This is a genomic window from Sphingobacterium detergens (assembly GCF_003610355.1).
Classification (GTDB): domain Bacteria; phylum Bacteroidota; class Bacteroidia; order Sphingobacteriales; family Sphingobacteriaceae; genus Sphingobacterium; species Sphingobacterium detergens.
Map to the genome: position 1 here is coordinate 1 of NZ_RAPY01000009.1, position 115,343 is coordinate 115,343.

A 115,343-nucleotide genomic window follows, 5' to 3' on the forward strand; every position below is an offset into this window, starting at 1 on the left:
AACAGGTGGGAGAGTAGGTCGGTGCCTTTTTTTACACGGAAGCCCTTGCTGGAAACAGTCAAGGGCTTCTTTCGTTTACATACTTCCCAAAAGGTATCCATTTGGATACTTTCCAAAGGACAACTGCTCTGGCCCAAAAGCCACACAAAGGATCCACTCTCAAAAGTCTACAGGGATCCAGCTACGCAACCGTACTATCCGTACAGATCTGTATGGTATTGCTTTAAGGTATTACGCTACTACCTTGTAATATATTTCCCAGCGATTACTGGCCCCGCCAAGACGAAAATGACAGAAGAATGGACGATGTTATAACGCTTTGTTCCTGAGTAGTAATCTATTTATGGTTTTTATTGAGTAACTTTGCGGCGCAATGGGTACATTATTGGATAACGGAATTAAGCCGTATAATCATTACGGCGCTTATTTAAAGCAAAAATATAACGGACAGAAAGTATTTAAAGTGATTGTCGATGGCAATTTCACTTGTCCCAATAGAGATGGCAGCAAGGGCTATGGTGGGTGTACTTACTGTAATGTGGATTCTTTTACACCCGATACTGCGCGAAAAATTCCTTCTATACGTGAACAGGTGGAGTCGGGAATTGAACGCGCACGTAACAGCTATGGTGCAGAAAAATTTATTATTTATTTCCAACCCAATACCAATACGTATGCGCCAACACATTTGCTGAAAATGATGTACGACGAAGCGTTAAGCATAGATCCCGAAAATACACTAGGTCTTTCTGTGGGTACACGTCCAGATTGTTTGGACTTTGAAAAAATTGCATTGTTGGAATCTTATACTGATCGTTATGATGTAGATTTGGAAATGGGAATGGAATCGATTTATAATGACACCTTGGAAAGGATCAATAGAGGTTGCTCGCACGATGAATTCATTACAGCTATGGATATGTTAAAGGATACACCTTTAGAGCTTTGTGTGCATACTATTTTCGGATTTCCATGGGAGACTGAAGAGATGATGTTAAAATACGCTGATGAGATTAATCGGTTTCCACAGATTAAGTTCGTTAAATTGCACCATTTACATATTGTGGAAGGTTCAATTATGGGCGTAAAATATAAGCGTGAACCTTTTGAATTGTTCTCTATGGAAGGTTATACGGACTTCCTTTCAAAATTTATTCCACGTTTGCGCTCTGATTTGATTATTCAACGTATTTTTGGTATCGCAGACAAAGAGCTATTGATAGCGCCAAATTGGGGATTGCCCAAGTCAGGGATTCAAACTTATATTGACAAAGGTTTGGAAGCTCGGAAAGTCCTTCAGGGTAGTCTCTGTTAACTTTATGAATAGACCTTCAGATTGAAAAAGATAGTTCATTTCTACGATTCTATAAGACTACTGGAATTGATATAGTATAAATAAATACGGCTTCCCTAAGGAAGCCGTATTTATTTTATGTTGTACTGTAAGTCAAATTATCCTTCGACAATGGATTTCAGATCTGCTGGAGAATAATTAATAGACTTTAGTGTTTTATTGTCAGCCGTTCTAAAAACCAGAAATTTTCCATCAACTTCTTTATAGTAAGATTCTACTCCTTTAAGTTTGTAATGCTCTTGAGTGGCGATTGCCTCTGCTTCGTCATTGCAAGCCTTACTCATATTAGAACGTTGCACTTCATCAAAAAGTGCTGAAAATTTATCTTTTAAACCAAATTCAAGAACTGCTCCAGCGAGGACGTATTGAATGTCACATAAGGCATCTGCAATTTCCACAAGATCTTTATCTTGGATAGCTTCTTCTAATTCTTTTAATTCCTCAGCTATCAACGAAACCCGTAATGCACATCTTTGCTCAGAAGGAATTGTGGGTGTATCTAGGATCGGATGCTGGAATGTTTTATGGAATTCCGCTACGGACGAAAGTGTTTTTGGATCAGTCATATTCTTTTATTTTTTATACTCTTCTTATCTCAGGTGCAAATATAAAAAATAAAGGACGGTTAACTGAATGACCGTCCTTTATTTTATTTATCAAATGAGATTTGATTAGATCAGATGTTTCAATTGAACAATTTCTCTTTCTTCTAAATATCTCCAACGTCCGCGTGGTAAATCCTTTTTCGTCAAGTTAGCATATACGACACGATCTAACTTCACAACTTCATAACCAAGAGATTCGAAAATACGACGTACGATACGATTTTTGCCAGAGTGGATCTGGATCCCTATCTCTCTTTTAGAACCGCCTTGTACATAGCTTAAATCATCCGGTTTGATTACGCCGTCTTCTAATTCAATACCAAAATTAATCTTGTTGAAATCTCCTTGCGTAAGACTTTTGTTAAGCTCTATATTGTATATTTTGCTGATGCTATTACGGGGGTGAGAAAGTTTTTCCGCAAGGTTGCCATCGTTTGTCATCAAAAGTAATCCGGTCGTGTTTCTGTCAAGACGTCCTACTGGATAGATGCGTTCTTTGGTTGCTTTGGATACAAGTTCCATTACAGTATGACGTTCCTGAGGATCATCTGTCGTTGTAATGTAGTCTTTTGGTTTATTAAGTAAAACATAAACCATCTTCTCACGCTTTAAACGCTCGTTGTTGTAACGGATTTCGTCTGTAGCTGGATCAACTTTGGTACCTAATTCAGTAACAGCCTCACCATTTACCCATATTACACCTGCAGCAATTAATTCGTCTGCTTTACGTCTTGAGCAAATACCTGCATTGGCAATATAACGGTTTAAACGTATTAAGCCGTCATCTTCTGCTGACGTTTCGGCTTTCTTCTTAGGACGTTTGGTGTATTGCTTATCGTCAAAACTCTTGTTTTCATCAAAGTTTCTGCTTCTATCTCCATCGAATTTTCTATTAGATGGTTTATCAAAGCTTCTGCTGCGATTGTTTGAGGAACGGTCATCCTTATCGAAACGCTTGAAGGAATCTCTTTTATCAAAAGAGCCTTCTTTTCTGTCAAAAGATCTTGATGAATCATTTCTGTCAGAGCGTTTGAAACTATCTCTTTTATCAAAAGAGCCTTCTTTTCTGTCAAAAGATCTTGATGAATCATTTCTGTCAGAGCGTTTGAAACTATCTCTTTTATCAAATGAACCTTCTTTTCTGTCGAACGATCTTGATGAATCATTTCTGTCAGAGCGTTTGAAGCTATCTCTTTTATCAAAAGAACCTTCTTTTCTGTCGAACGATCTTGATGAATCATTTCTATCGGAACGCTTGAAGCTATCTCTTTTATCGAATGAACGAGAAGAGTCGTTTCTGTCAGAACGTTTGAAATTATCTTTTTTATCAAAAGAACGCTCAGATTTATCAAATTTGTTGAATGAATCTCTTTTGTCAAAAGATCTAGAAGAATCATTTTTATCAAATGAACGGCCACCTCTGTTGAAAGGCTTGTCTGAATTATCTTTTGAACGGAAGGAGTTGCTTTCTCCTCTAAAGGATGGTTTGTCTGCGTATTTATTAGATCCAAATGATCTATTCTCGCGGTTGTCATCTTTTCTGAAAGAACCTCTTTCAGATTGGTCCTTTGAACCAAATGACGATTTTTTACCGAAACTATTATTCTTGTCGCCTCTAGATTTGAAGCTATCTGAGTTGCCCCGTGACTTTCTGGAGTTGTCATCACGACTGTTCCTTTTATTGCTGAATGGCATTGTGTTTTGCTAAAATGTGAACTGCAAAGTTAGGCATAATTTTGGGTTTTGCGAAAAAATCCTTATCTTTTTGTCTTTTCTTGCATTTGCACAATGTGAACGTGAAAAAATGCCCTTTAAAACAGCTGTAACGTAACTATTTGTTTTTTAAATAAATACTGTTTATCTTTGTCCCCTCGAATTTGAACCAAGCTATTTTTTGATCGATTTGACTCGTGGATAGGATAGCATTAAGGGAGTGAATGATAAGAAAGAAAGTATTATGTAGTAGTTTGATTTTGTTTGCTTTATTGCTGTCAAAATTATACTCAACCCCACACAACAACACTTCTGGCAGCGATAAGATCGTAGCAGCGAAGTTAGTCGAAATTCCAACTCATCATGGAGGCGACGAAGAGAAAAAAGAAAAAAGCAATTCTTTTGAATCTTACCTGAGTTCATTGACATTTGCTGAAGATTCATTGCCGATGGATCGTCCATTAGTGGAAAGCAAATTGCGCAAGTTCTTCAGTAGATTTTCATTTAAAAAAACAGGATCGTATGATATGCATAAAAAGGCAGAGACCTATTTGCCTATGATCGCCAAGATCCTGAAATCACATGGTATTCCCGAAGATTTTAAGTACATCCCACTGGTTGAAAGTGGCCTAAGCAAGGCTGTTGTTTCATCAAAAGGGGCGGGAGGTTATTGGCAATTTATGCCAGCAACAGCTCGTTTGTATGGCTTAAGAGTCAATGGCACTGTAGATGATCGAAAAGATCTAGTGAAATCCACTCATGCAGCAGCACGCTATTTAAAATATCTTTACGCTCAATTTGGTAATTGGACTTTAGTGGCGGCGGCATACAATGTCGGCGATGGTAGTTTAAAAGGTTCAATGAGAAGGCAGAAGAAGGATGATTATTTTGCTTTGAAGCTGAACAATGAGACTGGATCTTACGTGTATAAATTAGTTTCGATGAAGGAGATTATCGAACATCCACAGAAGCACGGTTATTCACGATATGCGGACAAAGACACTGAGGCGCTGGACAGAGAGCCGAATATGCTCTAGATAGAAAGCAATCATGAACAAAAAAAGGATTTCCCATTGAGAAATCCTTTTTTTGTTAGTCTTATTTAGCCGGGGAGTTGATCCATCAAAAAGGCAGACCTTATCTTAGGTCGACAATATCAAATCCGCTGTAGTTACTTTTATTAAAAGTAAAAAAGTTGGACGCAATGGCCTTGTTTCCTTCCTGTGCATTCAAGGTGTAGGTATAACGATTACCGCTCTTATCAAAGATAGTCGTGTCGTAGATCAAATTATTCACTTTATTGATCCGCAACTTAATTTTGGAATAATTCTTTTTGCTATCAACTGGTGTTAACTCCACAACACTCAAACTCATTCCTTTTACTTTTTCTGTACCTGCTAGCGCATATTTAAAGCCCGAGGTATAGAATGAAAAAATATTTGTCGGGTTGATCTCATTCGTTGAGTTACTCGCCTCGGATATCTCGACTTCTTTTTCTGCTTTCATAATATTCCATTGTGTTTTGGAATCTGAAATTAGAATTTGATTTTTGGTATTGACATGGTATTTATTATTTGCCTTGTCAAGATACAAGGTTCCCGCATCTGAATGCGAACTTCCATTTGCTTGTTTTATGTCCAAGGTAAAACCAGCTTGTATTGTCTTATATCCGTTATATTTTTGACTTACTTTATTGAGTAATGCTTTTGCAGCATCATTTTGTGCATAGCTATATTGACTCATTGTGAGAAGCAACAAGCTTAGCACTAACCATAGTTGTTTTTTCATGTTAATTGTTTCTTAATGTCTCCAAATACTGTTCTAATGAATATTCATCTGGATAAAGAACTTCACGTGCTTTACTTCCTTCAAATGGGCCGACAATTCCTGCGGCTTCCAATTGATCGATGATTCGTCCAGCTCTATTATAACCCAGTTTCAATTTACGTTGGATTAAAGATGTAGAACCTTGTTGATGCATGACAATCAAACGAGCAGCGTCTTCAAACAATTGGTCGCGATCTTTTGGATCAAAATCTACGCTACCTGAACCCTCTCCGTTTTCATCTACGTATTCTGGGAGCATAAATGCCGATGGATAACCACGTTGTGCTCCGATATAATCGGAGATCTGTTCAACTTCTGGTGTATCGACAAATGCACACTGAATACGTATCAAATCACTTCCGGTTGCCAGCAGCATATCCCCACGACCAATTAACTGATCTGCTCCGCCGGTATCTAAGATAGTTCGCGAGTCTACTTTTGATAACACACGGAAAGCAAGACGTGCTGGGAAGTTGGCTTTGATTGTACCTGTAATGATATTGACTGAAGGACGTTGGGTCGCAATGACCAAGTGAATTCCTACAGCACGGGCCAACTGGGCCAGTCGCGCAATAGGGGTTTCTACTTCTTTTCCGGCAGTCATCATCAAATCGGCAAACTCATCAACAATAAGAACGATATATGGTAAGAATCGATGACCCTCCTCAGGGTTTAATCTGCGATTGATAAATTTTGCATTATATTCCTTTAAATTACGAACCTGTGCATTTTTTAACAGGTCATAACGCTGATCCATCTCGATACAAAGTGAATTTAAGGTATTGATAACCTTTTTTGTATCGGTAATGATCGCTTCTTCCTCATCAGGTAGTTTGGCCAAGAAATGACGTTCAACTTTTTTGAATAGGGAAAGTTCAACTTTTTTAGGATCGACAAGCACGAATTTGAGCTCAGCAGGATGCTTTTTATACAATAATGACGTTAAAATCGCATTGATACCAACGGATTTACCCTGACCTGTGGCACCTGCAACCAGAAGATGGGGCATCTTTGCTAAATCGGCAATATAGACCTCATTAGAAATCGTTTTTCCCAATGCAATTGGTAGATCCATATCTGTTTTTTGGAACTTTTCAGTAGCCAAAACAGATCGCATGGATACCATTTCTGGACTCGAATTTGGAACTTCAATACCGATTGTTCCTTTACCCGGCATTGGTGCAATAATCCGAATTCCAAGTGCCGCAAGGCTTAAGGCAATGTCATCTTCCAGATTTTTGATTTTTGAAATCCGTACACCTGGCTTCGGTATAATCTCATATAAGGTAACTGTAGGGCCGATTGTTGCTTTTATGCTTTCAATCTCAATGCTATAGTTTCTAAGTGTATCAACAATTTTGTTTTTGTTTGCTTCAAGTTCATGCTGATTGATGGTAATTTTACCACTTCCATAATCTCGTAATAGGTCGAGCGTGGGGTGTTGATAGCCCGATAAGTCCAATTTGGGGTCATATTGACCAAATTGAGCAACGAGGTCGCTCGCTGTAATTTCTTTTTCTTCTTTGATGTCTTCGACAACCAAACCAGGTACTATGGTAACGTCAACAGGGAGCTCTGGCTCGGGTTGAGGGGTAATGGTTATAGCTGGACTGTAGTTTTCCTGAATACTTGGGCTATTTAGTTCTTCCGCATCTTCTTCCTCTGGCTGATCAATGGTAAAACTAATGGAAGGCGTACTCTCTGTACGTTCCAAAGGACTGTCATCAAAGGTAAGTACAACCTTGTCCTTTGGATCTATTTGTACTTCTGGTATTGGATGATGTGTAAATGCAGGGCGCTCAAGCTCTTCTTTTAGATCTTTCTCCCGATTGGATTGAAATCTTTCATTTATTGAAGTTGGTCGTTGGAAAGATTCTCTGACGGATTGTATAGAATCATCCTCTACATGGACTTTGGTTCTTAGGTTATTAGCAGTATAGGAATCTTCGTCATCTTCATCCTCTAGATCTTCAGATAAAGATTTAGATTTTCGATTGCTGAATAATACAAATTTAAAATCCAAGTTGTACAATAGTATCAATGTAGTTAGGTAAGCAAATGCTAAAATACAACCCACACCGACAATCCCAACTTGTGCTTCCAATAGCTTATTGGTCCAAAAACCAAATTTGCCTTCCAACATGTGGGGCGTATCTGCCATAAATCCATGTAAAAATCCCAATGTTACAGAAATAAAGACAATCGCTACAAATGAATAAACTACCGTACGGTATAATGGAAGCAGGGATTTTTTGAATAATAGACGATAGCCTAAAATGAATAATACCGGAATAAAAAGGAAAGCGGCAACACCAAACCATTCATACATAAATTGGTTGGCCAGTAATGCACCGAATTTCCCTAATTTATTATCAACGACCGGTAATTCGACAGCCTCATCATGAATTTCTTCGGAAGAACTAAAAAGGGTTCCCCAACCGCCATTTGTTTTGGCGATATAACTTTGGTCATCTTCCCATGTAAAAAGATAAGAGACAAAAGCAGTGGCAAAAGCCAACGAGAGTACAATCAACAAAATTCCTAGAATTTTGACAGTCTTCTGTTGTGCATCTGAATAATCCCTAGGGACACTGGTTGTTTGACTTTTTTCTTTTTTAAATGTTGCCGATTCTTTTGACGGGGCACGCTTGCCAGAAACTGAATTTCCTGCCTGCCTAAATGTATTTCCTTTATTTGACATTGAAAAGCTCACAATTATACTGCTTACAAACTTAGTTATTTTGATAGTATTTTGAAGATCATGAACACTATTATTTTAAGTTTGTAATTTTTTCATAAACGAATAATTTCAGATAGGCTATTAAATAAATAATAGCAATTGTAACTAGCAAATACTATGCCCTGAGAAGACATTTTTGGAAAGATTGAGCTAAGTGGATCAGAATACTGTGGTTTTCTCTGTCTTTTACAGTTAAAGTAAATTATGTAGTTTTACTGATCAAATTAAGGCATTATGAATAAGTTTCAGATACGAAAAGCGGAACAGACAGATAAAGGACGGATTTGGGAAATTATACAACAGGCAATCGCACTACGAAAAGAACAAGGCAGTCGGCAGTGGCAAGATGGTTATCCAAATGAAGATGTGGTACAATCGGATATAGACAAAGGCTATGGGCATGTCGTTAAGGTTGATGATAAAACCATCGGCTATGTTGCTATTATTTTCGATATTGAACCTGCTTATAATAATATTGATGGCAAATGGCTTAGTGATGGGGAATATGTGGGCATTCATCGTTTGGCCTCAGCTCAAGATCCACATGTAAAAGGCGTTGGCACAGCCATCATGCAAGGAGTGGAGGAAATAGCAGTAAATCATGGAATATATAGTATCAAAGTGGATACGAATTTTGATAATGGTGGGATGTTACATGTATTTGATAAGCTAGGGTATCAATATTGTGGGGAAGTACATTTTCGAGGCGCTGCCCGTCGCGCTTTTGAAAAACTATTAAAATAAGTGACTATAGCACTAGGATCGAGCGAACATGAGTTAAAATGAGATTGACTTTAATGACTATCAATAAAAAATCCCTTTTTACACCGTAAAAAGGGATTTTTTATTGCCTAAAATGACGTTTATGCAATAATCAAATAGTAGTTTTTCTTACCTCTTTGTGCAATAATATATTTATTGTTTACCAAATTATTTTCGGTGATCACTTGTTCAATATCTGTCGCTTTTTCACGGTTGATAGAAACACCACCACCTTGGAGCATTTTACGTGCTTCGCCTTTTGAAGGGAAAACTTGTGTGTTGACAGCCAACAGATCGAGGATATTGATTCCTGCTTTTAAATCTTCTCTTGTTACCTGAAATTGTGGAATACCTTCAAATACTTCAAGTACAGCTTCGTGATCTAAATCGTTTAGAAATTCCAATGAGCCGTTGCCAAAAAGAAACTCAGAGGTTTTAATAGCAGTCTCATAAGCTTCTTCAGAATGCGTGCGAATAGTGATGTCTTTTGCTAATGCTTTTTGGACAATGCGCAAATGTGGTGCAGCATCGTGCTCCGCAATGATCGTCTCTATTTCTGCCTGTGGTTTAAGTGTAAAGATCTTAATCCAGCTTTTGGCATCGTCATCTGACGTGTTTAACCAAAATTGATAATATTTATAGGGCGAAGTTTTCTTTGGATCTAACCAGACCGCTCCAGATTCTGTTTTTCCGAATTTTTGGCCGTCTGCTTTTTTAATCAATTGTGTCGTAATGGCATAAGCTGTTCCCTGATCTTGACGACGGATCATTTCACTTCCTGTGACAATATTACCCCATTGATCAGATCCGCCCATTTGTATTTTACAATTGTGGTGTTTCCACAGGTAGTAGAAGTCGTAACCCTGAATCAATTGATAGGTGAATTCTGTAAATGACAGACCATTGTCTCCTTCTAAACGTTTTTTTACAGAATCCTTTGCCATCATATAGTTAACGGTAATCATTTTACCGATATCACGGATAAAGTCCAAAAAACTGAAATCTTTGAACCAATCGTAATTATTAACCATCTGGGCATCATTTTCGCCTTCTCCAAATTCAAGAAATTTGCCTAACTGTTTTTTCAGACATGCAACATTATGTTGTAAGGTTGCTTCGTCAAGTAAGTTACGCTCTGCAGATTTGAAAGAAGGGTCTCCAATCATTCCTGTTGCACCACCTACCAATGCGACTGGTTTATGCCCAGCATTTTGGAAATGGATTAAGGTCATGATTTGAGTTAAGTGTCCTACGTGTAGAGAGTCTCCTGTGGGATCAAAGCCGATATAGCCAGCGACTTTTTCTTTATTCAGTAAGTCTTCAGTTCCAGGCATAATATCTTGCAGCATGCCTCTCCAACGTAATTCTTCTACAAAGCTCATTGTTAAATGGATTTAATTTTTTAATTTACAAGATGCAAAGATAGGAGATTAAGCGTATATTGAGCGAATAATTCCAGATAAAAGCACACGCTAATAAGCTAATATGAATTTTTTATCACATTTTTATTTTGAGCGGTTTGCGACCAATCCCGAGCGAATTGTCGGTGGCTTGTTACCCGATCTGTTAAAGAATGCCGATAAAACTTTTGTGCTCAAACCCAGGCAATATGAAGATGAATTGCTGGATAACCCATTGTTGGAACAACTTTATATCGGTTGGAACCGTCATATAGAGGTTGATCGTCTCTTTCATAATTCAACTTATTTTTTTCATCACACACATCAATTAAAGTTACAGATACAGTCAAGTCTACAGGGACTGCCCATTCGACCTTCCTTTATGGCACATATTGCTTTAGAACTGCTGCTAGATCATATACTGACACAGCAAAAAGCGGTATCTATCGATAAGTTCTATTCGGCAATGTCCCAGGTGAACGAAGATGCTGTGCGAAAATTTCTGAAAATAAACCAATTAAACGATATTCCAAAATTTGAGAAATTTTACCATCAATTTATTGAATGGAAATATATCTATGATTATGCACATATTGAAAAAATTGCAGGTGCGCTTTTTAATATCTGTAAGCGCTTATGGCAATTTGACGTTCAGGAGCATCAGCGTGAATTATTGACGGAACAATTGAATGCTTATTTACAGCATCATATGGCGGATTATCAAGAGATTTATCAGTATATTCATTATGAGTTGGTCGACTTTAAATAGTCCATCCAAAAAATACCAATAGTATAAGACCTTGAAAATATTTATTTTCGCATAATTTTACGTATAAAACTAATATTACATGTCACATAGACTTTTTCGGAAGAAAAGTGTTGATCAGATCCTACTGGATACCCAAAAGGAGGGTGGAACTGGCCTCGCGAAGGTTTTGGGGGTAACCGATCTGGTTTCATTAGGTATAGCCGCTATTGTGGGCGCTGGAATCTTTAGCACCATCGGATTAGCGAGTTATGAAGGTGGGCCTGCTGTTTCTCTTCTATTTATTTTTACTGCTTTTGCCTGCGTGTTTACAGCACTGGCATATGCACAGTTTGCCAGTACCGTACCTGTCTCGGGATCAGCTTATACGTATGCCTATGTGGCTTTTGGTGAGCTGTTTGCCTGGATTATCGGCTGGGCGTTGGTATTAGAATATGCGGTTTCAAATACGGTAATAGCTATTTCCTGGTCGCAATATTTTGTTTCTATGCTGGAGGGGTTTGGACTACACATGCCTGCTTGGCTTTCGATGGCGCCAGGGTATGCTTATGACGCTGTGGATAAAATGAATCAACATGGGATGTCAAGTCTTACGGCTATTGATCAGCATGGGCTTGCTGCATTTAACAGTGCGCCACGTATCGGAGGAATGCCTATTATATTTGATTTACCAGCAGGGGTAATTACCTTTTTGGTCACTTGGCTCGTTTATATAGGTATTAAGGAATCCCAAAAAGCAAGTATGATCATGGTTATGATCAAGGTCGGGATAATCCTGGCGGTAATTTTTGGAGGAATCTTTTACGTGAAGCCCGAAAATTGGACTCCTTTTGCACCAAATGGCCTACAGGGGGTACTTGGAAGTGTGGCGGCCGTATTCTTTGCTTTTATCGGATTTGATTCGATCTCAACAACTGCCGAGGAATGTAAAAACCCACAACGCGACCTACCTAAAGCAATGATTTATTGTTTATTGATTTGCACAGTACTGTATGTGGCTATTACATTGGTATTGACAGGGATGGTAAATTATACTGAACTTAATGTAAAAGATCCTTTGGCTTTTGTGTTTAAGTATGTTGGATTTGACCATATGGCTGGGGTTATATCAGTAACATCTGTTATCGCCATTACCAGTGCTCTTCTCGTTTATCAATTGGCTCAACCAAGGATTTGGATGACAATGAGCAGGGACGGATTATTATGGAAGAAATTTGCGACAATTCACCCGAAATATAAAACACCCTCTTTTGCGACAATTGTAACAGGTCTCGTTGTAGCAATTCCTTCTTTATTTTTCAAGATGGACTTCTTTGTTGATTTGACGAGTGTTGGTACGTTCTTCGCTTTTATTTTAGTCTGCGCGGGTGTACTGTATATGGATTATTCGGGATTATCGGCCAAATCCAAATTTAAGGTTCCCTACATCAATGGTAAATACGTGGTTGGAGCAGGGCTCATCATCGCGATTGTCTTGATAGGAATCTATGGAAAAGATACATTGAATGAATGGAAGAAGCTTTCCATTTTGGAAATAGTAGAACATAAAATGTTAGTGATCATTTTTTGGCTAACATGGTTGGGTTTGAGTATTTATAGCTTTAAAATGAATTTCTCGCTTTTACCTGTTATCGGGATATTGATTAATCTTTATCTGATGACCGAGCTTGGTGCAAGTAACTGGATTATTTTCGTGATTTGGTTGGTTCTTGGTTTAGGAGTGTATTTTATGTACGGTTATAAACATTCTAAACTAAATAAATCAGCAGCTATTTAGAGATCTGGTATCTATGATATTTAAATAGAAAAGGAGCTATTTTTTTTCATAGCTCCTTTTCTATTTAAAATCTCCACAAAAGGATTCGGCTTACTTTGTTACCTTGTTCCATGCGGATAACTTCGGACTCTTTTACATTAATTTTCTTTAACTTATGCTGTAGAAAACGAACGTCTTCACGATGAGCAACCAATGAGGAGAACCATTTAACCTGATCTTTGTAGAATTGGCTCTCAAATATCATGCGTGTCAAGAAGGCTTTCTCGCCGCCATCACACCAAAGTTCACTTCCTTGTCCTGAGAACGTCTGGACGACGGTATTCTCATCTAATTTCGCATTTTTTATACCTGTAGCTTTACGTACGGATTGTTGTAATGCTTCAGTCTGCGAACTAAAGAAAGGTGGATTGCAGATGATCATGTCAAATTTTTCATCTGGGAGGATGATATCTTTGAAAATCGCTTTTGGATTGTTCTGTAATCGTATTTGGATGTTCTTTTTTAAGCTTACATTGGTACGCGTAATTTCAATTGCGTTTTTATACGCTTTTTTTATGATTTCTGAACCAACAAAACTCCATCCATATTCTTGGTGACCAATAATGGGATAGATACAACTGGCTCCCACACCAATATCTAGCAGCCGTACCTTTCCTCCTTTTGGAATTTCACCGTTATTATCTCTGGCAAGAACATCCGCAACATAATGAATATAATCTGCTCTACCTGGAATAGGAGGGCATAGATTTTCCTTTGGGATATCCCAATGTTGGATGTGGTAGTATTTTTTAAGAAGTGCTTGATTTAAAACCTTAACAGCATCGGGGTTGTTAAAATCAATTGTTTTGAGCTTATAAGCATTTACTGTAACAAAATCTTTTAAGGAAGGTTCGATTTTGCTAAGTTCGTCAAAATTGTAATTATCGAGATGTCTATTTCGAGGGTGTAATTTCTTTGTTGGATTAGCGTCTGCCATGATATAATATTTGCACAAAAGTAATGCAATTCTATTGAATAAAAAAGGTGATGCTTTTGCACCACCTTTTAAGACTTAATCTTTTCGTATGAGATGAACCTCTGATGTCTGCGGGAAATTCAGTGGAACCCGCTCAATCGTGACGAAACTGGAATCTAAACCAAATCCCTTTTCTTCGGATAAACTCATTTTTTTCAAGTACCCATAGATATCCATAATCACTTTTTCGATCCATGACATCTGGTTGGTTTTCGATAATACCTTTTCCAGTACCACAAATTTGAAATCTCCTGGAATATTATGTTTACGCAGTGTGTCGTATTGACTTGTGATGTCAATTTCACCTTTTTTCACCATTTCTTCAACAACTTTTCTGAAGAGTAGACTAATACGCTGTTCTTCTCTAAAACCCAATTTGAAGTCAATTCGTATAAGTTTTCCAGGGATCAGTTGATCAATGGAGTATTCCCTCGTGTGGGGATGATCCATAACATCTACGTGTACCAACCAGTAAACGTCAGCGCGTTTAGGTTTTTTATTAATGATGGAGTAAATAATTTTGGCTTCAATTTCGGATTTGAAATTTGCACTGGTCAAGTATACCAAATGTGACGCAAAGGGCGGAACGGACTTGTCTTCGCTCAATTCCGATATAATCGGATAATATTTATTGATATTGATAAAGTTGACAAAACGATTTTTAATCTTACGTGCAGTATACCAGCAGTACATTGTACCAAACAAGGCAATCGCTAATAAAAGTGTCAACCAACCGCCATGGGCAATTTTTACACCATTACCGATCAGGAATGTCAATTCTATCACAAAATACGCGACTAGGAAAATCCCAATGAGTACACGGTTGACTTTTTTCATGGCTAGGAAATAACCCATTAAAACGGTTGTCATCAGTACCGTTAGGTTGATGGCAAGACCGTAGGCCGCATCCATTTTGCTTGATTCTTCGAAAACCCAGATAACGATCATACAACCGATCCAAAGAATAAGGTTGATTGAAGGAACATATAATTGACCTTTATGCTCACTAGGATAGCGGATCGCAACTTTAGGCCAGATGTTTAAACGTACAGCTTCCGAAATTAAGGTATATGAACCAGAGATCATAGCCTGGCTGGCAATTACGGCAGCAATAGTTGCGATAGCAATACCATAACCGATAAACCAATCTGGCATGATGGAGTAAAATGGATTTGCTCCGCCTAATACGCGACCTTCCTGTGTTAATAACCAAGCTCCTTGACCAAAATAGTTTAATATCAGTGTGATCTTAACATAAATCCAGCTAATGCGAATATTTGCCTTGCCACAGTGTCCCATATCTGAATATAGGGCTTCTGCACCTGTTGTACAAAGAAATACAGCACCGATCAAGAGGAGAGAGTGTGGGTAGGTTATTAAGATATGAAAGGCATAATATGGATTAATTGCTTTCATTACTTCTGGAGCCAAATGGATATGGGATAGACCAAGAACTCCAATAATGGTAAACCATATTGTCATTAATGGGCCGAATACTTTTCCGACAACAGAAGTGCCAAATCGTTGAATAATAAAAAGTAAAGAAATAATCGTTACCACAATCGGTACTGTTGGAAGACCTGGAAATTTGATGTCCAAACCTTCTATCGCAGAGGATATTGTGATAGCGGGTGTAATCATCCCATCAGCTAGCAATGTGGCTGCACCTATCATTGCTGGAAAAATCAACCATGGTGCCCGTTTGCGAACTAAAGAGTAAAGTGAAAGAATTCCACCTTCGCCTTTATTGTCAGCACGTAAAGTGATCCAGACATATTTGATGGTTGTTTGTAGGGTAAGTGTCCAAAAGACGCAGGAGAGACCTCCCAAAACAAGATCTTTTTGAATGGCACCTTGACCCATGATTGCTTTGAAGACATATAGCGGCGAGGTACCGATATCTCCAAACACGATTCCTAAACTGATCAATAACCCGGCGACACTCACCTTATTGATACTGTTGTGATGACTGTTATCTGTCATTTAATTATTATTTTATTTCAAAATATAATGCAAAAATAGACTTTTTGTCTGTACTTTAAGCAGGTACATTTGCTGCGCCAAATTTTAGCATTTCATTTGACATGCGCAATAGCTGTTAAAATTTGTTAAAAGAATCTATCGATCCCTACTTTACCTCAAAAAATTTTAAACAAAATACTAACTTTGTTGTTGATAATTCAAATAGTTAGCGTTATATTTGATTAAACCGTAACCAATATTTGAAGTCTAATTTAACACTATGGGGAGAAATCTACTTAAAGCAGCTTATTTAACACTTATTACCACACTGACCTTGTGCAGCGCGGTAGGTCAAGTGTATGCGAAGTCTCCTGATGACCATACTTTTTTGCAAGCTACTTGGAACGGTAATGAGGGATTTGGAGATAACAATATTAAGGATACTGAGAAACTGATCAATAACGTTAAAGTATTTTATAATCCAATTGCCGAACAAGTCAATCTTTCCTTTAAATTGGCAAAGTCATCTAGTGTGTCTATTAAAGTCATGGATGCTTTAGGTAATGAAATTCTACAACTGATGAATGGAAATCTTGACACTGGTGTTCAGAATCTTTCTTTTGAACATGGTGGTAAATTGACAACTGGATTTTATTTTGTGCGCGTTGTTGCTGGATCTGAGACTGTGGTAAAAAGATTTTCTGTTCGCTAAGTAAGACGAGAAGACTCAATTGATAAAAAAAATGAATTTACAATATAATAAGTAAGGGGATCATTTGATCCCCTTACTTATTATATTATCGCTTATTCTTGTACTTCATCAATCCATAGCCCATCATCTTGAATGATCTTGATCAATTCGTCCAATGCCTGTGCTGAACTGACATTCTTTTTGACGACTTCTTGGCCTCTATATAAGGTTACCTTATCAGGACCAGCTCCTACATATCCATAATCTGCATCTGCCATCTCACCGGGGCCATTCACGATACAACCCATAATGCCAATTTTCAAGCCTTTGAGGTGATTGGTGCGACTCCGAATCATTTGAGTGGTTTCCTGAAGATCAAACAATGTTCTTCCACAGCTTGGACAGGAGATATATTCTGTTTTTGATATTCTTGAGCGGGTTGCTTGCAGTATTCCGAAGGAAAGAGATGCAATGTTCTCTAACGGGGTCGCCGGAGAACCAATCCATATGCCCGAGCCTAAACCATCAATTAACAATGCACCCATATCTGTGGAGGCATATAACTGTATTTTCGAGATAGGCTCCTCGGGGTTCATAAAATCGCCCATAGGACCTGAAAAATCCTCTTTACGATAGGATCTTTTGATAATGACAGGATTATCAATGCCGATTTCTTGCAGATTTCGGAAAAATTGCCGTTGATCGGCCATTCCATGCGTATGATGGGTTTCTAATATAAATACAACAGTCTTGTCTAACGGCAATGACTCAAATAGCGGACTTGTTAAATCCGTATTACGAATTTTTACCATATTCAACACACTATCCTTATTGTCTGCATGTACAAACTCTTCCAGCGTATAGAGTGGATGGATATTTGTTTTGTCTTTAAGATTGGACCATGTCCCAAAATTATATACCTGTTTTAAATTTGCGGGCATATTAAATGAAGGCAAATGATCCCCTAGATAAACAAAATCTACGGATTGCTCACCCATATGATATTTATCCAAAAGGATATCATAACGGTAACCAACTTTTGTAAGAATTTGGGCGTCTTTCAGATTCTCATTCGAGATATCTGTCACAATTCTGGGAACCAGCGAACCACCGATGAAGGTATTGACCTCCTGACTCTGATAGGGAACAACTGGACTATCTGAGGCGAGCTGTATGATTTCTTCGTTTGATTGATTGGCCAGACTGGTTTTCCGCTGATTATACCTATTGACCAGCGCTATTGCTACTGGAGCTTCGCGTTCAGGCTCTTCGGTCAGGGAAACCCGTACAGTATCGCCAAGTCCGTCTTCTAAAAGTGTACCTATCCCTACAGCAGACTTCACACGACCATCCTCTCCATCACCGGCCTCCGTCACGCCAAGATGTAGCGGATAATTCATATTTTCAGAAACCATCTTTTCAACCAGCAAGCGGTAGGCCTTGACCATTACTTGCGGATTGGAGGATTTCATTGAAATACATAGATTATAGAAATTGAGATCTTCACACATCCGGATAAACTCCATGGCGGATTCTACCATTCCTTCAGGGGTGTCCCCATAATGACTCATGATCCGATCTGAAAGGGAACCATGGTTTGTACCAATCCGCATGGCAGTGCCATATTCTTTACAAATGTTTACCAGCGGAGTAAACTTGGTGTAGATACGCTCTAGTTCTAATTTATATTCCGCTTCAGTATATGATAACAGGTCAAATTTCTTTTTATCGGCATAGTTACCGGGGTTTACTCGAACTTTCTCGACAATCCGGGCCGCAACTTCAGCAGCATTTGGTGTAAAGTGTATATCTGCTACTAAGGGTACGTTATAACCTCTTTTTCGAAGCTCACTTTTTATATTTGCTAGATTCTGTGCTTCTTTTATACTTGGTGCAGTGATACGAACATATTCACAACCCGCTTCTACCATTCGAATAGTCTGTTCTACAGAGCCCAGTGTATCCATCGTATCCACAGTAGTCATACTTTGAATGCGGATCGGGTTGTCTCCACCCATAGGGATATCACCAATCTGAATTTCCCTTGTTTTCCATCTCGAATATTCTACCTTGGAATTGCAATAGATCCCTGGTAAAGTCAACATATTACTTGTGTTCATATATAACACAAAGTTAGCTTTTCTTGACTAAAAAATCGCTGTCAATTAATATCTTCTAATTTTTATTGAAGCAATTCCGCCATTGATGTCAAAATCAAATTTTTCAGTCGCTGCATCATAATTTGTTGATTTTACCATACCATCCATTTTTAGGAAATCGCCTTCATAAGAAGTTGATGACAGGGCATTATCGCTGGTGATACGACATGCTGCATTTTTAGGGATTGCAATTTCGATCGAAGATGCACCGGCGTCCATGGATATTTTTGTTGTTGCTAAAGGTTGTCCAAGTTTTAATTTTAGACTTGTCGCTCCGGCATCAATATCCAATACCTCAATTTTATATGGTGAAAGATCCAATTTGGCATCAATTGCACCAATATCAAAGTTCAGCTTCCATACGATATTTGGATTGAGTGCAATGTAGGTATTGTTATTTTTGCTATTAAAATCTTTGTCTTTGAATTTACCTTTTAAGTTAATATCAATTTTATCTGAAGATTCCCCATGTGTAGTCATACCCAAAAGATATTCACTAGAGGTATTGTATGCGGTGAAAATTGAGGATGTAGTTGTACTATCGTTTTTTAAGGATGTAGCGCCTAAATCGATGTTTAAATTTGCGCTTTTGATTTTATCGTCTAGAGGGACTTGTAGTTTTTGTGCTGTATAGTTGGTCTTATCATTTGGATCGTCCATATCGATCTGTACACCCTTGTTTTTTAGTAATTGGGTCAAAAGAGGTTCTTTTGGAGTAGATAATCCGATATATGTAAGAAAACCCAGGATAACTACAGTAGCACCGATAGCAATAAACTGTCCGATTTGTTGATCCTTAGGGACCAGCATACGGATTCCTGCGAGGACAATAAATAATGGCCAATATCTGAAAATTCCTACCCAATTAAAGGAAATACTGTTAAGTTGGGATAATAATAAGACAATCCCTATAAAAAGAATTGTAATTCCAGTTGTTATACGTTGTGTGTTCATGACTAATTCCGTTTGTTATATATCCCAAAAGTAAATCGCTTTGTTAGACACTGTACGAAAGATTAGGCTATTATACATAAAAATTCGGTAAATGTGACTAATTGATCGGTAAGTAATTTTGTTTTTCTCCTACTTTTTAGGTTTTCGCTTGTTTATATATTTGTTGGAATTAAGTACCTTTAATGGATACATGGACCAAACATCATGCTTGGTGTGTATAATACATAGAATTTAAATTGATAATATGATTTTTCATCACATTGGTGCGTATCTAATATTACTGAAGTCAGTCTTTAAGAGGCCGGAGAAGGGGCGTATCTATTGGAAAGAGACCATGCTGACAATGACTGATATCGGTATAGGGTCTTTAGGACTTATTGTGATCATTTCCACGTTTATTGGTGCAGTAATGACCATGCAGATCGCTTTTCAGATGGTTTCCGATCTAATTCCCAATTCGATTATTGGTTCCATCAATAGGGATTCAAATATTTTGGAGTTAGGACCTACGATTTCGGGATTGGTACTGATGGGGAAAATTGGCTCATCGATTTCTTCCCAGATTGGGTCAATGCGCGTGACCGAGCAGATTGATGCTTTGGAGATTATGGGGATAAATGCTCCGGGTTATCTCATATTGCCGAAAATATTGGCAGGGGTGACTATGATTCCGATGCTGGTTATTATCGCTATAGTCTGTGCATTAGTAGGTGGTCTATTGGGGGGCTCTCTTTCTGGAGCTGTGACTCCAGCGGATTATATTTTGGGTATTCAAGATAATTTTAATGGATTTACAGTGACCGTAGCACTTGTAAAGGCTGTTGTATTTGGCTTTATTATTACTTCTGTATCTGCATATAAAGGGTATAAAGTGAAGGGAGGGGCCTTAGAAGTAGGACAAGCGAGCACTGAAGCTGTTGTCGTTGGATGTATTACCATTCTGGCAGCAGACTATGTGATTACAGCATTAATGCTTTAAAAAGATCATATGATTCAAATTGAAAATATTAATAAGTCTTTCGGTGATAACCATGTGTTAAAAGGGATCAGTGCAAATTTTGAACCTGGAAAAGTGAGTTTAATTATTGGTGGATCTGGTTCAGGAAAAAGTACCTTACTAAAATGTATCGTCGGATTACATCATCCGGAAAAAGGAAAAGTGTTGTTTGACCAAACGGATTTCACGCGGATGAATTTTGAGGAACGCGTTCCCATCCGGAAAGAAATAGGTATGCTGTTCCAAAATTCGGCCTTATTCGATTCAATGACAGTCGAGCAGAATATTATGTTCTCGCTGGATATGTTCACAGATATGTCTAAATCTGAGAAATTGGATCGTGCGAACCATTGTTTGGAACAGGTTAATTTGGAGGGACGCAACAAGTTGTTCCCCGCAGAGTTGTCCGGAGGGATGAAAAAACGGGTAGGCATTGCACGTGCAATCAGTATGAATCCCAAATATCTTTTTTGTGATGAACCCAACTCAGGTTTGGATCCTGAAACCTCTATTGTAATCGACGAGCTAGTTCTTAAAATTACACAAGAATTAAAGTGTACAACGGTCGTTGTGACCCATGATATGAATTCGGTTATGGGAATTGGTGAATATATTCTGTTTTTATATAAAGGGCAGAAATTCTGGGAGGGGTCCAATAAGGATATGATGCGGTCAGATGTCGAAGAATTAAATAATTTCGTGTTTGCTAGCCCATTGATGAAAAGTGCTAAGGCCTCGATGGGATAATAAATACAACAAAGGAAGCCTATGATTGAAATCTGTAATCAATAGCTGTTTTTTTGTGCAGATTGTGTCTTTATTGATTTACATGGAATTTTTATATGTTTTAATCTTACGAATGTTATTTTTAACAGGGATAGGGAGAAGCTAAATTTCAATATGAAAGAAATTTAGCTTAGTTTTGTCGGAAAATTTTGATTTTGGCAACAACGAATATACAACTATTGACCCCACAACACTGGAAGGACTATGAGCTCATTGACTGTGGTGATTTTGAAAAATTAGAACGTTTTGGCGATCTGATATTAATCAGACCCGAACCACAAGCTGTATGGCCTAAGGCTTTGAGCGATGCGGAATGGAACAAACGTTATCATATCAAGTTCAAAGGGCGTTCAGCTACTTCTGGAGAATGGTTGAAAAAAAATCCGAAGATCCAAGATCGTTGGCATATCCAATATAAAAACGATGATGTAGCGATCAAGTTTAGATTGGGCCTTACCTCTTTTAAGCATGTGGGAATATTTCCTGAACAGGCTGTCAATTGGGACTATATTTCGGAATCTGTTCGTTCTTTCAAGACTGAAAAACCTAAAGTTTTAAATCTTTTTGCTTATACGGGAGGTGCTTCATTAGTAGCTAAAGCTGCAGGAGCAGATACAACACACGTTGATTCCATTAAGCAGGTTGTTACATGGGCCAATGAAAATATGGAGATTTCCAATCTTGACAATATTCGTTGGATGGTTGAGGACGCATTGAAATTTGTCAAGCGTGAGCTAAAACGGGGAAATACTTACAATGGTATTATATTGGATCCACCGGCATATGGACATGGACCAAAAGGAGAGAAATGGAAGCTTGAAGACCATATCATGGAGATGATGACTGAGGTTGTTCAATTACTGGATCCTAAGGAGCATTTCTTGATCTTAAATACTTATTCATTAGGTTTCTCTTCAGTCATTGTTGAGAATCTAATTAAAACTGCATTTCCGAAAGTGGAAAATTTAGAAATTGGCGAACTTTTTCTACAGGCTACAGCAGGACCAAAATTGCCGTTGGGTGTTTTTGGGAAATTTCGTAAAATTGCAAAGTAGATCTTGCTGTTGAATAAACGTAAGTACTTAATAATATAAAACGCGGCAGGTCCACAAGACCTGCCGCGTTTATTTTTGGCATGAAATAGATATCGTACCTAAATATGAACATTACTTAAACGGATCATAGCAAGTTCCAATTGTAATGGTATGGCTTCCAGGGTACTTTTAGGGATATGAAAGAGTTTATTTTGTAGCTTATGATAGTAATCTATCCCTAGCTGTAATTGCGCCTTGAACTTCGTGATATATTTTATTTTTTTGTCATTGAGGATTTCTTTATTGTCCTCGACGTACTTTTGGATATGATCGATGTAAAGGTCTAATTCATTGATTAGCACAAATGGTCTATCTGAATGCATTAGGATAGAGCCGCGGCCATAAATATGATCAACCATCTGTTTTAAAGAATATTGCCTTTTGAACCAGATCAGATTAGGTCCAGGGCAAATAGAAACAGCAGTCTGTTCTTTATTTCGTTGGATGCCGTATTTGAGGTAGGCAGGAGCTGCGAGACCTTCACAGAGACAGGTTTTTTCAGTGATGGTGTCAAATGACTTGCTATATTCTTCAGCGGTAAGTGCTTGTCCCTGTAGTTCCTGGATCTTTTGATGCTGATAAGCGCGAGAAGCGGTGCAAAGCGGTTTTTCTCCGAACTCACGGTTGGCGACAAGATATTCCTTTTTACAGGGACTACCCGGTCTTCCTTTTTTGATGCGTTCCAATCGTAATTTTTCGGCACTACTTGGTCTAAAATTATTAAAAGGTACTCCTAAAGGTGATGCTCCACTGCAATAGAAATCTGTTTTCTCCGCTTCCTCCAGTGCTTTCAATGTTTCATTGTCTACAGTTGTTGCCTCTGGGACCATTAGAAAAGGGGAACCCCAGCCTACGGCATCAAATTCATAATAATCCAATAGAAACTGATGCTCCATGGCTGTCCCTACTCCGCCTTGTACAGTGTACTTAATTGGAGGCAAATCCGTTAATCGTACACCTTGAGATGCCCAATAATCCTGATAAATTGTAAAGAGTTCAATTTTTAAATTTTCTTTTTTTTCTTTGAACTCCTCAAGGATGGGGCCCAATAAAAAACCATCTGTAGCGAAAGCATGCCCACCACAATTCAACCCAGATTCTACCCTGAATTCAGATACCCAAACACCTCTTTTTGCAAGATATTTTGCCTGGATGAGTGATGATCTAAAGTCGCTGACTTTCAAAACAACCTTTTTGTCAAACGTACCGTCAGTTTTTGGAAAGAATGCTGGTAATTCGGCCAGATAGGCGTATAAATGAGGATTCATTCCTGCTGATAGGATAACAGCGGAATGTAAAGTGGAATTGACGAATCCGCGTAGCGCAGCTGAAGCGTCTGAATACTTTTGATCCAAGGCAACATCATTTTTGAAATTCAGTTTATCCACTTTGGACATAATATTGACATCGATTTCGCCGGGTTTTACATAGCCGACCAATAATTCCTGTAACTGCCGCTTGATACTGGTATTGGTCTCAATCTCCATGGCATGATAGATTGGTCTAGCAGGATGAGATTCCGGCAATAACTGAAAATATTTTGTTAGATCCGAATCTGCTGTAAAAGGTTGCTGCTTTAGCGTTTCCATTTGCTGTTCTACTAAAGTCTTGACCAAGTCAAGATAAGCGGTGATTCGACTGGCCCTATAATCTTCTTCTTGCTTATGAATGGGGTGAAAGGCCAGCTTGTTAAGTTTGCAGTAATATGCCCGGATACGCTCTATGAGCTCATCGTCTACAATAGACATGACCGTTGAGATGCCATAGCGGGCAACTTTGATTGCTGAGTCTATCGAAAAAGCAAGTCCTAATACAGGGATATGGAAAGTGTGCGTCATTCTTAAATAGTTCTTTTACGAAATAATCAAGAATAACGCGATAAAAAAATAATGGCTATACGTTTAAAGTGGTGATTGTGATCACTATTCAAATACAATTGTTTTGTAATCGTTGAGCATTACACGGTCTTCACTCAATAAGCGGATTGCTCTACTTAAAACGGCTTTTTCAATCTCCTTCCCGGCAGTAACCATATCTTTGACTGTGTAGGTATGATTGACATGACGAATATCCTGAACTATGATAGGGCCTTCATCAAGCTGGTCAGTGACAAAGTGTGCTGTCGCACCAATAATTTTTACACCTCGGGAATGTGCCTGCTTGTAAGGATTTGCCCCGATAAATGCAGGCAGAAATGAATGATGAATATTGACCAACCTATTTTCGAATGTTGCAACAAATAAAGGGGAGAGGATCCGCATAAATTTTGCTAGAATAATATAATCAAAATCGTATTGTTTGATTTGGGCAATTAATTGTGTCTCAAAATCTTCTTTCGATATACCTTCATGCGAAATATAATGGAATGGGATCTCAAATTTATCCGTAAACGAACGTAAAGTATCATAATTACCAATGACAGCCTGTACTTCCGCTCCCCAGGTTTCAAAATGTTGCCGGACAAGAATATCGGCTAAACAATGGTGCTCTTTAGTTACGAGAACAACAATTTTCTTTCGATTACTGGGGTTGACCTGAATCTGAGCGGAGGGAGGTAGCACGCTGGCCAGGGAATTGGCGAGCTGTGTCTGATCAGGAAAGAGACCATTGCAGACAACACGGACAAAAAACTTGTTCGCCTCCTCATCAACATATTCCCGCATGGTAATGATGTTAAGCTGATATTGGGCCAGTGTGTTGGAAATATTGGCTACTAATCCAACAGCATCTTGACATTGGATCAGAATTAAGGTTTGGTTGTACATGAAATATTGGTCGTAGGTCGCAAAAAAGCGGGTTAATTTAACCCGCTTTTTTTGTTAGTTCTTCTTCAAGGTCCACTTCTACACGTAGATTTTCGACAATATGTTTTTGTCGATCTGGTGTATTTTTGCCCATGTAGTATTCTAATAATTGTTGAATTTTATTGTCTTTTGATAAAATAACAGGATCCAGACGGATATCTTTTCCGATAAAGAGACCAAATTCAGAGGGTGATATTTCACCTAAACCTTTAAATCGTGTGATCTCAGGTTTGGCTCCAAGTTTCGCAATTGCTTTTTGTCTTTCTTCATCCGAATAACAATAGATCGTCTCCTTTTTATTCCTTACCCTGAATAAGGGTGTTTGGAGGATAGATACATGTCCCGCTTTGACCAAATCAGGGAAAAACTGTAGGAAAAAGGTCAATAAGAGCAGACGGATGTGCATTCCATCAACATCGGCATCGGTAGCGATAACGATATTATTATAACGTAGTCCATCTAACCCATCTTCAATATTGAGGGCGTGCTGCAAGAGGTTGAACTCTTCGTTTTCATACACGATCTTTTTGGACATGCCATAAGAGTTCAACGGTTTTCCTTTTAAGCTGAAAACCGCTTGAGTCTGTACATCACGTGATTTGGTGATCGAACCTGATGCGGAGTCACCCTCTGTTATGAAAAGTGTCGTTTCTTGGTTGCGCTCGTTTTTATCGCTGAAATGGACTTTACAGTCACGCAATTTGCGGTTGTGTAAAGAGGCTTTTTTAGCTCTTTCATTCGCTAGTTTTTTGATCCCTGCGATATCCTTTCGTTCTCTTTCAGATTGGAGAATACGTTTTTGAAGCGCATCCGCTGTACTTGGATTTTTATGCAGGTAATCATCCAATGCTTTCTTGAGAAAGTCATTAATGAACCCTCTTACAGTAGGGCCTTCTGGGCCTACACTCTGAGAGCCTAATTTTGTTTTTGTCTGGGATTCGAAAACCGGTTCCTGTACTTTTATGGCGATGGCACCAATAATCGAGGATCGAATATCTGATGCGTCAAATTCTTTTTTGTAGAACTCGCGAATGGTTTTTACAAGTGCTTCGCGGAATGCTGCTTGATGTGTTCCCCCTTGTGTTGTATGCTGACCATTAACAAAGGAATAATATTCTTCTCCATACTGTTGACCATGGGTCATTGCAATCTCGATATCCTCCCCCCGTAGGTGAATGATTGGATAGCGCATGGATTCGGCGTCAATATTCCTTTCTAATAGATCTTTTAATCCATTCTCAGAAATAAATCGCTGTCCATTGAAGTTGATCGTAAGACCTGAGTTTAGAAAAACATAATTCCAGATCATATTCTCTACAAATTCTGAACGGTATTTGTAGTTTCTGAAAATAGAATCGTCTGGATAGAATGTTACCGATGTACCATTACGTTGGGTAGTGTCTTTCTGCTCGTCATTTACCAATTCCCCTTTGGAAAACTGCGCGATACGCGTTATATTTTGGCGGTAGGATTGCACCGTAAACTGGCTTGATAATGCATTGACGGCTTTTGTACCCACACCATTTAATCCAACGGATTTTTGGAAGGCCTTGCTGTCATATTTACCACCCGTATTGATTTTGGAAACTACATCTACGACAGAGCCAATTGGAATTCCACGGCCATAATCGCGTACTGAAACTTTGTTTTCGTTTACAGTGATATCAATGGTTTTACCGGCACCCATCACAAATTCGTCAATCGAGTTGTCGACGACTTCCTTCAATAAGACATAGATGCCATCATCGTAGGCCGAACCGTCCCCCAATTTTCCTATGTACATTCCCGGACGAAGGCGGATATGCTCTTTCCAATCCAGGGACCTAATACTGTCTTCGTTATATGTACTCATAAATTTATGTAGAACTTAGCTAACAAAAGTATAAAAAATAAAAACGATATATGGTATTGAAGACTAAATTTTTTAGATATCTATGGTTTCTGATATGATTGGTAAAATTGGCGATTTCCCAAGAAATGTTTACATTTAGTGTAAGTAATTATAAAGAGAAAAATTTATGGGGTTATTTGATAAAATCAGGAATGAATTTATTGATATTATCGAGTGGGTCGATAATAGTACTGATACGATCGTATGGAAATTTCCTAGGTATCAGAATGAAATAAAAATGGGTGCGCAACTTACTGTACGTGAGGGGCAAGCAGCGGTGTTTTTAAATGAGGGTGTGGTCGCTGATGTATTCCAACCCGGAAGATATGAATTGACGACACAAAACATGCCGATTATGACAACCATCAGAGGTTGGAAGTACGGTTTTAATAGTCCATTTAAGGCTGATGTCTATTTTATTAACTTGCGTCAGTTTGTCAATCAACGTTGGGGGACAAAAAATCCGATTATGTTGCGTGACCCTGAATTTGGGCCAATACGTCTTCGTGCCTTTGGAAATTTTTCCTTTCAAGTGAAAGATGTTCCTGTTTTTATGAAACAGTTAGTTGCGACGACTCCGGTATTTACTGTCGATGATATTACCGAGCAATTGCGAAATATTGCTGTGTCAAGAGGTATGGATGCGATTGCGGAATCAAAAATTCCAGCGTTGGATTTAGCTTCTAACTACGATGAAGTTTCCGCATTGATTCAACAAAAAATTACGGGAGATTTTGAGGAGATCGGATTGAGCTTGACCAAATTTTTGATTGAGAATATCTCATTTCCAGAGGAAGTGGAAAAAGCACTGGATAAAAGAAGTAGTATGGGCGTTGTTGGAAACCTTGGTGCTTATGCGCAATTTCAAGCAGCCAATTCGATGGAGAAAGCAGCGGAAAATCCAAGCAGTGGTGGTATTGTTGGTGCAGGCTTTGGTGCAGGTTTGGGTGCTGGGATGGTTGGACAAATGGGCAATGTATTCCAACAGAATAATTTTGACGGAAATAACCCTACTGGTGCTGCCGGAGCGGGAGCTGTTGCAGCGGGATCAGATGGGCCACCACCATTACCCAAGAGCATTGCTTATTACCTGGCTATAAAAGGAAAACAGGAGGGACCTTTCGATCAGGAACAATTGCGTGGATTACTGAGTGAAGGTACGCTTACCACGTCAACATTAGTATGGAAGGAAGGACTCGATAACTGGACTGAGGCCGATAAAGTTGTAGAATTGAAGGATTTGTTTTCACAGACCCCGCCACCAATTCCTGGAGTTTAGAGATATAAGTGCTATCACGAGTATGAGTTTTGAAGAGAAAACCTCCGAAATAGATCGGAGGTTAAAATGCCAAGGTTGTGGTGCCGTTTTGACTTATCAGCCCGGAACTTCCTATCTGGAATGTTCTTACTGTGGGACTAAAAATGAAATTGTGGATGAAATGCCCGTAAGCGGTGAGATTGAAGCAACGGATTATAAGGTTTTTGGTAAAGCGATGGAGGGTGTAGCAGATGAACGTTATAGTTATCTAGCTGAGGTTGTTCATTGCAGCAACTGTGGTGCTAATTCAAGGTTGAATCCGCATGTTACCGCAGATGTCTGTGCTTTCTGTGCATCGCCATTGGTTATTGATCATCAGCAAAGACGTATTGTCAGACCACACGGGCTTGTACCTTTCACAGTGGACTACAAACAGGCGTTTGGGTTATTGACCCAATGGGCAGGGAAGGTCTGGTTTGCACCCAATGATTTCAAAAAAATCTTTAATACGCGAAATGATCGTTTGAAGGGTGTATATATCCCATTTTGGTCATACGATTCGGATGTACATTCTTCTTATGAAGGATCCCGTGGGGAATATTATTATGTAACACGGACACGACGTAATTCAGACGGTGAAACGGAAGAATATGAAGAGCGCCGCACGAACTGGTATCCTGCCTCGGGAACAATTTATAGCCAATTTAGAGATATTGTTATTTCCGGATCGACCTCACTGCCCGAAAAGTTTTCGGACAAAATTGGTCCCTGGAACCTAGATTACCTGAAACCGTTTAATGAACAGTATTTAAGTGGTTTTATCGCGGAGACTTTCAGTATTGATCATGTGGTGGCTGCCGGAACTGCCCGCGCTATTATGGATCGTGAAATTGTGCGGCAGGTAGAAGATGATATTGGTGGGGATACACAGGACATTGATTCCATCGATAGCGATTTTAAGTCGATCAGATTGAAATATATTTTGTTGCCGGTCTGGCTCTCAGCTTACCAGTATAAAGGTAAGAGTTATCAAATTATGGTGAATGCTTTCAATGGCAAGGTTTATGGGCAAAGACCATACAGTGTCTGGAAAATAGTATCCCTGATCCTTTTGATTCTTTTAATATTATATCTTTTGAGCTTTATGGGTTAAGGTTTGTAATAGTGATACAAAAAGAGCTGTACTTTGAAAAAGTACAGCCCTTTTTGTTGCTGTAAAATGTAATTATTTATTCAATGAAAGCAAGAAGCCGATCGTGAAGTTTGCGTCCCAGTCAAATACAAAGGTATCGCAATTGGTCGCATCTTTAAGTGCTTTATAGATGTTTACACCGCTTTTGGTTTTTATTTTTTCTGCTTTATAAGAGGAGGGGTCATTCAATACAGTAAATCGTTCTTCTCCTTGACGTGTTTGAGATGCTAGTTCAAAGGGAACACCACCAATGATAAAACATACTTCTCTTTTTGCAGCAGGTATTTTCTCACCTAATTTTTTCACTTCCGCATAAACGGCATCGTCTTTTAGATCTTTTTCATAATATTTTGCGCCAGGTGCTTCCTCAGATTTGGTATTACCATCAATCCAGGAGATTTTGGTGTTGCCCGAACCGATATCCACAACAAAAGAGTTTTCTTCATAAGCTTTAGGAAGAACAGATTTAAGCGCTAGCTTTCCTTCTTGTTCGGCAGTCACTAAATTAACAACAAAACCCATTTTTCTGAGTTCGGAACTAATCACAGTCGTCTTAGGTTCTTTCTGTGCGCCAGAGCTGATAACAAAGTGGATGTTTTTAGATTTCACACCTTTATCGAGCATCATACCGATATAGTCTTTTAATCCTTTACGGATGTCTTCGGTATTGGCTAAGCCTTCATAAGCAAAGGATTTACCAAAATCTTTGGAGATAATTTCCCAACGATTTTCTTTATCCATATTGACGACAAAGGAATTAAATCCCGAGGCACCCACTTCTACAACACCCTTATACTCTCCATCAACTGGTTTCTCAGGTTGATAATTGAACGAACGTGTGCTGCCAGAGGTTGGGGTAGCCGCCCCCGGTGCATTGAAACTGGTTGTATCTGCTTTATTAACAGCTGGGGTCGTATCAAATTTGCCTGATTGCATCGCCCAATAGCCAATAGCTAGAATAGGTACTGCGATAATAATTGCTTTGATAGGCCATCTTAATCTAGCCCATGTCGATTTCTCTTCCATAATTTTGAATAATATGATATTGTTTTATTAATTAATCTAGTAATGTAAATCCTTTGTCGATTTTCTCCTCTGGCTTGAGTTCGTAGCTCGCATCGGACATCTGAGTAACATTGAGTACTTTCAAATTACGTTCGTCGACCTTACGGATAAATTCTTCCAGTTCTCCTTGTGAAGGGGCGCCTCCGACCGTGATGTTGTTGTTTTGATCCAAGAAATCCAAGTTGGATCTAATCGAAGCAATGTTTTGACTGATAGCACCTGTAGCTGCATTCATTGCTTCCTGAAAAGCCCATCCATCTTTGATATTAAATACATCGGCAAGCCCATCCGTTGCATTTTTCATTTTTTGCGTTGCTTCTAACTTCTTGGAAATAATTGAAATACTGCTATCCAATGTACTTACATAGATACGTGCTGCGCTTTCGTTGTCTTTGAGGACCTCCAGTACTTTCGCAAACTGATTGGCGTATTGCACATAGCTACGGGCATTTTGTTCTTCTGATTCTCCTTCTTTACCTAGCAAAAAAGCTTTGGTACGTGTTTCCTTGGCATCTCTTGTATAGGCATTGGCTTTCTCAGCATTATTTTTGCTGGCTTCTTCCTTTGATTTTTCATCAAGATTAGCAGCTTCAGCTGTAAACCTTTTCGCATAAGTATACTTTTCTTCCGCAGTTTTTTGCGCTGTTTCACCGCTTTGAATCATATCAATGCGAACCCCGTCCACATTACTGATCTTTTCCTTTACACGTTTTAACGTGTCTTTGGCATCACGGGACAGCAATTGTAAAGTCTCGATGGGATTGTTTCTAATAATAGATTTCTCTCCTTTGAACAACAGTACAGTTCCCAAGCGATGCAGTAGGGCGATGATCTTTGGAGCTAAAAGCAATAAGGTGATCAGGATAATACTGAAAATAACAAATAAAATGCTCTTTCCTGCGTATTCAAGCATAATGGGAAGGAATTTGAAAAAAGCAAATGCGCCGCCCAAAAGCAATGCCCAAAAGAAAACAGTAGAAGCAGTTTTTTTTGCTTCCGGAGATTTTAATTGTGCAGGTAAATGATCTCCCAAAACTTGAAATATGGGGAGTTGTGTCTTTATTTCAGCAGGAATATTGATGTATTGATCTTTTTTTTCCATTGATTTATAGTTATGTAATTGATTGATTAATCATATGCAATGCGTTGTTTATTTCGGTAATAACCTCACCAACAGCAGCGTTGCCTATTGCTATTTTTTGTTCGATTTCTTTGATCTTTGGTTCGTACTTTTCATTAATCTGTCCCAGGGCGACCTGTTTTTTCTGTAGGTCATCTTGCAATTTGGTTATATTTTCCGTTAATGCTTTGATTTCACTGTTCAAATTCGCAATTTCCATTGTTCGGTCCTGTTCGGTCCTTTTCTTTTCCTCTTGTTTCTGGTTCGACTCTTTGGCTATGGTTTCTTTAAGCTTATTAGCATAATTTGTGCCAGTTGCCACAAGTTTTTCCTTCGATAGTGAACTATCTACAAACTTAAGTGAGGTATAGGCTGCTTTTAAGGTGTTTTCTTCTACTTTTCCCATTGCAGCAGCGGCATTCCAGACTTCAAAAAAATCGACACCCTGTTCATTGAGTTTTTCGAGGATGGCATAAACCTTTAGTTTCATTTCTTTGAGATCCGTAGATCCATCGTTGGCTGTAATGGGAATAGGCGGCGGAGTCTTGCCAGTTGCTACAGGCTGTGTTACCGACGTATATGCTGGTGTGGGAGTATTTAATTTTTCTTGTGTCGGAGCAGCAGGTGCTGGAGCCGGAGATTGAGGGGCAGAGCTTGTCTGATCATCTTCGAAAATTAATTTTTTAAGACTGTTTAATATCCCAGAACTTCTTTGGTTTTCGTTGTTGCTCATCATGTGACATTTTATTATACGTATACTAAAATAATAAAAATTAGGATTGTGACAGCTAATTTATTGGAATGAAATCATCATGAGGTTAATTAATGGTCAGAATGAGGCGAATAGACCTAGCTGATCATTTTCATACTGATAAAATATGGCTGCAATAGATGTGACTTCAGTATCTGAAAAAATGACGAATCTAGGGGGATAGCTATGAAAATGAAAAAGGGCTGTCATTTGTGGACAGCCCTTTTATGAAGAATAGATAGAAAGTACTTCTATCTTCCAAAGTCGTCTTGAACACGAATAATGTCGTCTTCATCTGAAGGGTTGTTCGCATCGGTATGTTGCCAAATTTCTGCCAAAATACCAAAGCCATCCAAGCCAATTAGACGGTGACGTTGTCCCTGACGTAATCTGATTGTTTCGCCTTCTTTCAAAGTAGATACCACTGACTCCTCATCGGTATCAGAAACCATCACGCCTACGTTGCCTTGAATAACACGCCAGATTTCAGCGCGACGGTGGTGGTATTGCCAAGAAAGTCTCTTGTCTGGAGCAACGATCAGAATTTTTGGGCTTAATTTTCCTGAAATTCTTAACTCCTGAACATCCAATCCACCAAAATACTCATTTGCGAACTCTTGTGCCTGGGATTCGTCGATGACAAAAAAGCCACCCCAAGGGCGTGCTGCATCCGACTTCTCAATGTTGAATCCTTTGGATGTCAACATCTCTTGCACTTTTTCAAATAATGCGGTTTTATCTATAGCCATCTTATAAAATTTCTAAAAATTTATTGATCATTAATTCAGCAGCTAAATATAGAAAAAAATCATTAATATTTTTAGTTAACCGTTTTAGCTTTGCTAAAATCATTAATAAAATATGGTTTTTTATCAAATATACAATCTATCGATAGGATATGTTTTCAAAATGAAATACTTAGTTTTGTGGTCAATCTAATTTCAGGATATGTCAAATTTTCAAGTCGATCGAGAAAACACAGCATTTATGCAGGCTGTTGCATTTGTTAACCAAACCAATCAGAATGTATTTATTACAGGAAAAGCAGGTACGGGAAAGACGACTTTCTTGAAGTATATTCGTGAGCATAGCTATAAGAAAATGGCGATTACTGCGCCAACAGGAGTAGCTGCTATGAATGCGGGTGGGACAACCTTACACTCGCTGTTTTGGCTTCCTTTCGGAACATTTGTTGAAGATTATGAGTTGCGCTGGGATGAGCAGGATAGTCATATTTATAATAAATCCCGTTTGTTCAGTACGATAAAGCTAACGAAACAACGTCGAGCGATTCTACAGGAACTGGAATTATTGATTATCGATGAGGTTTCGATGGTACGGGCAGATACCTTGGATGCGATCAATGTGATATTACAATCTGTCCGTCGCGATATGCGTCCTTTCGGAGGATTACAGGTCTTGTTTATAGGGGATTTATATCAATTGCCTCCCGTGGTGAAAGATGCGGAATGGAATATTCTCCGTGATCATTATTCGTCTGTATTTTTCTTCAATGCAAAGATTCTAAGGGACAGCCCTTTGGTCATGCTGGAGCTTAATAAGATTTATCGTCAGCAGGATGAAGGGTTTATTTCGATCTTGAATGCAATACGGAATAATCAATGTACTAGTGAAATGCTAACTACTCTAAATGGTTATTACCAACAGGATTTTGTGCCAAAAGAGGAGGAGCAATATATTACATTGACATCCCATAATCGAAATGCCGATGAGATCAACAGCGCAAAACTGGCTTCGTTGTCTGGAAAGATGCTCAACTTAAAAGCTGTTGTGAAGGATGACTTTGCACAAGGGTCTTATCCTGCCGAGGAAACGCTGTCCTTAAAAATTGGGGCGCAGGTGATGTTCATCCGGAATGATTCCGGTGATGAGCGGAAGTATTACAATGGTAAGATCGGTACTGTAAAACATATTGATACAATACAAGGTACTGTTTCAGTCACTTTTCCTGACGGATCTGAAGAGGTTACAGTCAAAAGAGAGACTTGGGAAAATATCCGTTACAATTATGATAAGGGGCAGGATCAAATCAAAGAGGAGATCCTGGGTACATTTTCTCAATTTCCTTTGCGACTAGCCTGGGCTATTACAATCCATAAGAGTCAGGGTTTGACTTTTCAGAAAGCAATTATTGATGCGGGTACCTCATTTGCGGCTGGACAGGTTTATGTTGCGTTAAGCCGTTTGACGAGTTTGGACGGACTTGTACTTAAATCCATTATTCCATCTTATGCCATCCGTACGGATTATCAGGTGGTCGAGTTCGCACAACGTGCACATTCCCAATCCAGTATTAACGAAATATTGGAACAGTGCCAACGAAATTATCTGGGGCAGATTTTGATGAATGGTTTTCGATGGGATGGCCTCTTGGTGGAAACTTCGGAGCTGCTGAAATCAATGGATGAACGTAATATCGATGGGAAAGAACAGGCTGTTCAATTTTTCCAGGAGATCGTTAAACAGCTTCAGACACAGGAGAAAGTGGCCCACAAATTTATTGTTGTCCTTTATGATCTCCTTAGGGATAAGGATGCGATTGATTATGACCTGATTTGCGAGCGTTCGACTGCCGCTGTAAATTGGTTTTTGCCACGGATGGATAAGGATCTTATAGCGGCTCTGACAAAGCATATTGAGGAATATCAGATCCGCAAGCGAACAAAGAAATATGTTGATGAATTGAAAGCAATATTGTTGGATTATAAGAGAAAACGGGAGCAGTTGCAGCATTGTCTAATTATTGCCGAAACGCTATCCAAAAGAGAAGATTTTCAAACAGCCATGCTAGATGTAGCGGCACAGGTTAAGACAAAAGAAAAAGATGAATTGGCGGCACAAAGCGCTGACGAAGAAGGGGCTAAAAAACTGGATACTAAGGATATTTCGTTAGAAATGTTTAAAGAGGGGATGACTATCGCTGATATTGCGGGCAAGCGAGGGATGGTTGCTGGTACAATCTATGGGCATCTGATTAATTTTGTGGGTACAGAGGTAGAGGCAACAGAATTAATTGAGCAAGAAAAGCTTGATCGTATCCTTGATGTTATTCGTGCAAATCCAGACAAATCTTCTTCCGAACTGAAGATGCTTTTGGGGGCGGATATCGATTATCCAGATATTAAAATTGGACAAAAAGTTTTAGGATTGTAGTGGGTAAGGATTTATGATGTATATTTGTCAACCTTTTATTATAAGCTAATTGAAAGAGGAGAAAACCAATAAGAAAATTAACAAGTGGATTGTATTTACTTCCATGCCGATTCAGATGGGTGTGACAATATATTTGTTTTATTGGGTCGGGAGTTGGTTAGATAATAAATATGCCATTGCGGGTGATTGGGGAATGAAAGGATTGACGTTGTTGGGTGTGGTTGTATCCTTGTATCAGTTCATTAGGCAGGCAAATCAAATTAATAAGAATGAATAGTTATTTGAAAAGCATACTTATACTGCTGATCGTCTTTGTGGCAAGTTTTGCTGCGCATTATTTAGTGATATCCGGAATGAACGTGGAACAATACTGGAGCAAAACCTCCTACAGTCTGGTGGGAATGTATACTTTTGGATTCTGTTCTTCGTTGCTGGTTGCGGTTTTGATATTTTTTGCAAATTGGTCTATGCCGGAGAAACTGGGGGTTATATTTCTGGGCCTAGTGCTCTTGAAAGGTGTTGCAGGATATATTTATATTAAAGACGGGTTAAAGACCTTTGAAAATAACTTTATCGAATATAACTTTTTGGTTGTATTTTTTATCTCTCTGTTTGTTGATGTTTACGTCGCTTTTAGCGCTTTAAATCAAGCAGATAAAAAGGTTTAAACTATTTTTGGAAAAAGTTTAAACAAATGGTGATTTATGCCAAATAAAATTGTATTTTTGCGCAAAATTTTTTATTATTCAATAGTAATCTGAAATGGTGAATCTTAAGAGAGCACTTTTATTATTTGCAGTAATTTTTCTTGCTGTCAATCCTTTTACCTTAAAAGCAGCTGAAGAAGCGCATGGGGATGCGCCTAAAACCCAAGCTGAGGAAATCAAAGAGTATAGTCAACATCACTTACAAGATGATCATTATTTTTCTTTGTTCTCCGATCAAAAAGCAGGAAAACATTATGGTTTTCCATTGCCAGTAATTCTTATTGATAATGGATTGGTTGTTTTTTCTTCTGGCGAGTTTCATCATGGCGAATCCGTTGTAGAGAAAAATGGTCAATACTATACACTTTACCATGGCAAGATCTATAAAACAGATGCTGCAGGTACCTTAAACTTTGATGAAGCACATCACCCTACGAATGCAAAACCTTTAGATTTCTCGATTACAAAGAACGTGGTGGGCCTATTATTGGCAGCATTCTTATTGTTCTGGGGTTTCATATGTCTGGCTAAAACATATAAGAAAGGTGTTAATAACCTTCCTAAAGGTGTTGGTCGCGTTTTAGAACCATTGGTTTTATATGTACGTGATGAGATGGCTGTTCCAAATATTGGTCATCGTTATAAAGAATTTATGCCTTACCTATTATCTGTGTTTTTCTTGATCTTTGTTTTAAACTTGTTGGGTATGACTCCACTAGGTTTTAACGTAACAGGAAATATTACAGTTACTTTATGTTTGGCTTTATTCACTTTCTTTATTACCAACTTTAAGGCTAATAAAGATTATTGGAAACACATTTTTTGGATGCCAGGTGTTCCAGTTCCTTTCAAATTTATTTTGGCGCCAATTGAGGTGTTGGGTATGTTTACTAAGCCTTTCTCCTTGATGTTGCGTTTGTTTGCGAATATTACTGCTGGTCACTCCGTTGTAATGGGGTTGATCGCAATCGTATATTTATTTCAACAACAATTAACTGTCGGTGGTAGTATCGGGGTGTCCATGTTGTTAACATTAGTGTTGTTTTTCTTGGAGTTACTGGTTGCGTTTTTGCAGGCCTTTATCTTTACAATGTTGTCATCCTTGTTTATCGGAATGGCTGTTGAAGAACACGCACATCATTAATCGAATTTTTTTGTTAAATTTTATAAAATAATTATTATGTACAACTTAATTGGAGCAGGTTTAATCGTAATCGGTGCAGGTTTAGGTTTAGGTAAAATCGGTGGTTCAGCTATGGAAGCTATCGCTCGTCAACCAGAAGCAGCATCTAAAATTCAAACTGCGATGATCATCATTGGTGCCTTAGTTGAAGGTTTAGCATTCGGTGCTTTAATCTTAGGTAAATAATCCAAGCTGATTAAAAGTTTACTAAATACAGTTTGCAACGGTTGGTTGCAGACTGTATTTAAACAAAAAAATACAAACAAAAGAAAATTATAATTTACAATTGTATATAAATGGAAGCATTAATTAATCAGTTCTCGTACGGTTTGTTCTTTTGGCAACTAATCATCTTATTGGTTGTGATCTTTTTATTGGGCAAGTTTGCTTGGAAACCTATCGTCAACGCTTTGGATGAACGTGAGCAAGGAATTGCGAATGCATTGGAAGCTGCTGAGAAAGCTAAATTAGAAATGGCTCGTTTGACAAATGAGAACGAACAATTGCTTAAAGAGGCTCGTGCGGAACGTGATGTTATCCTTAAAGAAGCAAAAGAGCTAAAAGAGAAAATCGTTACTGAGGCAAAAACACAGGCACAAACTGAAGGTGCTAAAATGATTGCTCAAGCGAAAGAAGAGATCGAAGAACAAAAGAATAAAGCTTTGGCTGAGGTAAAATCACAAGTTTCTTCTTTGTCTTTGGATATCGCTCGTAAAGTGTTAACAAAAGAATTTGAGGACCAAGGTAAGCAAGAAGCTTTAGTAGCAGATTTGCTGAATGATGTTAAATTGAACTAATCCGGTCACTCAAATTACGAAATAGAATTATGTCAGTATTTAAAGTAGCATCGAGATATGCAAAGTCATTAATTGACTTGGCTAGCGAGCAAGGCTCACTGGAGACCATCAAGACAGATATGGATTCGTTCATTGCTGTTTTAAAATCCAGTTCAGAATTGCAGGCTGTTTTGGCCAATCCTATTGTTCCTTTGGACAAGAAGAAAAACATATTGGATGCTTTATTTAAAGATAAGATCAATCCGAATATCTTGGCATTCTTTAAGATCATGATCAACAAAGGTCGTGGTACAATAGTATATGCTACAGCTCAGGAATTTGTCCGTGAGTATAACGAGGTAAAAGGTATTGTGAAAGCTACAGTTACATCTGCAGCACCACTTTCTGAAGCTAATTTGGCAGCGATGAAAGATGTACTTGCAAAAGAAACCAACGCTCAGGTGATATTGAACAATAAAGTCGATAGCAGTTTGATCGGTGGATTTGTCGTCAATGTTGGTGACCGCCAGATTGATGCAAGTATTGCTGGTAAGTTGAATAAATTAGAAAGATATTTGAATCAGGGTAACTAAGTTATTCTGATACTTGAAGTAAAATAAATCAAAAAACCCCTTATAATAATTAAAATGATAGAGGTAAGACCAGATGAAGTTTCGGCAATTCTAAGAGAACAATTGTCGGGCTTTAAATCAGAAGCCGAACTAGAGGAAGTGGGTACCGTACTTGCTGTAGGTGACGGTATTGCTCGTATTTACGGCTTAACTAAAGTTCAGTCCGGTGAGTTGGTTGAATTTGATAACGGATTACAAGGTATTGTATTAAACTTAGAAGAAGACAACGTCGGTGTTGTACTTTTAGGTCCTTCTGACGAAATTAAAGAAGGAGATACTATTAAACGTACCAACCGTATTGCATCCATCAAAGTTGGAGAAGGTTTGTTGGGACGTGTTGTGAATACATTGGGTCAACCAATTGATGGTAAAGGACCTATCCAAGGTGAATTGTATGAAATGCCTATCGAGCGTAAAGCTCCAGGTGTTATCTACCGTCAACCGGTAACTGAACCATTACAAACAGGTATCAAAGCGATTGATGCGATGATTCCAGTAGGTCGTGGTCAACGTGAGTTGGTAATTGGTGACCGTCAAACAGGTAAAACTGCGGTTTGTATCGATACGATCTTAAACCAAAAAGAGTTCTATGATGCAGGTCAACCTGTATTCTGTATCTACGTTGCTGTAGGTCAAAAGAATTCTACAGTAGCGAATATCGTTCGTACATTGGAGGAAAGAGGTGCAATGGCTTATACAGTTGTTGTCGCTGCTTCTGCGGCGGATCCTGCTCCACTTCAATTCTACGCGCCAATGGCGGGTGCTGCTATCGGTGAGTTCTTCCGTGATACAGGCCGTCCAGCGTTGATCGTTTATGATGATTTGTCTAAACAAGCTGTGGCATACCGTGAGGTTTCTTTGTTGTTGCGTCGTCCTCCAGGCCGCGAGGCATACCCAGGTGACGTATTCTACTTACACAGCCGTTTATTAGAGCGCGCAGCGAAAATCAACTCTTCTGATGATATCGCTCGTAACATGAATGACCTTCCTGAGTCTATCAAGCATTTGGTTAAAGGTGGTGGTTCATTGACAGCTCTTCCAATCATCGAAACACAAGCAGGTGACGTTTCGGCATATATTCCTACCAACGTAATCTCTATTACAGATGGTCAGATCTTCTTGGAATCTAACTTATTTAATGCTGGTATTCGTCCGGCGATCAACGTAGGTATTTCTGTATCTCGTGTGGGTGGTAACGCTCAGATCAAACCGATGAAAAAAGTATCAGGTACATTAAAGTTGGATCAAGCGCAGTACCGTGAATTGGAAGCTTTCGCGAAATTCGGTTCTGATCTAGATGCTGCTACTAAGGCTGTATTGGATAAAGGTGTTCGTAACGTTGAGATCTTGAAACAAGGTCAATACTCTCCAGTTTCTGTAGAGAAACAAGTTGCGATCATTTACATTGGAACGAAAGGTTTATTACGTAATGTTCCAGTAAATAAAGTAAGAGAGTTTGAAGAAGAATTCTTGACGCAATTGGAACAACGCCATCCAGAAGTTTTGTCAGCGTTCAAAGCTGGTAAATTCTCTGATGAGTTGACTGCAGTATTAGAAACAGTAGCTAAGGATTTAGCATCAAAATATTAATTAGTAATGAGTATTTGGTATTGAGTCCATTGACTAGACTCAATACTCAATACTAGGTACTTGATACTTAAAACAAATATGGCAAATTTAAAAGAAGTAAGAAACCGGATTACCTCGGTATCATCAACACAGCAGATCACTAAAGCCATGAAAATGGTTTCGGCTGCTAAATTGAAGCGCGCTACTAACGCTATCTTACAATTGCGCCCATATGCGAATAAACTAAGAGATATTTTGGCTGATGTTTCTGCAAGTGTGGAGGGAAGTAATTCTCCTTTCACAGTAGATCGTGAGCCAAATAAGGTGTTGATCGTTGTTGTTTCTTCTAATAGAGGTCTGGCTGGGGCATTCAACGCGAATGCTATCAAGATGACTAATAACTTGATCGCTAACAAATATGCCGAGCAGCATGCGAAAGGCAATTTGAGTATCATCGCTATTGGTAAAAAAGGTTACGATTTCTATTCAAAACGTAATTTCGATGTGATAGCTAATCACTCAGACTTGTTTTCTGATTTAAATTTTGGATCTGTTTCTGTAGTGACAGAATTTATCATGGAACAATTTAAGGAAGGTAATTTTGATCGTGTTGAAGTGGTTTATAACCAATTCAAAAACGCTGCAGTTCAAGAGTTGACAGCAGAGCAGATTTTGCCTTTATTACCACCTGCAGAGCAAAACACACAACATACGCATAAAGCAAAAATTGAAGCTGAAGTGGATTATATCATTGAACCTTCTAAAGAGAAGATTATCGAAGAGTTAATTCCTAAAGCCATCAAGATTCAATTATACAAAGCTGTTTTAGATTCCAATGCTTCTGAGCATGGTGCACGTATGACAGCAATGGATAAAGCAACTGAAAATGCTGGTGACTTAATAAAATCACTTAAGTTATCGTATAACCAAGCGCGTCAAGCGGCAATTACAACAGAATTGACCGAGATCGTCTCTGGAGCGGCAGCGTTATCAAACGGATAATCCTATAATCGGGAAAACATAAAAAGGCGATAATCTTACGATTATCGCCTTTTTTATATTGTTCAATTTTGAGCCATTATGTTATCCCATATAAGAAAGATCACTATAGGTGTAAAAAGGGAGATTTTTGAGCAAGTTGAGATTGGAAGAAAATAAGCTGATTTCTTTAATTTTTTGTAGCTTTAATCAATTATTTAAACATTGGAAAATGTCAAATCCCTAATTTTATGAAATTATTGTTTTTGTTATTCGGTCTTTTTACTACTTCTTTGACTTTTGCCCAAGTGCATTGGCAAAAACCCCAATATGATGAGATCAAGAAGGTAATCGCTGCGGAAAACTCTGAAAATAATTATGATAAATTATTAAAGAGATTCAATGATCTCGATACAACATTGAGTGATGAGCACTATTTTGTATTGTATTATGGTCAATATTTTCAGGATAACTATAGCCCAGCTGGTCGTGGAAATAATTTGATTAGCAAACTGGCGAGATCTGTTAATGACAACAACTATCAAACATTTAAAGATTCATTAATTTCGACTAAACATCAATATCCATTCGATTTGAGGGGACTCTCGGCAGGCAGTGGTCTAGCACATAAATTTGCCGATAACGAATTTGCAGCTAAATTGGATAAGCAATTCATAGGTATATTAAAAGCGATTTTCTCAACCGGTGACGGTAAATCGCTTGAAACGGCTTTGCACATATTGAATGTCTCTGACGAGTATGTTATCTGTGATGTATTGAATGTTTCGGTGACCGGTCAGAGGACAGTTAAAAACTGTGATTTACTAACCACTGAGAATAACACTGTTTTTGATAAAGGAATTTATTTTAATATAGAAAAGATTTTTGAGGGATATGCAAAGATATTCGGGACGAAAAGCAATCCATAATGGAAAGCTATTTTTGAGGTTTATAATCATCTTTCCTGTTCTGATGTTATTCTCCTGTAATTATAGAATTGATAATAAAACAACAAAATTAGAGGTTGTTGAATCTTGTAAAGAGAAACTTTATGAGAGTATTCCAATATCGACTCCTGACTCGATCGTTACAGGATACTGTACGTGTTCTACTGAAAAGTTGCTGGAAAATTATACTATTTTGGAGATAGCCAAGTCTAACTGGGATGAAAGTAGCGAGGAGCGAAGAGAAATGATAAAATTGGTTGAACCCTGTCGCCAAGATTACATGAAAAAGCTCAAAAAACATTTTAAAGATCGGGGAGAAGATTTATTTATCGTCTCCCCTAAATAGGTAAGCTACCATCGGATTAAAGCGGATCCCCAGGTAAAGCCTGCGCCAAAGGCGGCTAAACAAATAAGATCGCCCTCTTTTATTTTTCCGGCTTCCCAAGCCTCACATAGTGCGATCGGTATGGACGCTGCTGTGGTATTGCCGTATTTTTGGATATTGTTGAACACCTGATCCTCATTTAATCCCAAGGTTTTCTGCACAAACTGTGAAATACGAAGATTGGCCTGATGAGGAATCAATAAGTCAATGTCTGAAGTTTTCAGGTTGTTCTTTGTCAAAGCCTCATGAATAACTTCGGGGAACTTTACAACGGCCTTTTTGAAAACGGCCTGTCCGTCCATATTTGGGAACGCAGTTCCATCTTCAAGCATTTCTTTGGTCATCAATAATCCCCCCAATTCCTGTTCCGGCCAATCAGGCATTTTATCCAGCCAGATTCCACTTGATGCTCCTGGGTAATACATCGCGAGCTTTTCTGCTTCCGCGCCGTCAGAATGTAAATGCGTGCTCAAAATGCCTTTACCAGCTTCGGTTGTCGGCTGCACAACTACTGCTCCGGCACCATCACCGAAAATAACAGAAACAGCACGTCCTCTGGTTGAAAAATCGAGCGCAAACGAATGTTTTTCTGAACCCACTACAAGTACATTTTTGTACATCCCCGTTTTGACAAATTGATCTGCTATGGATAGGGCATAGATGAAACCAGAACATTGATTTCTGATATCCAATGCGCCGACCTCGTTCATGCCCATTTCCCGTTGTAGTAAAACAGCGCAGCCTGGGAAATAATAGTCAGGCGACAAGGTTGCGAAGATGATGAAATCGACATCTTCCTTGCTGATATTGGCACGTTCAATTGCTATTTTCGCAGCTTCAACACCCATTGTGGTTGTCGTTTCTCCAATACGGTCGGCATAGCGACGCTCTTTGATACCTGTTCTTTCTTGAATCCACTCGTCACTGGTATCCATAAAACGTGTTAAGTCATTGTTGGTATATACGTTTTTTGGAACGTAATAGCCAATTCCTGCGATTTTTGACTGAAACATAATAAATTCCTCTAATTGATTGTATTCTTCCCTTTTATATTGTCGTTAATTTAGAAAAAAATATTCTATTTTTGCAGCATGGGTACCCAAACTGCTGAAGAAACCTTTACGTTAGAAGAGATATTAGCGTCTGTTAAGGACTCTAATCGCCTGATTTTATGGAATGACGAAACGAATACGTTCGACCATGTGATTCATTGTCTGATGTATCACCTTCAATATACCGAAAAGCAAGCTGAAAAAATTGCCTGGAAAGTGCATACTGAAGGAAAGTGCGCCGTTTTGGAGGGAACTTTTACAGAGATGGAAATCTACCGCAAGATTTTGAAAGCGGAGGGATTGACGGTCTCTGTGGAATAAATTTACTATCCTTTTTGTTACCGTAATAATATGGTTACGCTTCAAGTTTGTCTCTAAGTTTTAGTTTTATTTGCACTAAACTATAAACTAAGCTGAAGCTCTCATGTCATTTAACGCTAAATCGTTTAAATTTTTATTATTATTTGTATTTTTTCTACCGGTTGTTGTTCTTGCGCAAACTGGTCAAATCAAAGCTATCCTGATCGATAGCAAAACTTCCAAACCTATTTCATCTGCCAGTGCTGCGCTTTTAGATGCGAGCAATAATAGTTACATAAAAGGAGCTCAATCAGTAGATCAGGGATTTCTCTTATTCTCAGATATCAAACCTGGTAAATATAATGTTCGTATCAGTTATGTAGGCTATGAAACGCATACAATTGCGGGGGTGGATGTGGCGGCATCGAAAAGCAATGACCTTGGACGAATTGGTTTAAATTCAACAGGTGAGCTACTGGATGAGGTTGTAGTCGAGGGGAGAGTTCCTGCGATGCAGATTGGCATTGACCGCAAAACCTTTAACGTGGGCGAGAGCTTGGTCAGTGCGGGTGGAACAGCAACAGATGTGTTAGCCAATGTACCCACGCTTCAGGTGGATCAAGACGGATCGGTGAGTCTACGTGGATCCAGTAGTGTCAAGATTCTAATAGATGGCCGCGAGTCAGCACTCGCAGGAAACGATGTCACATCTTTGCTTCAGAGTCTTCCTGCTAATTCCATAGAAAAGGTTGAGGTCATTACCAATCCCTCATCTAAATATGATGCGGAAGGGCAGACGGGGATAATCAATATCGTCTTAAAGAAAAATATTCGAACAGGGCTGAACGGATCAGTAAATACATCCGCTGGTTCCTATGACAATTATATGGCTGGTATAACATTGAATTATCGTGATCGGAAATTCAATTACTTCGGATCCTATAACTTCAATAAGCGTAACATGGTGGGAAGTGGAGCCGTAGATAACGGTTTTAAAGATAACAACAGCCAAATTTCCAATAATTCTGAGTCTTCGAGAAAAGGAAATAGTCATACGATGAAGGCCGGCGTAGATTATTATCTCTCTGATCGGAATTCATTGAGTTTTTCCGGAAATTTAAGTGTACGGGATAATAATCGTGTTGAAAACCTGTGGTACCGTTACATTAATCATCCGAAATTATCTGGTGAGAGCACCAGAACCTCTTCGCAACTTGAGGATGACTTGGGCTATGAGTTTAATGTGGACTTTAAACACCAATTTAAAAGATCAGGTGAAGAACTGACGGCAAACGCCAGCTATGGTCGAGATAAAGAAGATGGGACCAATGATTTTATTCAGGAGTTTACATCAAAGGCTCCTAGTTCTGGCCGTAAAAATATAACCTCTGAAGATGGGAAGAATATAAATCTACAAGCAGATTATGTACTGCCGTTCTCCGAAGATAGTAAGTTTGAAGCAGGCTATCGTTCACAGATCAGAAAGTCATTTGATACGCAGGATTCCGATACATTGAGTGTCGCAAATCAGGTTTATCTACCAGATTATGGGATAAGTAACGATTTTGATTTTACCTCCACCGTACATGCACTTTATGCCAATTATCAAGGTAAATTGTCCGATAAAATCGGTTATCAAGTGGGGCTTCGTGCTGAGCAGTTTAGTTTAAATTCAACTTATCTTTCTAAAGATCCTGATGTAACAGAAAAAGAAACAAAAGCTAAGCAAGATTTTTTTAGATTATATCCAACCTTATTTTTAACCTATAAGGTGGGGGATGACGGTGATAAAATTCAATTTAGTTATTCAAGAAGGGTTCAACGTGCCCGAGGCTGGCAGGTCAATCCATTCTTGAATGTATCAGATGATATGAACAGACGTCAAGGTAACCCAAACTTGAAACCGGAAGATGTACATGGATTTGAGCTGAGCTTTGCTAAGACTTTTGGAAAAGTTAACTTGATTTCCTCGGCGTATTTTAACCACACCAGTGAGGTGATGCAGCCATTCGTTTATTTTGTAGATACAATAAGTAGTGTCACTTACAGTCGCTGGGAGAATTTGACAAGCCGAAACCTTTCTGGATTTGAATTTATTTCTAAGGTCAATGCGACGAAGGATTTTGATTTTACATTTAATCTTAATTTGATCAATATTAATTACAAAGCGAATGAGGCCTATAACGTAAAAGCTTCCAATGGTTTTGCCTACAATTCTAATCTAACTGCAAATTATCGTTTTACCCCTACATTCTCCGGCCAGATTAGAGGTGAATACAATTCTTCCCGGGTCATGGCACAGGGAAAAATGAATGCAATGAAAGGAGTGGATATCGCCCTGAAAAAAGATGTGTTCAATAAAAAGGCTTCAATCATGTTTAATGTCAGAGATGTCTTTAACAGTAGGAAAATGCAGGGTTTTACAGAAACCCCGCAATTGAATTCTAATTTTGAACACCGTTGGATGAAGAGAATGTTTACTTTATCGCTCTCATACCGCTTTGGTAGTCAGGATCTAAATAAGTTGAAAAAGAAGGAAACAAATACAAATGAAATAAATGGTGGAGGAGAGGAATATTAAAAAATATTCCTCTTTTTGACCCCAAATGCTTAATTTTAATTTTGAAACAAACCTAAAACTAAAAAGAATGAAGTTATTAAAAACAGTTCTTGCGGTATCGGTGATGGCATTTTCTGCACATCTTAATACTGCCGTAGCGCAAGCAAAAAAAGAAGTACCGGCTTACAAAATTTTGGATTTGCCACGTGTGGATATCAAGAAATTCAAAAAGAATAAGGCCGGAGCATATGTTATCTTTGATGGAACTTCGATGGAAGGCTGGAGAGGATATGATAAAACTGTAGTTCCAAAAAAATGGGTTATCAATGAAGGCGCAATTAAATTTGATAGTGGAGCGAATGTGGGTAAGGATGAAGGTGGTGATTTGATTTTTGCACATGACTTCAAAAACTTCGAATTGGAATTGGAATGGAAAGTAGCAAAAGGAGCAAATTCCGGAATTTTCTTTTTGGCCAAAGAAGTCGAAGGTCAGCCAATTTATATCTCATCACCCGAGTGTCAGGTTCTTGACAACGAAAACCATCCAGATGCTAAGATGGGTGTCGATGGCAATCGTAAGTCTACATCATTGTATGATATGATTCCTGCGAAACCACAAAATGGCAAACCTTATGGTGAATGGAACAAAGTGAAGATCCGCGTGAACAATGGTAAAGTTGAACACTTCCAAAATGGTGTGAAGGTTGTTGAATATACCCTATGGGATAAATCTTGGGTTGACCTATTGCAAAAAAGTAAATTCAGTCAAGAAAAATGGCCTCTGGCTTTTGAGTTGCTGAGCCATGTGGGGGGAGAAAGTAAATCAGGATTGATTGGTCTCCAAGATCATGGAAACGATGTTTGGTTTAAAAACATAACCGTAAAAGTTTTAAAATAACAAAAAAGCAGCTTTAAAGCTGCTTTTTTGTTATAATATAGATTGTAATTCTTTCAGATCGACAATCATATGTGGTACATCTTCAGGTTGCTCCGTACTGTTCGGATTAAAGAAGATCGCATCCATTCCGACATTCATTGCCCCACGTACATCCGCATCCAGATTATCTCCAATCATCAATGACTGTTGTACCTGTGCTCCTGTGGTTTCCAGTGCAAATTGAAAGATCCTTGGATCAGGTTTGTTCACTCCGACGACCTCAGAAATAAAGATGTTTTTGAAATATTTGTTCAAATTGCTTTTTTCCAGTTTGGTCTCACAAGCCTCCTTAAAACCGTTGGAAATCAAATGCAGGTTGTATTTTTCGTCCAGGTAGGCCAAGGTTTCATGTGCATGCGGAAATAAATTCGTCTTTTGAGGACAGATCGCAAGGTATTCCAGTTCAAATTCTTCAGGAAACAATTCGGGGTCTACGCCCAATTCGATAAAGGTATCAGCGAACCGAGCCTTTCTTAACTCGGGTTTTGAAATCTTTCCATGATGGTATAATCCCCAAAGGCGATGATTGTTGATTGTATAAGTTTCTATGAAACGGGAAGGGGATTCCTTGTTAAACAAGCTGTCAAACTTGTATTTAAAATATAGTTCGTGGAGACTTTCTTCGGCATTTTTGTCAAAATCCCAGATGGTATGATCCAAATCAAAGAAAATATCCTTTTTCTCACGATTAAACATATACAAATATACCACCTCTGGGGAGATTTTATCTTATTGTGAATCGGCTAATTTTCTTCTTTGTGTCATAATCTTTAGGATATTTCCGAATGCCTTGGTGAATAGCTATTTTTGCTACATGAAGAAAGCGCTTTTACTCTTTTATTTCCTTTTGTTTTACGCGATCATGCAGTTGATATGGTGGGGGGTGATGTTCATCCGCTTTGATCCAAGCAAAAAGAACATGATTATAGGTGAAGGTATTTTCTTCTTGATCATTTTTTTATGGGGTGCGTGGCGGTTAAAGCGCTTGGTAGAACGGGAACAGAAATTGTTGCAACAGCAGCAAAATTTCCTTTTGGCTATTACGCATGAGTTGAAATCTCCATTGGCATCCGTCAAACTGTATATTCAGACCATTTTGCGACGAGATCTGGATAAAGAGCAACAACAGACTTTTTTAAGAAATTCCCTAAAAGATATTGAGCGATTGGATGATTTGGTAGAGAATGTCTTGATGACGACCAAATTGGACAGCCGCAATTACAGCATGCCCAAAGAGGATTTTAACTTTACTTCTCTGGTGGAGCAAATTGTCGATCGACTTCAAAAGAATTCATGCAGCTCACAGGTATTGAAACCTTACCTGGAGTCGGATATTATTATCCATGGTGATAAATTTGCGATAAGTAATGTCGTGACAAATCTCATTGAGAATGCTATTAAATATTCACCGGCCTGTGCCATGGTGGATGTCAAACTATATACGGAGAGCAGTAAAATAATTTTTTCTGTTGCTGACCATGGTATCGGTATCAGTGATGAAGAGAAAAAACTTATCTTTAATAAGTTTTATCGCGTGGGAAGTGAAGCGACACGGAAAACCAAAGGTACTGGTTTGGGGTTATATATCGTGAAAACCGTGTTGCAGAAGCACGATGCGACCATTAAAGTTAAAGATAACACTCCTAAAGGGAGTATTTTTGAAGTAACATTTGAAAGAAATGCAAAGTAAACAAAGAATATTACTTGTCGAAGATGAAGAACACTTGTTAGAAGCAATCAAGTTGAATCTCGAAATGGAAGGTTACCGTGTCACTACGGCTACTGACGGAAAAAAAGCATTGAAAGTTTTTAAAGAGGAACGTTTCAATCTCGTGATATTGGACGTTATGATCCCTGAAATTGATGGATTTCAGGTTGCTGAAACAATCCGACTACAGAATACAGAGGTTCCTATCATGTTTTTGACTGCCAAGAACAGTAGTGAAGACCGTATCACTGGACTAAAAAAAGGTGCCGATGATTATTTGGTAAAGCCTTTCAATTTAGAAGAATTGATTCTCCGTGTAGGAAATTTGGTTCGTCGCGGTATGAAACCAGATGATCTTAAAGAATTGAATTCTTATCAAATCGGTGATAAAACCATCTATTTTAATTCTTACGAATTGCATCATGCAGATGGAACGATTACCTCATTGACGAAAAAAGAAACCATGTTATTGAAGCTGTTGATCGAACGTCGTAATGAAGCCGTTTCCCGTGAGCAGATTTTAGAAACTGTATGGAATTATGACGTCTATCCTTCGACGCGTACCATTGACAATTTCATTTTGACATTCCGGAAATATTTTGAGCCTGATCAAAAGCATCCAATCTATTTCCACTCTATCCGAGGTGTTGGTTATAAATTTACCGACAATAACGCATAGCAAATAAAAGATGATGACAATTAAGGCTAGAATAGCCGTTATTTTTATTGCTGCGTTACTTTTGGGCTATGGTTTATACCAAGGGCATTATCAGACAGCTGTATTGTTGGCTGGTGGAATTGGTTATCTAATTTGGAGCCATTTTCGGGAAGGTTCAGTTTTCTTGGCAACACAAGCTTTTCATCGGCAAGACTATGAAAAGACAAAAAACTTGCTGTCCGAAATAAAAAATCCAGATACACTTCGCAAGGGGCGTCGTAATTTCTATGAATTTATGATGGGAAATATCGCCTTGAAAGAGGATCGTATCGATGAAGCTGAATACCATTTTCAGCTGGCTTCTCGTTTGCCTTGGAAAAAAGATAATGAAAAAGGTATGGTAATGATCAATCTGGCGAATATTGCGCTGCGAAAGACAGATTATGAACGAGCAAGGGCGTATACAGATGTGGCTAACAAATTACATTTAACTGCAAGACAGGCCAGTATTATTACAAAAATAGAAAACGAAATTTCAAAACATTTATAGTGAGTACTACTTTACAAAACGACTTATTGATTAGAGCTGCATTCTCGCAGCAAACGGAGAGACCTCCTGTGTGGATGATGCGTCAGGCTGGACGCTTTATGAAAGAATACTGGGATATCAAAAACAAGTATTCTTTTCTCGAAATGTGCAAAACACCAGAGATTGCAGCAGATGTAACGATGTTGCCCGTGGATTTGTTGGGAATAGATGCGGCGATCTTGTTTTCGGATATTTTGGTTACAGCTGAGGCAATGGGTGGAGATCTGTCATTTGAACAAGGAGTAGGTCCTCGTTTTTCTAATCCAATTCGTTCTGTCAAAGATGCGGAGGCATTATCGGTTGACTGTCTGGATAAGTTGCAATATGTTGCGGATGCCATAAAAGTAATTCAACAACGTCTTGATAATCGTATTCCATTGATCGGTTTTGCAGGAGCACCTTTTACCATTTTAAGTTATTTGGTTGAAGGCGGTTCGTCAAAGGATTTCAAGTTGACGAAGTTGATGTTAAACAACCAACCTGAATTGGCGCATACAATCCTTCAAAAGATTGCTGATGTAACGGTAGAATATCTTAATATGCAGATTGCGGCAGGTGTAAATGCGATCCAATTATTTGATAGCTGGGCTTTGGCTTTGTCTTGGAATGATTACCGTGATTATTCACATTATTATAACAAACAGATCATCTCCAAATTGAACCGCAAGGATATTCCTGTAATATCTTTCTGTAAAGGATCATCAGTCTTTGCTCCAATGATGGTAGAGGCGCAGCCAGATGTGGTTTCGATCGACTGGAATGCAGATCTTAAAAATATGAAGCAATCCTTGCCACAGGGAATAGCTGTTCAAGGGAATTTAGATCCGTTTGTACTATATGCTGAAAAGCCTGTTATCAGAAAGAAAATTATAGAATTATTTGAGCGCATGCGCGGAGAGAATGGTTTTATATTCAACTTGGGACATGGTATTATGCCTGATATTCCTTTTGATAATGTAAAATACGCAATCGAGGTTGTGAAAGAATTTCGCTATTAAACTTTTGATTGGAAAAAGTTCTAAAAAAACGAAACAAGATTTTGGATAAACATCCGATCGAGAAGAAAGAAGACTTGCTATAACCAGCAGGTCTTTTTTTTTGAGCAAGAGATGGCAGTTGGAATAGTGAAAAAGTTTTTTTTATTGTTTTATAATGCATTAAAATGCGTGTTATCATGGACATGGTGAAAATTCGTGCAAAATATGTTAAAATGAGCACACTTACTTTTTTTGTAAATCTTGTTTTATTTTATAGCTTAGTCGCAAAACCTATTAAATGAGTAAAAATACCTTGATGGATGGACTGCTGATTAATGAAGAAGCGCTGGAAGAAGTGTTTCATCATTATTTTGATGAGCTATGCCGTTTTTTAGGGTATTATACGCGTGATGTACAGTTGGTGGAGGACTGTTTGCAGGATGTGTTTGTTAAACTATGGGAAGATCGGGATCAAATCCATATTTTCCATGTCAAGACCTATCTTTATCGGGCTGCCCGTAACCGTGTACTCAATGCTTTACGCAATGAAAGTGCACGTACTGCTCATTTGGAGCGTTGGTTTAAGGAGGAAATGACCCGCCAGGAAGCAGAAGAGTGTATCAATATGGAGGAGTTTTCCCTTGTTTATCAGGAAGCTATTGGCAAATTGCCTGAAAAATGTAAAATCATCTATCAATACTGTAAGGAAGAACAGAAGACCTATCAGCAGGTCGCCCAAGAACTGCAAATATCCATCAAGACAGTCGAAAATCAGATGTCCATTGCGTCTAAAAAAATACGGGCACATATACTTGAACGCTATCAAATACTGTATCCAGATTCGATTTTATTGGTTTTAACAATGTGTGGTGCAGGTCTTTCCGTACTCGTTTAAATATTTTAAAAAAAACAAAAAACCTTTTAGGGGTTTTCTCCGCTCTAGGTGTCTATTTGTCGTAAACCCAAAATAATGAATAGCAGTTATAAGCCGTCACTGGAGCAATTAGTTCGATATCTAAAAAAAGAGAGTGATGTAAAGGAAAATGAAGCGATTGTAGCTTGGCTCGATTCAAGTGAACAAAATCGTCATTATCTTTTGCAGCTGGAAAACGAATGGATACATCTCAAAGAACCGCCACTGATCATCGGTCGGGCAGATCGACCACGGATATGGGACAAAATCCAAGATCGTATCCAACCTGTCGTAAAAACTATTGTTTTTGACCGTAACCGTTTTTGGTGGTTGGTCACTGCTGCTGCGATTCTTATTTTTCTGTCAGGAACATTGGGAACGTATTTTATTCAGCGTAATATTTTGATGAATACATCTTCGCAGGAGCAGACAACTGTTTATACGGCTTTAGGGCAAAAGTCACAGGTTATATTACCGGATGGATCAAAAGCTTGGTTAAATGCGGGAACAAAGATGAGCTATTCGCATGCATTCAATCAACATGATCGCAAGATTACACTCGAAGGCGAGGCATTTTTTGATGTTGTGAAAAAAGAAAATATGCCTTTCACTGTGCAGACTTCCCATTTGGATGTTGTGGTGAAAGGAACTGCTTTCGATGTTTCGGCCTATGCGGATGATGCCAAGATAGAGGTGTCGCTGTTGCGTGGAAAAGTTGCGATAAAAGATAAAAGAGGACAATTGATCGGAGAATTAAAACCTAATGATTGGATCCAATTGGATAAACGGACTGGTCGGTATACGCAGATACGACAATTGGACGCGGTACAATATAGCACCTGGAAATCTGAGGAACTTGTTTTTGAGAACGAATCTTTGGAAAGTGTTCTTAAGAAATTGGAACGTTGGTATGGTGTCGATATTACTTGGAGGGGAGCAGAGTCCGATAGACATTATACATTCAAAGTGAAAACAGAAAGTTTACGAGAAATTTTGGAATTGATCAATGTCATTACACCAATCCAATATACAATAGCAGGCAAATCTGTTGCTATAGTTTCAAAAAAACGATAATCAAAAATTGATGATGTAAACTACTTAAAACAAAATATACCAAAAATTATGAAAAAGAAACCTATTCTGATGAGTCTTTTACTCCTCAGCCAGACCTTCTTTGCTGTAAACGCGCAGCAAGTATCGGGCAAAAAGGAGTCTTCAAATCTTAAGTCACTTATCGAGATTGTTGAAAAGAAGTATGGCTATTCATTTATGTTCAGTAATTCAGATGTGGATGTCAAGACACCACTTTTCTATGATAGTCAGGCAAGCAGCTTGGAAGCATTGTTGAAAGATGCGTTACAAGAGAGCTCGATTACATACGACATTACGGGGAAACGGATTTTATTAAAACGTAAGGTTGCAAATAAACAGCAAACAGGGCAAGTAAAAGGAACTGTAGTAAATGAAAAAGGTGAACCATTACCCGGTGTGAGTATACATGCTTCGGGCAGTGGAAAAACCGTTGCGACAGATCTTTCAGGCATTTTTTCTCTAGAAGTGAATGCGAAGGACTTACTTCAGGTTAGCTATGTAGGTTACCAAAACCAACAAATTAATGTACAGGCAGGGAAAGATGTTGATATCACCTTAACTAGTGGAAATAGAGAACTTGACGAAGTCGTTGTGATCGGATATGGTACTTTAAAGAAGTCTGATGTCACGGGTGCAATAGCAAGTATTAGCACAAAAGATCTGGCAAAACGTGCAACAACAAACCCTGCTGAGGCATTACAAGGGGTGGCTGCCGGTGTCAATGTACAGAAAAATAGCGGTATTGCTGGAGCGGGAGTGCAGGTCAAGATCCGTGGGGTCAATACCTTTGGCAGTAATGAGCCGCTGTATATCATAGATGGTTTCCCAGGTACAATCAGTAATGTCAACCCCAATGATATTGAGAGCATGGAAGTTCTCAAAGATGGTGCGGCTGCCGCAATATATGGTTCTGTGGCCGCCAATGGAGTTGTTATCGTCACAACGAAAGCCGGTAAAGCCGGAAAAATTCTTGTAGACATCAATAGCTTTACGAATGTAACAGAAACATCCAATCGACTAAAAGTACTCGATGCTGACGGTTATGTAAAAGTGCACCGTCAAATGTATGACGAATACAATAAGTATGCTACGACGCCAGTCAAACTTCCTGATTATATCAACAAGCCAGGTACCAATAATACCGATTGGCAAGAGGAGGTGTTCCGTACAGGACTTTCTACAGCGAATAGCGTCGCCATCAGAGGCGGACAAGACAATACCCGCTATTCCCTGTCAGCGAACTTAAGTAATGACAAAGGTGTCGTTATCGCGAACGATTTCAAAAAGGAAAATGTCCGTATGAAATTGGGAACCAAGAAGAATATCTTCACCGTGGAAGGAAATATGGCCTATACAAATTCCAAATACCATGGACCTAATTTTAGTCTAAAAGAAGCCTATATGATTTCACCTTTGGTACCAGTGTATGACTCGGCGGAAAAAGGTGGTTTTGGTTTGACAAATTGGGGTGGTATTCCAAATAATGTCAATGTGATTGCCGACGAACATTATAAAACAAGCTGGACAAAAAAGCAGGATTTCGCCGGAAATGCTTTTGTTAGCGTGGATATCATGAAAGGCTTAACCTTTAAAACAAGTTACGCTTTTAACGCGATCAATACACAAAATTATTACCATTATCCTCCATTCGCCTCGGATGAAAAGAACCCGTATGAATTTCCTTTTTATTGGGAGGGACGCAGCTATTGGCAGGAACAGGTCTTTGATAATCTCCTGAACTATAAAACAGAATTTGGAAAACATAGTTTAAATGCGCTTTTGGGTAGTTCGTTGAATATGCAGGAATCCAATTGGAATAATGTAGGCGTTGAAGGAAAGAAGATTGTATACTCGGTTGAGAATGGTAAACTGATGAGCAAGGAAAGTGCCGAGGGATTTTTGGATCCCAATTTCATGACGATCAGTTCGGGACAAGGTGGAACATTCTCCGCGGATGGTTCTAAATATGACTATAACCGCATGTCTATCTTTGGTCGTGTCAATTACTCTTATGCCGACCGTTACCTTGTACAGTTAACCTTACGCCGTGATGGTTCATCCAAATTTGGAAAGGATAGCCGATATGGAAGTTTTCCTTCAATAGCATTGGGTTGGAAGATCGATGAGGAATCATTCTTCCCGAAAGAATCCTTTGTGTCGAATCTGAAATTAAGGGGAAGCTGGGGAAAACTCGGAAATGAGGTCGCTTTGGGGTACTACGACCACCAGGCACTGATCAGTACCTACAATAATTTGTACATGGGATATGTGCGCGGAAGTGGCAATCCTTGGCCAGGTAGTATTGCAATGGGGCTTGAGAATCGACTGTTGAGCTGGGAGACCACAGAGTCTAAAAACATAGGAGCAGACTTTGGTCTATTCAATAATGTATTAAAAGGTTCGGTAAATTACTTTATCAAGACCACCAATGATCTTTTGATCACTAAGAAAGTTGCTCCATCTGCAGGTTTGGAAGATCCGACATTAAATGTTGGGAAGATCCGAAACTCGGGTTTTGAGCTTGAACTCAAGTATGCAAATCGGAAAAATGAGTTTCAATACGATATTGGATTAAATCTTTCAACCCTCAAAAATAAGGTCGTCAGCCTCGCTAATGAAGACCAGATTCTTTTGGGAAATGGTCTAAAATTCGATACTGAACATTTTCCGAATCAGACTCGTGTAGGATATCCGATTGGAGGATTCTTCCTTTACCAAACCGATGGTATCTTTCAGAGCATGGAGGAGGTGAACAAACATGTCAACAAGGAGGGGAAATTACTACAAGATAATGCCAAGCCGGGCGATATCCGTTTTGTCGATGTCGATGGTAATGGTGTGATTGATGATGAAGACAAGAAATACAGTGGTACGGGGATTCCTAAATTGGAAGTAGGTTTGAATCTCGGTGCTTCTTACAAAGGCTTTGATTTTTCTGCATTGATCGGAAGTGGCTGGGGCCATAAACTCTATAATGGGAATCGCTACTTTTTTGAAGCCATGAGTTCTGGATCCAACTTTTTGAGCAGTACGTTAAATGCATGGACCGAAAATAACCGGGATACCGATGTTCCGCGTGCTGTATTACAAGATCCAAATGGAAACAGCCGTGAGTCCACACGCTTTTTGGAATCGGGTAACTTTATTAGACTACGTCAGCTACAGATCGGGTATACTTTACCTAAAAATCTATTGCATGCGATCCGTTCAGAAAATCTACGGTTTTATATCAGTGGACAGAATATATATACCTGGACAAAATACAAGGGAATTGATCCTGAGTTTGCACCATCTGGAGTTAACAATAAATCTAGTGTGTTGAATACAGGGGTAGACCGTTATATTTTTCCATTTACCAAGTCCTATTCCTTTGGAGTTCAATTTACATTTTAAGACTTGGGTATTTATTGTATCATAATTAAAGAAACTAGAAGATGAAAAAGAATAGAACAAATTATAAATGGATTCTTGGTATTGCTTGCGTGCTAAGCACGACATTGTCCTGCAGCGATAAATTGGATTTAACATCACCGGACAAACTTACTTCAGATAACTTCTGGCGTAATGCCGAGGATGCTGAGTCTGGACTTTCTGCTGCCTATTCGCAGTTGGAAGCAGCAACTGATGTATGGGAATTTGCGGAGGTAAAATTTCCGGTCGAGGCTTATCGTGAAGATGCTTGTGAAATCGGTAGCGATGCATTGAACTATCAAACCTGGGTAGAACTCTATAATTTTACCTATACCAATGGTAATAGTCAATTTACGGCCTATTGGAGTAAAGCATATCGCGGTATTTCTTATGCAAATCAAGTGATAGAGAAGACCGCACCGATTGAAATGGATGCAAATAAGAAAAATCAGATTATTGCCGAAGCAAAGTTCTTACGCGCCTATTACCATTTGAAACTATTGCTTAACTGGGAGAAGATCGTTGTACGTGATCAATATATCACCAGCGAAGGAAAGATTAACAAGGCCTTATCTACACGTGATGAAGCGTGGGCTTTTATTATCGGGGATCTGGAGGCTGCGGTGGGCAATTTACCTGTGAAACAGGAGGCGGCCAATGTTGGTCGAGCTACAAGAGGGGCGGCGAATGCTTACCTTGGCTACAGCTACTTAACATCAGCATATGAAAATACGGCCAAGAAAGAGGAACTTCTTGGAAAAGCTGAACAGGCCTTTAAAGCCGTATCAGGGTATAACCTGGAAAAAGATTTCCTGTCTATGTTTGACGGTACCAATAAAAATAGTGCAGAATCTATTTTTGAGCTTCAATTTACTGATAATACCGCAAATGGTGCGAGTTACCGCACAGCACTGCATAAGTGGATCGCTGTAGGAGAGTTGGGCGGTTGGGATGAAATCTTACCGAGCAAGATGCTCTTAAACGAATTTAAAAAGGAGGGTAAGATCGCTACAACAGGACGTTATGACTCACGTATGTACCAGACCGTATTCTGTAATGATCCTTATTTTAATGATTTGAAGAATGGAGGAGTTTATGGCTTTACCTACGATGAAATATTTGGTGCCGGATCTGACCGGGCAAGTTTCAGAAAGTATTTACCACGAACAGCAGCCGATTTAGATAAGTCCCGCACAGCAGTCAATCTTCCATTGATGCGTTATGCTGATGTGTTGCTGTTATTGGCTGAAACCTTAAATGAACGTAATCGTCCTGCAGATGCCATCCCTTTGATCAATCAGGTACGCCAGCGGGCAGATATGCCGGCACTTCCTTTGAATTTGTCTGTTACCGAAGTCAAAAAACGTATCGAACATGAGCGTATCGTGGAGTTTGCCTTGGAAAATACCCGATTCTACGATATGAGAAGATGGGGGAAAGCGAAAGAAGCATTGCAAGCTATTGGTCGGAATAGTTTTGATCCGGCTAAGCACAACTTTTATCCTGTTCCATTATTGGAGATTAAGTCAAATGATAAAATTAATTAAGGAGCATGTTTACCGTTTTTTTTGTCATGCTTTTAGGTGTAGGAATAGGGATAGGACTTCGGTCCTTTCCTATTCTTAAACATACAGGTATTCTTGTCCGATTGGTCATATTTGCCTTACTGTTTCTTCTGGGACGAGAGGTCGGACAAAATCCAAAAATAGTAGACAATCTTGATACATTGGGGTTGCAAGCTATACTGATCACATTGGCCGGAGTCGCTGGAAGTGTTCTTTGCTCATGGTTCGTTTACCGTTTATTCTTTAGCAAACATGAAAGGTAGTTTGATCATTCTCGCATTTTTTGTCGTGGGTGTTTTTGTCGGTTTCAAGGGAATTATTCCAGCCGAATTGTTGAAAGAAGAATGGAATACTTATGTCCTCTATGCATTGATGTTGTTGGTTGGGGTTACCATTGGTTATGATAGGGAACTCTTGATATCTCTACGAAAAGTTAATTTAAGCATCGTGCTCGTTCCCCTGGCAACTATCGTTGGAACATTGATAGGTACGTTTATCATCAGTTTCTTTATCCGCGACTGGAATGCCGCTGAAAGTATGGCTGTAGGATCTGGATTTGGTTACTACTCTTTATCAAGTATTTTTATTACACAATATAAGGGTGTCACATTGGGAACTATAGCATTGATGTCGAATTTGATGCGTGAATTAATGGCGCTATTGATGGCCCCATTAGCTCGAAAATGGTTTGGCCCGCTGGCGCCGATTTCTGTTGCAGGCGCCACAAGTATGGATACTGCATTACCCATTATCACACAATACTCCGGCAAACAATATGTTCTCGTTGCGATCATCCATGGTATATTGATTGACCTCAGTGTACCCTTTTTAGTTACTTTTTTTTGTTATTTATGAGAAATAAGATCGAAACCTTATGGGTTACAATTAGTTTTTGTTTGATTTTGATAGGATGCAATACGGTCAAGTCCCCTAAAATGGATGGCTATGGTGGATTGTTAAGGGTGGAGCAACAACCAGAAGGTTCCACTCGGCGAACAAATCCCTTTTATACCGACCGCGGCGCCTGGGTCGGATTTGGCATTCATGAAAATAAGACAGTAACAGGTTTTTGTGGACCCTATGATCTGGATGGGCGTGCCTGGTTAAGTAGTGCATTGCTGCAGATTGGAACAGCTCCGGCTGGAGAAAAAAATCTATTGAGCCGTGATAGCAGTTGTTATTATCCGGATCGCCTGTGGATGCGTTTGCGAGGGGAGGATATGGAGGTTGAGCAAACTCTTAAACAGGTCTCATCAACAACAGCCATATTACATATTAAAAACAAATCATCAAAAGAACTATGGACCTATGGCAATCTCAATCAAGGGCAATGGACATTGGCAGGTAATACCCTGTGGTCTAAACTTCCAAATGGAGAACTTCTTTTACTATCTTTTGAAGCTGGTGTGAAAGTAACTTTTGATCAGGGGAAATATCAAGCCCATTTAGAAAAAGCTGATACGGAGATTGTGCTGATCCATTATGCCAACCCGATCACCTTAGAAAAGGCACTCGTAACGGCAAAAACAGCTGTTGAGCAAAGCAAGACTTTGAGCATGCAACATACAGCACGGTGGGTGAATTATATCAGCTCAAATACTCGTCCGGAACTCTCCATGGAGGAACATCGCATTATGGTGAAAAGTATGATGACCCTGATGAGCAATTGGCGGAGTGCAAAAAAGGAATTAAAACATGATGGTGTTGTCCCTTCACATGTAGCTGACTATTTTGTTGGATTTTGGGCATGGGATTCATGGAAGCATGCCGTTGCATTGGCGCAGATAGATCCCGCTTTGGCGAAAGATCAGGTTCGCGCTATGTTTGACTTTCAAGATAGCGTCGGGATGATTGCCGATTGTATCTATACGGACCATCGCGAGAATAATTACCGTGATTCCAAACCGCCATTAGCTGCCTGGGCGGTAAATGCGATCTATGAAGCCGATCATGACCTATCGTTTGTACGGGAAATGTACGATAAACTAGTCTTGTACCATGAATGGTGGTTTCGCTACCGGGATCACAATAAAAATGGTATCTGTGAGTATGGTGCTACGGATGGAACATTAGAAGCTGCCAAGTGGGAGAGCGGTATGGACAACGCCATTCGGTACGATAGTACCCAGATGTTATTGAATGAAAAAGGTGCCTGGAGCATGGATCAGGAATCTGTGGAGCTCAGTGCTTATCTTGAGCTGGAACGAAAATATCTGATGCATTTTGCGGAATTGCTCGGAGTACCATTTCGGGGGAAAAAAGAATCGTACCTTGCCATGGATTACTTCTTTGACCAGGAGCGCGGTTATTATTTTGATCGCAAACTGAATGGAGCGCTTATTCCATGTTTTGGTCCTGAAGGCTGGTCGCCATTGTGGACAGGTTTAGCTACTGTGCCACAAGCTGAAGCTGTGGTTCGTGTGATGCAGGATACGGCTAAATTTGCCTCCTTTGTACCTTTTCCTACTGCGGCTCTAGACAACGCCAAATTCATGGATAGAGGATACTGGCGCGGGCCTATTTGGTTGGATCAAGTCTATTTCGCAATTGCTGGTTTAAGGAAATACGGTTATCAAAAGGAAGCCGATATGTATACCAAACAAGTCTTTGAGCGATTGGAGGGCTTATCTGGTCATGGACCAATTCATGAAAACTATGAAGCGCGCACAGGCAAAAGGCTCAAAGCACCACATTTTAGCTGGTCTGCAGCCCATTTATTTCTGTTATATAAGGAACTGAAAACTTCTCCACAGAAGAAATAGATCAGTTGAAATACCAACGCTTCCAATCCGATAAGTTGTACTATCTATATCGGATTGGAAGCGTTGTTTATTTAACATGCATTATTGAAAACTAAAACTAAGTAGTCGGGATGGACTTTCGTCTTTTGTATACTTCATGTAAGATTTTTCTAATTAAAGCCTAGCTTTATTGATTGCCCCTAACTTTTCTTATTTTTGTACCCATGGTCTATTTATACGCAAAAGCAGTTCATATTATCTTTGTGGTTTGTTGGATGGCTGGTTTATTTTATATCGTTCGCTTATTCATTTACCATACAGAAGCTAAATCCAAATCTGCGGAAGAGTATGGGGTTTTGCATAAACAGTTTATACTGATGGAGAGTAAATTGTGGTGGATCATCACAACACCAGCCATGTACCTCACTATTCTGGCAGCTCTCGTCATGTTATATATTAATCCGGGATTGTTGACCATGGGCTGGATGCATGTCAAGCTCACCTTTGTATTGGGACTGATCCTTTATCATTTTGCTTGCCAACGTATTATGTTTCAATTAAAAGGGGAATCATCGACTTGGTCCTCGACCAAATTGCGTCTTTGGAATGAGCTGGCGACCGTCTTATTATTTGCTATCGTATTTACAGTCGTATTAAAATCTGCTCTCAATTGGATATTCGGTGTTCTGGGACTTTTAATACTGTCCGTCTCCCTGATGATGGCTGTGAAACTCTACAAAAAAATCAGAAATAAGAACAATGCGGATAAAACGTTAAATTCTTAATTTTCTTAATCCTTTTCTATTCTCGTTAGTCGAACGATTATAAATTGAAAAGGAATATGTACAAGAGACTTTTGACTGTGATCATGTTGCTTGCTATCGCAACTGGAGGATTTGCCCAACGTTATAGAACTTATGGCGGAACAATAAATATATATTCGACCGATGTTCCCTTCTTTCTTTATATCAATAATGTTTTGTACAATAATAGACCGTTGATTGACCTTCATGTGCCAAATTTGCAAAACCCAAGGTATAATCTCCGTATCGTATTCGCAAATAGGCGGCAGAGAACTTTAAATGGGAGGGGTGTGCAGCTCGTCGACCAAAATGGTCAATATATGAATGTTGTGTTTTCGGTAAGCAGCCGTGGCGGAAATAGAGGTATTGTTCTGGAATCGATGAATCCTGTTGGTCGCTATAATGATAATTATCGCAATGGCGACAACTATAATAATGGTGATTATAATGAAGACAGGTACGATCGGGGTCAACAACAAGACGAGCGATATGGCCGGTCTGAGAATGATAGAAGTAATAATCAACAAAATCAGGACGATCCGATCGACAATACTGGTTATCAGGATAAAAATGAAGCTAACGAATTGAATGATCTGCTCAATCAAAAAGAAAATGATCAGGACCGCTTGCAAGTGGCGGCTCAAGAGCTGAAAAATAGGCGATTGCGCAGTTCCGAAATCATAGATCTTATGGAGCTATTTATCAGGGACGATAATAAATTGGCTTTTGCTAAATATGCCTATCCAAGCTGTATAGACAAAGAGAATTATGATAAAGTAGGCGATGCACTATCTTTTAGTTCCACTCGGGAAAAATTAACAGCATTTATTAAAACGCAGCGTTAGTTACAGTTGAAATTTATCTTTTGGTTTCATTGCCAAGAAAGAGTGGTTAAGAATAAGAATTACCTGTATAAATAGGCTATTTGTGTCATACCAACAATGGTTGTATAGTGCAAATAGCCTATTTCAGTAAAATGTAACCTCAGCTATATCGTATCTATTCCGCGAAACAGATATACTTCAATTCCATGTATTCATCGAGTCCATGTTTTGATCCTTCACGACCGACGCCAGATTGTTTTACCCCACCAAAAGGAGCTGCAGCATTCGATATTAATCCTGTGTTAACACCTACCATACCTGCCTCAAGTTGTTCCGCCACACGAAAGCAGCGATTGATATTGGTACTGTAGAAATAGGAGGCAAGGCCAAATTCGGTGTGATTGGCCATGGCTATACCATCTTCTTCTGTTTTGAAACTAAACAATGCGCAGACTGGGCCAAAAGTTTCTTCGTGAAATATCAGTGCCTCTTTAGGGATATTGGTAAGGACTGTAGGTTGGAAAAACAGACCTTTGATCACATGTCCACCAGCGGCCAATTCTGCCCCGTGATTCAAAGCATCTTGAACATGATGCTGTACTTTTTCTAAACCTTTGGCATTGATCAATGGCCCTACCTGAACACCTTTGTCGAGTCCATTGCCCAGCTTTAATTGACCCACAGCATGGGCTAATTTTGTAGCGAATTCGTCGTAGGCGTCTTCTTGGACTAAGAAGCGGTTGATAGAAACGCAAGTTTGTCCGGAATTTCGGAACTTACCAGCAATAGCACCTTCTACTGCGGCGTCAATATCTGCATCACTAAATACGAGGAATGGAGCATTTCCGCCGAGTTCCATGGAGACTTTCTTAATGTTTGAGGCTGATTGTTCGATCAATGTCCTACCGACCTCAGTAGAGCCTGTAAAAGAAAGTTTACGGACAAGATCATTTGTGGCAAGTTCCTTTCCGATACCAGCACTATCCTTTCCGGTAATGACATTAAAGACTCCTTTTGGCAGACCTGCTTCTTCGGCGAGTTTGACCAATGCGATTGCGGATAAAGGTGTTTGGGATGCGGGTTTGAGGACTACCGTACAGCCCGCTACAAGCGCCGGAGCGACCTTTCGGGTGATCATGGCCAAAGGGAAATTCCAGGGCGTAATTGCCGCAACGACCCCGACACCTTGTCGGATTGTCATCATTCTTACCCCTTTTTTCTGAGCGGGAATCGTTTCCCCATAGGCTCTCTTACCCTCCTCGGCAAACCATTCAACAAATGAATTCCCGTAATCTACTTCTACTTTCGACTCATTGAGCGGTTTTCCACTCTCAAGTGTCATAATTTCAGCAAGTAGGTCTTTATTTTGTTGAATGAGATTGTACCAATTGCGAACAATAATACATCGTTCCGAAATTGTTGTATTTTTCCAGCTTTTCCAGGCTTTGTCAGCCGCTTGTATGGCTTTTGTACAATCTGCAACCTTCAGATCTGGTAATGCTGCAATTGTTTTTCCAGTTGCGGGGTTGACAACATCAAAAGTATTTTTTGATGTGATAAATTTTCCGTTTATATAGGCTCTGTCAATTAAAAGTGGATTTTTCATTGGAATCATTATTTTTTGTTTTTTACAAGCCATTGCTGCTGTTTGTGACCTGTATTTATTTATACTTGCTGATATATTACCTTCGATTATTTGGTACATCAGCTGCTTTTGGAACAATATTCTTCCGCCTATTGTTTCGCAAACAAGCAATTTTATGGGAAGCTTTGCTTAGACGAATTTTCTCCGTTGCTGTTCGTTGGGAACCGTACAATACTTCTTTGTTCCAAACCATTTGTAGCGATTTTTTGCAAAATAGTCATAGCCCAAGTCCCGCCACTTTTTCGGTAGTATTTTGAGGAAATAGACGATTGAATAGGGAAGACCCAATGTTTTGCAGATATTCAATATGGCTTCGCTTTTTATATAAGTACCGCTAGGAGATATATAAACAACAGAATCTATATTTTTTGGAATAGTGTGTAAATTATTTTTAGCGAAGTCAGATTGTAAGGAACTAAATAGAAGCCTATTATTGGAGTCTATTTTCAATAGGATTTGAACAAAACGATTACAAACTAAGCAATCACCGTCAAAAAAAATGATATGTTTCCCTTGCGTATCCATTAATATAAAGTTACTTCTATTTACTGAAAGAACTGCCATGAAAACATCACATCTTTTATAAAACCTTCATGCTTTCACGAGCATCGACAGCAATGAAAATCTATTGAAGATTTTTTCTGGCCAATAAACCGAGCATAGTGAGTTCATTGATACCCTAAGCGAAAAAATACGAATCAATAAAAAATAGAAACTTTCATAAAAAAAGCGGTGTTTCTATGAAAAACACCGCTTCTGAAATATTCTTTTTGATCTTTATTACAAGTTCTTCATAATGGTATGTCCCATACGATCCCTTTTTGTTCGTAGATATTCCTCGTTGTAGGGGTTCGCGGTGATTTCAATAGGAACGTTTTCTACGATTTCCAGCCCGTAGCCGACCAATCCTGCACGTTTTGTTGGGTTATTGGACATCAAACGCATTTTTGTTACCCCTAGATTTCTAAGGATTTGTGCACCAACACCATAGTCTCTCAAATCAGCTTTAAATCCAAGTTGGGCATTGGCATCAACGGTATCCAATCCATTCTCTTGTAATTTGTAAGCATGCAATTTATTGATCAGTCCAATACCACGGCCTTCCTGATTCATATAGACAATCACACCTTTTCCTTCGTTTTGGATCATCTCCATCGCTTTATGAAGCTGAGGTCCACAATCACAACGGCAAGATCCGAAAATATCACCGGTCACACAGGAGCTATGTACACGAACAAGAATAGGTTCATCTTCATTCCACTCACCTTTATAAAGGGCAAGATGTTGTTCACCAGTATCTTTTTGAGTAAAGGCTTTCATTTGAAAATCACCATATTGTGTGGGCATATTGACAGTCACCTCTTCAGTAATCAATGAATCGTGCTTTAAACGGTATTCAATAAGGTCCTCAATACTGATGATTTTTAAATCAAATTTTTTGGCTACTTCCATTAATTCTGGTAATCTAGCCATTTCACCATCTTCTTTTAAGATCTCGACCAATACACCTGCTGGTTCAAAACCTGCCAAACGAGCAAGGTCAACAGTTGCTTCGGTATGTCCTGTACGACGTAGTACACCACCATCTTTAGCAATCAATGGAAAGATATGACCAGGTCTACCCAACTCTTCGTAGTGAATATTTGGGTCTATCATTGCCTTGATCGTCTTTGAACGATCAGATGCAGAGATCCCTGTTGTACAACCGTATCCTTGTAAGTCAATAGAAACGGTAAAATTAGTTTCATAAACCGCTGTATTTTGCCCCACCATCAGGTCAAGATGCAAAGCATCCGCTCTTTCCTTGGTGATAGGAGCACATACCAAACCCCGACCATGGGTTGCCATAAAGTTAATAATTTCGGGAGTTGCGTTGCGGGCTGCGGTGATAAAATCACCTTCATTTTCACGATCTTCGTCATCTACGACGATAACTACTTTTCCTGCTTGTATATCAGCGATCGCTTCTTCGATCGTGTTTAATTTGAATTCCATTTAATTGTTATATTGTATTGATACAAAGTTAGTGTAGAATCTAATTTTATTTATAATAGCGTTGTCACAAATCTAATGTGACTCCTTTAATTTATTCTTTTTACCAAATTTCTCTTTGATCCATTTCCAGGCCGCTTCTGCTTTTAATTTGTACTGATCAATATCAAACAAAGCCGAATCTGTAGTCGATTTATAGGTTAAAAATGCAGCAAGGGGAGTTAATATGATAATAGCCATCCACATACCTACAGCCGAAGATATAGCACCATCTTTAGCCGTTTTTTCCGACACTGTAGAGATGATATGATAGATTAAGAAAAAGATAATGGCCATAACGACAGGAAGTCCGAGACCTCCCTTTCTAATAATGGCACCTAAAGGCGCTCCAATAGCAAATAACAGTAGACAAGATACGGCCAATGTGAACTTTCTATGCCATTCAATGCGATAACGTATATCTTTTGTTTTGTAATCTTTAAATTCAAGGGTGCGGCTGTTGAGATCCTCTTTTAAATAGTTTAGCTGGCTCAGGGCATTCATGGTGATCTGTGTCCGTTGTTCAGGAGGTACAAGATCAGCTACTAAATCTTTATAAGGTTTGATCTTCGCTTCTTTTACCTTTGGCAGGCCAGGTTGATTGGCACTGAAATACTTCGAATAGATATTATAGCGCGTATCAAGAGTTCTTGTAATTGCTTTACCCATACTGTCGATTTTAACATGGTTGGAGTCAATGTACATATCCAGTTGCCTAAGATTTAACATCGCATGATGGCTCTTGAAGAGACTTTCATCTGTTTTACCTTGTTGAAAGCTACCCATGTCGAACTTCTGTTCTGTTTCCTTAAACTTAAATCGTGTAAATTGCTGACGTGGATCGTAAGTTTTCGAGTTCTTTGTGCGCGACTCTTCATAGCGTATACCGTCCTTCAATTTGAGGATCATATAACTATTGTCCGGTGAATTATAAATGTACCCTTCTTTTGCCATTAGCACATTGTTGGCTGTATTGCCACCCCGATGATCATAGATCATTAAGTCATAGAGAATCGTTCCTTCCCTATTTTTGCCTCTTGCACGAATGGAGTATCCTGGAATTGTATTGTTGAAAATACCGGGTTTGATCAGAAAGTCAGCCTTTTTATTCCGTACATCTGTCAGCAAGGTTCCCATTTTTAGGTTGACCACTGGTAAAATGTAATCGGAAAATAGAAAGGAACTCGTAGCAAAAATTGCCACAAGTATAAATAGGGGAGTCATGGCTTTACGTAAAGATACGCCGGCTGCTTTAATGGCCACAAGCTCATAGCTTTCCCCCAAGTTTCCAAAGGTCATAATGGAAGACAATAACATGGATAAGGGCATCGCCATTTGAATTTGAACAATGCATTGATACCCAATAAGCTCCATAATGGTGTACCATTCAAATCCTTTTCCGATCAAATCATCGATGTATTTAAATAGGAAAAGCATCAATAACACAAACATCACAATAAAAAATGTGACAATGAATGGTTTAATGAAAGCTTGAAGAATAAGTAAATGAACCTTTTTCATCCGTGACGCTAAGCAAATTGATGCCTTTACATTAAAGCATCTTCCAGCCAAGGAGCTCTTTTAGAGCCCTTGGTGAAAATATATTGCAAAGATAGGTTTTTTTATGCACCTATAACACTTTGAAGATAGACGATTGAATTTTTCCAGATTAATTTTCTGTTTTCCAAGTCCTCTTCTTTAGCAAAATCTATTATTTTAAGTGCGACGTCGTTTGTCAGCTCGTCTTGATCGATCTCTAGATCGAAGAAATAAGGATCATCATCGAGCCACTTAAAACGCACTGATTTGTTTTCTTTTGATGCTACGATTTTTGCGCGATGCGGTTCATCGTCCCAAATGAAGGTGTAAACAGTGTCTTTGTAGTTTACATCGTCTGCAAACCATTGTGCCAGTTCGTTTGGTTCTTGCAAATACGGAAATAAAATTCTAGGTGAAGAGTTGATGATATATTCTAGTTGGAATTTTATTTTATCTGCCATAAAAATGTTTTTTTAAATTTTAGTTTGTTTAAATCAAAAATAAGCTATATTTGCATTCCCAAAATGGCGGGGTAGCTCAGATGGTTAGAGCGTTGGATTCATAACCCAAAGGTCGGCAGTTCGATTCTGCTCCCCGCTACAAATCTCTTCCCATTTTGCTTTTTATCGCATAAACTTATTATTTGTAATAATACATATTTATTTTGTTATTGCAAGTTTTTTTGTGAAAAGTTGAAGGCTTTTTCGTAAATATTTGAATTTAAAATCGTCCAAATCTTATGCCGAATTTTTTCCTAACTGAAACGCTATTTTACTTCGTTAAGAATGAGTTTGTTGAGTGGTATAATGATTTTTGAATAGGATAAATCGCTAAAAAAAATAAAAAAATCTTTTGAATTGACAGGCGAAGTGGTATATTTGCATACCGAAACGGCGGGGTAGCTCAGATGGTTAGAGCGCAGGATTCATAACCCTGAGGTCGGCAGTTCGATCCTGCTCCCCGCTACTTTTAAAAAGGAAAGTCTAAATATAGATTTTCCTTTTTTTTTGAACCATTTTTGAAATAACCTTAGATTAGCACAGTATTTTTTGGGAATTTTCTTTAAGCGTGACTCTTGTTTAGGCTCTAACACTTAGGTACTAAAGGATCCACGGGATTACGTACTAGTGATCTGATGTTATACAATAATGATTTCACCCTAAAGGTTGCCTAGCAATGGCCATATGTTGGTGATCAAGCTTTGTTTTGTAACACAATTCCCACGTATATCATGCCCGATGCACCCTGATGATAGGTTGTGACATTAAATTCATGTATATTTATGCGGTTTCTTACCTATTATTTTTTACTATAATGAACTTCAGACCTATTCTTATTCTAGTGTGGCTTATCATCGGTTATCATGCTATTGCGCAAAAGAAAGCAATAAGCCATGTTGTCACGCACAACCGTACTACGATTATTTGTGATGCTGCTAAAGGTGAAAACCCTTATCCAGCATGGGGGGTATTTCCAAAAGCCGAATACCCCGTAAGAAAAATAACCATGCATGTCACTTTGGGAAGTCCTGACAGCTTAAACACTGCACATTGGGATTATTTGGATCATATCGTGTTGAGACGCAAAGGAGGAGCAAAAGGAGAGGTGCTGAACTATGAATTGGGCCGGATGCTTACCCCCTATGGGAGCATTTATAACAAAGGGTGGAACTGGAAGTGGCAGGTGGATGTGACCGACTTTGCCCCTTTTTTGAGAGATAGCGTTGAGATTGTATATGTACATTCGGGTTTTGAGGATAAAACAGTCGGTTGGGCACTTAGCATAGATTTCGAAATTCTATCAGGACCTCCAGTTGTTACACCTCTTGGTATAACACCTTTGTGGAATAAGGGCTATAAATATGGCGATCCCAACGAGAAGATAGAGGAGAATTTATTGCCGGTAACTTACGAATCGCTTGGGCAAGCAGCCTTAAGCCGTATACGTATTCAGCATACAGGACATGGTATGGACAAACCTCGTGGTTGCAGTGAGTTTTGTACACGATGGCGTGAACTCATGCTCGACGGAAAGGTCGTTGACCTGCGGGATATGTGGAAAAAGTGTGGCGATAACCCTTTATACCCGCAAGGCGGAACATGGATCTTTGACCGGGCGTATTGGTGTCCCGGTGATCTGCAGCAACCTGATGTAATCGATATATTCACAAAGCCGGGCCACCATACTGCAGCACTGCGAATGGAACCCTATACTGCTTCAAGCAATATACAGGCGGTTGAAAATATCTCAGCTTACTTGTTTCATTATTCGAAACCCAAGCAAAAAATAGATGCAGTCGTTGAATCTATTATGGTACCAAACGACGAGAAACGTTTTTCGAGATTAAACCCAGCCAGTTCTGGCCCACGGATATCTTTCAGAAACCTCGGGGCAGATCCGTTGCATTCGCTTACAATTGTGTATGGAACGAAGGGATTTCCTTCTAAAACATTTCATTGGAAGGGAAATCTTTCTTTTAATCAAGTGGCAGATGTATTGCTACCGGGGGAAATTCAGGAAAAAGATGGTGAAAATGTCTTTCATGTGGCGCTTATCAAACCGAATGGTAAGAAAGATGCATGGTCAGAAGACAATGAAATGGACGTTGTTTTTACAGCACCAGAGAAATTTCCCAATGAATTTGTTGTGAAATTTCTTACAAATAAAGCACCTCAAGACAATAGTATTTCTTTAATAAATGCTCAACAGGATACCGTTTTCCAAAAGAAGGCAGCACAGTTGACTGCGCTCACACTTTATACTGATACGATACGCCTTGCTGCAGGCAATTACTCCTTTCGCCTAATAGATACCGCTGGAAATGGACTACAGTTTTGGGCACAACCCGAAAACGGAGATGGTTATCTTCGCATCTTCGACCTGAAAGGAAACCTTATTCATGCATTTGAAAGTGATTGTGGAGTGGGTGAAATGTTTAGTTTTAAGGCTGTTCCGGGATTTGAAATGGATACAATAAAGGCTCAATATGCATTCTCCCTGTATCCAAGATCGGTGGTTGACCAAACGCAGTTAAATGTGGTATCCAATAAACAGAGCGATATGACCGTGCGGATAACGGTTGACGGTGTGCTATGGCAAAAGCATGAATATAAAGCTGTTAAGAATGCAATATTCAACTATGATCTTAATCATCTTCCTAAAGGAAGGATAATTGTAGAAGCTTTTATGGATGGTATCAGTCGGTTTAAAGGACGGATCAATAAAAAGTAGTCGTGAAATACACAGGCCCCATTTTCTGGAGCCTGTGTATTCATGGTAATTTCTTAATTATCATCAAAGGCCAGGCTTTTCCAATCCTCTTTTTGTAAATATTTGAGCATGATAAAAAACAATATCCAGGCGAGTACTGCCAGCCCCCAAATCAATAGTTCATACTGAAAGATAACTTTATGAAGATAGCCCAAAAGTCCGAGTAAACCTAAGATCAATAAGTTGACCAGTGCTTTTGAACTGGATTGACTCGCTTTGGAAAAAGGGTAGTTTTTTACGAGAAAGAGCATGATCAGGATACTTTCGATTCCGCCAACAGCCGACGAAAGCAATAAGTCATTTATGGAGCTGATACCGAATAGAGGAACACAAATGCAAAGAAATAGAACATTAAATGGTAGTACGTATTTAATAAGACATGCTTTAAGTACACCGGTCATAAATTGTCCCGGACGATCTATTGGTGTGACATAATAGATCCAAGCGGCCTTATATTTATTGCTCTGTGTGATCAGCTGAAATACAGTCAATATGGTTAGTAGTGAGAGGTAAAACATAACGATATATAAGCCAGATTCCCCTAACTTAACCAGCTTTTCTCTTATCGGCAGGCCTTCACCAGTCCGTAAAAATAGAAATACAAAATAGATGGGTAAATAGGCCAAAGAGGGGTAAAGCTGCTGCTTAAATTCCCTTGTTTTTGAACTTATAAGCCATACAATACTAAACCCAGCCTCTTCAAGAGGAGATGAGCACAGCTTTGTTCCTAATTTTTTATATAACGGGCGTTTTGTGAGGTTTTGCGAAATCACTTTTGATTCAGGTAAAGGTGCATCTGCACTGGCTAGAGCGGCTATTTTTGCGTTAAAACCCCTAGAGAATAACTGTGTACAAGCATAGATCCCAAAGAGCGGAACAGCTATACCCAAAACAGAAAATAGGGTGATCTGTAGACTATGGTCACCCAAAAGCAGAGATTGAAAAGAAGCAATCCAGGTACTGGGAAATAACCAAAGGAATTTGAGCTGTTCAATGGTCAATTGAGACTCGACGATTGTTTGAATCAGATTGGGGCCAAGGTAATAGGCTAAAAAAATGATCATTGAAAGCCCAATTTGTAGATAGGTAATAATGTCTTTAAATTTTTGGATGGGTAGATATTTGATACTTATTAGATAGAAGCCGTTGACGAATACCAATGCTACAAGTGTGCTTAATAGCAGTTGTACAACCAGTAGAAAAATGGCGATAATATCCCAGTTGAAGAACACATAGATTAAAAGTGGCAAGCATAATGCAATGACCTGATTGAAAAGTTTAATGGCAATAAATGTTATTCGCGATAATGCTATCGTTCGATCGTTGACCGGCTTGGGCATAATGATGTATTGATCCCTGGTATCCAAAAGTATGGGCGAAAAGTCCGACACTAATGTAATGCTCAGCATGCTGATAAAACAAAGCAGCATAATTGAAAGAGCCAAGTAGCGATCCGGAATTAGAATTAGAATAACCATGAACATCAAACCAATGATCATATACAAGATAAACTGTATAATAGAGGACGAAGAGGAAGACTTTCCTGTATTCCGTTTCTTAAATGTGATTGGCTTTCTGTTATCTAGGGTAACTTTAGTCTCTAAAATAATTTTAAACTGTGCAAAGTTTACCCCCAAATTTTCCCATACTCCCCTAAATAGAAGAATAAATCGTAAGATATATCTTTCCATATTATTGAATAGCGGTGATGATGTCAGATGCATCCAATGCATCGTTGTCGGTATTGGTTAATTTTGCAAATATGTGCTCAAGTGATTCGTTGGGATTTGACTTCAATTCGTCAATCGTTCCATCCGCAATAATACTCCCCTGACTGATCAGGAGGATTCGATCGGATACTTTTTCAACGACATCCATCATGTGTGAGCAGTAAAAAATAGTCTTACCTTCTTTAGCGAGTAATGATATGAGTTCCTTCACGAAGATTACCGCATTGGCATCTAGCCCAGACAGGGGCTCATCCAGGATGATGATCTGCGGATTATGGATAATACCGGATATAAGGAGCACCTTCTGACGCATACCTTTGGAAAAGGTATCCATTCTATTATTCGCATTTACGGCTAGACCGAATGCGCTTAATAATTTGAGGGAACGTTCCTGGATCGTATGATCCTCCATACCATATAATTTTCCGACAAAATCGAGATATTCCATTGGGGTCAACACTTCGTAAAGTTCCGCATTTTCAGGAACATACCCGAGTTGAGATTTTATGGAAAGGGGATCCTTTTGAATATCGATACCATTGATCTCAACTTTACCGGTGAAATCTTCAATCAATCCCGTCAATATTTTGACCGTGGTAGACTTTCCTGCACCATTGGGACCTATATAGCCAATGACCTGACCTGGAAATATATCCAGATTGATTCCCTTTAAAATTTCTTTTGTTCCGTATGATTTTTTTAGGTCAATGATACGAATGAGCGGCGACAAACCTTCCATATATTTAAATCTTCTAACGTAAACTTACATAAAAATATAGAGTTGCGGGCTTTATTTATTCAGAAAAAAGGAGTCCTAAGACTCCTTTCAAAACTACTTTATAATTGGAAAACTACCTATCATTTTTTGGATATCCTTCTTCATCAAGATCATCTCTGAGATCTTCTTCATTTTGGGCCAGCTTTTTATCTAAAGGGGATAGTCGATTGTGCTTGAAACTTTCGATTCGCATATGTGCATCCTCTAACTCATCTTCCTCTAAATCTTCACGATCAGCGTATTCATCTCCGACAAAAGGATTTGAATTATCATAAGTAGAGTCATCATCTATTGCACCTTCGGATAGAGTGTCATAATTTGCCGGATGATCGTAATCGGGATCATTATCGTCCACATCCAGCTCATAACTGTCCATATCTTTGTTATAAGCTAGATTTTGCTCCGAATCAGAGTAGTCAGCTTCGACTTTTCCCTTCGTCTTTTTATCTTCCGTGCTAGCCATAATCCTATGATTTATCTTCAATAATACAACAGGCAGCAGCGTGAAAAGTTTTAAAAAATATCAGAAGACTCCGGATGTAGTATATTTTTTTTAGCAATTGATAAATTCGCTAAAATAGTGATCATAAAGGCATAAAATTCTATCTGATAATGCAAACAAATTGAAAACATCATTGTTACTAATAGTAACAGTAAATCTTGGCCATTATGATTTTCAAGCGTTTAAATTATCAGACATTACAGAGTTTGCGCCTACAGGGGTATAATATCTTATTGACCATCGGGCGTTCAGAAGATGAGAACCCAATTTATTTCCCCATGAAATTGGAATCATTCAATTCGACACAGACAAATACCAGTAGCGGACAAGAACGTACACTCCAGGGGCAGAAGATATTGATTCTCGACGAAGCGATCCAACGTTCGTTAAATAATGACCTCAATGGTGTCATTCAACTTGACAACTAGCTGACTGTTTTTCTAGATTTTTTATAAGCACTTGGGGTTATATTTCTCTTTTTCTTATAAAAGTTGGTCAGGTGACTTTCATCGTTAAAACCTAGTTCATCCACAATCTGTTTCATGGTGTATTGGCTCGATGCCAACCTTTCTTCGATAAGTTGGGTACGAATATCGTCTATATACAGTTTATAACTTTTCTGGTATTTTTTCTTAAAAAAGGCGCCGAAGTAATTGGCCGAAATCTGAAAATGATCAGCTATATTTTTTATTTGTAGCTTGTCTGGGAAATAGATGTTTTGTTGGATATAAGCTTCTATTTCTTGAGACATGTCACGGGACTCATTGATCGGAAGATCCAGATCTTTTAATATATTTTCAATTAATGCAAAGAGTGACATCACTTGATGAAAGACAAAGGTAGAGGTCGCTGCATTTTCAGATTCTTCCTGTTGATAGATTAAGGAGATTACTTTTTCTATTAATTTTCTATTCTCCTTTTTAAGGGACAGGCTTTTATTGCGTAGTGTTTCTGAATTGAAAATATCCTGAGGATTGTAAGATAAGCAAAAATTTTGTTGTATATGATGCAGATCTTTAAAGTAATGGCTTGAAAAATATAAAATAAATACACTTGAATCTTTCTTACTTTCAAGTATTTCTGAAGCGGTATTCAGGAAGAGCAGATTTTCTTTGAGAAATTTTGCACCATTGTTTTTTGATACCAACGTGCCTTCCGAAATATAAGCCAATGCAAAATCAAAACCTAGTTCGCTTAGATCAATCTTTTGCTTATGTTTGATTTTTTCGGGGAGAAAGGATAAATTCATTGTGTACTTGTAAATTTTGTTTTATCGAATGATAATCGATATGACAGCCAAATATCGTTATTTTGGATTATATCTTTTGACTTTTTAAAGAAAACAATGTGCTGTTGTAGGTTCCAGAAATAGGACTAAGTACTTTTTGCACTTCGCGTCATTTTTTCGATATTATCCCATTGTTCTTCAGGAATAATATCCAGACCATTAAATTCTCCTGCGCCTTTTAACCATTCTCCACCATCTATTGTTATGACATCGCCATTAATGTAGCTGGAATAATCCGATACAAGATACGCCGCAAGATCAGCCAGCTCGTCTAATTGACCCAAACGTCCTAAGGGAATCCGTTTCGTAGGAGATAGTAGTTCTCCTAATTCACCTGGTAGTAGGCGCTCCATGGCACCTGAGGTCTGAAACGGACCGGGGGCAATTGCATTTAAACGTATTCCTTTTTTTCCCCATTCAACAGCAAGGGATCTTGTCATAGCCAATACACCAGCCTTGGCTGTCGCGGAAGGAACAACATAACCAGATCCTGTCCATGCGTAAGTCGTTACAATGCTAAGCACCGTTTTATTTTGGTCCTTATTTTCAATCCAACGTTTGCCCAATGCTAATGTGTAATTTATACTACCCTGAAGTACAATTCCGATGACAGACTCAAAAGCACGATGACTAAGCCGCTCGGTAGGGGATATAAAATTTCCTGCAGCATTGTTGATTAGGATGTCGATCCCGCCCAATTGTTCGTAGCCATAAGCTACTACACGCTCGACATCTTCATAATTACGTACATCTCCAGCTATGGCCAGGCATGTGCCTTGGTGTTTTTCGGATAGTTCTTTTGCTGTATGTTGAATCACATCATCCTTTCGGCTGCTGATCAAGCACGAAGCACCCAGCTCTAGGAAATAATCAGTCATCGCTTTTCCTAGCCCAGTACCACCACCTGTAATTAGAATGCGTTTGCCTTTTAGTGCACCTTCTTTTAACATGCCCATATCTTGTTTCGTTTTTATGTATGATTAAGTTACATAAATTTGAATGAAAATAAAAGTGATGGATGAAAGACAGGGGAGGTGATTGTGGTAAATAATAGGGGAGGGCTAATAGGACGATAAGGGAACCTGAGGGTCGTAACAAATGCTAGGCAAACATAGGGAAGATGAAGATAAATTATTGGGAAAGCGGGAATGATGGGGAACGGAGAGATGGTAACAAATGATAGGAGAATGGGACTGTACGAGGTTGACCGCCTATAAAAATAAAAACAGGGACTATTTTGTCAATAGTCCCTGTTTTTATTTTTTTCCGATCTATTGCTAGAAAGGAAATATGCTTATGCGCCTAATTGTACGCGTTTGAAAGCAGTTACTGTCAATCCTTTAGAAACTGAATCTAAGAATTGAGCGATATTTTTAGAAGAATCTTTTACAAATTCTTGGTTCAACAACGTAGTGTCTTTGAAGAATTTGTTCAATTTACCTTGAGCGATTTTCTCAGCCATCTCTGCTGGTTTACCTTCTGCAATGATTTGCTCTTTTGCGATAGCGATTTCACGCTCGATTGTGTTTTGATCAACACCGTCTTTATCGATTGCGATAGGGTTCATCGCTGCGATTTGCATAGCAACATCTTTACCAGCTTCTTCAGCACCAGCTGCGTCAGCAGAAAGACCTACTAATACACCTAAACGGTAGTTACCGTGGATATAAGCGATTACTTTCTCTGCAGTGATAGTTTCGTATTTAGAAACGTCAATTTTCTCACCGATTACACCAGTTTGCTCGATCAAAGCATCAGCGATTTTCTTGCCATCAATTTCCAAACCTTTCAATTCTTCCAAAGAAGCAGGTTTGTTGTTCAACGCTAGGTCTGCGATTTTTTCTGCGAAAGCTACGAAATCTGAGTTTTTAGCTACGAAGTCAGTTTCACAGTTTACTTCAACTACGATACCTGATTTACCATCTGCAGTTGCTTTAGCGATGATAACACCTTCGTTAGAGTCGCGATCTTGACGGCTAGCAGCTACTTTAGCGCCTTTTTTGCGCAAGTAATCTACAGCAGCTTCAAAGTCACCATTAGACTCAACCAAAGCTTTTTTACAATCCATCATACCAGCGCCAGTTTGTTGACGCAATTTGTTTACATCTGATGCAGAAATTTGTACTGACATGTTTATTTCTTTTTATTATTGTTTACTACTGAAAATTTTGTACAATATTAACTTAAAACATGTTAAGCTAATATGAAGTTTAACATTCCTTGATAATCGGGAGCTGTTAAACCAAAAAACCGGACAGATAGGCTAGCTCAAGAAAAGTAATCTTTTCCAGAAACTAACGCTACGCTATCCGGTTTGGAATAAAAATATTATTCTCCGTCTTTCGCTTTGCGAGGACGTTTAGCTTCTGAAGCTTCACTATTGTCAACTTTTGCTTTTGCAGCAGCAGCATCTTTTTCAGCTTCTTCTTCTTTGTCGCGTTTGCGCTCGTCCAAACCTTCTTGGATTGCTTGACCAATGATGCTTGCGATTAAGCTAATAGATTTACTAGCGTCATCATTTGCAGGGATTGGGAAATCAATGTTTGAAGGGTCAGAGTTTGTATCTACCATCGCGAAAGTAGGGATGTTCAATTTCATTGCTTCAGAAACAGCGATGTGTTCTTTTTTCACATCGATGATGAATAAAGCAGCTGGCAAACGGTTCAAATCAGCGATACCTCCTAAAAGGTTTTCTAATTTGATACGCTCACGTTGAATCATCAACTTTTCTTTCTTAGACAATACATCATAAGTACCGTCTTTTTGCATTTTGTCGATGTTAGACATTTTTTTGATAGACTTACGAACTGTAGCGAAGTTTGTAAGCATACCACCTAACCAACGCTCAGTCACGAAAGGCATGTTAACCTCTTTAGCTTGTTGTGCGATGATTTCTTTTGCTTGTTTTTTCGTTGCTACGAATAAAACTTTGCGACCTGATTTTACGATTTGTTTGATAGCTGAAGCAGCTTCTTCTAATTTCGTAAGAGTTTTGTTCAAGTCAATGATGTGGATACCGTTGCGCTCCATGAAAATGTACTTAGCCATTTTCGGATCCCATTTACGTGTAAGGTGACCAAAGTGCACACCTGCATCCAATAAATCTTGATAAGTAGTTCTTGCCATTTTTTGATCCTCCTTTGATTAACGTTTACTGAATTGGAATCTTCTACGAGCTTTACGACGTCCTGGTTTCTTACGCTCAACCATACGGTCATCACGTGTTACTAAACCTTTAGCGCGTAATGCAGGTTTAACTTCTGGGTTAAGCTCAACCAAAGCTTTTGCGATCGCTAGGCGAACAGCTTCTGCTTGACCTTTAACACCACCTCCGTTAACGTTTACTTTTACATCAAAGTTTGCTAATTCACCAGCTACGCTCAATGATTGAGTAGCGATGTATTGCAAAGGTAATGTCGGGAAATACTCTTTGTAGTCTTTACCGTTTATGATAATGTTTCCGCTACCAGCAGTTAAGTAAATGCGGGCAACAGCAGTTTTTCTTCTTCCTGAAGTGTTAGTTGTTGACATGTCGATGTTCCTTAAAATTTAACTGGTTTTGGACTTTGTGCTTCATGTTTGTGCTCAGTACCAGCATAAACGTAAAGGTTTTTAAACAATTGACGACCTAAACGGTTTTTAGGAAGCATACCGCGAACAGCTTTCTCAATGATGCGCTCAGGGAATTTTGCCATTAACTCTTTAGGAGAAACGAAACGTTGACCACCTGGGTATCCAGTGTAGCGTACGTAAACTTTGTCGCCTAATTTGTTTCCTGTCAATCTAATTTTGTCTGCATTGATAACAATAACGTTATCTCCACAGTCTACGTGTGGGGTGAATGTAGGCTTGTGCTTACCACGAATTACTTTCGCGATGTTGCTCGCCAAACGCCCCAAAATCTCTCCTTCAGCGTCAACAACGATCCACTCTTTGTTAACGGTGTTCTTGTTGGCAGAGACAGTTTTGTAACTTAACGTATTCACTTGCTTTTGTTTAAATAATTTGTAAATTTTTATTTATCTTCCCCTTATCACAAGGGTCTGCAAAGGTACATCTATTATTCTATATTTTAAAATCTATTTCACTTATTTTATTGAAAACGAGCTAAGTTTCTAACTGGATGGGCCAATCTCAATATTTTTACAACTTCCTCGAAGGAATATTGTTACATTAGTTAGTATATTGCAGGAAGAATTTTTAATTATTTAGTGGAAGTAGATGAGATTGAATTTTTTAGATAAACGAGTTGTTTTGGGTTTTGTCGGATTTCTTTTTGGTACAGTCGGCCTAGTGCAGGCCCAGTCATTGGAGAAGAAGAGCAAACCCTACGATGCGCGGCTCAAAAATGTACAGGAAATATTAAAGCAAGGGAAAATCGGCCCTGGTGTAGATTCTTTAGATGCCATATTAGCGGATTACCCAAAAGCAGATGAAATCTATTTCACAAAGGCTATCCTTTTTGCCCAAATGCGAAATCAAGATGCTGCGATAGATGCCATAAAGGCAGCCCTAGAAATTCAACAGAAACCTGAGTATCTAAGCTTCGCAGTCGATGCCTTTAAAAGCAAAAATGATGCGGATAGTGCGCTGATCTATCTGGATAAATTGATCAACATAGATGAAAATAACACAGCTTCATTGAAGCGTGAACGTATCATGCTCCTTTTTAATGGCGGATATAAAGACGTAGCGCTCGAATATTTTCTTAAAACAAAAGAAATCGAAACCCCTTCCGATACGCTTGATATGGTGGGTAGTGTGCTGTTGAATGACGCTGGAGACTACAATGCTGTAATCGGTCTCCTGAAACCTTGGGCTGATAAAGGTACCAAATTAGCTCAGGTATACGGACAATTGGCTCAGGCTTATAATCTTTCTAAAAACTCAAAACTTGCATTGGAATATATCAATAAGGGTATTCAAACTTCGCAGGAGGACTTCCTTTATTTTGATTTGGCCGACCTGTACCGGTTAGATAAGAAAAACAAATTATCATTTGATGCATTAAAAAAAGGATTTCAATCCAAAAAGATTGATTTCGGAGACAAAAATAGAATTATCATGACCTTAATGGGGCCTAAGAGTCCCTATTCCAATGCGCAGCTTTTGGAATTAGCCAATATTTTAGTAGAGGTGCACCCGCGCATTGCAGAGAGCCATATGGCCAAAGGGCAGGTGTTGTGGCTGAACGAAGATAAAACAGCTGCACAAAGCTCGTTGGCAGTGGCTGTAAGTATGAATCCTTATCAGATAGATGCGTGGCGGATGTTGATGAGTCTGGATATGGATAAAGGAGAATTTGATCAAGCTATAGCCCATGGGGGGGAAGCCCTACATTATGTGGCCAATAATTCTACCATACTCTATTTCACAAGTATGGCCTACCTGATGAAAAAGGATACAGAGAATAGCCGTAAGTTTATGGAGGCGGCGTTGAATAATGCGCAGGATGAAACTCCTTTTTTACAAGCGAATATCTATGGGGGACTGGGTGATATCTACAATACATTAAAGATGTATAAAGAATCGGATGCTGCCTATATGGAGGCGATTCGATTGGACAGCACAAATGTGACTGCCATGAACAATTTAGCGTACTATTTATCGTTAAGAAAAGAGCGACTGGACGAAGCGACGAAATATGCAGCAATGGCTACTAAATTGCAACCCAACAACGGAACATTTGAAGATACCTATGCTTGGGTTTTATTTGCTGACGGTAAATATGAGGATGCACTGGTTTGGATTCAAAAAGCCATGAAAAATACAAATCCACCAACAGCAGTTTTACTTGAGCATTATGGTGATATTTTGGTCAAATTGGGTAAGACCGGTGAAGCGCTCAAACAATGGAATCTAGCACTGGAAAAAGGTCTGGATTCTGATGAAAGTAAACAGAAAGTAAAAAGGAAGATTGAGACAAAAAGCTATGTGGAATAAAATTGTTTGGGTAGGTATTCTGGTGACTCTGCTTTCTTCTTGTAGCTCAAAAAAGAAACTGTTGAAAGAGGCAGATCTCAAATCAGAGAATGAACTGGTCATTAAAGACAATACACGTGAAGCAAAGAAAGCGACACTGCGTAATCTTTTTTTGACCAATTTAAGCTATTCGACGTTTTCGGGAAAGGCAAAAATGCGTCTCGATCTGGGTAAGGATAAGTTTGATGTTACCTCCAATATCCGGATCGAAAAGGATAAAAGGATCTGGATTTCGATCTCAGCAACCCTTGGAATTGAAGTCGCCCGGGTTTTAATTACGCCGGATAGCGTACAGATTCTGAATAAGTTTCAGAATGAGTATATGGTCAAACCATTCGACTATCTCTATCGTTTCGCAAGCCCTGATCTTACTTTTTCTAACCTACAGGATTTACTTTTGGCGAATATATCCGTTAATCTACTGTCAGATATCGATGCGGTGAATTTTAAACAAGATCCAAATTCTGTGCAGTTGGATGGAAAACTGAATGAACTTGATTTCTTATATAAATTGAACAACAATAATCGCCCCTACCAGTTCAGGCTGTCACAGTTGTCCAAAAAACAACTGTTGGAAGCAAATTATGGGGAATATGCAATGGCTTCTGGTCAGGAATTTCCGATGCTGCTAAAAATGATTATTTCAGATGGACGTCAGGAGATAAAAACAGAGATTAATTTTAACAAAGTGACATTTAATGAACCTGTTGAAATGCCTTTTTCAGTGTCATCGCGATATAAAGTAATCCGATAAGAAGTTATCTATTTCCATTAGATTTATTACTTTCGCATTTAGTTTGCTATTGTAAATGAAAAAAATGGGGTTAGGAAAGGAGCAAACACTAAATAAATAGTACTGTAAATGAACTTTAAAAAGACGATATTTGGTATAGTAGCATTCATTTTGATGATTGGTATTTCTGCTGCTCAGACGAGAGCCGAGCTGGAAAAGCAGCGGGAGAAACTTACTCGCGAAATTGCTGAATTGCAGAATACTGTGAAAGAAATAGCCAAGGAAAAATCGTTGACACAGCAACAGGTGACAGCCTTGAGTAAGCAGATCAACTTACGTGAACAAAAGATAAATACAATCACTTCTGAGGTAGCAGTCATCAATAAACATATTAATGCGAATACGGCAGCAGTAAATAAATTGAAGGCCGAACTGGAAAAAATGAAACGTGATTATGAAAAGATGATCATGTTTGCTTTTCGTAATCGTAACGCCTACAATAAACTGATGTTTATTTTTGCTTCGAAGGATTTTAATCAAGGATTTAGACGCGTAAAATATTTACAGCAATTTAATGATTCAAGAAAATTAAAGGCTGCAGATATCGAGAATACGAAGAAACAGATCGAACAAAAAATTGCACAATTGCAAGCCGACCGAAATAAGCAGGTTGCATTGATGAAAGAGCAGGAAACGGAAAAGAGAACGATCTCTCAACAACGCTCTGTTTACTCTGGGCAATTGAGTGACCTCATTGTTACAGAACGTGGTGTGAAGAAAGATATCACGCAAAAACAAAAAGAAGAACGTCGGATCAATGCTGCTATCAAAGAAATCATTAGAAGGGAGATTGAAGCTGAAAGAAGACGTGCAGAAGCTGCTCGTCGTGCTGCCGAAGCAGCCGCAGAACGTAATCGGAAAGCAAATGAATCTGCAAATGCTTCGAAAGGTAAAAACAATACGAGCACAAAAAGTAGTAATACCGCTCGGAAATCAGATTCTGAGGTCTTACGCAGTACACCAGAAGCGATCAAGCTTTCAAATGATTTTAGATCTAATCGTGGTAGCTTGCCTTGGCCGGTTTCGAATGCGAAAGTTATGCAAGGTTTTGGTGGTGAAAGCGTAGGTAGAAATGTGAACTGGGATCATGAGTCGGTGAAAATACAAACGTCCAGCGGGGCTGCGGTTAAAGCTGTTTTTGCAGGCGAGGTTAGTAGCGTGCTGACGATGTATGGACAACGCATTGTGATGATTAAACACGGTGAGTACTTTACAGTATATAATAACTTAGGTAGTGTCAGTGTTTCTAAGGGACAGAAGGTAAGTACGGGTCAGACAATCGGTACGGCAGATGTGGATTCAGATACAGGTGTACCAATGGTCGACTTCTCTGTTTATCAGGGATCAACACCATTGAATCCGATGTCGTGGTTGGCGAGATAAGAAATAATTACTATATTTAATAATTATCACTACATTTGTAAAGAGGGAGAATAGATTTAGTTTAAAAGAATTGAAAAACAAGAAATTATAGATATGTCAACATCATTTTTAATCATGGGTTTGGGAGCGAATGAGATTATCCTCATTGTAATAGCATTGTTACTGTTATTCGGAGGTAAGAAGATTCCTGAGTTGATGCGCGGATTGGGTAAGGGGGTGAAAGAATTCAAAGAAGGTCAAAAAGAAGATTCTTCGGCTGAAAAGAAATCTGAAGTAGAAGATAACAAGTAAGGGTAATTTTATCCCATATAGCATAAATACGATTTTGTGAGGAACAAAATCGTATTTTGTTTTATCCTGGACCTATAGCTGAATAGACCAGAACCATTTTTATACTAAAATCCATTTCTAAGCGTTTAGATTATTGTTGATTTTTTAAGAAGAAAAATCAGACCTGGATTTAACAGTAAATTTATGATCGGAAAACAGACGTTAATTTCAATACTAGGAGGGCTGTGCTATGTGCTGCCTATCATGGCTCAAGAAAGCGCTGTAGAAGGCATGAGAGAAGCCACACATCAGGTTATCCAAGGAAGGATTGATAGGGAAAAACAGGAGATTTATCAATACCTTGACAGTGTCAAATCTTCGGGAAATAGTCGACAGGATGATTCCACCATTACCGAAGAAGAAATACAGCTCGTTCGCAAACTCAAAGCAATCGAACGAGAAGTACCCTTAAATTACTCTCCACAGGTGAAAAACCTGATCTCCAAATACACCTCCAACAATTACAATCCTTATATGTGTAGAATGATGGGACTCGGACAGTATTACTTTCCAATGTTTGATCGCATCATGGATGAGGTTGGTGTGCCTAGAGAACTGAAATATCTGAGTGTGGTTGAATCGTCTTTGAATCCACGAGATATTTCAAGTGCTGGCGCTACTGGATTATGGCAGTTGATGTATTATGAGGCAAAGACTTATAACCTGACCGTAGATAGTTACACTGACCAGCGTATGGATCCCATCGCTTCCAGTTACGCGATCGCGAAAATCTTGAAAGAAGCTTATGACGAATATGGTGACTGGCTTTTGGCAATCGCATCATACAATGGTGGAAAAGGGGCTGTTGGACGAGCGATTCAACGTTCGGGTAAAGACAAACCTACTTTTTGGGATATCGCTCCCTATCTGACACAACAAACACAAAACTATATTCCCAAATTCATTGCTATGACTTATGCGATGAAGTATGCCGAGGAAAACGATATAAATGCAGCTGATACAGAGCTCTCTCTGAGAACCCAAGCATTAGACATCAACAAAAGGATCTCGTTAAATCAGATAGCAGCAGCTTTAGATGTATCCAAAGAAACCCTCCGCGCACTAAATCCTAGCTTTAAGAAGAATATTTTAAACGGTACCGAAGAAGCACCATTAAGATTAGTTTTGCCTGTATTGGATAAGAAAATAGCTACAGAGGAGCTATATGCTGCCCTCAATACACCTATACCCACTTCAGTGATGGCTAGTTCGGGCACTAACGAACCTACGGAACTTTTAAAAGATGGAAAATATAAGGTGAAAGTCGGAGAAACATTTGCTTCAGTAGCTGAAAAATTTGAGGTTACTGTTCAGGATATAAAGTCCTGGAACAACCTACGCGGAAATAAAATCGTACCGGGGCAAAATTTATTGATCAAGAAGGAAGATAATTTTGTTAATGCTAAATTAGCGCATAATGCTGAAAAATCGGTTAAGAAGAGTCAACAACGAGCTGCTAGCCGTACAGCATATTATGTGGTTAAAAAGGGTGATACCTTATCCCAAATTGCTGACAAAAACGGTGTATCTGTTAGCCGGTTAAAAAGCGATAATGATCTGAATGGAAGCCGGATTAAACCGGGAATGAAATTGAAAGTGTCAAAGAAATAGCAACATGGTTATACTAACCATGCTGCATCTTCTTCGTTATCAAATTCCTCTAGGGTAACAGTGACATGTTCTTTTAGGATGGTAGACAATTTGGTGCCATAGTAGTCACTAAAGATTGGGAACTTGTGATGGCTCCGATCGATCAAGACCGCTGTTCTCATCTTCCTTAATGGAACATTGAGAAACACACCCAAACCATAGGCCAGTGCTCTACCACTATTTAATACATCATCAACCAAGATGATTGTTTTGTCTTTTGCAATATCAACTGGTAAGTCTGTACCAGCACTCAAAGACCGGCTTGTTTTCTTCATGGTAACTTTAATCAAAAGAATTTCCTTGTCTGAGATATCCTTTAATATCGCCTGCAGGCGTTGCGCAAATACATAACCCCGATCGGCAATCCCAACCAAAACAAGTGTTTCGTCTTCAAAATTGTCTTCTAAAATCTGATAGGCAATACGGATAGACTTCTGTTTTATTTGTTCTTTATTTAAGATGAGCGTTTTCTTTGAAGACATAATAGTATTTCAATGATTATAGGGTAAAAATAGGATATTAAATTGTATAAAAAAAGTCCAAAGCCGTTTAAAGCTTTGGACTTTTTTATGTCGATAACTGAACCTCTAGTTCAGTTTATTATCTTTTTCTGCTTTCAATATTTCGGCAGTAAGCGATTTATTGTCTTCTGGTAAACGTCCACCGTTATAATAATAGCGTCTCCAGTATGGTTCGTCCAAATTGCTGATCATAACACCCTTGCTGGAAGAAGCATGAGCAAATTTATTGTCACCAATATAAACACCCACATGCGTAATGCTTCTACTTCTGATTTTAAAGAATACCAAATCCCCTGCTTTCAACTCATTCTTCTCTACAGTCTTTACTTGCGAATACTGGTTACGACTATTGTAACCCAATGACGTGTTAAATACTTTGTCATATAATTCGTAAGAAAATTTAGAACAATCAATGCCTCGTTTTGAATCTCCGCCCAAACGGTATGGAGTACCTAGCCATTCGTAAACAAATTGATAAAGTTTTGTGTTTGTTGTTGCTGAGACTGCAACACCCATAATTTGTGAGAAGTATTCTTTGGCAAGGTTATCAGGATCTGATTCAGGTTTGGAGTTTCTGTTGGTTTGTGCCTGCGACACTAGACATAAGCCGATAAATAGCATTGACGCTATAAATTTCTTTGTTTTCATTAAATCGCTTTTTTGTACAACATTTAACTTTTAAAATTCAATACTGTCATCTATTTTGGACAGCACTGTTGCGAATATAATACAATATCAGTTTAAGGTCAAATTTTTTTAAAGCTATTTAACGAAATTTTAACAATTTTAACATCTTTCTTAACGCTTTTTGGAGATATTGAAATTTAATCGGTCTGTCGAACTTTTACTACAAGCAGGTGGTGGTTTCAGACTCCCAAGAATAGCGGTGTTATGCTAGAATACTATTCTTTAAGGCTTGTTTTTGTGAAACTGAAAAAAAATATTAATTTTCTTTAGGAATGTGATAATATTTGTTCTATATTTACAATACATAAGCAAAAACAATGAACACAAACACAATTATTACAACGATTATTATTACCACCGGGATAAAACTCAGGAGGAAGTAGTTTCATTGTATATAATTGTAGACACAATATTTCGAAGCGCTTTCCTCAAAAGGGAAAGCGCTTTTTTTGTCGCATAAATCAAACTAAACAAACAGTATAGATCAGTATGAAAGTTTTAAAATTTGGAGGAACTTCAGTCGGAACAGTAGAAAGTCTCAAAGCAGTCTTAAGTATTGTCAAGAAATCCTACGATGCTAAGGAAAAGCCCCTTGTGGTATTATCCGCGATGTCGGGTGTAACAAATTTACTAACCCAATTGGCAGAAGACGCAGCTGAAGGGAAGTCCTTTTCGGATGGACTTAAATCTTTGGAAGATAAACATTTTGCAGTTGTGAAAGAACTTCTCGCAGTAAAGTTCCAAAATCCTGTTTTCACGAAACTTAAGTTATTTTTCAATGAGATCGAGGATCTTCTCCAGGGGATTTTTGCACTGAGAGAATTGAGCAATCAAAGTAAAGACTTGATTCTCAGTTATGGCGAGCGCTGTTCCAATTATATGGTTTCTAAAGTCATGGAACAATACATACCGGAGGCTTTATTTATAGATGCCTCACACTATGTAAAGACTGATTCGAATTTCGGGAATGCCCATTTAAATGAGGCATTGACTGAGCAGCTTGTGAAATCGATGTATATCACTCATGGTGACAAGCTGCTGTTTGTGACCGGCTTTATTGGGAGCAACGAGAATGGTCGCATTACCACCTTAGGACGTGGCGGATCGGACTATACAGCCGCTATCTTTGGGTCAATATTGGATGCTACGGCGATCGAAATATGGACTGACGTTAACGGAATGCTGACCGCTGATCCCCGGATCGTGAAAAAAGCCTTCTCACTCCCCGTACTTTCCTATACTGAGGCAATGGAACTATCTTATTTTGGTGCTAAGGTCATCTACCCACCCACCATGATCCCGGCATTTTTGAAAAAAATCCCAATTGTTATTCGCAATACTTTTGAACCTGATTTCTCAGGTACAGTGATCCAATTTGATAGTGGAAAAACGGCACTACCGATCAAAGGGATTTCTTCTATTTCGGATATTTCTGTGATCAATCTAAGTGGATCAGGAATGATCGGCAAGTCAGGGTTTAGCGGACGCCTTTTTACACTGCTGGCTAGGGAACAAATCAATGTTGTATTGATTACACAATCCTCTTCCGAACACAGTATCACCTTTGCGGTCAACCCATCGGATGCAAAGCGCGCGATCCAGTTGATCGAAATGGAATTCGAATTGGAAATTCAGGCGAATAAATTGGTCATCCCCGCTATCGAGGAAAATCTTTCTGTATTGGCCATTGTCGGTGAAAATATGAAACGGACTCCGGGAATGTCCGGTAGGTTATTTTCTGCACTTGGAAGGAACGGTATCAATGTCCGGGCAATAGCACAAGGCTCATCCGAATACAATATTTCGGTCATCATCGGTAAAGAAGATTTGGCCAAAGCGCTCAACGCTGTTCATGATGCTTTTTTTGCGGAACTGAAAAAAACATTGCATGTGTTTAATATCGGTACAGGTAATATCGGTGCGACGCTATTTAAACAATTAGAGGATCAGCACGATTTTCTGCTCGATAAAAATGATATTGAGATTAAAGTTGTTGGAATTTCCAATAGTCGTAAAATGTTGTTCAATACCGAAGGTGTGGAACTAAATAATTGGTCAGCTGAACTCGAGAAAAATGGTTCCGAGGCAGATCTTGCTTTGTTTATCGAGAAAATGAAAGCCCTGAACTTGCCGAACTGTGTTTTCATTGATAATACAGCGAGTAAATTGCCGGCAACATATTATGAAGATATCTTTAAGTCCAATATCTCCATCGTAACCTGTAACAAAATCGCGAATTCTGGAAAATATGCACAATATAAGACGCTTCGCGATACGGCACATAAACATGGAGTGGACTTCTTCTATGAAACCAATGTTGGGGCGGGATTGCCTATTGTAAGGGTTCTTAAAGATCTGATGCTCAGTGGTGACCGTATCTTAAAGATCGAGGCTATTCTTTCAGGTACTATATCTTACATCTTTAACAATTTCAAAGACGATGCTACTTTTTTCAATGTTGTAAAGCAAGCACAAGAATTAGGCTATACCGAACCGGATCCAAGGGATGATCTGGGGGGAATAGACTTTATGCGTAAAATGTTGATTTTAGCGAGGGACGCAGGTTATCCTGTCGAAGCGGAAGACGTAGACCTTGGACCAATTCTTCCCGCAGCTTGCCTGAAAGCTGAGACAGTAGATTCCTTCTATGCGGAATTACAAAATGAGAATGCCTATTTTGAAGATATGAAAGCGCGCGCTGCCCGCGAGAACAAAGTAATCCGTTATATCGGAAAACTGGAGCATGGAAAGGTTTCCATTGCGATCCAATTTGTAGATGAAAATCATCCTTTTTATGCGCTGTCGGGTAGTGATAATATTATTTCATTTACGACAGAACGGTATAAAGAGCGTCCTTTGGTTGTCAAAGGGCCCGGTGCTGGAGCGGAAGTGACTGCGGCGGGTGTCTTTGCAGATTTAGTTAACGTAGGTGCATAAAACTATTTTAGAGGAAATAACGACTGAAGTAATGGCTAATAATTTAAATGTAGAATATCTAAAAGGTAAAGTAATCGATTTAGACAAGATGTTACCCGAAGTTCGGGTATTTGCTCCCGCAACTGTAGCGAATATGATCTGTGGTTTTGATATACTGGGCTTTGCTGTAGAGCAACCTGGAGATGAGGTGATCATGCGACGCAAGGAGCAACCCGGAGTGACTATCAAGCAAATTACAGGAGATGACGGTAGACTCCCGCTCGACCCGAGCAAAAATACCGTTTCGGCTTGCGTTCAGTACCTGTTGCAGGCGCTAAATATTGCTTCGAAAGTAGGTGTTGAAATTGAGTTGCACAAGCACATGCCAATCGGCTCAGGCTTGGGATCCAGTGCCGCGAGTACGGTGGCTGGGCTCTTTGCGATTAATGTTATGCTTGGCAGTCCATTGACAAAAGAAGAACTTTTACCATTTTGTGTTGAGGGTGAACGGTTGGCCTGTGGCACCGGACATGCTGATAATGTTGCACCGGCGCTTTATGGAGGTATCACGTTGATTAGAGGGAACGAACCTTTAGATGTTATTTCAATTCCTTCACCAAAGGAGTTAGTCGCAGCCGTGGTATTTCCACAAGTAGATGTACCTACACGTGATGCTCGACAATTAATTAAAGATAAAGTCCTATTAAAAGATGCAGTAACACAATGGGGCAATATTGCCGGCTTGGTTGCGGCTTTATTTATGGAAGATTATGATCTGATTGCACGCAGTATGAAGGATATTCTGATTGAACCCACACGCGCGATTCTGATTCCACAATTTTATGAAATGAAGGAAATCGCTCTACAGCATGGTGCCTTGAGTTTTGGGATATCCGGTTCAGGCCCCTCCGTAGTCGCGATTACGCGGGATGAGCAAATCGCAAAAAATATTGCAGACAGAATTCAGGCGCATCTCAAAGAAAATGAAATTGAGAGCTTTGGTTATGTGTCAAAGGTAAATGTCGAAGGACCAAGGGTGTTAAATTAGAAATTTTACTGTACCATGCGCGTAAAAACTAAGCAAGGTGCAAAGTATCTTACTGATTGCATAAAAATCGTATAATGTACTCTTTTTGATTAATCAGAATAGATGTACATCAAATAAGTATTAAAAGATGAAATTTTACAGTACAAATAATAAGACATTAGCTGTTTCTTTTAAAGACGCAGTGTTTAATTCGCTGCCAGCGGATAAAGGCTTGTATATGCCTGAGCAAATTCCGCAATTGGATCCATTGTTTATCAAAAATATACAACAATATTCTTTACAGGAAATTGCTCTGGAGGTTGCTTCAACTCTTTTGGGCAATGATATTCCTAAACCAGATCTAAAGAAGATTGTTGATGAAGCGATTAATTTTGAGGCACCCGTAAAATTCCTAAACAACAGTACAGCTGTTTTAGAGCTATTTCACGGGCCTTCTTATGCCTTCAAGGATTTTGGAGCCCGGTTTATGAGCCGTATCATGGCGTATTTTTCTAAATCCGATGATAAGTTGCTGGACGTACTTGTCGCAACTTCTGGAGATACAGGAGGAGCGGTAGCCTTAGGCTTCCTAGGAGTAGAGGGAACCCGTGTTACAATATTATACCCCAAAGGCAAAGTTTCCGAGGTGCAGGAACTCCAGTTGACTACAAATGGACAAAATATACGCGCATTAGAGGTAGATGGCACGTTTGACGACTGTCAGGCACTTGTGAAGCAGGCTTTTAATGATGCCGAACTCAATCAAGCTTTGCGGTTGACATCGGCCAATTCAATTAATATTGCCCGATTGATCCCACAGACCTTTTATTACTTTTATGCCTATGCGCAACTAAGATCTCAAGGGATCAATGAAGTCGTATTTACTGTGCCAAGTGGTAATTTTGGGAATATTGGGGCAGGTTTATTAGCTTATAAAATGGGACTTCCTGTCAAACATTTTGTGGCAGCGACAAATGTCAACGATACAGTGCCACGATTCCTTTCTTCGGGACAATATGCGCCTAAACCTTCCGTTCAGACATTGAGTAATGCTATGGATGTTGGAGACCCAAGCAATTGGGTGCGTATTCAGGACCTTTTTGCAGGTAATCTGGCGGAGTTAAAAGCTATGCTCTCTTCTTATACCTTTACTGACGAGGAAACAAAAGCTGGGATGGACAGGCTTGTTCAAGATGCAAATTATATTGCCTGTCCCCATACCGCTATCGCTTGGTTAGGTGCACAGGCTTATGCGAATGATCATCCAGGTACTTATGCTTCGGTATTCTTATCGACTGCACATCCTTGTAAATTCCCAGATGCAATAGATGCCGATGTGTTCGCAAAAATTGTATTGCCAGCCGGTGCGGAAGCGTTGCAGGGAAAAGAAAAATTAGCGGAACCTTTGGCGGTAAACTTCGAAGCGTTCAAAAGATATCTAATCAACCATAACTAAACGCGAAGGGGGCGATCTTTTTGAGCGTCCCCCTTTTTCTCTATTCGTAGCTTCTCCTATAATCTCTTTTCAAATCTTTAATTCTTGGGAGGCTTTCACTTTTTGGATAGTGTTTTTATAAACTAGCTTTTATCGATTATGGCTTAGGTATTCACTGTTTTTGTTGCTTATGCTATTTATATCGTATGTTTCATTTGGATGTCGAAATAATAAGTTAATTTTGCAGTAATGAAATCAGTTTATTTGAATAAGGGTAAGGATAAAGCTGCCTGGCAATTGCATCCTTGGGTATTTTCCGGAGCAATTAAATCATTGTCCGATAAGATTGAAGATGGCGAAATTGTAGGGGTTTACAATGCCGAGCGTGAGTTTATTGCGTACGGATTGTTTCACAATAGTTCGCGGGTGGCCATCCGCTTACTGGAATGGAATCCGCAAGCTCAGATTGATGGGGATTGGTGGCGCACCCGTATTCAAAAGGCGGTGGCAGCTAGACAACATTTGCTGCAGGAAGGCATTACCAATACCGTTCGTTTGATTTTTGCCGAGGCAGACTTTCTTCCGGGATTAATCGTGGATAAGTATGCTGATTTTATTTCTATTCAGGTCCATTCTGTAGGAGTAGAAAAGGTTAAAGATATCATTATTGCAGAGTTAAATACGCTGTTAAATCCTACTGGAATCTATGAACGTAGTGATCTGAAATCTCGTGAGCATGAGGGCCTACCAGACACAAATGGTCTTTTGTCTGGCGAGGTACCACCTGAATTTGTGGACGTCATCGAAAATGGCCTTCATTATAAGGTAAATATCATCGATGGGCAAAAGTCAGGTTTCTATTGTGACCAGCGTGAGAATAGGTTATTGACAGCGCAGTATGTTGCTGATAAAAGGGTATTGGATTGTTTCTGTTATTCTGGTGGATTTACACTGAATAGCTTAAAAGCAGGTGCAAGTGAAGTTGTGTCCGTAGATAGCTCTGCGTTGGCGATTGAAACTCTTGAAAAAAATGTAGCCGAAAACGGGTTTGAGCCAAGTCGGCATAAAGCAATTTTGTCTGACGTCAATAAGCAATTGCGTAAGTTTGTAGATGAGGGTGAAAAATTCGATTTGATCGTCTTAGATCCTCCAAAGTATGCACCTTCCCGTTCAGCTTTGGAAAGAGCGTCGCGGGCTTATAAAGATTTAAATCGTCGGGGTTTAATGCTGTTGAATAGTGGTGGGTTATTGGCGACATTTTCATGCTCCGGAGCAATGGATATGGACACTTTTAAACAGGTGCTTGCCTGGGCCGCATTGGACGCTGGTAAAGAGATACAGTTTATTCGACAATTCCATCAACCCGAAGACCATCCTGTTAGGGCCTCCTTTCCAGAAGGAGAATACCTCAAAGGACTGTTGGTACGTGTATTATAAATAAATGCAGATATATAGGTTGATTTGAATAAATCGACCTTTTTAATTTAAAGCGAAATCATGATCAAAGAAAAAGAAACTAGACCTATTTTTTCTATTTTGTTTGCCGTGAGTATGGTGCACTTGCTGAATGATCTTATTCAGGCTGTAATTCCTGCCACATACCCTTTATTAAAAGAAGAGCATCACCTGAGTTTTTCTCAAGTGGGGATGATTACATTAGTATATCAGATTGCCGCTTCAATTTTTCAACCTGTTGTCGGCTCATTTACGGACAAACATCCTGTTCCATATTCACAGATTATCGGTATGTCCTTTTCGCTTGTGGGCATGTTGTTGTTTTCCCAGGCACATAGCTATGCATGGATATTGTTCTCCGTTTTTCTCGTTGGGATTGGCTCCTCAATTTTCCATCCGGAGTCTTCACGTGTGGCTTACATGGCTTCAGGTGGTAGAAGGAGTATGGCACAGTCCATTTTTCAGATCGGTGGGAATGCAGGGACAGCTCTAGCACCTATTATAGTTGCTTTTCTGGTCTTACCTCGAGGACAGCAAGCTGTTGCCTGGATGTGCTTATTTACACTTGTTGGCCAGTTTATTTCCTATTATATCGGCACCTGGTATAAGCGTCGACTTGCAAATGTTTCGAGATCAACAAAAAGGAATATTCGTGTTCCAGATCTTCCCAATTCACGTATTGTTGCAACTGTCATTATCCTATTGTTGTTGATCGTTTCCAAATATTTCTATATCGCAAGTATTACTAATTATTTTCAGTTTTACACGATGAAAAAGTTTGGGATCAATGAGGTGGAAGCACAGGTGTACCTGTTTTATTTTCTGATTGCCGTTGCGGTGGGGACCTTGCTAGGTGGAGCATTCGGAGATCGTTTTGGACGGAAATATGTGATTTGGTTTTCCGTTTTAGGGGTGGCCCCCTTCGCATTGGCCTTACCCTATGTTGGCCTCACAATGACGGGGATACTGATTGTGATCATCGGATTAATATTGTCATCTGCCTTTCCTGCAATTATTGTATACGCGCAGGAGTTATTGCCTAAGAAGTTGGGTATGGTTTCCGGTTTGTTTTATGGATTTGCATTTGGCATGGGGGGAATCGGGTCTGCGGTACTCGGATGGCAGGCGGATCATACGTCCATCGAATTTATTTACCATCTATGTTCGTATTTACCCTTAATCGGTGTCGTCGCCTATTTTCTTCCTAATCTACAGAAAACACCCTATAAAGAGATTTAGAATATGATATATTAAAAAGCGGGAGTATCCAATTTTTTTGGACACTCCCGCTTTTCTTTAGTTTTATTTGTATCCCTTTAAAACCTCTTTTGATTAATCAATTCTCAGGTACTTTTACTTTTTGTATAGTTTTCTCTTTATACTATTTGATACAGTCCATCCAGGCTGCTGCCATCAGTTGCGCTCCAGCAAGGGTAGGGTGCACACCATCCGCTGCCCAATAGGCTCCTGGCGCAGTCTTTTGGGCATTGTCAAAGATTTTTTGATAAGGAAGGAGTATCGCATTGAACTCTTTTGCAACATTACGTGCGGTCTCCTGATAAGCTAAAAATTTGGGATACCAAGCATCCGTGATATGGCCTACACCTTTTACAGCAAAAGGTTCTCCAATAATCAGTTTAACATTTGGAAGTTTTTGTAATGTCTCCTGCAACAATTGCTGGTACTGCGACTTATATTCTTCAACAGTCGTTTTGGCTCCGCGGTCTATCGTTCGCCAAAAATCATTTACGCCGATCAAGATACTTAATACAGTTGGTTTGAATGCCAATGTATCCTCCGCCCAACGTTTTTGAAGGTCGGGAACACGATTGCCACTAATTCCAGTATTATGAACCTTCAGTTTCTTTGCGGCATATTTATTCAATAATTCGCTTGCAGCCAACAAGGCATAACCCTGACCTAGGGCCTTGGTGTCATTGGGATTTCTGTTATTCCTATCGCGGCCTACATCCGTAATGGAATCCCCCTGAAATAGGATGATATCTTCGTCATTCAAACTTATTTTTGAAGATTTGAAACTACCCTCATAGGCATAAGCTTCGTTGCCCAATAAATTGGCTCCAGTCAAAAGACCGGCGCCAATGATACTTTTTTTGATAAATGATCTGCGGTTTGTGCTCATTATTAGGTTTTTGTTATGCTTAAAGTTACATACTTTAAGCATACTTTTCCAAACCTTTTATAATGATGTTACAGGCTTTTTCAATTTCAGCATCCGTAATGGTCAGTGGTGGAGCCACACGAAGTGCTGTTTCACAGTGAAGATACCAGTCAATCATAACACCATGTTCCGCGCAGTATTTACTGACGTTATAAACCTGATCAAAGTTGTCCAACTGTAAGCACATCATAAGGCCTTGACCTCGGATTTCTTTAATTGCTGGATGGTTGAGCTTTTCTCTAAATAAGTTGGCCTTATGGGCTACCTGTTCAACCAGTTTTTCCGATTTGATTACTGCGAGTGATGCACGTGCGGCGGCACAGCTCACGGGATGTCCTCCGAATGTGGTGATATGACCCAACATCGGGTTGTCTTTAATGACATCCATTACTTCTTTAGCGGCAACGAAGGCGCCCAATGGCATACCACCACCAATGCCTTTGGCCAACATCAGAATATCAGGTACAATACCGAAATGTTCGAAGGCAAACAGTTTTCCTGTACGACCAAAACCAGTCTGGATTTCATCGAAAATCAACAAGGTGCCAGTTTCGTCACAACGTTTTCTTACCGCTTGCATATAAGCCACATCGGGAACTCTGACACCAGCTTCCCCTTGAATGGCTTCTAGGATCACGGCAGCTGTTTCAGTTGTAATTTTCGTTAAGTCTTGCGGATCATTAAACGTAATAAAGTCTATTTCTGGAAGGAGCGGGGCATAAGCCTGACGGTATTCATCGTTCCCGATAAGGCTAAGTGCACCTTGTGTACTTCCATGGTAGGCCTTTTTTGCAGCGATAATCTGTCTCCGCCCAGTATATTTCTTGGCTATTTTCATAGACCCTTCGACAGCTTCTGCACCACTGTTGGTCAGATATACCGATTGAAAATTTGAAGGTAATTCCGCCAGTAGTTCTGTCGCAAACTGGACTTGGGGAGCTTGTACAAATTCACCATAAACGGTGACATGTAAATATTGGTCGAGCTGAGCCTTTATTGCTTCGAGTACCTTGGGGTGACGATGTCCGATATTACTCACATTAAAACCGGAGACAAGATCCATATATTCTTCCCCATTTGGCCCATAAAGGTAGACACCCTCGGCCTTAACCACTTCAACCAATCTAGGTGAGCTAGAGGTCTGAGCGGTGTTCATTAAAAATAATTCTCTATTGTTTAACATGATTTTACAAATGTCCGAAAATAAAAAAGAAGTCTTCAAGACTTCTTTTTTATTTTCGGGATTATCTCCCTCTATTTTGTAAAGATTTATAGAGATGTTCCCTAAATTCCTGTTCTACTTCAAAGAATTGTGAAGCCCGGGCGTTGCCTATCACCTTGGCAAATTTTGCGCGGTACTCCTTTTTTATTTGTACTTCTTTGGCATCATATTGCAATACATCCCTCGATCCACCTCTAAAACTGTTTTTAGGGGCTCCATTTAGTTTTTCTTTCCGGATATCCCATAATGTTTGGCTATATTCATTATAGAGTGGAAAGAATTGCTGTGCTTCTTTGGGTGTTAAATCTAGTTCCTTAGTAATATAAGCTATCTTTTCATTTTCAATAGCTTGAAATCGATTTTTGTCTTGCGCAAAGCCCAAGGCAATAGAAAATATACTAAAGAACAATGTTATCCATATGTTTTTTTTGTTGAACATCATTATAAGGTATAGTTTAGATAATCTTCTATCTCTTGTTTAGATATGTTAGTGCCAAATCCTTTCGTTGGAAGATTTGTTTCATCCGTATATTGGGACATATATATTATGTCATCACCTGAAGCCGAAGCCGAAAGGTAATTAATAATTTCCTGCTTGGGTATTTCAGATAAATGTTGACTGAGCTGTTCCTCGGCTACATTATCTTGTGCGATCGTATTTTGCTGCTGGAATTGATAACCCCAATACCCACCTAGACCTAACATGGCTGTAAACGAAGCTGCTACAGCATATCGAGTATACCATTTTTTTTGCTTTCCTAAGCGACGGATCGGAGTTGAATCTCTTTCTTCTTTTATATCCTGAATAGCACCGATAATTTTGTCTGAAAGCGTATCAAAATAATGTGGTGGCAGGTCAAAACCTGTGACAGGAACCGTATCTTTTAATTTTTCTTCTGCAACACGAGCGAAAATAGTTTCTTCAAGATCCGCATGATAGTCTACAGGAAGGTCGAAACCATCCGTTGAAATAACTTCCTTCAATTCTGCTTCCGCAATACGAGCGAAAATAGTTTCTCCAAGATCCGCATGATAATTTACAGGAAGATCGAAACCATCCGTTGAGATAACTTCCTTCAATTCTGCTTCCGCAATGCGAACGAAAATAGCATCTTCAAGATCTGCATGATAATTTACAGGAAGATCGAAACCATCCGATTGGATTTTTTCTTTTAAGTTTTCTTCCGAAATTCGATGAAATATATTTTCTGTTAGTTTATCTGAATACTGTTCAGGTATAGCGAAGCCATCTCCAGCGACTTGCGCTTTGAGGGAGTCAGCTGCTATTTTGCTCAGCACAACATCAGGGAGCGAATCAAAGTATCCATCAGGAACCTCAAATACAGGTTCATCTTTGCATGCTATCCATTTGACTTGCGCTATTATTTTAGATTCTAAATCACTGAAATAATTTTCAGGCACGCCAAAAGGATTTTCACGCAATGATTCTGGAAGATGATTAGATTCCAGCCCATCATGATATGTGCTATTTTCCTTCATAGTATTTGTTAGAACCGAATTTCGCTAAAAGGTTTAATCGTGGTTGTTAAAAAAAGCCTCTATTTTTTTTACTGCCAAATGGTAAGATGCTTTTAATGCACCAACACTTGTACCGAGTACATCAGAAATCTCTTCATATTTCATGTCTTCAAAATATTTCATATTGAAAACTAATTTCTGTTTCTCTGGCAATGTTAATAAAGCTTGTTGCAATTTCATTTGAGCTTTGTCACCATTAAAATAATTGCCATCAGCAAGTGTTTCTGCTAAGTAAGCAGTCGTGTCGTCATCCAACGACACGTTCTGCTTTTGCTTTTTTTTATTTAAGAATGTAATACATTCGTTTGTTGCAATGCGATATAGCCAGGTATACAATTGTGAGTCTTCACGGAAGTTCCCAAGGTTCTTCCATACTTTGACAAAAATATCCTGAACGACATCATCTGCATCATCGTGATCGATTACCATTCTCCGCACATGCCAATAAATCTTTTGCTGATATTTTTTCAACAATAAACGGAAAGCTTCTTCTCGCGTACTTTCTTCGGCGAATTTTGCTATAATTAAAGCGTCATCCATATATTGACCTGTGTAGTTTTGTTATTTTCTTTTAATTACTTTCTGAGCCGCAGCAATGATAGCGTCAGCGTTCAAACCGTATTTTTCCATGAGTTGAGCTGGAGTACCTGATTCACCAAAACTATCGTTGACCGCTACATATTCTTGCGGGCTCGGCAATTCTTTGGCTAATACCTGTGCAACGCTGTCGCCCAATCCACCAAGACGGTTGTGCTCCTCAGCAGTCACGACACATTTCGTTTTAGCAACTGATTTCAAGATCGCTTCTTCGTCCAACGGTTTGATCGTATGGATATTGATGATTTCGGCGTTGATACCCAATTCTGCTAATTTTTCACCCGCTTGTATGGCTTCCCATACCAAGTGACCTGTAGCGATGATGGTCACATCTGTACCTTCATTCAATAAGATGGCCTTTCCGATGACAAATTCTTGATCAGCCGGAGTAAAGTTAGGAACTACCGGACGACCAAAACGTAAATAAACCGGACCTTCAAATTTCGCTGCCGCAATAGTCGCCGCTTTTGTTTGGTTGAAGTCACAAGGGTTGATTACAGTCATTCCAGGTAACATTTTCATCAATCCAATGTCTTCCAAAATTTGGTGTGTAGCACCATCTTCACCCAAGGTTAATCCTGCATGAGAAGCAGCAATTTTTACATTTTTACCTGAGTACGCGATAGATTGACGGATTTGGTCATAAACACGACCTGTAGAGAAGTTGGCGAAAGTACCTGTGAAAGGAACTTTACCACCAATAGTAAGTCCAGCCGCGATGCCCATCATGTTTGCTTCAGCAATACCGATTTGGAAAAAGCGTTCTGGGAATTCTTTGATAAAATCGTTCATTTTCAATGAACCGATCAAATCAGCACATAATGCTACTACATTTTCATTTTGTTTTCCAGCTTCCAATAAGCCAGCACCAAAACCTGAACGTGTATCTTTTGACTCTGTGTAAGTATATTTTTTCATTTCTAGTAATCTCCTAAAGTTTCAGTAAGTTGATTCAATGCCGACGCCAATTGTTCGTCATTTGGAGCAACACCGTGCCATTTATGAGAACCCATCATGAAATCAACACCTTTTCCCATCTCTGTGTGCAATAAGATAACCACTGGTTTACCTTTTCCGGTACGTGATTTTGCTTCTTCTAAGCCTGCAACTACTGAAGCCATATCATTTCCTTTAGTCACTTCCATCACATCCCAGCCAAAAGCTTCCCATTTTGCGCGAAGATCACCTAATGATAGTACCTGATCTGTCGATCCGTCTATCTGTGCATTATTGTAATCAACAGTCGCAATCAAGTTGTCAATCTTGTTGTGTGGTGCATACATTGCAGCTTCCCAAACCTGGCCTTCCTGCAATTCACCATCACCCATTAATACATAAACTAGATTATTGTCTTTATTCAATCTTTTTGCCTGTGCGGCACCGATAGCAACGGATAATCCCTGACCCAAAGATCCTGACGCAATGCGGATGCCTGGAAGACCTTCGTGTGTCGTTGGGTGACCCTGTAGTCTGGAGTTGATTTTTCTGAATGTTGCCAATTCGCTTGCTTCAAAATAACCCGCATGTGCCAATGTACTGTAAAATACAGGTGAAATGTGTCCGTTTGACAAGAAGAATAAATCCTCTCCTTTTCCGTCCATATCAAAGGAAGGATTACGTTTCATTGCATTGAAATAAAGCGCCACAAAGTAATCTGTACAACCTAAAGAACCACCTGGGTGTCCTGATTGACAAGCGTGTACCATACGTACGATATCACGTCTTACTTGTGATGCAATTTGTTCTAGTTTGTTAATATCTGCACTCATTTTTTTTGTTGGTTTCACAATTGGTCGTAAAGTTAACTATTTTTAAGCTAGATGCTTGTTAAAAAGTGAATTTCTTTATTTAGTATGGGCTTTATGGTGATACGCATAGCTATTTGGTTAAATAGGTCCTTAGCTTGCGAACGGATACCATTTCAATTTTAGACCTTTTCATGTTAACTTTTTTTGTACCTTGCTTTTAATTATAAAACCCACAATTTTCAAGATGATGCCTAATCAATCTAAACGTTTTCTGTTTGTTGCGACATTTTCCGTACTACACTTCTATTCTTTTGCTCAGGATAAACCCGTTTACCATAAAGATTGGATTGACTTCAACAAAAATGGTAAAAAGGATATCTATGAAGATCCCAAACAATCCGTAGTAAGTCGAGTGGAGGACCTGTTGAGCCAGATGACGACGCAGGAAAAGGCCAATCAAACCGTTACACTCTATGGTTATGGAAGAGTATTGAAGGATGAACAACCTACGGCTGCCTGGGACAATGAGATTTGGAAACATGGATTAGCCAACATAGACGAGATGTTAAATAGTCTTGCCTATAATAAGTCGGCAAAAAGCTCTTTTTCTTATCCCTTCAGCCGTCATGCTGTTGCATTGAATAATGTACAAAAGTGGTTTATCGAACATACCCGGCTAGGTATTCCAGTTGATTTTACTAATGAGGGAATACACGGTCTCAACCATGATCGGGCGACGCCACTACCGGCTCCGATTAATATTGGAAGCACCTGGAATACCAAATTGGTGCGGGGTGCAGGTGAAATAGTGGGGCGAGAAGCGAAATATTTAGGATATACCAATGTCTATGCCCCGATTCTAGATGTCTCCCGAGATCCAAGATGGGGACGTGTTGTGGAAACTTATGGTGAAAATCCCTTTCATATCGCAGAAATGGGTAAACAGGCTGTCTTGGGTATTCAGCAAAATGGTGTTGCGTCAACATTGAAACATTATGCCGTCTATTCAGTACCTAAGGGAGGGCGAGATGGAAATGCAAGGACAGATCCACACGTTGGTTTTCGTGAAATGCATGAACTTCATTTATATCCATTTAGACGGGTTGTCAAAGAGGCCAAACCAATGGGTATTATGAGTAGTTACAATGACTATGATGGTGTACCGGTCTCGTCAAGTAAATATTTTCTGCAAGATTTGCTACGGAAGGATTATGGATTTGAAGGATATATCGTTTCGGATAGTGAGGCGCTGGAGTTTATCAACAGTAAACATCATGTTGCTGTAGACTATAAAGATGCAATACGGCAAGCCTTAGCGGGAGGACTCAATGTCCGGACGAATTTCGATCCGCCGAGTACATACCTGACACCGTTGATGGAACTTATCAACGAAGGCGGACTTGATATGAACATATTGGATCAACGTGTTCGGGAAGTATTGACTGTCAAGTTTAAGTTAGGATTATTTGATCATCCGCTTGTCGACAACACAACATTGGCGGACAAGAAAATCCATACACAGGCAGATGAGGATATTTCCCTACAAGTGAATAGAGAATCCATTGTTTTGCTTAAGAATGAGCAGCAGCTATTACCGATAGATGTCAATAAGTATAAGCGGATTTTGGTGACGGGCCCTATGGCCGAAGCAACAAATTATACAACAAGTCGTTATGGGCCATCCAATAATCCAATTACAACCATTAAAGATGGCATTATCGAATATGCTAAAGGGAAAGCAGTCCAAGTAAACTACTCGAAAGGGGTGGATGTTGTCGATAAGAACTGGCCCGAAAGTGAAATTATCCCAACAAATCTGTCTAAAGAGGAAATCGAAAGCATGTCCGAAGGTGTACGCCTAGGGAAGGAGTCTGATTTGATTATTGCTGTCATGGGAGAATCGGAACGTGAAGTTGGAGAAAGCCGGTCTCGCTCAGATCTCAATCTACCAGGTAAACAACGTGATTACCTAATGAAGTTAAAAGAAACAGGAAAACCTATCGTTCTGGTACTCGTTAATGGACGTCCATTGTCTGTCAATTGGGAAAATAAATACTTGCCTGCTATTGTCGAAACTTGGTTTCTAAGTGGTCAATCTGGACACGTTGTAGCAGATATGTTATTTGGTGAGTATAATCCGAGCGGAAAGCTTCCGATTTCATTTCCTAAATCTGTTGGACAGATCGAAATGAATTTCCCGACCAAGCCTGCGGCACAAGCGGGACAACCCGGTGTTGGTCCCAATGGCTGGGGAAATAGTCGGGTTGTTGGATTTCTTTATCCTTTTGGCTATGGCTTAAGTTATACTGATTTTCAATTTTCAAATTTGCGTCTGAATAAAAAGCAAATTCGACCGACAGACTCGCTGACAGTTACAGTGGATGTACAGAATATCGGAAAAAGAAAAGGAGCAGAGGTCGTTCAACTTTATATCAAGGATGTTGTTTCTTCTGTAACAACTTACGAGATGGATCTGCGTGGTTTCGAAAAAATCGAATTGAATCCCGGTGAGAAAAAGTCTGTCCAGTTTTCAATTTTACCGGCGCACCTTGAGTTGTTGGATCAATACAATAAATGGACTGTAGAGCCGGGGAAATTTGAAATCTTTATTGGAAATTCATCTGCTAATCTACCATTGAAAGATTCATTCGATGCGACTAAAGAGTGATGTTCACAGCGCCTGTTTGTGCAAAAAATATATCCCTTATTAGGGCATACTAGATACAATTAGCTATAAAAAAAGGATTCAGCAATATGAAATTTTGCTGAATCCTTTTAAAAATTCTTATGTTATCTATGATTACATTGCTTCAGCAACAACTTCTGTCACACCTGGGACCATACGCTTCAATAAACCTTCGATACCAGCTTTTAAGGTGATCGTTGATGAAGGGCAGCCACTACAAGAGCCTTTTAGCTCAACAGTTACGATACCTTCGTTGAAAGATTTGTAATGAATAGCACCACCATCTTGTTCAACAGCAGGTCTTACATAATCATGTAATACTTGTTGTATTTTCACTTCTGTTTCTGTTCCTTCAAAGTTTACTTCCGTATCATGATGCACAGCTTTCACCGCAAGCTCAGATTCTACAGCACCTTTTACGAAGTCTTTCAATAAGGCTTCGATATCTTCCCATTCCGCATCTTCTGTTTTGGTAATGGTAACAAAATTGCTTGCAAAAAATACACCGTTTACGAAATTGAATTTGAATAATTCCAGCGCGAAAGGTGAATCTTGTGCAGCTTCTTTATTTGGGAAATCCACACTACCATTGATCAATAACTTATTGACCAAAAACTTCATAGTTGAAGGATTGGGAGTAGATTCTGTATATACGTTGATAGTAGCCATTTAAATTTTATTTTTATTCCAAACAAAGATAGATCAAAACAAGCGTTGTTAAGGTCATCTATAAGTCAAAGCTTATAAAGTGACACCTGTGTAATTAGAAGGGCTGATTGCCTTTAATTCCGCTTTTACCTCTTCAGATACGTTGAGATTATCTACAAACGTTGCAATGGTCTCTTTGGTCACATGCGTATTGGTACGTGTTAGATCTTTTAATGCTTCGTAAGGTTTTGGATAGCCTTCTCTGCGCAAGATCGTTTGTAACGCTTCAGCAACAACTGCCCAGTTATTTTCAAGATCATTCGCAAGCGCCTGTTCATTTAAGATCAACTTACGTAAACCTCGCAATGTCGATTTGAAAGCAATTAGGGTATGTGCAAATGGAACGCCGATATTACGTAATACAGTCGAATCTGTAAGATCCCTTTGAAGACGTGAAATAGGTAATTTAGCGGCTAAATGTTCGAATATCGCATTGGCAATCCCTAAATTTCCTTCTGCGTTTTCAAAATCAATAGGATTGACTTTGTGTGGCATTGCAGAAGATCCGATCTGACCAGCAGTGATTTTCTGCTTAAAGTATTCCATGGAGATGTAAGTCCATACATCACGGCATAAGTCAATGATGATGTTATTGATTCGTTTTAATGCATCACAACTTGCCGCAAAGTTGTCATAATGTTCAATTTGGGTCGTGGTTTGTGAACGATCCAATCCTAGAATATTATTAACGAAATTATTACCGAAGGCAATCCAGTTGGTCTCTGGATAGGCCACGTGATGAGCATTGAAATTACCTGTTGCCCCACCAAACTTAGCTGAATAAGGTACGGTATGTAAAAGTTGTAACTGACGTTCGATACGCTCGATAAAGACATAGAGTTCTTTACCTAGACGAGTTGGAGATGCTGGTTGTCCGTGTGTACGGGCAAGCATTGGAATGGCCGACCAAGAGGTTGCCAAAGACTTTAGCTCATGCAGCAATTCTTCAATGATCGGTGTATAACTTTCTTTGATTGCCTCTTTCCATGAAAGAGGGATAGCGGTGTTGTTGATGTCCTGAGAAGTCAGACCAAAGTGAATAAATTCAAGATGATCCTGTAGTCCTAGTTTTTCAAATTGATCTTTTAAAAAATATTCAACGGCTTTAACATCATGATTGGTAACTTTTTCAGTGTTTTTGATCCAGATTGCATCTTCTTCGGAAAAGTTACGGTAGATATCTCGCAATTTTTCGTTCAATGTGTTGTCAAAATGCTGCAATTGAGCGATACCCGATTCACTTAATGCGATAAAATATTCAACTTCAACACGAACTCGATATTTTATTAAAGCAAATTCGGAGAAAAAAGCCGAAAGTTCATTGGTGTTATTGTAATAGCGTCCGTCAATAGGCGTGACTGCTGTTAAGGATGATAAAGCCATAGATTGAATGATTTTTGGCAAAGGTAAAAAAATGCTTGGAGCTTAGCAATTTAATTGGGTGAGATATAAAAAAATGCCTCCCTATTGAGGAGGCATTTCTATACTGGTTGAAATTCTGTTTCGAAGAATTATTTTTTAGCAGCAGTATCAACTTTAGAAGCAGCTGAATCAACTTTTTGAGCAGCTGAATCAATTTTGTTAGCAGCTGAATCCAACGTGTTAGCAGCAGAATCAACTAAAGCAGATGCTGAATCAACTGCATCAGTTGATTTTTTACCAGTTTCACCACATGAAGCGAAGGCTACAGTTAAAGCCAATCCTAAGAAACCTAATTTGAATGCGTTTTTCATTTTATTAAAATTAAAAGTAATTTCTAAATCTTGTTATTTAAGACTTAATACAGGTAAATTGAAAAGGTAACCCTGCTGCCCAATATTTTTTAAAAAAAGAGAGGCTTCTCTTGCGAAAAGCCTCTCCAAATGCGTTATTCAGCTTCTAAAATTATTTTTTAGCAGCAGTATCAACTTTTGAAGCAGCTGAATCAACTTTTTGAGCAGCTGAATCAATTTTATTAGCAGCTGAATCCAAAGTGTTAGCAGCAGAATCAACTAAAGCAGATGCTGAATCAGTAGCACCTTCAGCTTTTTTCTCAGTGTTGTTACAAGATGCGAAAGCTACAGTTAAAGCTAAACCTAAGAAACCGAATTTTAATGCGTTTTTCATTTTCTAATTTTCTAATTTAAATTGAAATATTTTCTTTTTCATCTCTTAATACACGGAACCCCAAAAGGTAACCCAAAAAAAATACATTTTTTTTAATTGTATATAAGGTGCTTAAAATCAGCTATTTATTTTTTTTATTTGTTTCCATTTTATTGAGAAAGATGGTCCATTTAATAGAAGAAATTAAAAATAGGCACAAACGATTTGATAGATAAAACTGTTTAGATAGCTATAGTCAGGGGAAAACAGGCTTGAATTGATTGGTGTATCGTGGGCTACACAAACAATTTTCAAATATTTTTATTATTTTAAGAGGAAACCCTGTAAAAAAGAAATTGCGATTATGTTTGATAAAGTTAAGAATATAATGGATTTGGCAAAATCAATTGACTTTGGCAAATTAGAGGAAATCTCGAAAAAAGTAGACCTAGGTGCAGTCATGGATGCGGTCTCGAAAATGGATGATAAACAGCTTCATGGTTTAATGAAAATGCTAAATCCAGGGAAAGAAAAAAAGGAATTACCACCTATCAATGGGGATTTCTATGATATGGACAGCAAATTGAATGGGTCAGATCGCGAACTCCAGTTGAAGGTACGTGAGTTTATGGAGGTCGAAGTGAAGCCTATCGTCAATAAATATTGGTTAAGAGATGAATTCCCTTTTGAAATAGTACCCAAGTTAGCCGCTTTAAATATATGTGGATATACTTACGAGGGGTACGGATGTATGGGGGGAAGTTCGTTGATGGAAGGTATCATTGCTGCAGAGATTGCTCGGGTAGATGCATCCGTTGCTACTTTCTTTGGTGTACAGAGTGGTTTAGCCATGGGGTCGATTTATATCTGTGGGTCGGAAGAACAAAAACAGGAATGGTTGCCAAGGATGCAAAAGATGGAGGTGATCGGTGCTTTTGGTCTAACCGAACCGGAAGTTGGTTCGGGAGCAGCAGGCGGATTGACAACCACCTGTAAGAAGACTGCTGAAGGCTGGGTTTTAAATGGTCAGAAGAAATGGATCGGAAACTCCACCTTTTCTGATATTACAATAGTCTGGGCCAGGGATCTTGATGATGGAGAAGTAAAAGGTTTTATTGTGCGTAAAGATAATCCTGGGTTCTCGGTTGAAAAGATCAAAGATAAAATGGCCTTGCGGATTGTGCAAAATGGATTGATTACATTAGACAACTGTATCATCCCCGAAACAGATCGTTTGCAAAATGCGAATTCTTTCAAAGATACAGGTAAAGTCCTTCAAATGACGAGAGCGGGGGTTGCATGGATGGCTGTGGGCTGCGCACGAGGAGCCTATGAAAATGCCTTGGATTATACACGCAAAAGAAAACAGTTCGGCAAGCCTATTGCATCATTTCAGTTGATTCAAAATCATTTGGTTGAAATGCTATCGAATCTAACGGCAATGCAAACGCTAGTCTTTCGATTATCTGAACTGCAAGATGCTGGACAACTAAGGGATGAACATGCTTCACTGGCAAAAGTGTTTTGTTCTTTACGGACAAGAGATATTGTGTCCAAGGCGAGGGAAGTCATGGGCGGAAATGGTATCTTGCTGGAGTATAATGTCGCTAGATTCCTTGCAGATGCTGAGGCGATTTATTCTTATGAAGGTACTAAGGAAATCAATTCTTTGATTGTTGGAAGAAGTATCACAGGATTTAGTGCTTTTGTCTAAAGCTTGTGTCCGAAATTAATTTAGTACAGATAATAATCGATATAGAAAAAGGATAGGGTTTTGGTAATCCCAAAACTCTATCCTTTTTTATGTTTTACTTGCGCTGAAATCTCATCATGGCAATATCGCCCATGATAAAGGTCAGTGTATTTTCATTGATATCATAGGTGTTTATTTTTTCTAATGTGGAAAAGAAGGTTGCTTCACCATTGCCTTCGCAGGCCATTTTCGTAGACATGATAGGGCCAAAGCTAATTTGGTGATCGTTCGTCTTAAATGTAGCATTGTAATTGTTGCAACTGCTGTTACCATTTATCTTTCCATCCTGTATGTTAAATGTTATCGTTGGTTTGCGATTGGGATACAGGCCCTCAAAAGCGATACGTGGTCCAGAGATGTAATCAAGCTCCCAAGTTCCGCTTAAATTTTGCTTTTCCTCCATTAACTTAAATTTTGCCAAAGGAGCCATCTTTGTTTTATTTAAACTTAGAATACCATTACTTAGGCTGTAGTTGTCCGCTGTGATTAATGCCTTAGATAAAGCTTGTTCAATCGACATGTCAGGGCAGGCCATCATCGTTGACATCCCTTGTGCAAACTTAATTTTTCCATTGGTTGAAAAGGTCAGTTCGCCACCTATTCCGTTGCAACCACCATTGGCGCTATAACTTTTTTCTTCCAGTTTGAGAAAAGGAACCCGACCGTTGACCTGTCCGGAAACAGCCTTTCCACCGATTTCAATTAATTGCCATTTTTTTCCAATAATGGTAGCGGATGCATTATCCGAATCCGGTTTGCCTGAATTCTTTTTTAATGCTGAACAGCTCGCCAAAGCAAGAACAGCCATCATCAATACCACAATGTTTCTAAATCTCATCTTTTAAATTTTTATATAAAACATCATTTCTAACGTTTGGTTTTACAAATTGCTACAAAAGGCTATTAACAAAAGAAGGCTTCCTCTTGGGAAGCCTTCTTTATCAGTTATATAAATAATACTATTTATTTTTGTTTTGTTGAGCTTGTTGTTGAGCACGCATCATTTCTTCCATTTTAGACTGGAAGCTTGATTTTTTCTCAACTTTTGGATTCTTTTTATTTTCTTCCAGTTTAGCTAAGATTTTATCATCATTTACCATTGTACGAATAACCAATTGCGTCAAGAATGTAAACAACGCACTTAGGAAATAGTAATAGTTCAGACCTGCAGGGAAACTGTTTAGGACAAAGAAGAAAATCAAAGGCATAATATAACCCATGTATTTCATTTGACCAGTTGCGCCCGAAGTCGCATTGTTATACCAAGTGGTCAACAATGTTGTCAGGGTCATCAAGATACACATCAAAGAGATGTGGTTGAATGATCCAAAAATAGGTGCAAATGTAAACAAGGTATCATAGGTTGACATATCTTTCATAAACAAGAAGCTCTGTCCTCTCAATTCAAATAAATTTGGAAAGAAATAGAAGAAAGCAATTGTAAATGGCATTTGCAGCACAAGAGGTAGACAGCCTCCTAGTGGATTCACTCCGACCTGTTTATACAGCTTCATCTGCTCCTGTTGCATCAACATCTGATTGTCTTCACCGACTTTCGCTTTGATCTCATCCAACTGCGGTTTTAACACCCGCATTTTAGCCATAGATACATATGACTTGTAAGTCATTGGCGAAAGGACCAGTTTTAACAATAAAGTAAGTAACAAGATGACAATACCATAGCTCATATGGAAACCATCCAAGAAGTTAAATGCAGGCACAGTGATCCATTGATTGATCCAGCGCATAGGTCCCCAACCCATATTGATAATGGATTGGTAATCATTTCCCTCTGCTTTCAATACATTGTATTGGTTTGGTCCGAAAAAGAAATTCAACGAATAATTGTTGTCTTTATGGTTGTCAAAAGCCAATTCAGCATTGGTGTTGTAAAATTTCACCACATCACCTTCCGTTGCATGCTTCACATCGATTTTCGCATTAACGAATCCATTTTTAGCATTTAGGATATTTGAAAAATAATGTTGTTTGAAAGCAATCCATTGCACTTTCTTTTCCAGAGCTTCATCATCGTCCTTCGATTCAGATAAATGGTCTACTTTATTATCTTCTTGGTAATATAGGGTAGATTTTTGTCTTTCAGATTCAATATTCTGCTCTTTTTGTCTCAGAACAGTATTCCAGTTCAATGTCAATGTTTTTTGACTCTGTGGGATCAGGTTTTGAATACCTTTTGTATTGACATCCAGAGCTACGTTGTAACCTTTTCCGGCGATAGAATATACATATTCAATATATTGATCGGCACTATAATTCAATTTGAATTTTACCGATTGTTTACCTTCACCCGAAACTTGGATATCAGAAGATTCTGTGTTAAAGAATAAATCGTTGGTGGAGATGTTTTGTCCCGCAGCATTGAACTGGAAACCAAACTTATTGTCCTCACCTTCGAAAAGCATCAAAGGTTTTCCATTGAAATTCTTTTCGCCTTTTAATTCGACCGATTTCACTTTACCACCTTTTGTGCTGATTTTGGCAATGATAGCATCATTTTCAAGGGTAATGATTTTTTCAGTTCCAAATTTTGACGCACCAAAAGGTTTTTTCAGTTCAGCTGAATCTGCAATCACTGCTGTTTGCGCTGTTTTTGCTTTCGCGATAGAGTCACTTGTTACAGGCAGTCCTTTTGCAGCCTGAGCTTTCGCCTCTTGTCGCGCTTGTTCTTGTTTGATTTCTGATTCTGAAGGCTTCATCAGGTAAAATGAACCAGTGATGATGGCAAACATCAGGACCAAACCAATTAGGGTATTTCTATCCATCTTTAATAATTAAACTTAATTAATTTTATCCTTCTAATACTACTTTGATTTCTTGTTGGCCAAAGCAGCGGCTACAAAGCTAACAAAAAGTGGGTGAGGATTTGCAACAGTTGACTTTAATTCTGGATGAAATTGTCCGGCAACGAAAAAAGGATGGTTTTTCAATTCGACAATTTCAACTAATCCAGTCTCCGGATTGAATCCCGAAGCGATCATTCCTGCTGCTTCATATTGTTTTAAATAGTCATTGTTAAATTCATAACGGTGACGGTGTCTTTCGGAAATTTTTGTTTTTCCATAAATTGCAAAGGCTTTAGTACCTTTTTTAATTTCACAATCGTAAGCCCCTAAACGCATAGTACCACCCATATTTGTGATATTTTTTTGTTCTTCCATCAGATTGATGACTGGGTTGCTGGTATTCGCATCCATTTCGAAACTATTGGCATCTTTCAACCCCAATACATTTCTTCCGAATTCGATGACGGAACACTGCATACCTAAACAGATACCAAAGAAAGGAACATTGTTTTCACGCACATATTTAATTGCATTTAATTTTCCGTCCAGACCACGTTCACCGAATCCAGGGGCAACTAACACACCATCCATGCCTTTTAGTTTTTCAGCAACATTCTCTTTTGTAACACTTTCAGCAGCAATATAGCTTACCTTCACTTTGCATTCGTTTGTTGCTCCAGCATGTATAAAACCTTCGATAATGGACTTATATGCGTCTGGAAGTTCAACATATTTTCCAACTAAAGCGATGCAAACCTCACTTGTTGGGTTTTTGAGCTTGCCGAGGAAGTTTTTCCAGTTTTCTAGATCCGGTTCGTTTTTGTTGGAAAGTTTTAGTTTCGTTAACGCCGTTTTATCCAGATTCTCTTTCAACATAAGTAAAGGAACATCATAGATTGTCGAGGCATCGATTGATTCAACAACAGCATTGATGTTAACGTTACAAAACTGTGCTAATTTTTTACGGATTTCCTGTGATAATTTGTGCTCTGTACGGCATACTAAGATATCCGGCTGTACACCATATTCCAGCAACGTTTTGACAGAGTGCTGTGTAGGTTTGGTTTTAAGTTCACCGGCTGCGGCCAAATAAGGAACTAAAGTTAAGTGGATAACCAATGAGTTATTTGCTCCCAGTTCCCAACGCAATTGCCTTACAGCCTCAACGAATGGAAGGGATTCGATATCGCCTACAGTTCCGCCAAGTTCGGTGATAATAATATCATATTCATTTGATTCACCCAAAAGCTGCATACGGCGTTTGATCTCATCGGTGATATGTGGAATTACCTGAACTGTTTTTCCTAAATACGCACCTTCACGCTCTTGTTGGATAACGTGTTGGTAGATACGACCAGTTGTTACATTATTCGCTTGTGAGGTAGGGACGTTCAAGAAACGCTCGTAGTGGCCCAGATCAAGGTCCGTTTCCGCTCCATCTTCAGTAACATAACATTCACCATGCTCATACGGATTCAATGTTCCTGGGTCAATGTTAATGTAAGGATCGAATTTTTGAATGGTCACTTTGTAGCCACGTGCCTGGAGAAGTTTAGCAAGGGAGGCTGCAATAATACCTTTCCCTAACGACGAAGTAACGCCGCCCGTAACAAAAATATATTTAGTCATAACAATTAAAGGATTTTCAATTTTATGTGGTCAAAACGACCAATAATAGTTGCTCTATGTACGGGATACAAAGATAGCAAATTTTTATTCAATATTATAATTGAAGATCGACTGAATGAATAAATTAAAAATAGATGTTGCCCTGATTATCGATTGTAGCCTTTAAATTGGGCTGCGATTTTGACTTAATCTCAATGCGATAGAACTTATTTGCATTGGAAAAGACAAGTTGATAATGCTTGCTAATAGTAATGATTTCAGGATATAATTTGCTCAATTCATCAAGAGATGTTGCATAGCGCTTATTCGTGTTCCCGTAAATCTGTTGCAGGTAAAAGATATTCCAAGCTGTTTTTTCTAAGGCCAAAAATTGATCATCCATGGAATGTTTACTATCCTGATCTACAAATTTGATATGTCCCCATCGTTCGGGATAATGCATGTTGATCAGACCGATGGGCGACCATACCCAGTTTTCTTCCGCAAGTGGCTTACCTGTATTATCCTTTCTTTTGCTATAACCTTTTTCATTGACATCATAGTGCCATTGTACGCGGGAGAAATTTATCTTCCACACTTCATTTGCCTTGATTTGATTTCCTTCACCAAAGTATTTTAGACTTTTGACGGGAATCTTCATTTCGACGGTCCAAAAATTGTCTTTATCGGTTTGATTATTTATTGTTCCAGCATGGTATACAGCACTCTGGATATCCTTGGTATCCCAGTTTAAATTAGCTTTTCCACCAAAACGATAAGGTTTGGTCATCAGAAGGTCCATGATGGTGTTCAGTGCATTGACTTCAATTTCAATATATTCCGGAGATTGGAGATTGGGTTTTAAAAATACTTCAAAATCATTGTCATGATAAATAATGGTGTCTTTCTGTCTGAGATAGCCATTGATATGAGGTTCTTCCAATTTAGCAAAGAGGTAGAGGTTTTCATTGTCCCAAAGCATTTTAACACGAGTGTCAAATGATGGGGTAGGTTTACTCGTACCTTCGATATCTTTGAATGCGTTTGTCCATGGTGCTTTTTCCCAGGATATTTCGTCATCTTTACCATCAATTTTGATGGGAGTTTGAGCTTTTTGGACATAGTAAGTCTCGGGCTTAGACTGTAGTTGGAGAAAATCACCTACATTTCGCTGCGCAAAAATGGTTGTCGTCTGTAAAGTAAGAGCAAGTATAAAAAAAACAGTTTTCATCAAAATATTGTATGTCTATTAGCCGCCAAGAGATTTCTATGAGTGCAATGGCAATCCTTGCACTGTTTATATAAAGTTTTAGACTCCCGCTGATCTTTACACGGGAGAGATTGGCAGCGCTAAAAGTAAGTAAAATGTTTTAGCTAGACAAAGAGGTGCGATTCTTTTTGAGAAATGAGGTTCAATTGTCTTAATTTTATTACACGGGTTCTGGTATTCCTATTCAAGTGATGGGGGCGAGAACGTATTTGTGCTGGGGAAAGGAAGTGGCGGAAGGGATATAAAATAAAAAAAGGCTTTGAATTTCATCAAAGCCTTTTTTTATGCCGAGGTAGTCGTAATTAGATTCTTTTCGATTTAATACGAGCAGCTTTACCAGTAAGGCCACGTAAATAGAATAATTTAGCGCGACGAACTTTACCGTAGCTGTTTACTACAATTTTTTCAATGTTTGGTGAGTTTACAGGGAAAATACGTTCAACACCTACACCGTTAGAGATTTTACGAACGGTAAAAGTAGCGTTAGCACCTTCGCTGTTTAATTGGATTACTACACCTTGGTACACCTGCACACGCTCTTTATTTCCTTCGCGAATTTTATAATGAACGCTGATGGTATCTCCGGCTTTGAAAGCGGGAATTTCATTTCTTACTACCGCTTGTTCTTCTACAAATTTTACTAAATCCATGATTTCGAGTAATTATTAACGATTTATATCCTGTAAAAATCGGAATGCAATATTACGACTTATTTTTTGAATATGAAAATACTTTTTGAAAAAACTATCTACCGACAGTCAAATCGGATGCAAAGATATGAAAATGAAATGGATAATCTAAAGTTATTTTAAATATTCCTATATAGTACCAATTGACCGCGTTTTTGACCCTGATAATGGGGATTTAAAATGTAACTGATAAAAATATTGTACAATTAATCAGTGGTTTAGTGTGAAAAATGAGTTTAGGTCTTGATAAATTGAAAAATTGATTCGATATTTGTGCCACACAAAACAAAGGTGATACCTTTTCGGGGTGTAGCGTAGCCCGGTAT

General features: G+C 39.0%; 102 protein-coding genes and 2 tRNA genes. 54 read left to right on the forward strand and 50 right to left on the reverse strand.

Going from position 1 to position 115,343, the window contains the following annotated elements; all coding sequences use genetic code 11:
* The coding region (locus DFQ12_RS28325) for a hypothetical protein (protein ID WP_208642637.1) at positions 1-315 on the forward strand (315 nt) is incomplete at its 5' end.
* Between the two features lie 58 nt (positions 316-373).
* Positions 374-1,315: a tRNA modification radical SAM protein MnmL/YtqA gene (gene mnmL / locus DFQ12_RS27270; RefSeq protein ID WP_120262185.1), complete on the forward strand. Its 942-nt coding sequence runs from the start codon at positions 374-376 to the stop codon at positions 1,313-1,315.
* 137 nt (positions 1,316-1,452) lie between these two features.
* Here the strand turns inward: mnmL and DFQ12_RS27275 are convergent, their stop codons facing one another.
* A complete protein-coding gene (locus tag DFQ12_RS27275; protein WP_120262186.1) occupies positions 1,453-1,920 on the reverse strand; it encodes a pyrophosphohydrolase domain-containing protein in 468 nt (155 codons plus the stop codon).
* 105 nt (positions 1,921-2,025) lie between these two features.
* Positions 2,026-3,654 (reverse strand): pseudouridine synthase, encoded by a 1,629-nt coding sequence (locus DFQ12_RS27280; protein WP_120262187.1) that lies wholly within the window; start codon positions 3,652-3,654, stop codon positions 2,026-2,028.
* Between the two features lie 242 nt (positions 3,655-3,896).
* Between DFQ12_RS27280 and DFQ12_RS27285 the strand changes: the two genes are divergently transcribed.
* Positions 3,897-4,709: a lytic transglycosylase domain-containing protein gene (locus DFQ12_RS27285; protein WP_120262188.1), complete on the forward strand. Its 813-nt coding sequence runs from the start codon at positions 3,897-3,899 to the stop codon at positions 4,707-4,709.
* A 100-nt stretch (positions 4,710-4,809) separates the two neighbouring features.
* Here DFQ12_RS27285 and lolA1 read toward each other — a convergent pair whose 3' ends face one another.
* Positions 4,810-5,460, reverse strand: a complete 651-nt coding sequence (gene lolA1, locus DFQ12_RS27290) for an outer membrane lipoprotein periplasmic chaperone LolA1 (RefSeq protein ID WP_120262189.1) — start codon at positions 5,458-5,460, stop codon at positions 4,810-4,812.
* Position 5,461: 1 nt separating this feature from the next.
* The gene (locus tag DFQ12_RS27295) at positions 5,462-8,200 is read right to left on the reverse strand and encodes an FtsK/SpoIIIE family DNA translocase (RefSeq protein ID WP_120262190.1); all 2,739 of its coding nucleotides are present in this window, start codon (positions 8,198-8,200) and stop codon (positions 5,462-5,464) included.
* A gap of 273 nt (positions 8,201-8,473) precedes the next feature.
* Here DFQ12_RS27295 and DFQ12_RS27300 point away from each other — a divergent pair, with 273 nt between their 5' ends.
* The gene (locus tag DFQ12_RS27300; protein ID WP_120262191.1) at positions 8,474-8,983 is read left to right on the forward strand and encodes a GNAT family N-acetyltransferase; all 510 of its coding nucleotides are present in this window, start codon (positions 8,474-8,476) and stop codon (positions 8,981-8,983) included.
* Between the two features lie 119 nt (positions 8,984-9,102).
* On the opposite strand, the gene tyrS is transcribed toward DFQ12_RS27300, so the two are convergent.
* The gene (gene tyrS, locus DFQ12_RS27305) at positions 9,103-10,383 is read right to left on the reverse strand and encodes a tyrosine--tRNA ligase (RefSeq protein WP_120262192.1); all 1,281 of its coding nucleotides are present in this window, start codon (positions 10,381-10,383) and stop codon (positions 9,103-9,105) included.
* 103 nt (positions 10,384-10,486) lie between these two features.
* Between tyrS and DFQ12_RS27310 the strand changes: the two genes are divergently transcribed.
* Positions 10,487-11,170, forward strand: a complete 684-nt coding sequence (locus tag DFQ12_RS27310) for an ACP phosphodiesterase (RefSeq protein WP_120262193.1) — start codon at positions 10,487-10,489, stop codon at positions 11,168-11,170.
* Positions 11,171-11,249: 79 nt separating this feature from the next.
* On the forward strand, positions 11,250-12,944 hold the full coding sequence (locus DFQ12_RS27315) for an amino acid permease (protein WP_120262194.1): 1,695 nt from the start codon (positions 11,250-11,252) through the stop codon (positions 12,942-12,944).
* A gap of 64 nt (positions 12,945-13,008) precedes the next feature.
* On the opposite strand, the gene rlmF is transcribed toward DFQ12_RS27315, so the two are convergent.
* Entirely contained in the window at positions 13,009-13,920 is a 912-nt protein-coding gene (rlmF, locus tag DFQ12_RS27320; RefSeq protein ID WP_120262195.1) for a 23S rRNA (adenine(1618)-N(6))-methyltransferase RlmF, read from the reverse strand.
* A 75-nt stretch (positions 13,921-13,995) separates the two neighbouring features.
* Entirely contained in the window at positions 13,996-15,942 is a 1,947-nt protein-coding gene (locus tag DFQ12_RS27325; RefSeq protein WP_120262196.1) for a KUP/HAK/KT family potassium transporter, read from the reverse strand.
* A 259-nt stretch (positions 15,943-16,201) separates the two neighbouring features.
* Here DFQ12_RS27325 and DFQ12_RS27330 point away from each other — a divergent pair, with 259 nt between their 5' ends.
* Positions 16,202-16,633, forward strand: a complete 432-nt coding sequence (locus DFQ12_RS27330; protein ID WP_120262197.1) for a T9SS type A sorting domain-containing protein — start codon at positions 16,202-16,204, stop codon at positions 16,631-16,633.
* Positions 16,634-16,725: 92 nt separating this feature from the next.
* Here the strand turns inward: DFQ12_RS27330 and ispG are convergent, their stop codons facing one another.
* Together ispG and DFQ12_RS27340 are read right to left on the reverse strand one after the other, a co-directional pair.
* Entirely contained in the window at positions 16,726-18,732 is a 2,007-nt protein-coding gene (ispG, locus tag DFQ12_RS27335; RefSeq protein WP_208642638.1) for a (E)-4-hydroxy-3-methylbut-2-enyl-diphosphate synthase, read from the reverse strand.
* A 45-nt stretch (positions 18,733-18,777) separates the two neighbouring features.
* Entirely contained in the window at positions 18,778-19,725 is a 948-nt protein-coding gene (locus tag DFQ12_RS27340) for a LiaI-LiaF-like domain-containing protein (protein WP_120262199.1), read from the reverse strand.
* A gap of 244 nt (positions 19,726-19,969) precedes the next feature.
* Between DFQ12_RS27340 and DFQ12_RS27345 the strand changes: the two genes are divergently transcribed.
* The 3 genes from DFQ12_RS27345 (at position 19,970) to DFQ12_RS27355 (ending at position 22,563) form a co-directional block, all read left to right on the forward strand.
* Positions 19,970-20,704: an MlaE family ABC transporter permease gene (locus DFQ12_RS27345; protein WP_120262200.1), complete on the forward strand. Its 735-nt coding sequence runs from the start codon at positions 19,970-19,972 to the stop codon at positions 20,702-20,704.
* Positions 20,705-20,713: 9 nt separating this feature from the next.
* Positions 20,714-21,469, forward strand: coding sequence for an ABC transporter ATP-binding protein (locus DFQ12_RS27350; RefSeq protein WP_120262201.1), 756 nt, complete (start codon positions 20,714-20,716; stop codon positions 21,467-21,469).
* 188 nt (positions 21,470-21,657) lie between these two features.
* A complete protein-coding gene (locus tag DFQ12_RS27355; protein WP_120262202.1) occupies positions 21,658-22,563 on the forward strand; it encodes a class I SAM-dependent methyltransferase in 906 nt (301 codons plus the stop codon).
* A gap of 98 nt (positions 22,564-22,661) precedes the next feature.
* Here DFQ12_RS27355 and DFQ12_RS27360 read toward each other — a convergent pair whose 3' ends face one another.
* The 3 genes from DFQ12_RS27360 to DFQ12_RS27370 all read right to left on the reverse strand — a co-directional run bounded on the left by DFQ12_RS27360 (position 22,662) and on the right by DFQ12_RS27370 (position 27,258).
* Positions 22,662-24,440 carry a hypothetical protein gene (locus tag DFQ12_RS27360; protein WP_120262203.1) on the reverse strand — a complete coding sequence of 593 codons (1,779 nt, stop codon included), beginning with the start codon at positions 24,438-24,440 and terminating at the stop codon, positions 22,662-22,664.
* Positions 24,441-24,524: 84 nt separating this feature from the next.
* Positions 24,525-25,367: a formyltetrahydrofolate deformylase gene (gene purU / locus DFQ12_RS27365; RefSeq protein WP_120262204.1), complete on the reverse strand. Its 843-nt coding sequence runs from the start codon at positions 25,365-25,367 to the stop codon at positions 24,525-24,527.
* A gap of 37 nt (positions 25,368-25,404) precedes the next feature.
* Positions 25,405-27,258, reverse strand: coding sequence for a DNA topoisomerase IV subunit B (locus DFQ12_RS27370; RefSeq protein WP_120262205.1), 1,854 nt, complete (start codon positions 27,256-27,258; stop codon positions 25,405-25,407).
* Positions 27,259-27,424: 166 nt separating this feature from the next.
* On the opposite strand from DFQ12_RS27370, the gene DFQ12_RS27375 reads away from it, so the two are divergent.
* Positions 27,425-28,576, forward strand: coding sequence for an SPFH domain-containing protein (locus DFQ12_RS27375; RefSeq protein ID WP_120262206.1), 1,152 nt, complete (start codon positions 27,425-27,427; stop codon positions 28,574-28,576).
* A gap of 22 nt (positions 28,577-28,598) precedes the next feature.
* The gene (locus DFQ12_RS27380; protein WP_120262207.1) at positions 28,599-29,708 is read left to right on the forward strand and encodes a TFIIB-type zinc ribbon-containing protein; all 1,110 of its coding nucleotides are present in this window, start codon (positions 28,599-28,601) and stop codon (positions 29,706-29,708) included.
* 72 nt (positions 29,709-29,780) lie between these two features.
* Here DFQ12_RS27380 and DFQ12_RS27385 read toward each other — a convergent pair whose 3' ends face one another.
* From DFQ12_RS27385 to DFQ12_RS27400, 4 genes are all read right to left on the reverse strand, one after another.
* A complete protein-coding gene (locus DFQ12_RS27385; protein WP_120262208.1) occupies positions 29,781-30,773 on the reverse strand; it encodes a hypothetical protein in 993 nt (330 codons plus the stop codon).
* Between the two features lie 31 nt (positions 30,774-30,804).
* The gene (locus DFQ12_RS27390; RefSeq protein WP_120262209.1) at positions 30,805-31,914 is read right to left on the reverse strand and encodes a hypothetical protein; all 1,110 of its coding nucleotides are present in this window, start codon (positions 31,912-31,914) and stop codon (positions 30,805-30,807) included.
* A 10-nt stretch (positions 31,915-31,924) separates the two neighbouring features.
* Entirely contained in the window at positions 31,925-32,668 is a 744-nt protein-coding gene (locus tag DFQ12_RS27395) for a hypothetical protein (protein ID WP_147420497.1), read from the reverse strand.
* A gap of 266 nt (positions 32,669-32,934) precedes the next feature.
* Positions 32,935-33,432 (reverse strand): cupin domain-containing protein, encoded by a 498-nt coding sequence (locus DFQ12_RS27400; RefSeq protein WP_120262211.1) that lies wholly within the window; start codon positions 33,430-33,432, stop codon positions 32,935-32,937.
* Positions 33,433-33,631: 199 nt separating this feature from the next.
* Between DFQ12_RS27400 and DFQ12_RS27405 the strand changes: the two genes are divergently transcribed.
* The 10 genes from DFQ12_RS27405 (at position 33,632) to DFQ12_RS27450 (ending at position 42,631) form a co-directional block, all read left to right on the forward strand.
* Complete coding sequence (locus tag DFQ12_RS27405; RefSeq protein ID WP_120262212.1) at positions 33,632-35,857, forward strand: helix-turn-helix domain-containing protein; 2,226 nt, start codon at positions 33,632-33,634, stop codon at positions 35,855-35,857.
* A gap of 49 nt (positions 35,858-35,906) precedes the next feature.
* Positions 35,907-36,134: an AtpZ/AtpI family protein gene (locus tag DFQ12_RS27410; RefSeq protein WP_223581168.1), complete on the forward strand. Its 228-nt coding sequence runs from the start codon at positions 35,907-35,909 to the stop codon at positions 36,132-36,134.
* Positions 36,127-36,525, forward strand: coding sequence for a hypothetical protein (locus DFQ12_RS27415; protein WP_120262213.1), 399 nt, complete (start codon positions 36,127-36,129; stop codon positions 36,523-36,525). The genes DFQ12_RS27410 and DFQ12_RS27415 overlap by 8 nt, the downstream gene beginning before the upstream one ends.
* Positions 36,526-36,619: 94 nt before the next feature.
* Positions 36,620-37,708, forward strand: coding sequence for a F0F1 ATP synthase subunit A (atpB, locus tag DFQ12_RS27420; RefSeq protein ID WP_120262214.1), 1,089 nt, complete (start codon positions 36,620-36,622; stop codon positions 37,706-37,708).
* 36 nt (positions 37,709-37,744) lie between these two features.
* Positions 37,745-37,933 carry an ATP synthase F0 subunit C gene (atpE, locus tag DFQ12_RS27425; RefSeq protein ID WP_028070619.1) on the forward strand — a complete coding sequence of 63 codons (189 nt, stop codon included), beginning with the start codon at positions 37,745-37,747 and terminating at the stop codon, positions 37,931-37,933.
* 110 nt (positions 37,934-38,043) lie between these two features.
* Positions 38,044-38,544: a F0F1 ATP synthase subunit B gene (locus DFQ12_RS27430; RefSeq protein WP_120262215.1), complete on the forward strand. Its 501-nt coding sequence runs from the start codon at positions 38,044-38,046 to the stop codon at positions 38,542-38,544.
* Positions 38,545-38,573: 29 nt separating this feature from the next.
* On the forward strand, positions 38,574-39,116 hold the full coding sequence (locus DFQ12_RS27435) for a F0F1 ATP synthase subunit delta (RefSeq protein ID WP_120262216.1): 543 nt from the start codon (positions 38,574-38,576) through the stop codon (positions 39,114-39,116).
* A 54-nt stretch (positions 39,117-39,170) separates the two neighbouring features.
* Positions 39,171-40,745, forward strand: a complete 1,575-nt coding sequence (gene atpA / locus DFQ12_RS27440) for a F0F1 ATP synthase subunit alpha (protein ID WP_104385731.1) — start codon at positions 39,171-39,173, stop codon at positions 40,743-40,745.
* A gap of 78 nt (positions 40,746-40,823) precedes the next feature.
* Positions 40,824-41,726 (forward strand): ATP synthase F1 subunit gamma, encoded by a 903-nt coding sequence (gene atpG / locus DFQ12_RS27445; protein ID WP_120262217.1) that lies wholly within the window; start codon positions 40,824-40,826, stop codon positions 41,724-41,726.
* Positions 41,727-41,953: 227 nt separating this feature from the next.
* The gene (locus DFQ12_RS27450; protein WP_120262218.1) at positions 41,954-42,631 is read left to right on the forward strand and encodes a DUF4919 domain-containing protein; all 678 of its coding nucleotides are present in this window, start codon (positions 41,954-41,956) and stop codon (positions 42,629-42,631) included.
* 369 nt (positions 42,632-43,000) lie between these two features.
* Here the strand turns inward: DFQ12_RS27450 and DFQ12_RS27460 are convergent, their stop codons facing one another.
* The gene (locus DFQ12_RS27460) at positions 43,001-44,047 is read right to left on the reverse strand and encodes a 3-oxoacyl-ACP synthase III family protein (RefSeq protein ID WP_120262220.1); all 1,047 of its coding nucleotides are present in this window, start codon (positions 44,045-44,047) and stop codon (positions 43,001-43,003) included.
* 78 nt (positions 44,048-44,125) lie between these two features.
* On the opposite strand from DFQ12_RS27460, the gene DFQ12_RS27465 reads away from it, so the two are divergent.
* The 3 genes from DFQ12_RS27465 (at position 44,126) to DFQ12_RS27475 (ending at position 47,844) form a co-directional block, all read left to right on the forward strand.
* Entirely contained in the window at positions 44,126-44,407 is a 282-nt protein-coding gene (locus DFQ12_RS27465; protein WP_077437687.1) for an ATP-dependent Clp protease adaptor ClpS, read from the forward strand.
* A 103-nt stretch (positions 44,408-44,510) separates the two neighbouring features.
* Positions 44,511-46,967 carry a TonB-dependent receptor gene (locus DFQ12_RS27470; RefSeq protein ID WP_120262221.1) on the forward strand — a complete coding sequence of 819 codons (2,457 nt, stop codon included), beginning with the start codon at positions 44,511-44,513 and terminating at the stop codon, positions 46,965-46,967.
* A 67-nt stretch (positions 46,968-47,034) separates the two neighbouring features.
* A complete protein-coding gene (locus DFQ12_RS27475; protein WP_120262271.1) occupies positions 47,035-47,844 on the forward strand; it encodes a 3-keto-disaccharide hydrolase in 810 nt (269 codons plus the stop codon).
* A gap of 30 nt (positions 47,845-47,874) precedes the next feature.
* Here DFQ12_RS27475 and DFQ12_RS27480 read toward each other — a convergent pair whose 3' ends face one another.
* A complete protein-coding gene (locus DFQ12_RS27480) occupies positions 47,875-48,579 on the reverse strand; it encodes a YjjG family noncanonical pyrimidine nucleotidase (protein WP_120262222.1) in 705 nt (234 codons plus the stop codon).
* A gap of 118 nt (positions 48,580-48,697) precedes the next feature.
* Here DFQ12_RS27480 and DFQ12_RS27485 point away from each other — a divergent pair, with 118 nt between their 5' ends.
* The 13 genes from DFQ12_RS27485 (at position 48,698) to DFQ12_RS27545 (ending at position 63,185) form a co-directional block, all read left to right on the forward strand.
* Positions 48,698-49,573, forward strand: coding sequence for a sensor histidine kinase (locus tag DFQ12_RS27485; RefSeq protein WP_120262223.1), 876 nt, complete (start codon positions 48,698-48,700; stop codon positions 49,571-49,573).
* Positions 49,563-50,270, forward strand: a complete 708-nt coding sequence (locus DFQ12_RS27490; RefSeq protein WP_120262224.1) for a response regulator transcription factor — start codon at positions 49,563-49,565, stop codon at positions 50,268-50,270. The genes DFQ12_RS27485 and DFQ12_RS27490 overlap by 11 nt, the downstream gene beginning before the upstream one ends.
* A 10-nt stretch (positions 50,271-50,280) precedes the next feature.
* Positions 50,281-50,799 (forward strand): hypothetical protein, encoded by a 519-nt coding sequence (locus tag DFQ12_RS27495; RefSeq protein WP_223581157.1) that lies wholly within the window; start codon positions 50,281-50,283, stop codon positions 50,797-50,799.
* Positions 50,799-51,836: a uroporphyrinogen decarboxylase gene (gene hemE / locus DFQ12_RS27500; RefSeq protein ID WP_120262225.1), complete on the forward strand. Its 1,038-nt coding sequence runs from the start codon at positions 50,799-50,801 to the stop codon at positions 51,834-51,836. Before DFQ12_RS27495 ends, hemE begins: the two co-directional genes overlap by 1 nt.
* Positions 51,837-52,113: 277 nt before the next feature.
* Positions 52,114-52,710 (forward strand): RNA polymerase sigma-70 factor, encoded by a 597-nt coding sequence (locus DFQ12_RS27505; RefSeq protein WP_208642639.1) that lies wholly within the window; start codon positions 52,114-52,116, stop codon positions 52,708-52,710.
* 75 nt (positions 52,711-52,785) lie between these two features.
* Positions 52,786-53,802, forward strand: coding sequence for a FecR family protein (locus DFQ12_RS27510; protein WP_120262226.1), 1,017 nt, complete (start codon positions 52,786-52,788; stop codon positions 53,800-53,802).
* A 48-nt stretch (positions 53,803-53,850) separates the two neighbouring features.
* The gene (locus tag DFQ12_RS27515; RefSeq protein WP_120262227.1) at positions 53,851-57,213 is read left to right on the forward strand and encodes a SusC/RagA family TonB-linked outer membrane protein; all 3,363 of its coding nucleotides are present in this window, start codon (positions 53,851-53,853) and stop codon (positions 57,211-57,213) included.
* A gap of 41 nt (positions 57,214-57,254) precedes the next feature.
* Positions 57,255-58,778: a RagB/SusD family nutrient uptake outer membrane protein gene (locus DFQ12_RS27520; RefSeq protein WP_120262228.1), complete on the forward strand. Its 1,524-nt coding sequence runs from the start codon at positions 57,255-57,257 to the stop codon at positions 58,776-58,778.
* A gap of 5 nt (positions 58,779-58,783) precedes the next feature.
* On the forward strand, positions 58,784-59,059 hold the full coding sequence (locus DFQ12_RS27525) for a LysO family transporter (RefSeq protein ID WP_120262229.1): 276 nt from the start codon (positions 58,784-58,786) through the stop codon (positions 59,057-59,059).
* Positions 59,049-59,651 carry a LysO family transporter gene (locus DFQ12_RS27530; RefSeq protein WP_120262230.1) on the forward strand — a complete coding sequence of 201 codons (603 nt, stop codon included), beginning with the start codon at positions 59,049-59,051 and terminating at the stop codon, positions 59,649-59,651. The genes DFQ12_RS27525 and DFQ12_RS27530 overlap by 11 nt, the downstream gene beginning before the upstream one ends.
* On the forward strand, positions 59,648-61,558 hold the full coding sequence (locus tag DFQ12_RS27535; RefSeq protein ID WP_120262231.1) for an MGH1-like glycoside hydrolase domain-containing protein: 1,911 nt from the start codon (positions 59,648-59,650) through the stop codon (positions 61,556-61,558). Before DFQ12_RS27530 ends, DFQ12_RS27535 begins: the two co-directional genes overlap by 4 nt.
* A 203-nt stretch (positions 61,559-61,761) precedes the next feature.
* On the forward strand, positions 61,762-62,322 hold the full coding sequence (locus tag DFQ12_RS27540) for a CopD family protein (protein ID WP_120262232.1): 561 nt from the start codon (positions 61,762-61,764) through the stop codon (positions 62,320-62,322).
* A gap of 56 nt (positions 62,323-62,378) precedes the next feature.
* Positions 62,379-63,185 (forward strand): proline and serine-rich protein 1 family protein, encoded by an 807-nt coding sequence (locus DFQ12_RS27545; RefSeq protein WP_120262233.1) that lies wholly within the window; start codon positions 62,379-62,381, stop codon positions 63,183-63,185.
* Between the two features lie 154 nt (positions 63,186-63,339).
* On the opposite strand, the gene DFQ12_RS27550 is transcribed toward DFQ12_RS27545, so the two are convergent.
* From DFQ12_RS27550 to DFQ12_RS27570, 5 genes are all read right to left on the reverse strand, one after another.
* On the reverse strand, positions 63,340-64,770 hold the full coding sequence (locus DFQ12_RS27550) for an NAD-dependent succinate-semialdehyde dehydrogenase (protein WP_120262274.1): 1,431 nt from the start codon (positions 64,768-64,770) through the stop codon (positions 63,340-63,342).
* A 168-nt stretch (positions 64,771-64,938) separates the two neighbouring features.
* Positions 64,939-65,373 carry a thiol-disulfide oxidoreductase DCC family protein gene (locus DFQ12_RS28720; protein ID WP_120262234.1) on the reverse strand — a complete coding sequence of 145 codons (435 nt, stop codon included), beginning with the start codon at positions 65,371-65,373 and terminating at the stop codon, positions 64,939-64,941.
* A 216-nt stretch (positions 65,374-65,589) separates the two neighbouring features.
* Entirely contained in the window at positions 65,590-66,804 is a 1,215-nt protein-coding gene (locus tag DFQ12_RS27560; protein WP_120262235.1) for a bifunctional 3,4-dihydroxy-2-butanone-4-phosphate synthase/GTP cyclohydrolase II, read from the reverse strand.
* A 72-nt stretch (positions 66,805-66,876) separates the two neighbouring features.
* Complete coding sequence (locus DFQ12_RS27565) at positions 66,877-68,361, reverse strand: LptF/LptG family permease (protein ID WP_120262236.1); 1,485 nt, start codon at positions 68,359-68,361, stop codon at positions 66,877-66,879.
* Between the two features lie 101 nt (positions 68,362-68,462).
* Positions 68,463-68,840 carry an START-like domain-containing protein gene (locus tag DFQ12_RS27570; RefSeq protein WP_120262237.1) on the reverse strand — a complete coding sequence of 126 codons (378 nt, stop codon included), beginning with the start codon at positions 68,838-68,840 and terminating at the stop codon, positions 68,463-68,465.
* Positions 68,841-68,905: 65 nt separating this feature from the next.
* Between DFQ12_RS27570 and DFQ12_RS27575 the strand changes: the two genes are divergently transcribed.
* The 3 genes from DFQ12_RS27575 (at position 68,906) to DFQ12_RS27585 (ending at position 71,610) form a co-directional block, all read left to right on the forward strand.
* Positions 68,906-68,979 (forward strand) — tRNA-Met (locus tag DFQ12_RS27575).
* 292 nt (positions 68,980-69,271) lie between these two features.
* Positions 69,272-69,345, forward strand: a tRNA-Met gene (locus tag DFQ12_RS27580).
* A gap of 348 nt (positions 69,346-69,693) precedes the next feature.
* The gene (locus DFQ12_RS27585) at positions 69,694-71,610 is read left to right on the forward strand and encodes a peptide-N-glycosidase F-related protein (protein ID WP_167457363.1); all 1,917 of its coding nucleotides are present in this window, start codon (positions 69,694-69,696) and stop codon (positions 71,608-71,610) included.
* 53 nt (positions 71,611-71,663) lie between these two features.
* Here the strand turns inward: DFQ12_RS27585 and DFQ12_RS27590 are convergent, their stop codons facing one another.
* The 3 genes from DFQ12_RS27590 to DFQ12_RS27600 form a co-directional block, all read right to left on the reverse strand.
* The gene (locus DFQ12_RS27590; protein WP_147420498.1) at positions 71,664-73,340 is read right to left on the reverse strand and encodes a hypothetical protein; all 1,677 of its coding nucleotides are present in this window, start codon (positions 73,338-73,340) and stop codon (positions 71,664-71,666) included.
* A gap of 1 nt (position 73,341) precedes the next feature.
* Complete coding sequence (locus DFQ12_RS27595; protein WP_120262240.1) at positions 73,342-74,118, reverse strand: ABC transporter ATP-binding protein; 777 nt, start codon at positions 74,116-74,118, stop codon at positions 73,342-73,344.
* A 112-nt stretch (positions 74,119-74,230) separates the two neighbouring features.
* A complete protein-coding gene (locus DFQ12_RS27600) occupies positions 74,231-74,620 on the reverse strand; it encodes a hypothetical protein (RefSeq protein WP_120262241.1) in 390 nt (129 codons plus the stop codon).
* A 206-nt stretch (positions 74,621-74,826) separates the two neighbouring features.
* Between DFQ12_RS27600 and DFQ12_RS27605 the strand changes: the two genes are divergently transcribed.
* Positions 74,827-75,087, forward strand: a complete 261-nt coding sequence (locus tag DFQ12_RS27605; protein WP_120262242.1) for a hypothetical protein — start codon at positions 74,827-74,829, stop codon at positions 75,085-75,087.
* Here DFQ12_RS27605 and DFQ12_RS27610 read toward each other — a convergent pair.
* From DFQ12_RS27610 to rplM, 6 genes are all read right to left on the reverse strand, one after another.
* A complete protein-coding gene (locus DFQ12_RS27610; RefSeq protein WP_120262243.1) occupies positions 75,084-75,908 on the reverse strand; it encodes a helix-turn-helix domain-containing protein in 825 nt (274 codons plus the stop codon). The two genes, DFQ12_RS27605 and DFQ12_RS27610, sit on opposite strands and share 4 nt — an antisense overlap.
* Positions 75,909-76,033: 125 nt before the next feature.
* Entirely contained in the window at positions 76,034-76,897 is an 864-nt protein-coding gene (locus tag DFQ12_RS27615) for an SDR family oxidoreductase (protein WP_120262275.1), read from the reverse strand.
* A 344-nt stretch (positions 76,898-77,241) separates the two neighbouring features.
* Positions 77,242-78,078, reverse strand: coding sequence for a translation elongation factor Ts (tsf, locus tag DFQ12_RS27620; RefSeq protein WP_120262244.1), 837 nt, complete (start codon positions 78,076-78,078; stop codon positions 77,242-77,244).
* 197 nt (positions 78,079-78,275) lie between these two features.
* Positions 78,276-79,073 (reverse strand): 30S ribosomal protein S2, encoded by a 798-nt coding sequence (rpsB, locus tag DFQ12_RS27625; RefSeq protein WP_104385702.1) that lies wholly within the window; start codon positions 79,071-79,073, stop codon positions 78,276-78,278.
* An 18-nt stretch (positions 79,074-79,091) separates the two neighbouring features.
* On the reverse strand, positions 79,092-79,478 hold the full coding sequence (gene rpsI / locus DFQ12_RS27630; RefSeq protein ID WP_077437656.1) for a 30S ribosomal protein S9: 387 nt from the start codon (positions 79,476-79,478) through the stop codon (positions 79,092-79,094).
* 11 nt (positions 79,479-79,489) lie between these two features.
* Positions 79,490-79,933, reverse strand: a complete 444-nt coding sequence (gene rplM / locus DFQ12_RS27635; RefSeq protein ID WP_120262245.1) for a 50S ribosomal protein L13 — start codon at positions 79,931-79,933, stop codon at positions 79,490-79,492.
* A gap of 235 nt (positions 79,934-80,168) precedes the next feature.
* Here rplM and DFQ12_RS27640 point away from each other — a divergent pair, with 235 nt between their 5' ends.
* The 5 genes from DFQ12_RS27640 to DFQ12_RS27660 all read left to right on the forward strand — a co-directional run bounded on the left by DFQ12_RS27640 (position 80,169) and on the right by DFQ12_RS27660 (position 86,046).
* Complete coding sequence (locus DFQ12_RS27640; protein WP_120262246.1) at positions 80,169-81,890, forward strand: tetratricopeptide repeat protein; 1,722 nt, start codon at positions 80,169-80,171, stop codon at positions 81,888-81,890.
* Positions 81,880-82,683, forward strand: coding sequence for a lipoprotein insertase outer membrane protein LolB1 (gene lolB1 / locus DFQ12_RS27645; RefSeq protein WP_120262247.1), 804 nt, complete (start codon positions 81,880-81,882; stop codon positions 82,681-82,683). The genes DFQ12_RS27640 and lolB1 overlap by 11 nt, the downstream gene beginning before the upstream one ends.
* A gap of 108 nt (positions 82,684-82,791) precedes the next feature.
* Entirely contained in the window at positions 82,792-84,105 is a 1,314-nt protein-coding gene (locus DFQ12_RS27650) for a murein hydrolase activator EnvC family protein (protein WP_120262248.1), read from the forward strand.
* Positions 84,106-84,198: 93 nt separating this feature from the next.
* The gene (gene tatA, locus DFQ12_RS27655; protein ID WP_208642640.1) at positions 84,199-84,396 is read left to right on the forward strand and encodes a twin-arginine translocase TatA/TatE family subunit; all 198 of its coding nucleotides are present in this window, start codon (positions 84,199-84,201) and stop codon (positions 84,394-84,396) included.
* Between the two features lie 183 nt (positions 84,397-84,579).
* Entirely contained in the window at positions 84,580-86,046 is a 1,467-nt protein-coding gene (locus DFQ12_RS27660; protein WP_120262250.1) for a LysM peptidoglycan-binding domain-containing protein, read from the forward strand.
* An 8-nt stretch (positions 86,047-86,054) separates the two neighbouring features.
* On the opposite strand, the gene DFQ12_RS27665 is transcribed toward DFQ12_RS27660, so the two are convergent.
* A complete protein-coding gene (locus DFQ12_RS27665; RefSeq protein ID WP_120262251.1) occupies positions 86,055-86,567 on the reverse strand; it encodes a phosphoribosyltransferase family protein in 513 nt (170 codons plus the stop codon).
* A gap of 105 nt (positions 86,568-86,672) precedes the next feature.
* On the reverse strand, positions 86,673-87,254 hold the full coding sequence (locus tag DFQ12_RS27670) for a C40 family peptidase (RefSeq protein ID WP_120262252.1): 582 nt from the start codon (positions 87,252-87,254) through the stop codon (positions 86,673-86,675).
* A 528-nt stretch (positions 87,255-87,782) separates the two neighbouring features.
* On the opposite strand from DFQ12_RS27670, the gene thrA reads away from it, so the two are divergent.
* From thrA to DFQ12_RS27695, 5 genes are all read left to right on the forward strand, one after another.
* Positions 87,783-90,230 carry a bifunctional aspartate kinase/homoserine dehydrogenase I gene (gene thrA, locus DFQ12_RS27675; protein ID WP_120262253.1) on the forward strand — a complete coding sequence of 816 codons (2,448 nt, stop codon included), beginning with the start codon at positions 87,783-87,785 and terminating at the stop codon, positions 90,228-90,230.
* 88 nt (positions 90,231-90,318) lie between these two features.
* Positions 90,319-91,257: a homoserine kinase gene (locus tag DFQ12_RS27680; RefSeq protein ID WP_120262276.1), complete on the forward strand. Its 939-nt coding sequence runs from the start codon at positions 90,319-90,321 to the stop codon at positions 91,255-91,257.
* Between the two features lie 127 nt (positions 91,258-91,384).
* Positions 91,385-92,692, forward strand: coding sequence for a threonine synthase (gene thrC / locus DFQ12_RS27685; RefSeq protein ID WP_120262254.1), 1,308 nt, complete (start codon positions 91,385-91,387; stop codon positions 92,690-92,692).
* A 228-nt stretch (positions 92,693-92,920) separates the two neighbouring features.
* Positions 92,921-94,108, forward strand: a complete 1,188-nt coding sequence (locus DFQ12_RS27690) for a class I SAM-dependent rRNA methyltransferase (protein WP_120262255.1) — start codon at positions 92,921-92,923, stop codon at positions 94,106-94,108.
* 60 nt (positions 94,109-94,168) lie between these two features.
* Positions 94,169-95,365, forward strand: a complete 1,197-nt coding sequence (locus DFQ12_RS27695) for an MFS transporter (protein WP_120262256.1) — start codon at positions 94,169-94,171, stop codon at positions 95,363-95,365.
* Between the two features lie 142 nt (positions 95,366-95,507).
* Here the strand turns inward: DFQ12_RS27695 and DFQ12_RS27700 are convergent, their stop codons facing one another.
* The 7 genes from DFQ12_RS27700 to DFQ12_RS27730 all read right to left on the reverse strand — a co-directional run bounded on the left by DFQ12_RS27700 (position 95,508) and on the right by DFQ12_RS27730 (position 101,435).
* Positions 95,508-96,269, reverse strand: a complete 762-nt coding sequence (locus tag DFQ12_RS27700; RefSeq protein ID WP_120262257.1) for an SGNH/GDSL hydrolase family protein — start codon at positions 96,267-96,269, stop codon at positions 95,508-95,510.
* Between the two features lie 34 nt (positions 96,270-96,303).
* Entirely contained in the window at positions 96,304-97,491 is a 1,188-nt protein-coding gene (locus DFQ12_RS27705) for an aspartate aminotransferase family protein (protein ID WP_120262258.1), read from the reverse strand.
* A 61-nt stretch (positions 97,492-97,552) separates the two neighbouring features.
* A complete protein-coding gene (locus DFQ12_RS27710) occupies positions 97,553-97,972 on the reverse strand; it encodes a hypothetical protein (protein ID WP_223581086.1) in 420 nt (139 codons plus the stop codon).
* Positions 97,972-99,030 (reverse strand): hypothetical protein, encoded by a 1,059-nt coding sequence (locus tag DFQ12_RS27715; protein ID WP_120262259.1) that lies wholly within the window; start codon positions 99,028-99,030, stop codon positions 97,972-97,974. Before DFQ12_RS27715 ends, DFQ12_RS27710 begins: the two co-directional genes overlap by 1 nt.
* Before the next feature lie 33 nt (positions 99,031-99,063).
* Positions 99,064-99,609, reverse strand: coding sequence for an RNA polymerase sigma factor (locus DFQ12_RS27720; RefSeq protein WP_077437639.1), 546 nt, complete (start codon positions 99,607-99,609; stop codon positions 99,064-99,066).
* A 21-nt stretch (positions 99,610-99,630) separates the two neighbouring features.
* A complete protein-coding gene (locus DFQ12_RS27725; protein ID WP_120262260.1) occupies positions 99,631-100,584 on the reverse strand; it encodes a transketolase family protein in 954 nt (317 codons plus the stop codon).
* A 2-nt stretch (positions 100,585-100,586) separates the two neighbouring features.
* A complete protein-coding gene (locus tag DFQ12_RS27730) occupies positions 100,587-101,435 on the reverse strand; it encodes a transketolase (RefSeq protein ID WP_077437637.1) in 849 nt (282 codons plus the stop codon).
* 223 nt (positions 101,436-101,658) lie between these two features.
* Between DFQ12_RS27730 and DFQ12_RS27735 the strand changes: the two genes are divergently transcribed.
* Positions 101,659-104,082 carry a glycoside hydrolase family 3 N-terminal domain-containing protein gene (locus DFQ12_RS27735; RefSeq protein WP_120262261.1) on the forward strand — a complete coding sequence of 808 codons (2,424 nt, stop codon included), beginning with the start codon at positions 101,659-101,661 and terminating at the stop codon, positions 104,080-104,082.
* Positions 104,083-104,214: 132 nt separating this feature from the next.
* On the opposite strand, the gene DFQ12_RS27740 is transcribed toward DFQ12_RS27735, so the two are convergent.
* From DFQ12_RS27740 to DFQ12_RS27755, 4 genes are all read right to left on the reverse strand, one after another.
* On the reverse strand, positions 104,215-104,769 hold the full coding sequence (locus DFQ12_RS27740; RefSeq protein ID WP_120262262.1) for a NifU family protein: 555 nt from the start codon (positions 104,767-104,769) through the stop codon (positions 104,215-104,217).
* Between the two features lie 72 nt (positions 104,770-104,841).
* Positions 104,842-106,191: an adenylosuccinate lyase gene (gene purB, locus DFQ12_RS27745; RefSeq protein ID WP_120262263.1), complete on the reverse strand. Its 1,350-nt coding sequence runs from the start codon at positions 106,189-106,191 to the stop codon at positions 104,842-104,844.
* A gap of 128 nt (positions 106,192-106,319) precedes the next feature.
* A complete protein-coding gene (locus DFQ12_RS27750; protein WP_120262264.1) occupies positions 106,320-106,541 on the reverse strand; it encodes a PG1828 family lipoprotein in 222 nt (73 codons plus the stop codon).
* A 151-nt stretch (positions 106,542-106,692) separates the two neighbouring features.
* Positions 106,693-106,914, reverse strand: a complete 222-nt coding sequence (locus DFQ12_RS27755) for a PG1828 family lipoprotein (protein WP_120262265.1) — start codon at positions 106,912-106,914, stop codon at positions 106,693-106,695.
* A gap of 343 nt (positions 106,915-107,257) precedes the next feature.
* On the opposite strand from DFQ12_RS27755, the gene DFQ12_RS27760 reads away from it, so the two are divergent.
* A complete protein-coding gene (locus DFQ12_RS27760; protein ID WP_208642641.1) occupies positions 107,258-108,607 on the forward strand; it encodes an acyl-CoA dehydrogenase family protein in 1,350 nt (449 codons plus the stop codon).
* Positions 108,608-108,701: 94 nt separating this feature from the next.
* On the opposite strand, the gene DFQ12_RS27765 is transcribed toward DFQ12_RS27760, so the two are convergent.
* From DFQ12_RS27765 to rplS, 5 genes are all read right to left on the reverse strand, one after another.
* The gene (locus DFQ12_RS27765) at positions 108,702-109,484 is read right to left on the reverse strand and encodes an META domain-containing protein (RefSeq protein WP_120262266.1); all 783 of its coding nucleotides are present in this window, start codon (positions 109,482-109,484) and stop codon (positions 108,702-108,704) included.
* Positions 109,485-109,605: 121 nt separating this feature from the next.
* Positions 109,606-111,429, reverse strand: a complete 1,824-nt coding sequence (gene yidC / locus DFQ12_RS27770; protein ID WP_120262267.1) for a membrane protein insertase YidC — start codon at positions 111,427-111,429, stop codon at positions 109,606-109,608.
* A 39-nt stretch (positions 111,430-111,468) separates the two neighbouring features.
* Entirely contained in the window at positions 111,469-113,079 is a 1,611-nt protein-coding gene (locus tag DFQ12_RS27775) for a CTP synthase (protein WP_120262268.1), read from the reverse strand.
* Positions 113,080-113,203: 124 nt separating this feature from the next.
* Entirely contained in the window at positions 113,204-114,289 is a 1,086-nt protein-coding gene (locus DFQ12_RS27780; protein WP_120262269.1) for a carbohydrate-binding family 9-like protein, read from the reverse strand.
* A gap of 341 nt (positions 114,290-114,630) precedes the next feature.
* A complete protein-coding gene (gene rplS, locus DFQ12_RS27785) occupies positions 114,631-114,978 on the reverse strand; it encodes a 50S ribosomal protein L19 (RefSeq protein WP_077437627.1) in 348 nt (115 codons plus the stop codon).
* Between the last annotated feature and the right edge of the window lie 365 nt (positions 114,979-115,343).

Excerpts from the sequence above, each read along its gene's own strand:
- mnmL (WP_120262185.1), top strand. The coding sequence starts at position 374 with ATGGGTACATTATTGGATAACGGAATTAAGCCGTATAATCATTACGGC.
- DFQ12_RS27275 (WP_120262186.1), bottom strand. The coding sequence starts at position 1,920 with ATGACTGATCCAAAAACACTTTCGTCCGTAGCGGAATTCCATAAAACA.
- DFQ12_RS27280 (WP_120262187.1), bottom strand. The coding sequence starts at position 3,654 with ATGCCATTCAGCAATAAAAGGAACAGTCGTGATGACAACTCCAGAAAG.
- DFQ12_RS27285 (WP_120262188.1), top strand. The coding sequence starts at position 3,897 with ATGATAAGAAAGAAAGTATTATGTAGTAGTTTGATTTTGTTTGCTTTA.
- lolA1 (WP_120262189.1), bottom strand. The coding sequence starts at position 5,460 with ATGAAAAAACAACTATGGTTAGTGCTAAGCTTGTTGCTTCTCACAATG.
- DFQ12_RS27295 (WP_120262190.1), bottom strand. The coding sequence starts at position 8,200 with ATGTCAAATAAAGGAAATACATTTAGGCAGGCAGGAAATTCAGTTTCT.
- DFQ12_RS27300 (WP_120262191.1), top strand. The coding sequence starts at position 8,474 with ATGAATAAGTTTCAGATACGAAAAGCGGAACAGACAGATAAAGGACGG.
- tyrS (WP_120262192.1), bottom strand. The coding sequence starts at position 10,383 with ATGAGCTTTGTAGAAGAATTACGTTGGAGAGGCATGCTGCAAGATATT.
- DFQ12_RS27310 (WP_120262193.1), top strand. The coding sequence starts at position 10,487 with ATGAATTTTTTATCACATTTTTATTTTGAGCGGTTTGCGACCAATCCC.
- DFQ12_RS27315 (WP_120262194.1), top strand. The coding sequence starts at position 11,250 with ATGTCACATAGACTTTTTCGGAAGAAAAGTGTTGATCAGATCCTACTG.
- rlmF (WP_120262195.1), bottom strand. The coding sequence starts at position 13,920 with ATGGCAGACGCTAATCCAACAAAGAAATTACACCCTCGAAATAGACAT.
- DFQ12_RS27325 (WP_120262196.1), bottom strand. The coding sequence starts at position 15,942 with ATGACAGATAACAGTCATCACAACAGTATCAATAAGGTGAGTGTCGCC.
- DFQ12_RS27330 (WP_120262197.1), top strand. The coding sequence starts at position 16,202 with ATGGGGAGAAATCTACTTAAAGCAGCTTATTTAACACTTATTACCACA.
- ispG (WP_208642638.1), bottom strand. The coding sequence starts at position 18,732 with ATGAACACAAGTAATATGTTGACTTTACCAGGGATCTATTGCAATTCC.
- DFQ12_RS27340 (WP_120262199.1), bottom strand. The coding sequence starts at position 19,725 with ATGAACACACAACGTATAACAACTGGAATTACAATTCTTTTTATAGGG.
- DFQ12_RS27345 (WP_120262200.1), top strand. The coding sequence starts at position 19,970 with ATGATTTTTCATCACATTGGTGCGTATCTAATATTACTGAAGTCAGTC.
- DFQ12_RS27350 (WP_120262201.1), top strand. The coding sequence starts at position 20,714 with ATGATTCAAATTGAAAATATTAATAAGTCTTTCGGTGATAACCATGTG.
- DFQ12_RS27360 (WP_120262203.1), bottom strand. The coding sequence starts at position 24,440 with ATGACGCACACTTTCCATATCCCTGTATTAGGACTTGCTTTTTCGATA.
- purU (WP_120262204.1), bottom strand. The coding sequence starts at position 25,367 with ATGTACAACCAAACCTTAATTCTGATCCAATGTCAAGATGCTGTTGGA.
- DFQ12_RS27370 (WP_120262205.1), bottom strand. The coding sequence starts at position 27,258 with ATGAGTACATATAACGAAGACAGTATTAGGTCCCTGGATTGGAAAGAG.
- DFQ12_RS27375 (WP_120262206.1), top strand. The coding sequence starts at position 27,425 with ATGGGGTTATTTGATAAAATCAGGAATGAATTTATTGATATTATCGAG.
- DFQ12_RS27380 (WP_120262207.1), top strand. The coding sequence starts at position 28,599 with ATGAGTTTTGAAGAGAAAACCTCCGAAATAGATCGGAGGTTAAAATGC.
- DFQ12_RS27385 (WP_120262208.1), bottom strand. The coding sequence starts at position 30,773 with ATGGAAGAGAAATCGACATGGGCTAGATTAAGATGGCCTATCAAAGCA.
- DFQ12_RS27390 (WP_120262209.1), bottom strand. The coding sequence starts at position 31,914 with ATGGAAAAAAAAGATCAATACATCAATATTCCTGCTGAAATAAAGACA.
- DFQ12_RS27395 (WP_147420497.1), bottom strand. The coding sequence starts at position 32,668 with ATGATGAGCAACAACGAAAACCAAAGAAGTTCTGGGATATTAAACAGT.
- DFQ12_RS27400 (WP_120262211.1), bottom strand. The coding sequence starts at position 33,432 with ATGGCTATAGATAAAACCGCATTATTTGAAAAAGTGCAAGAGATGTTG.
- DFQ12_RS27405 (WP_120262212.1), top strand. The coding sequence starts at position 33,632 with ATGTCAAATTTTCAAGTCGATCGAGAAAACACAGCATTTATGCAGGCT.
- DFQ12_RS27415 (WP_120262213.1), top strand. The coding sequence starts at position 36,127 with ATGAATAGTTATTTGAAAAGCATACTTATACTGCTGATCGTCTTTGTG.
- atpB (WP_120262214.1), top strand. The coding sequence starts at position 36,620 with ATGGTGAATCTTAAGAGAGCACTTTTATTATTTGCAGTAATTTTTCTT.
- atpE (WP_028070619.1), top strand. The coding sequence starts at position 37,745 with ATGTACAACTTAATTGGAGCAGGTTTAATCGTAATCGGTGCAGGTTTA.
- DFQ12_RS27430 (WP_120262215.1), top strand. The coding sequence starts at position 38,044 with ATGGAAGCATTAATTAATCAGTTCTCGTACGGTTTGTTCTTTTGGCAA.
- DFQ12_RS27435 (WP_120262216.1), top strand. The coding sequence starts at position 38,574 with ATGTCAGTATTTAAAGTAGCATCGAGATATGCAAAGTCATTAATTGAC.
- atpA (WP_104385731.1), top strand. The coding sequence starts at position 39,171 with ATGATAGAGGTAAGACCAGATGAAGTTTCGGCAATTCTAAGAGAACAA.
- atpG (WP_120262217.1), top strand. The coding sequence starts at position 40,824 with ATGGCAAATTTAAAAGAAGTAAGAAACCGGATTACCTCGGTATCATCA.
- DFQ12_RS27450 (WP_120262218.1), top strand. The coding sequence starts at position 41,954 with ATGAAATTATTGTTTTTGTTATTCGGTCTTTTTACTACTTCTTTGACT.
- DFQ12_RS27460 (WP_120262220.1), bottom strand. The coding sequence starts at position 44,047 with ATGTTTCAGTCAAAAATCGCAGGAATTGGCTATTACGTTCCAAAAAAC.
- DFQ12_RS27465 (WP_077437687.1), top strand. The coding sequence starts at position 44,126 with ATGGGTACCCAAACTGCTGAAGAAACCTTTACGTTAGAAGAGATATTA.
- DFQ12_RS27470 (WP_120262221.1), top strand. The coding sequence starts at position 44,511 with ATGTCATTTAACGCTAAATCGTTTAAATTTTTATTATTATTTGTATTT.
- DFQ12_RS27475 (WP_120262271.1), top strand. The coding sequence starts at position 47,035 with ATGAAGTTATTAAAAACAGTTCTTGCGGTATCGGTGATGGCATTTTCT.
- DFQ12_RS27480 (WP_120262222.1), bottom strand. The coding sequence starts at position 48,579 with ATGTTTAATCGTGAGAAAAAGGATATTTTCTTTGATTTGGATCATACC.
- DFQ12_RS27485 (WP_120262223.1), top strand. The coding sequence starts at position 48,698 with ATGAAGAAAGCGCTTTTACTCTTTTATTTCCTTTTGTTTTACGCGATC.
- DFQ12_RS27490 (WP_120262224.1), top strand. The coding sequence starts at position 49,563 with ATGCAAAGTAAACAAAGAATATTACTTGTCGAAGATGAAGAACACTTG.
- DFQ12_RS27495 (WP_223581157.1), top strand. The coding sequence starts at position 50,281 with ATGATGACAATTAAGGCTAGAATAGCCGTTATTTTTATTGCTGCGTTA.
- DFQ12_RS27505 (WP_208642639.1), top strand. The coding sequence starts at position 52,114 with ATGAGTAAAAATACCTTGATGGATGGACTGCTGATTAATGAAGAAGCG.
- DFQ12_RS27510 (WP_120262226.1), top strand. The coding sequence starts at position 52,786 with ATGAATAGCAGTTATAAGCCGTCACTGGAGCAATTAGTTCGATATCTA.
- DFQ12_RS27515 (WP_120262227.1), top strand. The coding sequence starts at position 53,851 with ATGAAAAAGAAACCTATTCTGATGAGTCTTTTACTCCTCAGCCAGACC.
- DFQ12_RS27520 (WP_120262228.1), top strand. The coding sequence starts at position 57,255 with ATGAAAAAGAATAGAACAAATTATAAATGGATTCTTGGTATTGCTTGC.
- DFQ12_RS27525 (WP_120262229.1), top strand. The coding sequence starts at position 58,784 with ATGTTTACCGTTTTTTTTGTCATGCTTTTAGGTGTAGGAATAGGGATA.
- DFQ12_RS27530 (WP_120262230.1), top strand. The coding sequence starts at position 59,049 with ATGAAAGGTAGTTTGATCATTCTCGCATTTTTTGTCGTGGGTGTTTTT.
- DFQ12_RS27535 (WP_120262231.1), top strand. The coding sequence starts at position 59,648 with ATGAGAAATAAGATCGAAACCTTATGGGTTACAATTAGTTTTTGTTTG.
- DFQ12_RS27540 (WP_120262232.1), top strand. The coding sequence starts at position 61,762 with ATGGTCTATTTATACGCAAAAGCAGTTCATATTATCTTTGTGGTTTGT.
- DFQ12_RS27545 (WP_120262233.1), top strand. The coding sequence starts at position 62,379 with ATGTACAAGAGACTTTTGACTGTGATCATGTTGCTTGCTATCGCAACT.
- DFQ12_RS27550 (WP_120262274.1), bottom strand. The coding sequence starts at position 64,770 with ATGAAAAATCCACTTTTAATTGACAGAGCCTATATAAACGGAAAATTT.
- DFQ12_RS28720 (WP_120262234.1), bottom strand. The coding sequence starts at position 65,373 with ATGGCAGTTCTTTCAGTAAATAGAAGTAACTTTATATTAATGGATACG.
- DFQ12_RS27560 (WP_120262235.1), bottom strand. The coding sequence starts at position 66,804 with ATGGAATTCAAATTAAACACGATCGAAGAAGCGATCGCTGATATACAA.
- DFQ12_RS27565 (WP_120262236.1), bottom strand. The coding sequence starts at position 68,361 with ATGAAAAAGGTTCATTTACTTATTCTTCAAGCTTTCATTAAACCATTC.
- DFQ12_RS27570 (WP_120262237.1), bottom strand. The coding sequence starts at position 68,840 with ATGGCAGATAAAATAAAATTCCAACTAGAATATATCATCAACTCTTCA.
- DFQ12_RS27585 (WP_167457363.1), top strand. The coding sequence starts at position 69,694 with ATGAACTTCAGACCTATTCTTATTCTAGTGTGGCTTATCATCGGTTAT.
- DFQ12_RS27590 (WP_147420498.1), bottom strand. The coding sequence starts at position 73,340 with ATGGAAAGATATATCTTACGATTTATTCTTCTATTTAGGGGAGTATGG.
- DFQ12_RS27595 (WP_120262240.1), bottom strand. The coding sequence starts at position 74,118 with ATGGAAGGTTTGTCGCCGCTCATTCGTATCATTGACCTAAAAAAATCA.
- DFQ12_RS27600 (WP_120262241.1), bottom strand. The coding sequence starts at position 74,620 with ATGGCTAGCACGGAAGATAAAAAGACGAAGGGAAAAGTCGAAGCTGAC.
- DFQ12_RS27605 (WP_120262242.1), top strand. The coding sequence starts at position 74,827 with ATGATTTTCAAGCGTTTAAATTATCAGACATTACAGAGTTTGCGCCTA.
- DFQ12_RS27610 (WP_120262243.1), bottom strand. The coding sequence starts at position 75,908 with ATGAATTTATCCTTTCTCCCCGAAAAAATCAAACATAAGCAAAAGATT.
- DFQ12_RS27615 (WP_120262275.1), bottom strand. The coding sequence starts at position 76,897 with ATGTTAAAAGAAGGTGCACTAAAAGGCAAACGCATTCTAATTACAGGT.
- tsf (WP_120262244.1), bottom strand. The coding sequence starts at position 78,078 with ATGTCAGTACAAATTTCTGCATCAGATGTAAACAAATTGCGTCAACAA.
- rpsB (WP_104385702.1), bottom strand. The coding sequence starts at position 79,073 with ATGGCAAGAACTACTTATCAAGATTTATTGGATGCAGGTGTGCACTTT.
- rpsI (WP_077437656.1), bottom strand. The coding sequence starts at position 79,478 with ATGTCAACAACTAACACTTCAGGAAGAAGAAAAACTGCTGTTGCCCGC.
- DFQ12_RS27640 (WP_120262246.1), top strand. The coding sequence starts at position 80,169 with ATGAGATTGAATTTTTTAGATAAACGAGTTGTTTTGGGTTTTGTCGGA.
- lolB1 (WP_120262247.1), top strand. The coding sequence starts at position 81,880 with ATGTGGAATAAAATTGTTTGGGTAGGTATTCTGGTGACTCTGCTTTCT.
- DFQ12_RS27650 (WP_120262248.1), top strand. The coding sequence starts at position 82,792 with ATGAACTTTAAAAAGACGATATTTGGTATAGTAGCATTCATTTTGATG.
- tatA (WP_208642640.1), top strand. The coding sequence starts at position 84,199 with ATGTCAACATCATTTTTAATCATGGGTTTGGGAGCGAATGAGATTATC.
- DFQ12_RS27660 (WP_120262250.1), top strand. The coding sequence starts at position 84,580 with ATGATCGGAAAACAGACGTTAATTTCAATACTAGGAGGGCTGTGCTAT.
- DFQ12_RS27665 (WP_120262251.1), bottom strand. The coding sequence starts at position 86,567 with ATGTCTTCAAAGAAAACGCTCATCTTAAATAAAGAACAAATAAAACAG.
- DFQ12_RS27670 (WP_120262252.1), bottom strand. The coding sequence starts at position 87,254 with ATGAAAACAAAGAAATTTATAGCGTCAATGCTATTTATCGGCTTATGT.
- thrA (WP_120262253.1), top strand. The coding sequence starts at position 87,783 with ATGAAAGTTTTAAAATTTGGAGGAACTTCAGTCGGAACAGTAGAAAGT.
- DFQ12_RS27680 (WP_120262276.1), top strand. The coding sequence starts at position 90,319 with ATGTTACCCGAAGTTCGGGTATTTGCTCCCGCAACTGTAGCGAATATG.
- thrC (WP_120262254.1), top strand. The coding sequence starts at position 91,385 with ATGAAATTTTACAGTACAAATAATAAGACATTAGCTGTTTCTTTTAAA.
- DFQ12_RS27690 (WP_120262255.1), top strand. The coding sequence starts at position 92,921 with ATGAAATCAGTTTATTTGAATAAGGGTAAGGATAAAGCTGCCTGGCAA.
- DFQ12_RS27695 (WP_120262256.1), top strand. The coding sequence starts at position 94,169 with ATGATCAAAGAAAAAGAAACTAGACCTATTTTTTCTATTTTGTTTGCC.
- DFQ12_RS27700 (WP_120262257.1), bottom strand. The coding sequence starts at position 96,269 with ATGAGCACAAACCGCAGATCATTTATCAAAAAAAGTATCATTGGCGCC.
- DFQ12_RS27705 (WP_120262258.1), bottom strand. The coding sequence starts at position 97,491 with ATGTTAAACAATAGAGAATTATTTTTAATGAACACCGCTCAGACCTCT.
- DFQ12_RS27710 (WP_223581086.1), bottom strand. The coding sequence starts at position 97,972 with ATGATGTTCAACAAAAAAAACATATGGATAACATTGTTCTTTAGTATA.
- DFQ12_RS27715 (WP_120262259.1), bottom strand. The coding sequence starts at position 99,030 with ATGAAGGAAAATAGCACATATCATGATGGGCTGGAATCTAATCATCTT.
- DFQ12_RS27720 (WP_077437639.1), bottom strand. The coding sequence starts at position 99,609 with ATGGATGACGCTTTAATTATAGCAAAATTCGCCGAAGAAAGTACGCGA.
- DFQ12_RS27725 (WP_120262260.1), bottom strand. The coding sequence starts at position 100,584 with ATGAAAAAATATACTTACACAGAGTCAAAAGATACACGTTCAGGTTTT.
- DFQ12_RS27730 (WP_077437637.1), bottom strand. The coding sequence starts at position 101,435 with ATGAGTGCAGATATTAACAAACTAGAACAAATTGCATCACAAGTAAGA.
- DFQ12_RS27735 (WP_120262261.1), top strand. The coding sequence starts at position 101,659 with ATGATGCCTAATCAATCTAAACGTTTTCTGTTTGTTGCGACATTTTCC.
- DFQ12_RS27740 (WP_120262262.1), bottom strand. The coding sequence starts at position 104,769 with ATGGCTACTATCAACGTATATACAGAATCTACTCCCAATCCTTCAACT.
- purB (WP_120262263.1), bottom strand. The coding sequence starts at position 106,191 with ATGGCTTTATCATCCTTAACAGCAGTCACGCCTATTGACGGACGCTAT.
- DFQ12_RS27750 (WP_120262264.1), bottom strand. The coding sequence starts at position 106,541 with ATGAAAAACGCATTCAAATTAGGTTTCTTAGGATTGGCTTTAACTGTA.
- DFQ12_RS27755 (WP_120262265.1), bottom strand. The coding sequence starts at position 106,914 with ATGAAAAACGCATTAAAATTCGGTTTCTTAGGTTTAGCTTTAACTGTA.
- DFQ12_RS27760 (WP_208642641.1), top strand. The coding sequence starts at position 107,258 with ATGTTTGATAAAGTTAAGAATATAATGGATTTGGCAAAATCAATTGAC.
- DFQ12_RS27765 (WP_120262266.1), bottom strand. The coding sequence starts at position 109,484 with ATGAGATTTAGAAACATTGTGGTATTGATGATGGCTGTTCTTGCTTTG.
- yidC (WP_120262267.1), bottom strand. The coding sequence starts at position 111,429 with ATGGATAGAAATACCCTAATTGGTTTGGTCCTGATGTTTGCCATCATC.
- DFQ12_RS27775 (WP_120262268.1), bottom strand. The coding sequence starts at position 113,079 with ATGACTAAATATATTTTTGTTACGGGCGGCGTTACTTCGTCGTTAGGG.
- DFQ12_RS27780 (WP_120262269.1), bottom strand. The coding sequence starts at position 114,289 with ATGAAAACTGTTTTTTTTATACTTGCTCTTACTTTACAGACGACAACC.
- rplS (WP_077437627.1), bottom strand. The coding sequence starts at position 114,978 with ATGGATTTAGTAAAATTTGTAGAAGAACAAGCGGTAGTAAGAAATGAA.